104 protein-coding genes, 2 tRNA genes and 1 riboswitch (2 of these 107 only partly in view) are annotated in these 112,347 nt (G+C 73.3%); of the genes, 24 read left to right on the top strand and 82 right to left on the bottom strand.

The genetic code is table 11. From position 1 onward, the window contains the following. From rnc to H8838_RS07375, 9 genes are all read right to left on the bottom strand, one after another. Positions 1-508: the 5' portion of a ribonuclease III gene (gene rnc / locus H8838_RS07415; RefSeq protein ID WP_224766445.1), read on the bottom strand. It extends 203 nt beyond the left edge of the window; 508 of the gene's 711 nt are visible here — the first part of the coding sequence; the start codon lies at positions 506-508; its stop codon lies off the left edge, out of view. Positions 509-536: 28 nt separating this feature from the next. Then, positions 537-722, bottom strand: a complete 186-nt coding sequence (rpmF, locus tag H8838_RS07410) for a 50S ribosomal protein L32 (protein ID WP_181310502.1) — start codon at positions 720-722, stop codon at positions 537-539. A 63-nt stretch (positions 723-785) separates the two neighbouring features. Then, the gene (locus tag H8838_RS07405) at positions 786-1,340 is read right to left on the bottom strand and encodes a YceD family protein (RefSeq protein ID WP_185995167.1); all 555 of its coding nucleotides are present in this window, start codon (positions 1,338-1,340) and stop codon (positions 786-788) included. 73 nt (positions 1,341-1,413) lie between these two features. Next, positions 1,414-1,905: a pantetheine-phosphate adenylyltransferase gene (gene coaD / locus H8838_RS07400; RefSeq protein WP_185994987.1), complete on the bottom strand. Its 492-nt coding sequence runs from the start codon at positions 1,903-1,905 to the stop codon at positions 1,414-1,416. Further along, entirely contained in the window at positions 1,905-2,507 is a 603-nt protein-coding gene (gene rsmD / locus H8838_RS07395) for a 16S rRNA (guanine(966)-N(2))-methyltransferase RsmD (protein WP_185994988.1), read from the bottom strand. The genes coaD and rsmD overlap by 1 nt, the downstream gene beginning before the upstream one ends. Further along, positions 2,504-4,798, bottom strand: coding sequence for an ATP-dependent DNA helicase RecG (locus H8838_RS07390; protein ID WP_185994989.1), 2,295 nt, complete (start codon positions 4,796-4,798; stop codon positions 2,504-2,506). The genes rsmD and H8838_RS07390 overlap by 4 nt, the downstream gene beginning before the upstream one ends. Positions 4,799-4,810: 12 nt before the next feature. Then, positions 4,811-6,472 (bottom strand): DAK2 domain-containing protein, encoded by a 1,662-nt coding sequence (locus H8838_RS07385; protein WP_185994990.1) that lies wholly within the window; start codon positions 6,470-6,472, stop codon positions 4,811-4,813. A 133-nt stretch (positions 6,473-6,605) separates the two neighbouring features. Beyond that, positions 6,606-6,791, bottom strand: a complete 186-nt coding sequence (gene rpmB / locus H8838_RS07380) for a 50S ribosomal protein L28 (protein WP_056602600.1) — start codon at positions 6,789-6,791, stop codon at positions 6,606-6,608. Positions 6,792-6,909: 118 nt separating this feature from the next. Further along, positions 6,910-7,860 (bottom strand): thiamine-phosphate kinase, encoded by a 951-nt coding sequence (locus H8838_RS07375; RefSeq protein ID WP_185994991.1) that lies wholly within the window; start codon positions 7,858-7,860, stop codon positions 6,910-6,912. Between the two features lie 123 nt (positions 7,861-7,983). On the opposite strand from H8838_RS07375, the gene H8838_RS07370 reads away from it, so the two are divergent. After that, entirely contained in the window at positions 7,984-8,220 is a 237-nt protein-coding gene (locus tag H8838_RS07370; protein ID WP_181310496.1) for an Lrp/AsnC ligand binding domain-containing protein, read from the top strand. An 11-nt stretch (positions 8,221-8,231) separates the two neighbouring features. Then, a complete protein-coding gene (locus tag H8838_RS07365) occupies positions 8,232-8,780 on the top strand; it encodes a DUF3515 domain-containing protein (RefSeq protein ID WP_185994992.1) in 549 nt (182 codons plus the stop codon). Positions 8,781-8,825: 45 nt separating this feature from the next. Here the strand turns inward: H8838_RS07365 and H8838_RS07360 are convergent, their stop codons facing one another. Continuing rightward, the gene (locus H8838_RS07360; protein ID WP_185994993.1) at positions 8,826-9,950 is read right to left on the bottom strand and encodes a D-alanine--D-alanine ligase family protein; all 1,125 of its coding nucleotides are present in this window, start codon (positions 9,948-9,950) and stop codon (positions 8,826-8,828) included. A gap of 33 nt (positions 9,951-9,983) precedes the next feature. Here H8838_RS07360 and H8838_RS07355 point away from each other — a divergent pair, with 33 nt between their 5' ends. Next, complete coding sequence (locus H8838_RS07355) at positions 9,984-11,096, top strand: trans-sulfuration enzyme family protein (RefSeq protein WP_181310493.1); 1,113 nt, start codon at positions 9,984-9,986, stop codon at positions 11,094-11,096. A 37-nt stretch (positions 11,097-11,133) separates the two neighbouring features. Here H8838_RS07355 and H8838_RS07350 read toward each other — a convergent pair whose 3' ends face one another. From H8838_RS07350 to leuC, 6 genes are all read right to left on the bottom strand, one after another. Beyond that, a complete protein-coding gene (locus H8838_RS07350) occupies positions 11,134-12,360 on the bottom strand; it encodes a Kelch repeat-containing protein (RefSeq protein ID WP_181310492.1) in 1,227 nt (408 codons plus the stop codon). 118 nt (positions 12,361-12,478) lie between these two features. Then, entirely contained in the window at positions 12,479-13,480 is a 1,002-nt protein-coding gene (locus H8838_RS07345; RefSeq protein WP_181310491.1) for an NAD(P)H-dependent glycerol-3-phosphate dehydrogenase, read from the bottom strand. Beyond that, a complete protein-coding gene (locus tag H8838_RS07340; protein WP_181310490.1) occupies positions 13,477-14,256 on the bottom strand; it encodes a lysophospholipid acyltransferase family protein in 780 nt (259 codons plus the stop codon). Before H8838_RS07340 ends, H8838_RS07345 begins: the two co-directional genes overlap by 4 nt. Positions 14,257-14,402: 146 nt before the next feature. Continuing rightward, complete coding sequence (locus H8838_RS20270) at positions 14,403-15,077, bottom strand: HU family DNA-binding protein (protein WP_185994994.1); 675 nt, start codon at positions 15,075-15,077, stop codon at positions 14,403-14,405. Positions 15,078-15,206: 129 nt separating this feature from the next. Then, positions 15,207-15,806 carry a 3-isopropylmalate dehydratase small subunit gene (leuD, locus tag H8838_RS07330; protein ID WP_185994995.1) on the bottom strand — a complete coding sequence of 200 codons (600 nt, stop codon included), beginning with the start codon at positions 15,804-15,806 and terminating at the stop codon, positions 15,207-15,209. Between the two features lies 1 nt (position 15,807). Next, positions 15,808-17,238, bottom strand: coding sequence for a 3-isopropylmalate dehydratase large subunit (gene leuC / locus H8838_RS07325; protein ID WP_181310487.1), 1,431 nt, complete (start codon positions 17,236-17,238; stop codon positions 15,808-15,810). A 105-nt stretch (positions 17,239-17,343) separates the two neighbouring features. Here leuC and H8838_RS07320 point away from each other — a divergent pair, with 105 nt between their 5' ends. Continuing rightward, positions 17,344-18,066: an IclR family transcriptional regulator gene (locus tag H8838_RS07320; RefSeq protein WP_181310486.1), complete on the top strand. Its 723-nt coding sequence runs from the start codon at positions 17,344-17,346 to the stop codon at positions 18,064-18,066. A 36-nt stretch (positions 18,067-18,102) separates the two neighbouring features. Here H8838_RS07320 and H8838_RS07315 read toward each other — a convergent pair whose 3' ends face one another. The 9 genes from H8838_RS07315 to H8838_RS07275 form a co-directional block, all read right to left on the bottom strand. Next, positions 18,103-18,597: a methylated-DNA--[protein]-cysteine S-methyltransferase gene (locus H8838_RS07315; RefSeq protein WP_181310485.1), complete on the bottom strand. Its 495-nt coding sequence runs from the start codon at positions 18,595-18,597 to the stop codon at positions 18,103-18,105. Between the two features lie 2 nt (positions 18,598-18,599). Next, entirely contained in the window at positions 18,600-20,102 is a 1,503-nt protein-coding gene (locus H8838_RS07310; RefSeq protein ID WP_185994996.1) for a DNA-3-methyladenine glycosylase 2, read from the bottom strand. A 101-nt stretch (positions 20,103-20,203) separates the two neighbouring features. Then, positions 20,204-20,713: a GNAT family N-acetyltransferase gene (locus tag H8838_RS07305; RefSeq protein ID WP_185994997.1), complete on the bottom strand. Its 510-nt coding sequence runs from the start codon at positions 20,711-20,713 to the stop codon at positions 20,204-20,206. A 98-nt stretch (positions 20,714-20,811) separates the two neighbouring features. Beyond that, positions 20,812-20,884: transfer RNA gene (locus H8838_RS07300), tRNA-Glu, on the bottom strand. A 99-nt stretch (positions 20,885-20,983) separates the two neighbouring features. Continuing rightward, positions 20,984-21,055, bottom strand: a tRNA-Gln gene (locus H8838_RS07295). A gap of 35 nt (positions 21,056-21,090) precedes the next feature. After that, on the bottom strand, positions 21,091-22,110 hold the full coding sequence (locus tag H8838_RS07290) for a CPBP family intramembrane glutamic endopeptidase (protein ID WP_181310482.1): 1,020 nt from the start codon (positions 22,108-22,110) through the stop codon (positions 21,091-21,093). Positions 22,111-22,123: 13 nt separating this feature from the next. Next, entirely contained in the window at positions 22,124-23,551 is a 1,428-nt protein-coding gene (gene gltX / locus H8838_RS07285; RefSeq protein ID WP_181310850.1) for a glutamate--tRNA ligase, read from the bottom strand. Positions 23,552-23,604: 53 nt separating this feature from the next. Then, positions 23,605-24,414 (bottom strand): fumarylacetoacetate hydrolase family protein, encoded by an 810-nt coding sequence (locus H8838_RS07280; protein ID WP_181310481.1) that lies wholly within the window; start codon positions 24,412-24,414, stop codon positions 23,605-23,607. Positions 24,415-24,423: 9 nt separating this feature from the next. Next, positions 24,424-25,818, bottom strand: a complete 1,395-nt coding sequence (locus H8838_RS07275; RefSeq protein ID WP_185994998.1) for a pyridoxal phosphate-dependent decarboxylase family protein — start codon at positions 25,816-25,818, stop codon at positions 24,424-24,426. Positions 25,819-25,885: 67 nt separating this feature from the next. Between H8838_RS07275 and H8838_RS07270 the strand changes: the two genes are divergently transcribed. Together H8838_RS07270 and H8838_RS07265 are read left to right on the top strand one after the other, a co-directional pair. Beyond that, positions 25,886-26,785 carry a 3-methyladenine DNA glycosylase gene (locus H8838_RS07270; RefSeq protein WP_185994999.1) on the top strand — a complete coding sequence of 300 codons (900 nt, stop codon included), beginning with the start codon at positions 25,886-25,888 and terminating at the stop codon, positions 26,783-26,785. Positions 26,786-26,792: 7 nt separating this feature from the next. Beyond that, the gene (locus H8838_RS07265; protein WP_185995000.1) at positions 26,793-27,353 is read left to right on the top strand and encodes a 2'-5' RNA ligase family protein; all 561 of its coding nucleotides are present in this window, start codon (positions 26,793-26,795) and stop codon (positions 27,351-27,353) included. On the opposite strand, the gene H8838_RS07260 is transcribed toward H8838_RS07265, so the two are convergent. Further along, complete coding sequence (locus H8838_RS07260; RefSeq protein WP_181310477.1) at positions 27,341-27,991, bottom strand: sulfotransferase family 2 domain-containing protein; 651 nt, start codon at positions 27,989-27,991, stop codon at positions 27,341-27,343. The genes H8838_RS07265 and H8838_RS07260 overlap by 13 nt on opposite strands. 87 nt (positions 27,992-28,078) lie before the next feature. Between H8838_RS07260 and H8838_RS07255 the strand changes: the two genes are divergently transcribed. Next, positions 28,079-28,684 (top strand): pentapeptide repeat-containing protein, encoded by a 606-nt coding sequence (locus H8838_RS07255; protein ID WP_181310476.1) that lies wholly within the window; start codon positions 28,079-28,081, stop codon positions 28,682-28,684. Positions 28,685-28,715: 31 nt separating this feature from the next. Here H8838_RS07255 and H8838_RS07250 read toward each other — a convergent pair whose 3' ends face one another. Beyond that, positions 28,716-29,318 (bottom strand): TetR/AcrR family transcriptional regulator C-terminal domain-containing protein, encoded by a 603-nt coding sequence (locus tag H8838_RS07250; RefSeq protein ID WP_181310475.1) that lies wholly within the window; start codon positions 29,316-29,318, stop codon positions 28,716-28,718. A gap of 152 nt (positions 29,319-29,470) precedes the next feature. On the opposite strand from H8838_RS07250, the gene H8838_RS07245 reads away from it, so the two are divergent. Genes H8838_RS07245 through H8838_RS07230 form a run of 4 tightly spaced genes read left to right on the top strand, consistent with a single transcriptional unit; the run spans position 29,471 to position 32,041 of the window. Next, positions 29,471-30,082 carry a biotin transporter BioY gene (locus tag H8838_RS07245; RefSeq protein ID WP_181310474.1) on the top strand — a complete coding sequence of 204 codons (612 nt, stop codon included), beginning with the start codon at positions 29,471-29,473 and terminating at the stop codon, positions 30,080-30,082. Next, a complete protein-coding gene (locus H8838_RS07240; RefSeq protein WP_185995001.1) occupies positions 30,079-30,768 on the top strand; it encodes an energy-coupling factor ABC transporter ATP-binding protein in 690 nt (229 codons plus the stop codon). Before H8838_RS07245 ends, H8838_RS07240 begins: the two co-directional genes overlap by 4 nt. Continuing rightward, a complete protein-coding gene (locus H8838_RS07235; RefSeq protein WP_185995002.1) occupies positions 30,765-31,376 on the top strand; it encodes an energy-coupling factor transporter transmembrane component T family protein in 612 nt (203 codons plus the stop codon). The genes H8838_RS07240 and H8838_RS07235 overlap by 4 nt, the downstream gene beginning before the upstream one ends. Positions 31,377-31,408: 32 nt before the next feature. Continuing rightward, positions 31,409-32,041: a sulfotransferase family 2 domain-containing protein gene (locus H8838_RS07230; protein WP_181310471.1), complete on the top strand. Its 633-nt coding sequence runs from the start codon at positions 31,409-31,411 to the stop codon at positions 32,039-32,041. A 40-nt stretch (positions 32,042-32,081) separates the two neighbouring features. Here H8838_RS07230 and H8838_RS07225 read toward each other — a convergent pair whose 3' ends face one another. The 8 genes from H8838_RS07225 to H8838_RS20195 all read right to left on the bottom strand — a co-directional run bounded on the left by H8838_RS07225 (position 32,082) and on the right by H8838_RS20195 (position 43,084). Then, positions 32,082-33,818, bottom strand: a complete 1,737-nt coding sequence (locus tag H8838_RS07225; protein WP_185995003.1) for a glycosyltransferase family 61 protein — start codon at positions 33,816-33,818, stop codon at positions 32,082-32,084. Between the two features lie 49 nt (positions 33,819-33,867). Beyond that, a complete protein-coding gene (locus H8838_RS07220) occupies positions 33,868-35,253 on the bottom strand; it encodes an amidase (protein WP_185995004.1) in 1,386 nt (461 codons plus the stop codon). A 10-nt stretch (positions 35,254-35,263) separates the two neighbouring features. After that, on the bottom strand, positions 35,264-37,192 hold the full coding sequence (locus H8838_RS07215; protein WP_185995005.1) for a vWA domain-containing protein: 1,929 nt from the start codon (positions 37,190-37,192) through the stop codon (positions 35,264-35,266). Positions 37,193-37,264: 72 nt separating this feature from the next. Beyond that, positions 37,265-38,851, bottom strand: coding sequence for a citramalate synthase (cimA, locus tag H8838_RS07210; RefSeq protein WP_181310467.1), 1,587 nt, complete (start codon positions 38,849-38,851; stop codon positions 37,265-37,267). 144 nt (positions 38,852-38,995) lie between these two features. Further along, positions 38,996-40,693 carry a serine/threonine-protein kinase gene (locus tag H8838_RS07205; RefSeq protein ID WP_185995006.1) on the bottom strand — a complete coding sequence of 566 codons (1,698 nt, stop codon included), beginning with the start codon at positions 40,691-40,693 and terminating at the stop codon, positions 38,996-38,998. 60 nt (positions 40,694-40,753) lie between these two features. Next, on the bottom strand, positions 40,754-41,827 hold the full coding sequence (locus H8838_RS07200) for a branched-chain amino acid aminotransferase (RefSeq protein ID WP_185995007.1): 1,074 nt from the start codon (positions 41,825-41,827) through the stop codon (positions 40,754-40,756). Positions 41,828-41,887: 60 nt separating this feature from the next. Further along, positions 41,888-42,946 (bottom strand): 3-isopropylmalate dehydrogenase, encoded by a 1,059-nt coding sequence (locus tag H8838_RS07195; protein WP_185995008.1) that lies wholly within the window; start codon positions 42,944-42,946, stop codon positions 41,888-41,890. 9 nt (positions 42,947-42,955) lie between these two features. After that, the gene (locus H8838_RS20195; protein ID WP_258236377.1) at positions 42,956-43,084 is read right to left on the bottom strand and encodes a hypothetical protein; all 129 of its coding nucleotides are present in this window, start codon (positions 43,082-43,084) and stop codon (positions 42,956-42,958) included. 377 nt (positions 43,085-43,461) lie between these two features. On the opposite strand from H8838_RS20195, the gene H8838_RS07190 reads away from it, so the two are divergent. Next, positions 43,462-44,028, top strand: coding sequence for an O-methyltransferase (locus H8838_RS07190; protein WP_181310463.1), 567 nt, complete (start codon positions 43,462-43,464; stop codon positions 44,026-44,028). 33 nt (positions 44,029-44,061) lie between these two features. On the opposite strand, the gene H8838_RS07185 is transcribed toward H8838_RS07190, so the two are convergent. The 3 genes from H8838_RS07185 to serA all read right to left on the bottom strand — a co-directional run bounded on the left by H8838_RS07185 (position 44,062) and on the right by serA (position 48,112). Then, positions 44,062-45,753: a hypothetical protein gene (locus tag H8838_RS07185; protein ID WP_185995009.1), complete on the bottom strand. Its 1,692-nt coding sequence runs from the start codon at positions 45,751-45,753 to the stop codon at positions 44,062-44,064. Between the two features lie 70 nt (positions 45,754-45,823). After that, positions 45,824-46,513 (bottom strand): membrane protein YczE, encoded by a 690-nt coding sequence (gene yczE, locus H8838_RS07180; RefSeq protein WP_185995010.1) that lies wholly within the window; start codon positions 46,511-46,513, stop codon positions 45,824-45,826. Continuing rightward, positions 46,514-48,112: a phosphoglycerate dehydrogenase gene (gene serA, locus H8838_RS07175; RefSeq protein ID WP_185995011.1), complete on the bottom strand. Its 1,599-nt coding sequence runs from the start codon at positions 48,110-48,112 to the stop codon at positions 46,514-46,516. A 185-nt stretch (positions 48,113-48,297) separates the two neighbouring features. Between serA and H8838_RS07170 the strand changes: the two genes are divergently transcribed. Together H8838_RS07170 and H8838_RS07165 are read left to right on the top strand one after the other, a co-directional pair. After that, entirely contained in the window at positions 48,298-49,239 is a 942-nt protein-coding gene (locus tag H8838_RS07170; RefSeq protein WP_181310459.1) for an ABC transporter ATP-binding protein, read from the top strand. Then, complete coding sequence (locus tag H8838_RS07165) at positions 49,236-50,081, top strand: ABC transporter permease subunit (RefSeq protein WP_185995012.1); 846 nt, start codon at positions 49,236-49,238, stop codon at positions 50,079-50,081. The genes H8838_RS07170 and H8838_RS07165 overlap by 4 nt, the downstream gene beginning before the upstream one ends. Positions 50,082-50,151: 70 nt before the next feature. Here the strand turns inward: H8838_RS07165 and ilvC are convergent, their stop codons facing one another. From ilvC to H8838_RS07145, 4 genes are all read right to left on the bottom strand, one after another. Then, complete coding sequence (ilvC, locus tag H8838_RS07160; protein ID WP_309136300.1) at positions 50,152-51,177, bottom strand: ketol-acid reductoisomerase; 1,026 nt, start codon at positions 51,175-51,177, stop codon at positions 50,152-50,154. 92 nt (positions 51,178-51,269) lie between these two features. Continuing rightward, the gene (ilvN, locus tag H8838_RS07155) at positions 51,270-51,812 is read right to left on the bottom strand and encodes an acetolactate synthase small subunit (protein WP_181310457.1); all 543 of its coding nucleotides are present in this window, start codon (positions 51,810-51,812) and stop codon (positions 51,270-51,272) included. After that, positions 51,809-53,563, bottom strand: coding sequence for an acetolactate synthase large subunit (locus H8838_RS07150; RefSeq protein WP_185995013.1), 1,755 nt, complete (start codon positions 53,561-53,563; stop codon positions 51,809-51,811). The genes ilvN and H8838_RS07150 overlap by 4 nt, the downstream gene beginning before the upstream one ends. 275 nt (positions 53,564-53,838) lie before the next feature. Next, positions 53,839-54,255, bottom strand: coding sequence for a VOC family protein (locus tag H8838_RS07145; RefSeq protein ID WP_185995014.1), 417 nt, complete (start codon positions 54,253-54,255; stop codon positions 53,839-53,841). Positions 54,256-54,281: 26 nt separating this feature from the next. Here H8838_RS07145 and H8838_RS07140 point away from each other — a divergent pair, with 26 nt between their 5' ends. Further along, the gene (locus H8838_RS07140) at positions 54,282-54,809 is read left to right on the top strand and encodes a DUF6973 domain-containing protein (protein ID WP_181310454.1); all 528 of its coding nucleotides are present in this window, start codon (positions 54,282-54,284) and stop codon (positions 54,807-54,809) included. On the opposite strand, the gene H8838_RS07135 is transcribed toward H8838_RS07140, so the two are convergent. From H8838_RS07135 to H8838_RS07110, 6 genes are all read right to left on the bottom strand, one after another. After that, positions 54,709-55,761: a S66 family peptidase gene (locus H8838_RS07135; RefSeq protein ID WP_185995015.1), complete on the bottom strand. Its 1,053-nt coding sequence runs from the start codon at positions 55,759-55,761 to the stop codon at positions 54,709-54,711. The genes H8838_RS07140 and H8838_RS07135 overlap by 101 nt on opposite strands. A 41-nt stretch (positions 55,762-55,802) precedes the next feature. Then, entirely contained in the window at positions 55,803-57,056 is a 1,254-nt protein-coding gene (locus H8838_RS07130; RefSeq protein ID WP_224766444.1) for a kynureninase, read from the bottom strand. Positions 57,057-57,096: 40 nt separating this feature from the next. Next, on the bottom strand, positions 57,097-58,011 hold the full coding sequence (locus tag H8838_RS07125) for an amidohydrolase family protein (protein ID WP_185995016.1): 915 nt from the start codon (positions 58,009-58,011) through the stop codon (positions 57,097-57,099). A 51-nt stretch (positions 58,012-58,062) separates the two neighbouring features. After that, entirely contained in the window at positions 58,063-59,079 is a 1,017-nt protein-coding gene (locus tag H8838_RS07120; RefSeq protein ID WP_185995017.1) for a hypothetical protein, read from the bottom strand. 81 nt (positions 59,080-59,160) lie between these two features. After that, complete coding sequence (gene ilvD, locus H8838_RS07115) at positions 59,161-60,846, bottom strand: dihydroxy-acid dehydratase (RefSeq protein ID WP_181310450.1); 1,686 nt, start codon at positions 60,844-60,846, stop codon at positions 59,161-59,163. Positions 60,847-60,927: 81 nt separating this feature from the next. Continuing rightward, entirely contained in the window at positions 60,928-61,725 is a 798-nt protein-coding gene (locus H8838_RS07110; protein WP_185995018.1) for an alpha/beta hydrolase, read from the bottom strand. 74 nt (positions 61,726-61,799) lie between these two features. Between H8838_RS07110 and H8838_RS07105 the strand changes: the two genes are divergently transcribed. Beyond that, complete coding sequence (locus H8838_RS07105) at positions 61,800-62,021, top strand: PLD nuclease N-terminal domain-containing protein (RefSeq protein WP_185995019.1); 222 nt, start codon at positions 61,800-61,802, stop codon at positions 62,019-62,021. 16 nt (positions 62,022-62,037) lie between these two features. On the opposite strand, the gene H8838_RS07100 is transcribed toward H8838_RS07105, so the two are convergent. From H8838_RS07100 to H8838_RS07090, 3 genes are read right to left on the bottom strand one after another with little or no spacing between them, the layout of a single operon-like run. Beyond that, positions 62,038-63,129 carry a WD40/YVTN/BNR-like repeat-containing protein gene (locus H8838_RS07100; RefSeq protein WP_185995020.1) on the bottom strand — a complete coding sequence of 364 codons (1,092 nt, stop codon included), beginning with the start codon at positions 63,127-63,129 and terminating at the stop codon, positions 62,038-62,040. 28 nt (positions 63,130-63,157) lie between these two features. After that, a complete protein-coding gene (locus H8838_RS07095) occupies positions 63,158-64,015 on the bottom strand; it encodes an ABC transporter permease (protein ID WP_181310446.1) in 858 nt (285 codons plus the stop codon). After that, the gene (locus H8838_RS07090; RefSeq protein WP_181310445.1) at positions 64,012-65,034 is read right to left on the bottom strand and encodes an ATP-binding cassette domain-containing protein; all 1,023 of its coding nucleotides are present in this window, start codon (positions 65,032-65,034) and stop codon (positions 64,012-64,014) included. The genes H8838_RS07095 and H8838_RS07090 overlap by 4 nt, the downstream gene beginning before the upstream one ends. 66 nt (positions 65,035-65,100) lie before the next feature. Between H8838_RS07090 and H8838_RS07085 the strand changes: the two genes are divergently transcribed. From H8838_RS07085 to H8838_RS07075, 3 genes are all read left to right on the top strand, one after another. Next, positions 65,101-65,742, top strand: a complete 642-nt coding sequence (locus tag H8838_RS07085; protein WP_185995021.1) for a PadR family transcriptional regulator — start codon at positions 65,101-65,103, stop codon at positions 65,740-65,742. Further along, a complete protein-coding gene (locus H8838_RS07080) occupies positions 65,739-66,599 on the top strand; it encodes an EamA family transporter (RefSeq protein WP_185995022.1) in 861 nt (286 codons plus the stop codon). Before H8838_RS07085 ends, H8838_RS07080 begins: the two co-directional genes overlap by 4 nt. 202 nt (positions 66,600-66,801) lie before the next feature. Then, the gene (locus tag H8838_RS07075; protein WP_224766443.1) at positions 66,802-67,989 is read left to right on the top strand and encodes a PQQ-dependent sugar dehydrogenase; all 1,188 of its coding nucleotides are present in this window, start codon (positions 66,802-66,804) and stop codon (positions 67,987-67,989) included. Here the strand turns inward: H8838_RS07075 and H8838_RS07070 are convergent. From H8838_RS07070 to gatC, 8 genes are all read right to left on the bottom strand, one after another. Continuing rightward, a complete protein-coding gene (locus H8838_RS07070) occupies positions 67,973-68,845 on the bottom strand; it encodes an ECF transporter S component (protein WP_224766442.1) in 873 nt (290 codons plus the stop codon). The genes H8838_RS07075 and H8838_RS07070 overlap by 17 nt on opposite strands. Further along, on the bottom strand, positions 68,842-70,467 hold the full coding sequence (locus H8838_RS07065) for an ABC transporter ATP-binding protein (protein ID WP_185995023.1): 1,626 nt from the start codon (positions 70,465-70,467) through the stop codon (positions 68,842-68,844). Before H8838_RS07065 ends, H8838_RS07070 begins: the two co-directional genes overlap by 4 nt. Beyond that, positions 70,464-71,675, bottom strand: a complete 1,212-nt coding sequence (locus H8838_RS07060) for an energy-coupling factor transporter transmembrane component T (protein ID WP_185995024.1) — start codon at positions 71,673-71,675, stop codon at positions 70,464-70,466. The genes H8838_RS07065 and H8838_RS07060 overlap by 4 nt, the downstream gene beginning before the upstream one ends. A 4-nt stretch (positions 71,676-71,679) precedes the next feature. After that, complete coding sequence (locus H8838_RS07055; protein WP_185995025.1) at positions 71,680-72,393, bottom strand: hypothetical protein; 714 nt, start codon at positions 72,391-72,393, stop codon at positions 71,680-71,682. Further along, on the bottom strand, positions 72,390-73,574 hold the full coding sequence (locus H8838_RS07050) for a hypothetical protein (protein ID WP_185995026.1): 1,185 nt from the start codon (positions 73,572-73,574) through the stop codon (positions 72,390-72,392). Before H8838_RS07050 ends, H8838_RS07055 begins: the two co-directional genes overlap by 4 nt. 72 nt (positions 73,575-73,646) lie before the next feature. Next, a riboswitch (cobalamin riboswitch) is annotated at positions 73,647-73,774 on the bottom strand. 79 nt (positions 73,775-73,853) lie between these two features. Then, positions 73,854-75,371 carry an Asp-tRNA(Asn)/Glu-tRNA(Gln) amidotransferase subunit GatB gene (gene gatB, locus H8838_RS07045; protein WP_185995027.1) on the bottom strand — a complete coding sequence of 506 codons (1,518 nt, stop codon included), beginning with the start codon at positions 75,369-75,371 and terminating at the stop codon, positions 73,854-73,856. Continuing rightward, a complete protein-coding gene (gene gatA, locus H8838_RS07040; protein WP_185995171.1) occupies positions 75,368-76,900 on the bottom strand; it encodes an Asp-tRNA(Asn)/Glu-tRNA(Gln) amidotransferase subunit GatA in 1,533 nt (510 codons plus the stop codon). The genes gatB and gatA overlap by 4 nt, the downstream gene beginning before the upstream one ends. Positions 76,901-76,911: 11 nt before the next feature. After that, complete coding sequence (gene gatC, locus H8838_RS07035; RefSeq protein WP_181310437.1) at positions 76,912-77,211, bottom strand: Asp-tRNA(Asn)/Glu-tRNA(Gln) amidotransferase subunit GatC; 300 nt, start codon at positions 77,209-77,211, stop codon at positions 76,912-76,914. Positions 77,212-77,337: 126 nt separating this feature from the next. On the opposite strand from gatC, the gene H8838_RS07030 reads away from it, so the two are divergent. After that, positions 77,338-78,336, top strand: coding sequence for an SGNH/GDSL hydrolase family protein (locus H8838_RS07030; protein ID WP_185995028.1), 999 nt, complete (start codon positions 77,338-77,340; stop codon positions 78,334-78,336). Here the strand turns inward: H8838_RS07030 and ligA are convergent. From ligA to H8838_RS06970, 12 genes are all read right to left on the bottom strand, one after another. Beyond that, complete coding sequence (gene ligA / locus H8838_RS07025) at positions 78,333-80,471, bottom strand: NAD-dependent DNA ligase LigA (RefSeq protein WP_185995029.1); 2,139 nt, start codon at positions 80,469-80,471, stop codon at positions 78,333-78,335. The genes H8838_RS07030 and ligA overlap by 4 nt on opposite strands. Before the next feature lie 309 nt (positions 80,472-80,780). Then, a complete protein-coding gene (locus H8838_RS07020; protein ID WP_181310434.1) occupies positions 80,781-81,791 on the bottom strand; it encodes a uroporphyrinogen decarboxylase/cobalamine-independent methonine synthase family protein in 1,011 nt (336 codons plus the stop codon). Beyond that, the gene (mnmA, locus tag H8838_RS07015; RefSeq protein ID WP_224766441.1) at positions 81,788-82,885 is read right to left on the bottom strand and encodes a tRNA 2-thiouridine(34) synthase MnmA; all 1,098 of its coding nucleotides are present in this window, start codon (positions 82,883-82,885) and stop codon (positions 81,788-81,790) included. Before mnmA ends, H8838_RS07020 begins: the two co-directional genes overlap by 4 nt. Next, positions 82,882-84,072 carry a cysteine desulfurase family protein gene (locus H8838_RS07010; RefSeq protein WP_185995030.1) on the bottom strand — a complete coding sequence of 397 codons (1,191 nt, stop codon included), beginning with the start codon at positions 84,070-84,072 and terminating at the stop codon, positions 82,882-82,884. Before H8838_RS07010 ends, mnmA begins: the two co-directional genes overlap by 4 nt. 92 nt (positions 84,073-84,164) lie before the next feature. Next, on the bottom strand, positions 84,165-85,154 hold the full coding sequence (locus H8838_RS07005) for an endonuclease/exonuclease/phosphatase family protein (protein ID WP_185995031.1): 990 nt from the start codon (positions 85,152-85,154) through the stop codon (positions 84,165-84,167). Positions 85,155-85,254: 100 nt separating this feature from the next. Beyond that, a complete protein-coding gene (proB, locus tag H8838_RS07000) occupies positions 85,255-86,391 on the bottom strand; it encodes a glutamate 5-kinase (RefSeq protein ID WP_185995032.1) in 1,137 nt (378 codons plus the stop codon). Further along, positions 86,388-87,923 (bottom strand): GTPase ObgE, encoded by a 1,536-nt coding sequence (gene obgE, locus H8838_RS06995; RefSeq protein ID WP_181310430.1) that lies wholly within the window; start codon positions 87,921-87,923, stop codon positions 86,388-86,390. The genes proB and obgE overlap by 4 nt, the downstream gene beginning before the upstream one ends. A 92-nt stretch (positions 87,924-88,015) precedes the next feature. After that, entirely contained in the window at positions 88,016-88,270 is a 255-nt protein-coding gene (rpmA, locus tag H8838_RS06990) for a 50S ribosomal protein L27 (RefSeq protein WP_181310429.1), read from the bottom strand. A gap of 43 nt (positions 88,271-88,313) precedes the next feature. After that, the gene (gene rplU / locus H8838_RS06985) at positions 88,314-88,616 is read right to left on the bottom strand and encodes a 50S ribosomal protein L21 (RefSeq protein ID WP_181310428.1); all 303 of its coding nucleotides are present in this window, start codon (positions 88,614-88,616) and stop codon (positions 88,314-88,316) included. A gap of 208 nt (positions 88,617-88,824) precedes the next feature. Continuing rightward, a complete protein-coding gene (locus tag H8838_RS06980) occupies positions 88,825-92,091 on the bottom strand; it encodes an Rne/Rng family ribonuclease (protein ID WP_185995033.1) in 3,267 nt (1,088 codons plus the stop codon). Positions 92,092-92,446: 355 nt separating this feature from the next. Then, on the bottom strand, positions 92,447-93,160 hold the full coding sequence (locus tag H8838_RS06975) for a TIGR03936 family radical SAM-associated protein (protein ID WP_185995034.1): 714 nt from the start codon (positions 93,158-93,160) through the stop codon (positions 92,447-92,449). Between the two features lie 18 nt (positions 93,161-93,178). Next, positions 93,179-94,360: a winged helix DNA-binding domain-containing protein gene (locus tag H8838_RS06970; protein ID WP_185995035.1), complete on the bottom strand. Its 1,182-nt coding sequence runs from the start codon at positions 94,358-94,360 to the stop codon at positions 93,179-93,181. Between the two features lie 43 nt (positions 94,361-94,403). On the opposite strand from H8838_RS06970, the gene H8838_RS06965 reads away from it, so the two are divergent. Beyond that, positions 94,404-95,495 (top strand): endonuclease/exonuclease/phosphatase family protein, encoded by a 1,092-nt coding sequence (locus tag H8838_RS06965; RefSeq protein WP_185995036.1) that lies wholly within the window; start codon positions 94,404-94,406, stop codon positions 95,493-95,495. Between the two features lie 24 nt (positions 95,496-95,519). On the opposite strand, the gene H8838_RS06960 is transcribed toward H8838_RS06965, so the two are convergent. After that, positions 95,520-97,487 (bottom strand): TIGR03960 family B12-binding radical SAM protein, encoded by a 1,968-nt coding sequence (locus H8838_RS06960; protein WP_181310843.1) that lies wholly within the window; start codon positions 97,485-97,487, stop codon positions 95,520-95,522. A gap of 118 nt (positions 97,488-97,605) precedes the next feature. Between H8838_RS06960 and H8838_RS06955 the strand changes: the two genes are divergently transcribed. Beyond that, on the top strand, positions 97,606-98,727 hold the full coding sequence (locus H8838_RS06955) for a calcium:proton antiporter (protein ID WP_181310423.1): 1,122 nt from the start codon (positions 97,606-97,608) through the stop codon (positions 98,725-98,727). Here the strand turns inward: H8838_RS06955 and rodA are convergent. The 7 genes from rodA to H8838_RS06920 form a co-directional block, all read right to left on the bottom strand. Further along, the gene (gene rodA / locus H8838_RS06950; RefSeq protein WP_224766440.1) at positions 98,702-99,913 is read right to left on the bottom strand and encodes a rod shape-determining protein RodA; all 1,212 of its coding nucleotides are present in this window, start codon (positions 99,911-99,913) and stop codon (positions 98,702-98,704) included. The genes H8838_RS06955 and rodA overlap by 26 nt on opposite strands. Further along, on the bottom strand, positions 99,910-102,030 hold the full coding sequence (mrdA, locus tag H8838_RS06945; RefSeq protein ID WP_181310422.1) for a penicillin-binding protein 2: 2,121 nt from the start codon (positions 102,028-102,030) through the stop codon (positions 99,910-99,912). Before mrdA ends, rodA begins: the two co-directional genes overlap by 4 nt. After that, positions 102,030-102,551: a rod shape-determining protein MreD gene (gene mreD / locus H8838_RS06940; RefSeq protein WP_181310421.1), complete on the bottom strand. Its 522-nt coding sequence runs from the start codon at positions 102,549-102,551 to the stop codon at positions 102,030-102,032. The genes mrdA and mreD overlap by 1 nt, the downstream gene beginning before the upstream one ends. Then, on the bottom strand, positions 102,548-103,456 hold the full coding sequence (gene mreC / locus H8838_RS06935) for a rod shape-determining protein MreC (RefSeq protein WP_181310420.1): 909 nt from the start codon (positions 103,454-103,456) through the stop codon (positions 102,548-102,550). Before mreC ends, mreD begins: the two co-directional genes overlap by 4 nt. Beyond that, positions 103,456-104,484 (bottom strand): rod shape-determining protein, encoded by a 1,029-nt coding sequence (locus H8838_RS06930; protein WP_185995037.1) that lies wholly within the window; start codon positions 104,482-104,484, stop codon positions 103,456-103,458. Before H8838_RS06930 ends, mreC begins: the two co-directional genes overlap by 1 nt. A 148-nt stretch (positions 104,485-104,632) precedes the next feature. Next, positions 104,633-105,046 carry a nucleoside-diphosphate kinase gene (ndk, locus tag H8838_RS06925; protein WP_181310418.1) on the bottom strand — a complete coding sequence of 138 codons (414 nt, stop codon included), beginning with the start codon at positions 105,044-105,046 and terminating at the stop codon, positions 104,633-104,635. Then, positions 105,043-105,732, bottom strand: coding sequence for a pyridoxamine 5'-phosphate oxidase family protein (locus H8838_RS06920; RefSeq protein ID WP_185995038.1), 690 nt, complete (start codon positions 105,730-105,732; stop codon positions 105,043-105,045). Before H8838_RS06920 ends, ndk begins: the two co-directional genes overlap by 4 nt. A gap of 109 nt (positions 105,733-105,841) precedes the next feature. Between H8838_RS06920 and H8838_RS06915 the strand changes: the two genes are divergently transcribed. Further along, positions 105,842-107,182: an aminotransferase-like domain-containing protein gene (locus H8838_RS06915; protein ID WP_185995039.1), complete on the top strand. Its 1,341-nt coding sequence runs from the start codon at positions 105,842-105,844 to the stop codon at positions 107,180-107,182. A 25-nt stretch (positions 107,183-107,207) separates the two neighbouring features. On the opposite strand, the gene H8838_RS06910 is transcribed toward H8838_RS06915, so the two are convergent. From H8838_RS06910 to H8838_RS06900, 3 genes are read right to left on the bottom strand one after another with little or no spacing between them, the layout of a single operon-like run. Then, positions 107,208-107,618 (bottom strand): DUF4233 domain-containing protein, encoded by a 411-nt coding sequence (locus H8838_RS06910; protein ID WP_224766439.1) that lies wholly within the window; start codon positions 107,616-107,618, stop codon positions 107,208-107,210. Next, complete coding sequence (folC, locus tag H8838_RS06905) at positions 107,615-109,177, bottom strand: bifunctional tetrahydrofolate synthase/dihydrofolate synthase (RefSeq protein WP_185995040.1); 1,563 nt, start codon at positions 109,175-109,177, stop codon at positions 107,615-107,617. The genes H8838_RS06910 and folC overlap by 4 nt, the downstream gene beginning before the upstream one ends. 36 nt (positions 109,178-109,213) lie before the next feature. Next, positions 109,214-110,107 carry a GNAT family N-acetyltransferase gene (locus H8838_RS06900; RefSeq protein ID WP_185995041.1) on the bottom strand — a complete coding sequence of 298 codons (894 nt, stop codon included), beginning with the start codon at positions 110,105-110,107 and terminating at the stop codon, positions 109,214-109,216. Positions 110,108-110,184: 77 nt separating this feature from the next. On the opposite strand from H8838_RS06900, the gene valS reads away from it, so the two are divergent. Beyond that, positions 110,185-112,347: the 5' portion of a valine--tRNA ligase gene (gene valS / locus H8838_RS06895; protein WP_181310413.1), read on the top strand. The gene runs 465 nt beyond the window's last position; the window shows 2,163 of its 2,628 coding nt (coding positions 1-2,163); the start codon lies at positions 110,185-110,187; its stop codon lies off the right edge, out of view.

Here is a 112,347-nt window from a genome sequence, read left to right as displayed (position 1 = left end):
CGGGCACGCCCAGCTGGTGCTCGGCGGCCAGCTCCTGCAGGGAGGTCTTCCAGTCCAGCCCGGCGCCCATCGCCGACGCCGCCTCCATCAGCGGGTCGAAGAGCCGGTGGATCACCTCCGCCGCCGCCTCCAGCCCACCCGAGAGGTGGATGGCCCCGATCAGCGCCTCGACGGTGTCGGAGAGGATCGAGGCCTTCTCCCGCCCGCCGGTGGACTCCTCGCCGCGGCCGAGCTTGATGTGCTCACCGAGACCGATCCCCCGGGCCACGTCGGCCAGGGCGCGCGCGTTGACCACCGCGGCCCTCAGCTTGGCCAGCCGTCCCTCGGAGAGGTCGGGGTGGACGCGGTAGAGGGTCTCGGTGATCACCACGCCCAGCACCGAGTCCCCGAGGAACTCGAGCCGCTCGTTGGTGGGCAGGCCACCGTGCTCGTAGGCGTAGGAGCGGTGGGTCAGCGCACGCTCCAGCAGCTCGGCGTCCAGGGAAGGATCGCCGAGCGCTGCGCGCAACTGCTCCGTGCTCAGAGCCGTACCTGGGTCAGAGGACCTGGCGGCGGTCGGCGCGAGCGCCGTACTGGCCGCACTCGCCGCACGCACGGTGCGGGAGGTGCTTGGCACCGCACGCCGGGTTGGCGCAGGTCACCAGCGCCGGCGCGACAGCCTTCCACTGCGAGCGACGGTGGCGCGTGTTGCTGCGCGACATCTTCCGCTTCGGGACAGCCACTGTGATCTCCTCATGCCTGGGCCTGACGGCCTCTTGCTCTTGTCCGGTCGGGGTCCCGACCGGTCAGTCCTCATCCTGCTTCAGGGCCGCGAGGCCCGCCCAACGCGGGTCGACCGGCTCGTCGTGCCCATGGTCCGGATCGTCCGCGAGGCGTGCGCCACACTCGACGCACAGTCCCGGACAGTCGTCCTGGCACAACGGCTGGAACGGTAGTGCGAGCACCACCGCGTCCCGCAGCAGGGGCTCGAGGTCGAGCAGGTCGTCCTCGAGCTTGCTGACCTCGTCGTCCAGATCCTCGTCGGACTGGTCGTGCCGGACGTCGTCGTACACGAACAGCTCCTGGAAGTCGATCGAGACCTCGTCCCGGATCGGCTCCAGGCACCGCACGCATTCGCCTTCCAGCACGGCGTGCGCCGTACCGGTGACCAACACGCCCTCCATGACCGCCTCGAGGCGCAGGTCGAGCTCGACCGGCGACCCCTCGGGGACACGAAGGACTTCGATGCCAAGCTCTGCCGGAGCCTCCACGGACCGGACCACTTCTTGCTGGGACCCCGGGCGGCGGCCGAGCTCGCGTGTATCGAGCACGAGCGGCGCTCTCGGGTCCAAGCTGTTCAGTGGTCCACTTTCCTTGTAGGCACGGCAGAACTTGTAGATCCTAACCGCCGACCTGCACGACCGGCAAAACGCCTCAGGCCCCGCGGCTCCGCTCAGCGAGCCGGGTGGTGAGCCGCTCGAGCACGAAGCCCGGGACCAGGGCCGAGACGTCGCCGCCGAGACCCGCCACCTCCTTGATCAGGCTGGAGGCCAGGAACGAGTGCTCGGGGGCGGTCGGCACGAAGACGGTCTCGACCGGGGCCAGGCTCGAGTTCATCTGGGCCATCTGCACCTCGTAGTCGAAGTCGCTGGCGACCCGCAGCCCCTTGACGATCGCGACGACGCCCTGGGCGGTGCAGAAGTCGGTGAGCAGACCGGTGAAGCCGGCCACCCGCACGTTGCCGAAGCCGGCGCACGCCTCGGTCAGCATCTCCATCCGCTCCTCGGCGGTGAAGAGACGGTTCTTCGAGGCGTTCACCCCGACCGCGACGACCACCTCATCGAAGAGCACCGAGGCCCGGCCGACGATGTCGAGGTGGCCGAGGTGGACGGGGTCGAAGGACCCCGGGCAGACGGCGCGGCGCACTAGTTCTCCTCCTGCTGGTCCTCGCCGGCCCCGGGGCCGGGTCCGACCGCGTGACCGTACCAAAGCACCGTCTCGCCGTAGCGCCGCTCGCGCGTGCCCTCCAGCCCCTCGGGCCAGCGGACCGGGACACCGCGCGAGGAGCGCTCCACGACCACCAGTGCGTCCGGGCGCAACCAGCCGCCGGCCACCAGCCGGGCCAGGTCCTCCTCGACCCGCTCGGCGGGCAGCGGGTACGGCGGGTCGCTGAAGACCACGTCGTACGGCGCCGTCGGCGTGCCGAGCAGGTGGGTGCCCACCGCGGCGGCCACGACCTGGACGTCTCCCGCCCCGAGGGTGCGGGCGTTGCCGGAGACCAGCGCTGCGGTACGCCGGTCCTGCTCGACCAGCGTCACCGCGGCCGCGCCCCGGGACCAGGCCTCCAGCCCGACCGCGCCGGAGCCGGTGTACAGGTCCAGGAAGCGCAGTCCCGCCAGCGACCCGCACCAGGACTCGACGGCGGAGAAGAGCGCCTCCCGGACGCGGTCGCTGGTGGGCCGGGTGGCGTCGCCCTTGGGCGTGGCCAGGCGTCGCCCCTTCGCCCGCCCGGCGATGATCCTGGTCATGCCTTCTCCATGAAGTCCGAGCTGCTGGACTCCTCGACCGCGGCCACGGCTGCGGCCACCCCCGGCAGGCCGGTGAGACCGGGGTCCTCGGCCAGCAGCTCCTCGGCGGCCTCGCGGGCCGCCACGATCGTCTTCTCGTCCCGCAGCACCCGGAGATTCTCCAGGCTCGAGCGGTAGCCGCTCTGGTTGGCCCCCAGCACGTCGCCCTCCCGGCGCTGCTCGAGGTCGACCCGGCTCAGCTCGAAGCCGTCGGTGGTGCTCGCGACCGCGTCCAGCCGCGCCCGCGCCTCCGAGCCGGCCTCGCTCGAGGAGACCAGCAGGCACAGGCCCGGCAGCCCCCCGCGGCCGACGCGGCCCCGCAGCTGGTGGAGCTGGGAGACCCCGAACCGCTCCGCGTCCAGAAGCACCATCGTGGTCGCGTTGGCCACGTCGACCCCGACCTCGATCACGGTGGTGGAGACGAGCACGTCGAGCGTGCCGGCGGCGAAGGCGCGCATCGTCGCCTCCTTCTCCTCCGCCGGCATCCGGCCGTGCAGGACCCCGACCCGGACGTGGGACAGCGGACCGGCGCGCAGCTGCTCGGCCACGTCCTCGACCGCCGCGAGCTGCTTGCGGGGCGTGGTGTCCCGTCCGTCCTCGTCGACCTCGCGCTGGTCGCTCTCGCCCTGCTCGAGCACGTCGCCGCTGATCCGGGGGCAGACCACGTAGGCCTGGTGGCCCTTGGCCACCTCCTCGGCGACCCGCTGCCAGACCCGGTCCATCCAGTGCGGCTGGTCGGCCAGCGGCACCACGTTGGTCTGGATCGGGGCGCGGCCGGCCGGCAGCTCGCGGAGCACCGAGGTCTCCAGGTCGCCGAAGACGGTCATCGCCACGGTGCGCGGGATCGGGGTGGCCGTCATCACCAGGACGTGCGGCGGGCTCTGGGCCTTGTCGGTGAGCGCCGCACGCTGCTCGACGCCGAAGCGGTGCTGCTCGTCGACGACGACCAGGCCGAGGTCGGCGAAGGTGACCCGGTCCTCCAGCAGCGCGTGGGTCCCGATGACGATGCCTGCCTCGCCGCTGGCGATCCGCAGCATCGCCTCGGCGCGCTGCGCCTTGCCCATCGACCCGGTGAGCAGGGTCACGGTCGTGGCGTCCTCCGCACCGCCGAGCATCCCGCCGCCGGCGAGGTCGCCGAGCATCGCGGTGATGCTCCGGTGGTGCTGCTGGGCGAGCACCTCGGTCGGGGCGAGCAGGGCGGCCTGTCCCCCGGAGTCCACCACCCGGAGCATCGCGCGCAGCGCGACCAGGGTCTTGCCGGAGCCGACCTCACCCTGCAGCAGCCGGTTCATCGGGTGCGGGCGGGCCAGCTCGCGCTCCAGGACCTCCCCCACCTCGCGCTGCCCCGCGGTCAGCTCGAAGGGCAGCCGGGCGTCGAAGGCAGCCAGCAGCCGGCCCCGGCCGCCGTCGCGCGACTGGGCGCCCTGGGCCCGCAGCGCCGCCCGTCGACGGGCGAGCACCAGCTGCAGGACCAGCGCCTCCTGGAACCGGAACCGCTTGCGGGCCGCGCCGAGCTGGGCGTGGTCGTCGGGACCGTGGATCCACCTCAGCGCGGTCATCACGTCGAGCAGCCCGTAGCGCTCGCGCAACCGCTCGGGGAAGAGCTCCTCGACCCCGGTGACCAGCTCGAGGGCCACCTGGACGATCCGCTGCAGGTCGAAGGAGTAGAGGCCGGAGGTCACCGGGTAGATCGGCACCAGGCCCTTCAGGCTGGCCGCCAGCGCTGCGTCGATCCCGCTGTCCTGCCCGTCCTCGTCGTCCAGGCCGTCGAGTCCAGGCGGCGCCCCCTCCCGGGCGGCGTCCCCCTGGGTGAACATCACCGAGTGCGGCGAGGCCAGCTGCCAGCTGCGGTTGAACAGCTGGACCTTGCCGGTGAACATCCCCCGGCTCCCCGGGGCCATCCGGCGCTGCTCGCTCTCGGCCATCCCCTTGTGCGGGACGAAGAAGGTCAGCACGAACTCCGGCCCGGCCGTCTCCACCCGCACCTCGAGCCGGTGGCTGAGCCGGTTGGTCCGGCGGTTGGTGAACGACTTGACCTGGCTGGAGCGCACCCGCCCCACGATGCTGAGCATCTCGCCCTCGCGGGGCCGCTCGACCTCGGTCAGCTCGGCGGTGGCGACGTAGCGCCGGGGGAAGTACCAGAGCAGGTCGCCGACCGTGCGCAAGCCGAGGCCGTCGACGACCAGCTGACGCTTCTTGACCGAGCGGCCGAAGATGCTGGCCAGCGGCGAGTCGGGGGTGATCGCGACCATCAGACCATCAGCTCACTCCACGCACATCAGCAGCGGGTAGCGCTCCTGACCGCCCTCGTAGACGACCACGTCCACGTGCGGGTGCCCGGCCTCGACCGACTGCGCGCAGCGCGCGGCCAGCTCGTCGGCACCCGGGTCAGCACCCGCGACGATGGTCACCAGCTCGCCGCCGGCTCCGAGCAGGCGGTCCAGGATCCCGGTCGCCACCTCGTAGAGGTCCTGGCCCACCACGGCGAAGTCGCCCTCGACCACGCCGAGCACGTCACCCGGCTCGCACGGGCCAGCCATGGTGATCGCCTGCCGGGCAGCGATCGTGACCGCGCCGTGCCGGGCGTGCCGCGCGGTGGCGGTCATCTCCAGGACGTCCTGCTCGAAGGTGCGGCCGGGCTCGTGCACGGCGAGCGCGGCCAGTCCCTGCACCTGCGCGTGGGTCGGGATGACCGCGACCCGGACCTGTCCGGACTCCTCCGCGGTCCGGGCGGCGATCTCCGCCACTCGCACCGAGTCGGGGTCGTTGGGCAGCACCACGACCTCGCCGGCCCCGGTCTCCTCGATCGCCTGCAGCACCTGGCCGGTCGAGGGCCGGCGCCCGGGTCCGGCCGGCACCACGACCGCTCCGGCCTCGCGGAACAGCGCCGTCAGCCCCTCTCCCGCGGCCACCGCGACGATGCGGCGCGGGGTGTCGCTGAACGGCGCGTCGAGCCGGCCGGCCGCCTGGGCGATCTGCTCGGCGAAGTGGGTGACGCGCAGTCGGTAGGGACGCCCGGCGGCCATGCCCGCCTCGATCGCGGCGCCGACGTCGTCGGTGTGCACGTGCACGTTCCACAGACCTTCGCCGCCCACCACGACGAGGGAGTCCCCGAGACCCGACAGCGTGGCGCGCAGCTTCGAGACCGAGACGTCCTCGGCCTCGAGCAGGTACATCACCTCGTACGCCGGCCCCTCGGCGGTCAGGTCTCCGCCCGGGACCCGGACCGGGATCCGGGGTGCGCCCGTCCGCGGCTCCGCCACCGGGAGCCGGCCGGTGAGCACCCGCTCGGCCGCGTCGAGCACCACGCACACCCCCCGGCCGCCGGCGTCCACGACGCCGGCCCGGGCCAGCACGTCGAGCTGCTCGGGGGTGCGCGTCAGCGCCTCCCGGGCGGCCGCGGCCGCGGCCGAGAAGACGTGGCTGGCGCGCAGGGTGCCCTCGCTGACGCCGGCATCGGACGCCACCAGCGCCTGCGCAGCGTCGCTGGCCGCCCGGGCGACGGTCAGCATGGTGCCCTCGACGGGCTCCCCCACCGCGGCGTAGCTGGCATCCGTGGCCACCTGCAGGGCCTGCGCCATCACCCGGGCATAGGGCTCACCCGGGTCCGCGTGCTCGATCTGCGCGGCGACCGCGCCGAGCATCTGGCTCAGGATCACCCCGGAGTTGCCCCGGGCCCCCATCAGGGCACCGCGCCGGAAGGCGGCGAGGCACTCGCCGAGGTCGCCGCCGGACTCCGCCCGCTCCCGCAGGGCGTCCCGGGCCGCGGAGAACGTGAGGAACATGTTGGTCCCGGTGTCCCCGTCCGGCACGGGATAGACGTTGAGGGCGTCGATCTCCTCCCGGGCCGCGCTGAGCGCGTCGGTGCCGATGTCGACGAACCGCAGGATGGTGTCCAGGGCGATCCCGTGGGGCACCTGCTCCATGCGTCCGTTCCTCCCTCGTGGCCGGCCGCGCAGCGTCGGCGTCCGGGGTGAGCCCCACAGGTTAGTGGGCTGGGGGCACGAAAGCAGAAGGCCCCGCGAGCGTCTCGCTCACGGGGCCTTGACGCTGGTCAGGTCAGCGGGAGACCTTGCCCGCCTTCAGGCAACCCGTGCACACGTTGAGACGCTTGGGGGTGCCGTTCACCGTGGCGCGGACGCGCTGGATGTTGGGGTTGAAGCGGCGCTTCGTGATCTTGCGCGACCACGGACGGTTGTTGCCGAAGCCCGGCTTCTTGGCGCAGATGTCGCAGACGGCAGCCACCGTGCACTCCGATCAGTTCGAATTTGGTTTCGTCAGTCGCCCGCACAAGACCGGTGATCCGATCGGCAGGCAACCGGATCAGACTATCCGACCACTGGGCGAGGGGCGAAATCGAGCCTCAGAAGTGCACCCAGCCGGCGTCGCCGACGTGGGCCGCACCGTCGACGGTGACGCCCTCACCCTCGAGCACCTCACCTACCAGCAACCAGCCGCCGGGCACGGCGTCCGCGCTCGGGAAGGTCGCCAGCAGCGGGTGGTCGTCGCCACCGGCCAGGATGAACTCCATCGGGTCGGCGCCGAGCGCAGAGCCCACCGCACGCAGCGGCTCGGCGATCTCGAAGGCGCTGCGGCGCAGGTCCAGCCGGACGCCCGAGGCCTCGGCCAGGTGTCCCGCGTCCGCGACCAGGCCGTCCGAGACGTCGATCATCGCGGTGGCCCCGGACTCCGCGGCCTCGGCTCCGGCGGCGTACGGCGGCTCGGGACGTCGGTAGGCCTCCACGAGCACCCGCGGGGAGCGGAAGCCGCGGGCCAGCACGGCCAGCCCGGCGGCGGCCCAGCCCTGACGTCCCTTCAGCGCGAGAACCTCCCCGGGGCGGGCGCCCGAGCGCAGCACCGGCGCGGAGGTGCAGGAGCCGATGACGGTGACCGCGATGACCACCTCGTCGGCCCGGGTGAGGTCGCCGCCCACGACGCTCGCCCCGACGGCGGCGCACTCGTCGGCGAAGCCCCGGGCGAAGTCGAGCGCCCACGCCGCCGGCAGGTCGGCGGGGGCGGCCAGGCCGACGGTCAGGGAGTGGGCACGCCCGCCCATGGCGTTGATGTCGGAGAGGTTCTGGGCGGCTGCCCGCCGACCCACGTCCTCGGCACCGGACCAGTCGCGCCGGAAGTGCCGGCCCTCGACCATCAGGTCGGTGGAGACCACCACGTGTCCGTGCCGGATGCGCAGGACGGCGGCGTCGTCGCCGGGCCCCACGAGCACCTGCTCGCCCTGCTCGAAGAGGGCGACGAGCTCGTGCACGAGCCCGAACTCGCCCACGTCTGCCAGGGTCGCGTCGGGAGGAAGAGCCATGCCCACATCCCACCAGACCGGACCGACGCGGGCCCGCAGGCCCAGCCTTCCGGCGCGGCTGCGAGACACTGTAGGTTGACGCAGGGCAGCCGCCCGCCATGACCGCCGACCCGAGGAGCCCTGATGGTCGTCCAGGCCTACATCCTGATCCAGACCGACATCGGCAAGGCCGCCGAGGTGGCCGCCGCGATCGCCCAGGTCAACGGGGTCACCCTCGCCGAGGACGTCACGGGTCCGTTCGACGTCATCGTCCGCGCCGAGGCGCGCAACGTCGACGAGCTCGGCAAGCTGGTCGTCTCGAAGGTGCAGAGCCTCGAGGGGATCCACCGCACGCTCACCTGCCCGGTGGTCCACATCTGAGCAGGTCGCACGTGAGTTCTCGCACCACCCGACGCCCCGGGTCCCTCGCCGGACCACGGGGCGTCGTCGCGTTCCGAGGGGTCGTCGCGCGGGTTGCGGCGGTCGGCACCACCGCGCTGCTGCTCGCCGTCGCCGGCTGCGGCAACGCCGTGGAGGTGGAGACCGGCGACCTGAGCGCCGAGGACCGGGAGCGCTGCGCCGCCCTCGTGGCGGACCTGCCGGACGAGCTCTTCGGCCAGGAGCGCCGCGACGTGGAGCCGGAGGACGCCCCGGCGGCGGCCTGGGGCGACCCTGCCGCGGTGCTGGTCTGCGGCGTCGACCAGCCGGCGGAGTACGACCAGTTCTCCTCCTGCACCGAGATCGGCGGCACGGGCTGGTTCATGCCCGACACCCAGCTGCGCGAGCGGGGCGGCGCGGTGGAGATCACCGCGATGAGCCACTCCCCGCGCGTCCAGCTCGTGGTCCCGCCGGAGCTGCGGGGCGAAGGTGCCGACTCGGCGCTGGCGCAGCTCGGTCCCCTGGTCGACGAGCACCTCGTCGAGACGCTCTCCTGCCACTGAGCCTCCCTGCCGGAGACTTACCACCCGGCCTCCCCAGCCGGAGAGTCAGCGCAGGCCGGTGTCGCGGCGCAACGCGAGCTGGACCAGGCGGTCGACGAGCTGGGCGTAGTCCAGCCCTGCCGCCTGCCACATCCGGGGGTACATCGACATCGGCGTGAAGCCGGGCATGGTGTTGAGCTCGTTGACCACCAGGCGGCCGTCGGGCATGACGAAGAAGTCGACTCGCGCGAGTCCCTCACCGCCCACGGCGTCGAAGGCCCGCACGGAGAGCTCCTGCATCTGCCGCGTGACCTCGTCGGGCAGGATCGCCGGCACGTCGAGCTCGGTGTGCTCCTGGGGCAGGTACTTGGCCGCGAAGTCGTAGAACTCGTGGTCCCCGCCGACCCTGACCTCGGCCGGTGGTGAGGTCTGCACGGTGCCGTCCAACGCCTCCAGCACGCCGCACTCGACCTCCCGGGCGCCCTCGGCCGAGACCTCGATCAGCACCTTCGGGTCGTGCTGCTGGGCCTCGGCGACCGCGGCGTCCAGCTCGTCGGGGCCGTGCACCTTGCTGATCCCGATGCTCGAGCCGCCCCGGGCCGGCTTGCAGAAGACCGGGAACCCGAGCGCCGCCACCTCGGCGCGGCAGGAGTCCGGGTCCTGCTCCCACTGGCGACGGGTGATCACCACCCCAGGCATCACCGGCAGGCCGGCGGCCTCGAGGACCACCTTCATGTAGGCCTTGTCCATGCCGACGGCCGAGGCGAGCACGCCGGCGCCCACGTAGCGGACGCCGGCCATCTCCAGCATCCCCTGCAGCGTGCCGTCCTCGCCCCACGGTCCGTGCAGGACCGGGAAGACGACGTCCACCTCGCCCAGCACCCGCGGTGGCGCCGACGGCTCGGTCACGACCAGGGCGGCGTGCTCCTCCTCCCGCAGCAGCTGGATCGCCGGGCGCTCGGCGTCCACCGAGGGCAGCGTCTGCGCGGAGGTGAGCCGCAGCCGCTCGGTGTCGGAGGACTCGAGGACCCAGCGCCCGTCCCGGGCGATCCCGATCGGCACCACCTCGTAGGCGTCGGGGTCGAGCGCGTCCAGGACAGCACCCGCGGTGACGCAGGAGACGGCGTGCTCGGAGGAGCGCCCGCCGAAGACGACGGCGACGCGGGGCTTGCGGGGCGTGGGCGAGTTCATCGCCCTGCACCCTATCGGCCTAGAGTCGCGGGCATGTCCAGCGATGCCTCCCCCGACCCGCGCCCGACCCCCAGCAGGAGCTCCGAGCCGCTGCGCGCCAGCACGCTCGCCGTCACGGCGGGCCGCCCCGCCAAGGTCCCGGACGCGCCGCTGAACGAGCCGATCACCATGGCGTCGACCTACGTCGCAGGTGGCGACGTGGAGTACGGGCGCTACGGCAACCCGACGTGGAGCGCGCTGGAGGAGGCCCTGGGCGCGCTGGAGGGCGGGCGCTGCCTGACCTTCGCCTCCGGCCTGGCCGCGGTGGCCACCGTGCTCGACCTCGTCGGCCAGGGGGCGAAGGTGGTGGCTCCGCGGCACTCCTACACCGGCACGATGGGCCAGCTGGCCGACCTCGAGGCCCGCGGCCGGCTGCGCACCCAGCTGGTGGACGTCACCGACACCGCGGCGGTCGTCGAGGCCTGCGCGGACGCCGCGCTGGTCTGGCTGGAGTCCCCCACCAACCCCGCACTCGAGCTCGCCGACATCGCCACGATCACCGCGGCCGCCCACGAGGCCGGCGCGTACGTGGTGGTCGACAACACCTTCGCCACCCCGCTGCTGCAGAAGCCGCTGGAGGACGAGGTCGACCTGGTGGTGCACTCGGCCACCAAGTTCCTGGCCGGGCACAGCGACGTGCTGATGGGCGCGGTCTGCACCCGCGACGACGACCTGTACGCCGTGCTGAAGGGCCGCCGGGACCTGATCGGTGCGGTCCCCGGCCCGTTCGAGGCCTGGCTGACGCTGCGCGGCCTGCGCACCCTGCACCTGCGGGTGGAGCGGTCCCAGGCCAACGCCCAGGAGCTGGTGACCCGGCTCCGGGAGCACCCGGCCCTCTCCGAGGTCCGCTACCCCGGCTTCGGCGGCATCATCAGCATCGTCCTGGCCGAGGGCGCCATGGCCGCCGACCTCCTGGTCCGCAAGACCGGACTGTGGGTGCACGCCACCTCACTCGGCGGCGTGGAGTCCACCTTCGAGCGTCGGCGGCGCTGGAAGGTGGAGCCGGCCACGATCCCGGACGGGCTGGTGCGGCTCTCGGTGGGCGTGGAGGACGTCGAGGACCTGTGGGCGGACCTGCGCCGGGCCCTGGACGACCTGGTGCTCTGAGCGGGCGCGCCCGGCAGTCGGTCCGGGAGTCCGTCCGTCACTCGGGGCGGTAGGCCCAGGCGCCGCTCGACCAGACGTTCCGCGCCGTCCAGTCGTCCGGGTCGTCCAGGCCGTCCCAGTCTGCCCCGCCCGAGACGACCAGCACGTCGTGGACCCACACGCCCCGGCCGGGCTCGGGCGGGGCGCCGACCGGCCGGACCAGCCGCGTCCAGTCGCTGCTCCGGCCGCCGTCGCCGTCGTCGTAGACCCAGCCCTGGACGGCGTGGTGCCGCCCGCCGAGGGCCTCCACGCCCCAGCCGCCCGTGTACGCCGCAGGCGTGCCCGCCAACGGTGACCAGTCGCCGGTGACGGGGTCCAGGGCGCCGCCGTAGGGGATGGTGCGGCCGAAGTTGTTCACCTTTCCTCCGTCGGCACCTCCGGGGGTCGGGTCGACCAGGCGCCGACCGGTCCAGGCCCAGGACCAGCCGCCGAGCTGGTCCCCGCCGGATGGCAGCGGCTGCCAGGTCCGCGCACCGTCCGGCAGGACTGCGCCCCGGACGAGTGCAGGATCCTCGGGGCCACCGTCGGCGCCGAGCGGCTTCGCGACCAGGACCAGCCCGCTGGGCGTGGAGACGAGGACGCGGTCGAAGGAGGGCTGCAGCGGGTCGGCCGGCAGCTGCGACCACGTGCCGGCGGCGGGGTCGTACGCCTGGTCGGGACGGACGCCGTTCTCGTCGCCGCCCGAGGCGAGCAAGAGGCGCGGTCGCGTGGCGTGGCGGTCGGCGACCAGGGTCGCGCCGCGCGGCCGGCGCGGCGGCTCGAGCTCGGTCCAGGAGTCCTGCGTCGAGTCCCAGGCGAGCAGGTGGTCGGAGGTCAGGACGTAGAGGGTCGCGTCGAGGACAGCGGTCGAGGAGTAGGCCGCGACCGGACGGGGCGCGTCCGCGACGGGCTGCCAGGTGCCGCTGTCGAGATGGTAGGCGGCGCCGTCGGAGGCGTACGCGCCCTGGGCGAAGGCGCAGTCGTGGGTGGGCGGGCACGGGCGCCCCGTGTAGCCGCCGACGAACACCGCCAGGTCACCGGTCCGGGTGGGGACGTGCGCGGCCGCGGGCGCCTCCCGTGGTGACAGCGGGCTGTCGGGGAGCCTCGTCCACCGTCCGGCAGCGGGTGCAGGACCCGATGGCTCCGCCTCCCCGAGCCGGAGCTCTCGGGCCGCGTCGGCACTCGGGTCTGCGGGGGCGGTCCGGCACCCCGCCAGCACCAGCACGCTCAGCCCGGCTCCGAGCACCGCCCGGAGGAGGACGCGGAGGCGGGGACGCGGGGCGAATGGGAGACGGGCGACGCGGGAGAACCAGGACATGACGCTGGGACGGCGGAGCGCCGCCCTCGGTTCCCCGCGCCGGAGCTCAGTCGGTCTCGGCCTTGGTGTCCCGGGCGATGAAGGCGTTCATCATCGCGTAGGCGTCGCTGCGGCCCGCGACCACGTCGTCCACGTGCGCGGCGATGGGCGCGTCGACCCCGTGGGCCTCGGCGAGCGCCCGCAACGAGGCGCAGGACTTGGCGCCTTCGGCCACCTGCGAGGTCGAGGCGTAGATCTCCTCGGTGGTCATCCCCTGGCCGAGCCGCTCCCCGAAGGTGCGGTTGCGCGAGAGCGGCGAGGAGCAGGTGGCGACCAGGTCGCCGAGACCGGCCAGACCCATCAGGGTCAGCGGGTTGGCGCCGAGCGCGGTCGCCAGGCGCGCGGTCTCCGCGAGCCCCCGGGTGATCACCGACGCGGTGGTGTTGTCGCCGAAGCCGAGACCGACGGCCATCCCCACGGCGAGCGCGACGACGTTCTTGTAGGCCCCGCCCAGCTCGCAGCCGAGGACGTCGGTGGAGGTGTAGGGCCGGAACGCCGGCGAGTGGCACATCGCCTGCAGCCGCCGCGCCACCTCCTCGTCGGCGCACGCGACCACGGAGGCTGCGGGCTCACGCCGGGAGATCTCCTTGGCGAGGTTGGGGCCGCTGACCACCGCGATCCGCTCCGGACCGGCGCCGGTCACCTCGGCGATGACCTCGCTCATCCGCTTCAGCGTCCCGAGCTCGACGCCCTTCATCAGGCTCACCATCACCGCGTCCGAGGGGATCAGCGGGGCCCAGGTGGTCAGGTTCTCCCGGAACGACTGGGAGGGCGTGGCGAAGACCACGACCTCGGCCTCGGCGAGCGCCTTGGCGGGGTCGCTGGTGGCGGTGACGCCCTGCGGGAGCTGCACCCCCGGGAGGTAGTCGGGGTTCTCGTGGTCCCGGTTGATCGCCGTCACCAGCTCCTCGCGCCGGGCCCACAGGACGACGTCGTTGCCGGCGTCGGCGAGCACCACCGCGAACGCCGTCCCCCAGGAGCCGGCACTGAACACTGCGACCTTGGTCATGTCTTCCTCTTCTTCTTGCGCGGCTCGTGCGGATGAGGATTGCCTATCAGCCGCACGCCGGCCTTGGCGGGATCGAACCGGTCCGTGGGCGCCTTCTCCCCCCGCACCTCCTCGAGCACCCGGACGAGCGCCGTCATGATGCGGTCCGTGGCCTCCTGCACCACGCCCGGCTGCTCGGCGCGGGCCCGCAGGTCCTCGAGGGCGACGGGGTCGCCCACCTTGACGGTGAGGTGCTTGCGCGGCCAGGGCCGGGGCCTGGTGGAGTACGGCGGCAGCAGCTCCTGCGCCCCCCAGTGCGCGATCGGGATCACGGGCGCCCCGGTGGCCAGGGCGATCCTGGCGGCGCCGGTCTTGCCGCGCATCGGCCACAGGTCGGGGTCGCGGGTCAGCGTCCCCTCCGGGTAGACCACGACGCAGTCACCTGCGCGCACGGCCGCCACCGCGGCGTCGTACGCACTGACCGCGTGGGTGGTGAGCCGCTCGACGGGGATCTGCCGGGTCGAGCGCAGCACCCCGGCGACGAACCGGTTGGACCTGAAGAGCGCGGCCTTGGCCAGGTAGCGCGGCAGCCGGTGCTGGTCATAGACGAAGTGCGCGATCACCAGGGGGTCGAGGTGGGACAGATGGTTGACCACCAGGATGCAGCCGCCCTCGCGGGGGATCTTCTCCCCGTCGATCCAGGTGTGGGTGGAGCTGAGCAGGAACGTGGGCCGCAGGATGATGTTGCCGACGACGAAGCCCCAGCCCTGTCCGCGCCTCCAGCTGCTACCCCGCACGCCGTCCGACCTCTTTCCCGTCACGCCCCTCCACCGTCTTCTGTGTGACAGAGGTTACTGCGTGGCCCTCCCGGCGCCGCCCTCGGCCGGTGCGCGGCGAGCCGCCCGACCGGACGGACGGCCGCGCACCGGACACCGGCGCGGGGTCAGGCCTTCTTGGCGGCCTTGGTCGCGGACTTCTTCGTGGTCGACTTCTTCGCGGTGCTCGTCGCGGACTTCTTCGCCGGCGTCGTCTTCTTGCTGGTGCTGGCCTTCTTGGCCGTGCTGCTCGTCGACGCGGACGCGGTCGAGGCCTTCTTCGCCGTGGCCTTCTTCGTCGCGCCCGTCTTCTTCGCCGTACTGGTGGCCTTCTTGGCCGGGGTCGTCGTGGCCTTCTTCGCCGGGGTCGTCTTCTTGGTCGTGGTGGACGACTTCTTGGCCGCCGTCGTGGTGGCGGCCGCGCTCTTGGTGGCGGCTGCGCTCTTGGTGGCGGAGGTGCTCGCCGCCTTCTTCGCCGTGCCCGCGGGGGCAGCAGTCCTGGCCACCGTGAGCTTGGGCAGCTTCTTGACGCCGGAGACGACGTTCTTGAGGTCCTGGCCGGCCTTGAACGCGGGCACGGAGGTCTTCTTCGACTTCATCCGCTCCCCGGTCTGCGGGTTACGGACCCAGCGAGCGTTGCGGACCCTCTTCTCGAAAGAGCCGAACCCGGTGATCGCGACCTTCTCGCCCCGGGCCACCTCGCGGGTGATCGTGTCCAGGACGGACTCGAGCGCGTGCGCCGCGACCTTCCGGTTTCCCTCGAACCGCGCTGCCAGCGCGTCGATGAGCTGTGACTTGTTCACTAGCTGTCCTTCCAATGAACTGTGCGCCCGAGCCCGTGCTCGACCATGTGCACGTCACGCTAGGTTTTTGTGGCGTCCGCCACAATCACCGCTGCCCGTGTTGGAAGGAACTTTGCCGACCGAGCCTGCTCAGAGGGTCGCGGGCTTCCAGCTGGGACGGGTCTCCTCGAAGGCCGCGATCTCGTCCGCGTGGCCCAGGGTGATCCCGATGTCGTCGAGCCCCTCGAGCAGCCGCCACCGGGTGTAGTCGTCGATGTCGAAGCTGTCGACGATCGCGTCCGGCCCCTCGCCGGCGCTGACGGTGCGGGCCTCGAGGTCGACCGTGACCTGGGCACCGGGCTGGGACTCCAGCAGCTCCCAGAGCCGCTGCACGACGTTCTCGTCGACCTGGGCGGCCACCAGACCGGCCTTGCCGGAGTTGCCCCGGAAGATGTCGGCGAACCGCGGCGAGATGACCGCCTTGAACCCGTAGTTCTGCAGCGCCCAGACGGCGTGCTCGCGCGAGGAGCCGGTGCCGAAGTCCGGGCCGGCGACGAGCACCGAGCCCTGGGCGTACGCCGGCTGGTTGAGCACGAACGACTCGTCGCGGCGCCAGGCCGCGAAGAGGCCGTCCTCGAAGCCCGAGCGGGTCACACGCTTGAGGTAGACCGCCGGGATGATCTGGTCGGTGTCGACGTTGGTCCGGCGCAGCGGGACGCCGACACCGGTGTGGGTGGTGAACTTCTCCACGTCAGGACTCCTTGCTCGTGCCGGCGAGCACCGGCTCCAGGTCGGCCGGTGAGGACAGGGTGCCGCGCACCGCGGTGGCGGCGGCGACGGGCACCGAGACCAGGTGGGTACGTCCCCCCTTGCCCTGGCGACCCTCGAAGTTGCGGTTGGAGGTCGACGCGCTGCGCTCGCCGGGGGCGAGCTGGTCGGGGTTCATGCCCAGGCACATCGAGCAGCCCGCGCCGCGCCACTCCGCGCCCGCGGCGACGAAGACCCGGTCGAGGCCCTCGGCCTCGGCCTGCAGTCGCACCCGGGCCGAGCCGGGGACGACGAGCAGGCGGGTGTCCTCGGCAACCCGGCGTCCGTCCAGGATCGAGGCGGCGAGCCGCAGGTCCTCGATCCGGCCGTTGGTGCAGGAGCCGACGAAGACGGTGTCGACCTTCACCTCGCGCATCGGGGTGCCGGCCTCCAGGCCCATGTACTCCAGCGCCTTGCGGGTGGTGAGCCGGTCGCCCTCGTCGTCGTACTCCTCGGGGCTCGGGACCTGCCCGCCCAGGGGCACGCCCTGGCCGGGGTTGGTGCCCCAGGTGACGAACGGGGTCATCGTGCTGGCGTCCAGCACGATCTCCTCGTCGAAGACCGCGTCCTCGTCGGTGACCAGCGTCCGCCAGCTCTCCACGGCCGCGTCCCAGTCGGCGCCCTGGGGCGCCTCGGGCTTGCCCTGCAGGTAGTCGAACGTGGTCTGGTCGGGGGCGATCATGCCGGCCTTGGCGCCCCACTCGATCGACATGTTGCACACGGTCATCCGAGCCTCCATGGAGAGCTCCTCGATGGCCTGGCCGCGGTACTCCACGATGTAGCCCTGGCCGCCGCCGGTGCCGGTGTGCGCGATCAGGGTCAGCACCAGGTCCTTCGCGGTGACGCCCTCCGGCAGGCTGCCGTTGACGGTCACCGCCATGGTCTTGGGCCGCGCCTGGGTCAGCGTCTGGGTGGCCAGCACGTGCTCGACCTCGGAGGTGCCGATGCCGAAGGCGATCGCACCGAAGGCGCCGTGCGTGGAGGTGTGGCTGTCGCCGCAGACGATGGTCATGCCCGGCTGGGTCAGGCCCAGCTGCGGGCCGACCACGTGGACGATCCCCTGCTCGATGTCGCCGAGGGGGTGCAGCCGCACGCCGAACTCGGCGGCGTTCTTGCGCAGCGTCTCGACCTGGGTGCGGCTGACGGGGTCGGCGATCGGCTTGTCCCAGTCCAGGGTGGGGACGTTGTGGTCCTCGGTGGCCAGCGTCAGGTCCGGACGGCGCACCGTGCGGTTCGCCAGGCGCAGCCCGTCGAAGGCCTGCGGACTGGTCACCTCGTGGATGAGGTGGAGGTCGATGTAGAGCAGGTCAGGCTCACCCTCGGCACTCCGGACGACGTGCGCGTCCCACACCTTCTCGGCCAGGGTCTTGCCCATGGACCTGCTCCTCTCTGTCGGGGCATGCCAAGGCGGCATACCCGATCTGGGTCATGTGACGAGGCTACTCTTGCATCCCAACTTCTGAGACGGCAATATTGCCATATGGACAACTCAAGCGGAGTCGGGGTGCTCGACAAGGCCGCCCTTGTGCTCGCCGCCCTGGAGGCCGGACCTGCCACGCTCGCCGGCCTGGTCGCCGGCACGGGACTGGCCCGACCCACGGCGCACCGTCTCGCCGTCGCCCTGGAGCACCACCGGCTGGTGGCCCGGGACATGCAAGGGCGCTTCGTGCTGGGGCCGCGGCTCGCCGAGCTCTCCGCCGCCGCCGGTGAGGACCGTCTCCTCGCCGCCGCAGGGCCGGTGCTGGCCCGGCTGCGCGACATCACCGGCGAGTCCGCCCAGCTCTGGCGCCGCCAGGGCGAGCACCGCGTCTGCGTGGCCGCAGCCGAGCGGCCCAGCGGGCTGCGCGACACCATCCCCGTCGGCTCGCAGCTGACCATGCGGGCCGGCTCCGCGGCCCAGGTGCTGCTGGCCTGGGAGGACCCGGAGCGGATGCACCGGGGCCTGCAGAACGCCGCGTACTCGGCCACCGCGCTCTCCGGCATCCGCCGGCGCGGCTGGGCCCAGAGCGTCGGCGAGCGCGAGCAGGGCGTGGCGTCGGTCTCGGCGCCGGTCCGCTCCCCCGGCGGCAAGATCATCGCGGCCGTCTCCGTCTCCGGTCCGCTGGAGCGACTCTCCCGTCAGCCCGGCCGGATGCACGCCCCGGCCGTGCTCGCCGCGGCCGAGCGGCTCTCGGAGTCGCTGCGCCGCGCTGCCGCGGACTGAGCCGCCTGCTCTTCCGGGGCGCACGATCGGTGCGCCCTAGAAGAGCGGGGCCTGGAGGCACTCCTGCTCCAGGTCGAGCAGCAGACGCTTGCGCTCCAGCCCGCCGGCGTAGCCGGTGAGCGTCCCGGTCGACCCGATCACCCGGTGACACGGGATGACGATCGGGATCGGGTTGCGCCCGTTGGCCGTGCCCACGGCTCGCGAGGCCACGTGGGTGTGCCCCAGCCGGAGGGCGACCTCGCCGTAGGAGGCGGTCTCGCCGTAGCCGATCTCGGTCAGGGCGGCCCAGACCCGGAGCTGGAACTCGCTGCCGGCCGGCGCCAGCGGCAGGTCGAAGTCGCGCAGCTCCCCGGCGAAGTACGCCGCCAGCTGTCGCACCGCCTCGGCCAGCAGCGGATGGTCGTCGGCTCGCTCGCCCCTGGGCTCGCCCAGGCCGAGCGGGCGGAACGGCGAGAACTCGATCGCCACCAGGGCGTCGTCCTGCTCGCTCAGGCGCAGCTCCCCCACCGGGGAGTCGGTCACGGTCCACATGGTCATACCTCCTCGGGCACGGCAAGGCTGTGCCACAGCAGCATCTGGGCGTACGAGCGCCACGGGCGCCAGGCCTCGGCGAGCGTCTCGGCCCGGCCCGGGTCCTGGCCGAGACGGCGCAGCGCAGCCCTCGTCCCGGTGTCGGTGGGCAGGAACCGGTCGGGGTGGCCCAGCGCCCGCATGGCGACGTAGTCGGCCGTCCACGGGCCGATCCCGGGCAGGGCGAGCAGGGACTCCCGCACGTCGTCGCGGTCCGCGCCCCGGTCCAGCCGCACCCGCCCCTCGGCCAGGGCCTGGCACAGGCCGGCCAGCGCCCTGCCCCGGGCCCGGGGCACCGCCACAGTCTCCGGGTCGAGCGTGGCCAGCGCCTGGGCCGAGGGGAACAGGTGGGTCAGGCCGGGGACGGGACCGGCGTCTGGGGCGGCGATCTGCTCGCCGTGCGCGGCCACCAGCCGCCCCGCCAGCGTGCGAGCGGCCCCCACGGTGACCTGCTGGCCCAGCACGGCCCGGACCGCGAGCTCGTCACCGTCCACGTGGCCCGGCACCCGGAGCCCCGGGACCGCCGTCAGCAGCGGGCCGAGCACGGGGTCGTCCAGCAGTGCGTCCGCGACGCCCAGCGGGTCGCAGTCCGCGTCGAGCAGCCGGCGTACGCGCTCCACGGCGGCGCCGGTGTCACGCAGGTCGGTGAGGGCGAAGGTGGCGGGCACGAACGCGGTGCCGGGGCGGTCCAGGTCCTCGAGCCGCAGCGAGACGACACCGGGGCCGCGCGGCAGCCGCAGGGTCCGCGAGTACGTCGAGCCGTCGACCGCCTCCACACCGGGCACCGCCCGGCGCGCGAGGAAGGCGAGCAGCGCCCGCCCGGCGAACGGGGTGCGTACCGCGAGCCGCAGCGCCACGGTCCCGTCCGCGGCGGCCGGCGCGTGCCGTCGACCGCGGAGCTGGGTCGGCGTGGTGGCGTACACCTCGCGGACGGTGTCGTTGAACTGCCGGACGCTGGAGAACCCGGCCGCGAAGGCCACGTCGGCGAACCCCAGCGGCGAGCTCTCGATCAGGACCCGCGCCGTCTGGGCCCGGTGCGCCCGGGCGAGTGCGAGCGGTCCCGCACCCAGCTCCTCGACCAGCAGCCGGGTGAGGTGCCGGGGGCTGTACCCCAGGTCGGCCGCGAGCCCCGACACGCCCTGACGGTCGACCACCCCGTCGGCGATCAGCCGCATGGCGCGTCCGGCGACGTCCGCCGCGACGTCCCAGTCCGGGGAGCCGGGGGTCGCGTCCGGCACGCACCGCTTGCAGGCCCGGTAGCCCGCCGCCTGGGCGGCCGCGGCCGTCGGGTGGAAGGTGACGTTGGCCGGCGCGGGGGTGCGCGCGGGGCAGGAGGGCCGGCAGTAGATCCCGGTGGTCCGCACCGCGGTGTAGAAGACCCCGTCGAAGCGCCGGTCCCGGCTCCGGACCGCGCGGTAGCAGGACTCGTGGTCGAGTCCCGCGGCTCGCTGGGTGCTGGTGCTCATGGGTCCATCCTGCTCGCATCCAAGCACAGCGGCTGGCGGGAATCGGACGGGGCGCTCAGGGCGGCTGCCGCTCCCCCGCCAGCCGCGCAGCAGGCGACCCGTCAACTCCCGTCGGGTCCGTCGGGTGCGTCCAGCCGGCAGGCCATCAGCACGTCGTCCACCTCGCGGCCGTCGAGGACGAACTCCCCGCGGAGCGTGCCCTCCACGACGAACCCGTGGGACCGGTAGAGCCGCATCGCGTCCTCGTTGGTCGAGAGCACACGCAGGGAGAGCTTCGTGGCGCCGCGACGGCGAGCCTCGGCCAGGGTGGCCTCGAGGAGCAGGCGCCCGATCCCCTGCCCCTGGTGCTCCGGGTCCACCGCGAGCCCGTTGAGGAGCACCACGTGCGCGTGCGAGGGCGCCTGGGTGTGCTGCTGGAGGAGCGCGTAGCCGCAGGGCACGTCGTCCTCGGTCACGGCGACCAGCGCGTCGGCCGGAGCAAGCCGGTCGCCGAAGAACGGCGTCGACGGGTCCTCCCGGGGCATCGGGGCGACCTGCGGGCTCCAGGTGCGCTGGTCGATCTCCCGCAGCCGGTCCGAGTCCTCGGGCCGGCCTTGTCGGGTGGTGATCACGGGCGGAGTGTTTCACATCACGTGACGCGCGCGGGCGGCCCGGGAAACGCCGAAGGGCCCCGATCCGCTTCTCGCGGATCAGGGCCCTTCGGTTGCTGTACCCCCGACCGGATTCGAACCGGCGCTACCGCCTTGAGAGGGCGGCGTGCTAGGCCGCTACACAACGGGGGCTTGCGGGTGTCACCCGGCGATTTCTACTGCCTGGCGACGGAGCGAAACTCTAGACGAACTGGTGTTTCGCACCAAATCCCGGCCTGGGCCGGGATTTCGCTGGGATACAAGGACTCGAACCTTGACTAACTGAACCAGAATCAGTCGTGCTGCCAATTACACCATATCCCACTGTTCCGGCCCCACGAGGAAGCCGTTCGGCTCCCTTAGGGAACCGAGTGGGAACGATACACGTGGCCTTCGGGCCCCGCCAAAACGGCCCTCTCCACCGTCCTCGCCACGCCCATCTGCCGGGCCACGAACCAGGCCAGTCCGAGGTAGACCAGGGACCGGGTCAACGTCGCCGGAAGGCTCCACCAGGTGCCTCCGGTGGGGTTGAGCGCATCGCCCAGGTCGGAGAACGCCAGCGCCAGGCCGAAGGCGATGAAGTTGTTGAGCACGTGCATCGCCAGGGCCGCCTCCAGCCCGCCGGTGACGATGACGAGCACCCCGGCAACCACGCCGAAGGCGAACCGGTCGACGAAGACCGGCAGGTCCTGCGCACCGTGCGCGAGCCCGAACAGCAGCGCGGGGACCAGCACCGCCAGCACGCGGGCCAGCACCACCCCGCCGACCATCCCGCCGATCGCCTGGGTCAGGTAGCCGCGGAACAGGTACTCCTCCCCCGCCGCCTGCCAGGGCGTGAGCAGCAGCACGACGAGGAGGAAGTCGCGGGTCGTCGTGGTGAACGCGTTGACCTCCACCGGGACGGCCTGCACGGCCTCCTGGGGGACCAGCGAGGAGACGACGAGGGTCGCGAACAGGGCCAGGAACGAGAGCCCGAAGCAGACCGCGAAGTAACCCCAGCGCATGCGGGGGCCCACCGAGGTGACCCAGCGCAGCGGGAGCCGGTGCAGGCCGCGGGAGACCGCCCAGACCAGCGCGATGGCACTGGCCAGGACGACGTTGAGATAGGCCAGCGTCAGCGGGCTGGGATCCCGGGTGTCACCCATCGCCTCGAGCGAGGCCAGCACCGGCTCGCCGGCCGCCACGAAGCCCACGACGAAGAGCAGCTGCCAGACCAGCGGGGCGACCAGGAACGAGCCCAGGACGGCCACCAGGACGCCCAGGAGGGGCCGCCAGAGGCCGCGTGGGCCCGCCCGGTGCAGTCGGTGGTACTCGAGCGCCCGTTCTTCCTCCCTGACGGCCTGATCCCTGCCGGGCTCTCCCCTGCCGTCCTCCCTCATGACCGCCTCCTGGTCAGCCGAGCGCGTCGCGCAGCCGCGAGAGGCTCCGCTCCCGACCGAGCAGCTCCATCGACTCGAACAGCGGCGGCGAGACCTTGCGACCGCTGATCGCGATCCGCACCGGACCGAACGCGACGCGCGGCTTGAGCCCGCGCTCCTCGATCAGCGCCGTCCGCAGCGCCTGCTCGATCTCGGCGGTGGCCCAGCTCTCCAGCCCGGACAGGGCGTCGTACGCGGCGGAGACGACCTCCTTGCCGGCCTCGTCGATCGTCTCGGTCCGGGTGAAGTCGGACTCGTCGACGAAGAGGAACCCGAGCATCGGGGCGGCCTCGGTGAGCTTGTTCATCCGCTCCGCGACCAGCGGCATCGCTAGCTCGAGCATCTTCGCGTCCGCGTCGCTGACCGGGTCGCTGAGCACCCCCTCGTCCTTGAGGAAGGGGATCACCCGGTGGGTCAGCTCGTCGAGCGAGAGCATCCGCATGTGGTCGGCGTTGATCGCCTCGGCCTTCTTCAGGTCGAAGCGCGCGGGGTTGGGGTTGACGTCGCCGATCTCGAACTTGCCCACCATCTCCTCGAGCGTGAACACATCGCGGTCGGGCGCGATCGCCCAGCCCAGCAGGGCCAGGTAGTTGAGCAGCCCCTCGGGCAGGAAGCCCTGCTTGCGGTAGAGGTCCATGTGCGCCTCGGGGTCGCGCTTGGAGAGCTTCTTGTTCCCCTCCCCCATCACGTAGGGCAGGTGCCCGAACGCCGGGGTGCTGGTGGCCACGCCGATGTCGATCAGGGCGTCGAAGAGGGCGATCTGGCGCGGGGTGCTGGAGAGCAGGTCCTCGCCCCGGAGCACGTGGGTGATCCCCATCAGGGCGTCGTCGACCGGGGCGACCAGCGTGTAGAGCGGGTCCCCGTTGGCGCGGCAGAGCGCGAAGTCCGGAACGAACTCGGTCTGGAAGGTGATCTCGCCGCGCACCAGGTCGTCGAAGGCGATCTCGCCCTCGGGCATCCGGAACCGGACCACGGGCTTGCGCCCCTCCGCGCGGAACGCCGCGACCTGCTCGTCGGTCAGGTCGCGGCAGAAGCCGTCGTACCCCATGACCTTGGAGCCGGCGGCCTTGCGCCGGGCGGTGGGCTCGTCGCCGGTGCAGTAGCAGTCGTAGGTGTAGCTGCTCTCCCGGAGCCGGGTCAGCACGTCGGCGTAGATCTCGCTGCGCTCGGACTGCCGGTACGGGCCGTAGGGGCCGCCCACCAGGGGGCCCTCGTCCCAGTCGAGCCCGAGCCACTGCATCAGGTCGATGAGCGAGTCGTAGGACTCGGTGGTGTTGCGCTCCTTGTCGGTGTCCTCGATCCGGAAGACGAAGGTGCCACCGTGGTGGCGGGCGAAGGCCCAGTTGAAGAGCGCCGTGCGGGCCAGTCCGACGTGCGGGCTCCCGGTCGGGCTGGGGGCCATCCGGACGCGGACGCCGGACGTTCCTGGGGGAGTCGTCGAGTCGCTGGTGCTGGTCACCGTGTCGCCACCTTGTTCGTGAGGGTTCCGATGCCGGCGATGGAGACCTCGATCTCGTCGCCGACCTGCATAGGGCCGACACCCGCGGGGGTGCCGGTGAGGATGACGTCGCCGGGCAGCAGCGTCATCACGCTGGAGACGTACGCGACCAGGGTCGGCACGTCGAAGATCAGGTCCTTGGTCGAGCCGTCCTGGACCAGGTCGCCGTTGAGGTGGGTCTGCAGGCTGACGCCGTCGGCGAAGGTCTGCGGGTCCAGGTCCGTCTCGATCCACGGGCCGAGCGGGCAGAAGGAGTCGAACCCCTTGGCCCGGGTGAACTGGCCGTCGGCGCGCTGGAGGTCGCGGGCGGTCACGTCGTTGCCGATCGTGTAGCCGTGGATCACGTCGGTGGCGCGCTCGACCGGCACGTCGCGGCAGATCCGGCCGATCACCACGGCCAGCTCGCCCTCGTAGTGCAGCTCGGAGGTCTGCGGCGGGTAGAAGACCGGGTCGCCCGGACCGACCACGCTGGTGTTGGGCTTGATGAACATCATCGGCTCGGTGGGCACGTCGTTGCCCAGCTCGGCGGCGTGGTCGGCGTAGTTGCGCCCGATCCCGACGACCTTGCTGCGCGGCAGCACCGGCGCGAGCAGCCGCACGTCAGCGAGCTTGTGCTCCTCGGCCAGGAGCTTGATCCCGACGTAGAGCGGGTCGCCGGCCAGGGCCACGATCGTGGTCTCCGGGTCCGGTTGTCCGTACTCGTCGATCTCGCCCGTCACGACGCCGTAGAGCGGCTCTTCCCCGGTGGTGAATCTCGCGATGCGCACTCCACGAGCCTATCCGGCTGTGGCGCGGCGCACCGCCCCGAGGCTGCGCCGTACGTCGTCGGCGTCGGTGGACCAGTTGCTCACCGAGATCCGCAGCACCGCGCGCCCCCGCCAGCGGGAGCCCGACATCCAGGCGGTGCCGTCGGCGAGGATCGCCGCCACCGCGTCCCGGGTGCCCTCGTCGTCGCCGAAGCCGACGCAGACCTGGGTGAAGACCACGTCGTTGAGCACCTCGGCGCCCGGCACCTGCGCCATCCCCGCGGCCAGCTCCCGGGCCCGGGCGACCAGGCCGTCGACCAGGTCGGCGACCCCCGTGCGGCCCAGCGACCGGAGCACCGCCCAGACGGGGAACGCCCGGCCCCGTCGGCTGAGCTCGGGCACCTTGTCGAACGGCTCGCCGGCCTCGTCCAGGATCAGGTAGTCCCCGGTCATCCCCATCGCCGCCCGGAGGGCCGAGCGGTCCCGCACCAGTGCCAGCCCGCAGTCGTAGGGGACGTTCAGGGTCTTGTGCGCGTCGGTGGCCCACGAGTCCGCCTCCTCGACGCCCTGGACCAGGTGGCGCAACGCGGGCGAGGCCGCGGCGAACAGCCCGAACGCGCCGTCCACGTGCACCCAGGCGCCGTGCGCGTGGGCCGACGCGATCGCCTCGCGGAACGGGTCGAAGGCCCCGGAGTGCACGTTGCCGGCCTGGAGCACCACGACCGTCGGTCCGTCGCTCCGCTCCGCCAGCGCGCGGTCGAGGTCCGCGACCACCAGCCTGCCCTGGTCGTCGGCGGCGACCAGCTCGGGCTCGCCGAGGCCCAGGTAGCGCAGCGCCAGGTCGACGGTGTCGTGCCGCTCGGCGCCGACCAGCACCCGCACGCCCGGCCCGCCGACCAGGCCCCGACTGGCCACGTCCCACCCGGCCCGGCGCAGCACCTCGTCGCGGGCGGCCGCCAGGCAGGTGAAGTTCGCCATCGTGCCGCCGGTGACGAACCCGACGGCAGTGCCCTCCGGCAGCCCCAGCAGGTCGACCAGCCAGCGTTCGGCCAGGTCCTCCACGGCCGTGTGCGCCGGGGTGAGCCGGCGCAGCCCGCAGTTCTGGTCCCAGGCGCTGGTGAGCCAGTCCGCGGCCAGGGCGGCGGGGTGGGTGCCGCCGATCACGAAGCCGAAGAACCTGCCCGACGGCATCGCGGTCAGGCCGGGCTCGCAGGCCCCGGCCAGGAGGTCGACCACCTCGGCCGGGTCCGTGCCACCGTCCGGGAGGTCGGGCCCCAGCCGCGCGGTCACCTCCTCGGCACCGGCCCGCGGGGGCACGGGGCGGTCCGGTAGCGAGCGCAGCCAGGCGAGCGCGTGCGCGTGCGCCCGGTCCAGGGCTGCCCCGGACGTCGTGCCGCGCTCCCGGCCGTCGCCGTCGCCGCTCATGCCTCCCAGTGTGTGCCGGGCGCAGCCTGCCGGGAAGCCCCTGGCTGCTCCGGCCTACGCTCGTCCCGTGCAGTGGCTGGAGCGTGCGGAGTGGGAGTCGAGGGCGACGGCCCACCGCGAACGCCTCCGCCCGTTCGTCGAGCCGCACCTCGAACGCCGCCGGCACGCGGTCAAGCACCCGGTGCACGACTTCCTCTTCACCTACTACGGCTTCCGGCCCGCCCAGCTGCTCCGTTGGCACCCGGGCGCCGGGGTCGCGCTCGCCGACGCCCCGGAGTACGACGGCCTCAAGGGCTACGCCCCGGCGCCCGGCGACGGCGGGGCAGCCGTGACCGTGTCCGCGTCGTACGTCGCCTCCCAGCGCACGCTGCTGGAGACGCTGCGCCGGCTGCTCGCCGCGACCGCGGCCCGGCCCGCCTCGTTCGGCTGCTTCGGGCTGCACGAGTGGGCGATGGTCTACCGGCTCGACGAGGACGAGACGCGGCACGCCGACTGGCCGCTGCGCCTGGGGCCGGCCGGCACCGACGCGGTGGTCGAGTCGCACCGGGTGGCCTGCTCGCACTTCGACGCCTACCGGTTCTTCACCCCCGCGGCCCGCCCCCTCAACGCCCTGCGCCCGGGGCCGGACGACCGGCCCGACTTCGAGCAGCCGGGCTGCCTGCACGCGACGATGGACCTCTACAAGCACGCGGCCAGGCTCATCCCGATGGTCTCCTCCGACCTGGTCGCCGACTGCTTCGAGCTGGCCCGTGACGTCCGGGTGCTCGACATGCGCGCCGCGCCCTACGACCTGACGGGGCTCGAGGTCGACGGGGAGCCGTTCGTCCCGGTGCCGATCGAGACGGCCGCGGGCAAGCAGGAGTACGCCGCCGCGCAGCGCGGGTTCGCCGAGCGTGCGGCCCCGCTCCGGGCGCGGCTGCTGGCCGAGTGCGAGCGGCTGCTGGCCACGCTCGACGACCCGCAGTGACCGGGCGATGACCGGGTACGGCGGCCACAGCGTGCTCCAGGTGCCGGTGCCGGCGCTGGAGCCGTGGGTGCGCGAGCGCACCGCGTTCTACGACCGCGACTACGTCTCGGACGACCCGGCGTTCGGGCACGCCCACGTGACCGCGCTGGCGCCGTTCCTGACCGCGCCCGACGAGCAGGCGCTGGCGCGGGTGGCCGAGATCGCCGGTCGCGTGCCGCCGTTCGACTACGTCCTGGAGCGCACCGGCACCTTCCCCAACGGGATCGTGCACCTGCTGCCGGACCCGGACGGCGGGTTCCGGCGGCTCACCCGGCTGCTGGTCGAGGCGTTCCCCCAGTGCCCGCCGTACGCCGGCCAGTTCCCCGACCCGGTGCCGCACGTGACCCTGGACGCGCTCTCCGAGCACGTCACCGAAGCGTCGACCAGGGCGGCGGTGGCGCCGTTCCTCCCCGCGCGTTCCCGGGCGACCCGGCTGGACCTGGCCTGGTACGAGCCGGGGCGCTGCCGGGTGCTGCACAGCTGGCCGCTGGGCCGGGCCGCCCAGGACCAGGCTGCTCAGAACTCGTAGCCGAGCTCCTCGATCGAGTCGGAGAAGAGCTTGGCGACCTTGTCCCGGGAGACGTCGTCGTAGAGCTCGCGGTAGTCGCGCCGGGGTCGCGCCGACCCCTTGGCCCGGGGCAGCTCGGGTGACCCGGGCAGCCCGAGGTGCTCCCAGACCTCCGCCAGCTCCTCGCCGAGCCGCTCGTAGCGCAGGATGCGGTCGACCGCGACCTTCCCGTCGATCCGGTAGATGCGCTGGTTCTCCGCGAGCTGCTCGACGCTCTCCTCGTCCACGAACTCCGAGAACGGCGGGGCGACCCTGGCGCCGGGGCGCTCGCGGAACTTCCAGTAGTAGAGCGAGACCACGGTGTCCCACGGGTTCCGCTCGATGGCGAACCGGTAGTAGTCGTCCCAGGTCGCGCGGCCCAGGACCTTGCGCACCTTCTGGGCCGGCATGTGGTTGAACGCCCGGCGCACCAGGGGCGGCGACTCGTGGTTCTGCGGACCGCGGCCACCGGCGGCGGCCCGCAGCTCCTCGTCCTCCGGGCTGATCCGGCTGATGATGTCGTCGGGTCCGCAGATCTTCGACAGCGCGATCTCCACGCTCGTCCCGGCGGTCTTGCGCGTCTTGAGGAAGACGAAGCGGTGCTGGTGCGAGACGATCACGGGCGCCACTCTAGCCAGGTCCGGCTCGCCCCTCCGGTGCCCCGCCCCGGCCGCTCCGCGCCGCTGAGCCGCCTCTACCGTGACGTCATGGCGCGCGAGGAGCAGGACCGGACGTTCACCGACGAGGACTGGTACGGCGAGGAGCTGGACGGCGACCGCTTCGTCCGGTGCACATTCAGCCGGGTCGACCTCACCGAGGCCCGGCTCTCGGGCGTCTACTTCGAGGAGTGCGTCTTCGACGGCGTCCGGTTCAACGCCGCCTCCCTGGTCTCGACCGCCCTGGTGGTCTGCACGGTGCGCCGCTCCAACTTCTTCGACGTCACCTTCGACGGCTGCAAGGTCACCGGCACCACGTTCTCCGAGTGCACCCTGCGCCCGATCAAGGTCCGGGGCGGGCAGTGGCGCGGGGTGGGGCTGCGCGGAGCGGACCTGCGGGCGGTCGACCTCTCCGGGCTGGACCTGCGCGAGTCCGACCTGGCGGGCGCCGACCTGACCGGGGCACGGCTCCGGGGCACGGCGCTGGACGGCGCCGACCTGCGGCAGGCCAAGCTTGCCCGCGCCGACCTGATCGGCGCCTCCCTGGGCCGGGTCGACCTGGCGGCCGCCGAGCTGCGCGAGACCAGGCTGGACCTGGTGGGCGCCGTGCTCCTCGCCGAGCAGCACGGCGCGCTGGTCTCCCCCGACCCCGCCTGACCTCCCCCGCCGCCGCCTGACCCCGCCGAGGTCAGCGGGTGGTCGGCTGGCCCACCCGCACCCGGATGCCGTCGATCAGCAGCGCGAGCCCCGCGTCGAAGTCGGAGGAGTGCGGTGGCTCGGCGTCGATGGCGCCGGCGCTGCTGGCCTGCAGCCGGGTCTGCTCCTCGCCGGTGTGCCCGAAGACCAGGTGCAGGAGCGTGCGGGCCGCCGTGGCGCGCAGCCCGGCCGGGAGCCCGCTGCCGACCAGGGCGTCGTCGACCGCCTCGTACGCCGCGTGGGCGCCGAGCCCGAAGGCGTGCACGGTGGCCACCAGCTCGGCTCCGTCGCGCCAGGCGAGCATCGCGTCGCGGAGCCGGCGGCAGACCGTGCGCAGCCGCGCGTCCCACTCCCCCTGCTCACGGGGCATCTCGGGCTCGCCCGGCTCACCGGGGTGGCCATCCCCCAGCCCACGCGCCAGGATCTCGTCGGCGACCGCGGCCAGCAGGGTCTGCTTGTTGGCGAAGTGGTGGTAGAGCGCACTCGGCTGGACGCCCAGCTCGCTGCCGAGCCGGCGCATGGTCAGGTCGGCCAGTCCGTAGTCGTCGAGGACCTCGAGCGCCCGCTGCACGACGTCGCCGCGGTGGTAGCGCACCGGTGCTCCTTTCGACGGGGACGAGGCTGTCTTCGCCAGGCCAAGCATGGGCGGGACGAGTTCTCCGACTCGGTTGACGTCGTCCGGGCCCGACCCTAACCTGAACGCCGTTCACCTGACCAGCGTTCAGTTCTCGCGACGAGAGACCAGCCATGAGCAACCGCCCCCGCCGCACCGGCACCGACCTCGCCCTGGTCGCCTCGTTCGCCGCGCTGATCGCCGTCTGCGCGATCCTGCCGGCGATCAAGATCGGCCTCCCGGTCGGGATCACCCTGCAGACGTTCGCCGTCCTGCTCTCCGGCGCCGTCCTGGGCGCCCGGCGGGGCTTCCTCGCCGTGGTCCTCTACCTGGCCGTGGGCGCCGCCGGGCTCCCGGTCTTCTCCGAGGGCCGGGCCGGGCTGGGCGTCTTCCAGGGCCCCAGCGTGGGTTACCTGCTGGCCTTCCCGCTGGCCGCCGCCTGCTGCGGGTTCCTGGTCGAGCGGCTCCCCCGCGGCGCCGCCAGCCGCTCGGTGCCGCTGGTCTTCGTCTCCGGCCTGGTCAGCTCGCTGCTCTTCGTCCACACGCTGGGGGTGGCCGGGATGGCGCTGCGGGTGCCGATGGACTGGGTCGACGCGGTGGTCGCCGACGCCGCCTTCTACCCCGGCGACGTGGTGAAGAACCTGGCGATGGCCTTCGTCGCCACGGCGGTGCACCGGGCCTTCCCGGACCTCCTGCCGACCCGCCGCGCACGGCGGGTCGAGGTGCGCGAGACCATTCCCGGGTGAGCCGCATCGAGCTGGACCGGGTCGTCGTCACCGCCGACACCGCCGAGGGTCCGCTGACCATCCTGCACGAGACCTCGCTCGTGGTCACCGAGCAGCGGCTCGCGCTGATCGGCCCCAACGGCTCGGGCAAGTCGACGCTCGCCCGCGTCCTCAACGGCCTGGTGCTGCCGTCCTCCGGCACGGCCCTGGTCGACGGCCTGGACGTCGACCGCGACGGCCGCGAGGTCCGCCGCCGGGTCGGCTTCGTCTTCACCGACCCGGCCGCCCAGCTGGTGATGCCGACCGTGGCCGAGGACGTCGCCCTCTCCCTGCGGCGTACCCACCGGCACCGCACGGCGCGCCGGGCCGCCGCCCTGGAGGTGCTGGCCAGGTTCGGCCTCGAGGAGCTCGCCGACCGCAGCGTGCACGCCCTCTCGGGCGGCCAGCGCCAGCTCCTGGCCATCGCCGGGGTGCTCGCGGCCGCGCCCGACGTCCTCGTCGCCGACGAGCCCACCACCCTGCTCGACCTGAGCAACGGCCGGCGGGTGGCCGACCTGCTGTTCTCCCTCCCCCAGCAACTGGTGCTGCTCACCCACGACCTGGACCTGGCGGCGCGCTGCGACCGCGCCCTGGTGATGGAGTCCGGTCGCGTCGTCTTCGACGGCCCCGCCGCGGACGCGGTCGCCGCCTACCGGGCGACCGCGTGAGCACCCCCCTGCTCGGCGGCTACCGGCCGGGCGACACCTGGCTGCACCGCACCCCGGCGGCGGTGAAGCTGGTGGCCCTGGCCGTGCTGAGCATCGTCGTCGTCACGGTCCGCGGGCCGGGAAGCGGACTGGTCGCGCTGGGGCTGGCACTGGTCCTGGTGCTCTGGTCGGGCATGGGCTGGCGGCTCGCGCTGAAGGTGCTGCGCACCCTGCTGCTGGTCTCCGTCCTGGTCGCCGGCTACCTGATCTGGCAGCGCAGCTGGGCGCTCGCGGTCGAGCAGGTGAGCGACCTGGTGGCCCTGGTGCTGCTCGCCGCGGTGCTCACCGCCACGACGGCGGTCGACGACATCCTCGAGGTGGTCACCACCGCGCTGGGGCCGACGCGTCGCCTCGGCGTGCACCCCGAGCGGGTCGCGCTCGCGTTCAGCATGGTGCTGCGAGCGATCCCGAGCATCCTCGAGGTCGCCCGGGAGACCCGGGACGCCGCCCGCGCCCGGGGGCTGGAGCGCAGCCCGCGCGCCCTGCTGACCCCAATGGTCATCCGCACGGTCGCCCAGGCACGGCGTACCGGCGAGGCGCTGCACGCCCGCGGCCTGGCCGACGACTGAGCGGCGACTGAACGGCGGATATCCTCTCGCGGGTGATCGTCTCCCGCGCGCAACGGCTGCTCTTCGTGCACGTGCAGAAGACCGGAGGGCTCTCCACCGACACGCTGCTGGAGTCCCTCCTCCCCGACGCGGAGCGGGTGCAGGGACTGCCCGGCACCCGGCACGCCAAGCTGCGCGCCGCCCTGCGCGCGCACCCGGAGTACGCCGACTACTTCGTCTTCGGGTTCGTCCGCAACCCCTGGGCCCGGCTGCTCTCCTGGCACGCGATGGTGCTGCGGCGCACCAGCTCGGCCCAGGACGGCAACGAGTACATCGCGGCCCGGCTGGAGGCCAACAGCTTCTGGCGCAAGGTGGGCGAGGAGTACGCCGACTTCGAGGAGTTCGTGCTCCGCGGCACCCGGGAGATCCCGCGCCTGGGCACCCCGCAGATCGACTGGCTGCGCGCCCCCGGGCGCGAGGCCGACTTCATCGGCCGGACCGAGAGCTTCGACGCCGACCTGGCCACGGCCCTGGAGAAGGCCGGCGTCGAGGTGCCGCCCGGGGCCATCCAGCGGCGCAACGCCGGGCCGCCGGCCGACTACCGCAGCGCCTACACCCCCGCGATGCGGGACCGGGTGGCCGAGGCCTTCGCCGAGGACATCGAGGCGTTCGGCTACCGGTTCTGAGCCGCGCCTCTCACAGCCGAGCGCGTCACAGCCCGGTGCGTCACAGCCCGGCGAGCAGGCCGCGCAGGGCGGCCTCGTTGCGGTCGAAGTCGAACTCCCAGCCGGACTGGAACGCGGAGTAGGAGAACTCCCCCGGCGGGTGCGACTGGTCGGCGGCGCTCCAGAAGTAGTGCAGGTCGCAGCCCAGCACCCCGGAGATCAGGTCCTCGTTGCGGGCGTCGTACGACTCCTGGTTGAGCACGATGACCGTGGGCCGCGAGGTGGCGAAGATCAGGTTGAACATCCCGGTCCCGCCGAACCCGGCGACCACCGTGGCCGCGTCGAAGACCGCGGCCTGCTGCGCGACGTCCAGCTGCTCGGGCCGCAGGACCGTGAAGCCGTAGGAGGCGAAGAGCGCCTCGACCCGCGCGTGGTTGCGGCAGGCGCGGTTGCCCCCGTGCCGGGTGACGAAGATCCGCTCCGAGCGCGGTGGCGGCTCGAACTCGGTCGCCAGCAGCCCGTCACGGACCCGCTGCCAGACCCCGAGCAGGTCGGGGTGGATCGCGTACGGCGGCTTGTTGTGGAGCATCGGGGTGGCGGCGTACAGGCTCTGCACGCGCACCGGGTCGCGGATCCAGGTGACGTCCGAGGCACCGATGCCGAAGGCCTCGAGCAGGCGCAGGTCGGCCCGGGGGCGCTTGCGTCGCGCGTCGCGCGGGTGCTCGCGCATCAGCAGCCGCACGCCGGGCTCCCGGGCCACGACCTCCGGCCATGCCCACAGCTTGGCCAGGGCCTCGGTGAGCAGGTGGCCGTAGTGCCCGGCGTTCTTGTACTCGAAGTAGTAGTAGTCGCCCGCGAGCGACTCGGGCGGCCGCTCCTCGAGCCGGCGCCGGGCGTGCCGGGGGCCGACGGGTGAGAGCTTGCGGTTCTCCAGCGGCCGGTGGTCGAACCACTTGAACGACTCCGGCAGCACGGTGCTGCCCGCGGTCACCACCATCCCGTCCCAGAGCTCGACCGGGCCGGCGTAGTGCCGCAGCTGCACGACGGGAGCGCGCAGGAGGCCGTCGGTGGAGGTCGCGGGCGGGTCCCCACGACCCGCCGGGTCGTCGACGGCACCGGTCACCCGCCGTCCAGGGTCGAAGGTCCCCCCGGCCCGGACGGCCAGGGGGGTCACCCGGACGCCGCTCCGGGCCGGGAGCAGCACCTGCACGTCCTCCTCGGTGAGCAGCAGGAGGTGCTCGGCGACCTTCCTCACCACCAGCACCCCTGCGTGCTCGCGGACCGGCCCGATGGACCGTGCGTGCTCGGCCGCGATCGCGTCCACGACCCTGCGCCCCCCGCTCGGCTGCAGCCACCGCCGGCGCTGCCGCCGGCGTCGCGAGGGCACCAGGGAGAGCACCTCGACGTACGCCCCGCCCTGGCGCAGGTGAGGCCACGCGCTCGCTCCCTCCGCTCCCTGTGCGGCCTCCGCCGCCCCGTCCTCCGCTGGGGCCCGGGGCGGGCGCGCCCTCGACACCGTGGTGAGGTCCACGACGAGGTCCACGTCTCCCAGGTGCGCGAGCCGCTCCTCGGCGCCGGGGCCGGTGACCACGACCTGGAGGCGGCCGGGCAGCGTGGTGCGGACCGTCCGCGCCAGCCACCGCCGGGCGCGCCACGACGGGCGCTCGGGCGTGAGCACCACGGAGGTGCCCGGGCAGCGGCGGATCCGGCGGGTCAGCTCGCGGTAGACCCCGAGGCGGTCACGCAGCAACGAGAACTGGCGGGAGACCCGGTTGGCGAGCCGGCGCAGGAGGTCCATCCTCCAGCGGTACGTCCGTCCTCCGGGGCCGGGTAGGGACCTTGGGCCCTCACCACCCGGGCGGCCTCCGGGCCTCCCAGGGCGCCGCGGACTCGACCTGGGCGCAGACCGCCAGCAGCAGCTCCTCCTCCGCGGGCCTGGCGGCGAGCATCACCCCCACGGGCAGGCCCTCCGGCGTCCAGTGCAGCGGCAGCGAGGCCGCCGGCATCCCGGTGACGTTCCAGGCGGAGGTCCAGGGCGTGAACCGCTTCTGCGCCTCGAAGTCGGCGTGCGGATCGGCGTCGTCGCGCAGCGCCCCGACCCGCAGCGGTGGCGCGGCCACGGTCGGGGTCAGCACCAGGTCGTACGGCGCCAGCGCGCTCAGGGCCTCGGCCGCGTACCGGCGCAGCGCGCCGACCGCCAGCGCGAACCCGGGGCCGGAGACGGCGTGGCCGCGGTCGCTCAGCCAGCGGGTCAGCGGACGCAGCCACTCCTCGCGTCCCGCGGGCGCCGGGGAGAGGGCGGTCAGCACCGACCAGCAGGTCTCGAAGACCGGCACCGCCTCCCGCGGCAGCGGCACCGGCACGTCCTCCACGTGGTGTCCCAACGACTCCAGGAGCGCCGAGGCGTCCTCCCAGGCGCGCAGGCACTCGGGGTCCACGGGAGTCTCGGCCAGCACCGGGTCGGCGAACCTGGCCACCCGCAGCCTCCCCGGCTCGCGGTCGCACGCCTCGAGGAAGGTGCCGGACGGCTCGGGCGCCCAGGTCGGGTCCCCCACCTCCCGACCGGCCAGCACGTCGAGCAGCGCGGCCGCGTCGCGCACGGTCCGGGCGATCGGCCCCGTGACCCCGAGCCCGATCGGGTCGCCGTACATGGGCGCTCCGCTCACCCGGCCGCGGGACGGCTTGAGACCCACCAGTCCGCAGCAGGAGGCGGGGATCCGGATCGAGCCGCCGCCGTCCGACCCCTGGGCCAGCGGCACCAGACCGGCCGCGACCGCCGCGGCCGCGCCGCCCGACGAGCCGCCAGCCATCCGGGTGCGGTCCCAGGGCGTGACCGCCGGGGGCAGACCCTCGGGCTCGGTGTAGCAGGGCGAGCCGAACTCCGGGGTGCTGGTCTTGCCCAGCGACACCATCCCGGCGGCCTCGATCGAGAGCACCACGTGGTCGGAGGTCTCGGGCACGTGGTCGTCGTACGCCGCGGACCCGAACGTGGTGCGCACCCCGGCGGTGGGGTTCAGGTCCTTGATCGCGGTGGGCACGCCGTGCAGCGGCGAGCGACCGCCGGACGGGAGCGACCTGGCCCGTTCCCGGGCCTGGTCGGGAGTGCGGGTGACGAAGGCGCCGACGTCGTCGGCCCGGGCGAGGTAGTGCTCGACCAGCTCGAGGGGTGAGACCTCGCCGCCGCGCACGGCGGCCCCCTGCTCCAGCGCGGTCAGGTCGTGGAGCTCAGCCATGGCCGAGACCCTACGCCCGCGAGCGCCGGCCGAGCGCGAACGCGGCCGCCGCGGCGACCAGCACCGCCGCGCCGCCCAGCGCCCACCACAGCACCGGTCCCCCGGCGTCGGAGGAGCCAGGTCCCCCGGCCTCGTCCCCGCCTGTCCCGTCGCCCGCGCCGTCCGGCTCCTCGGCGAGCGGACCCCGCTCCTGTCCGGCGAGCTCCGGCACCCCCTCCTCCGTCCCGACCACCTCGACCCGGAGGGCCACGGGCGCGACGAACTCGTTGGCCTCCTCGCCCGGCAGCCGTCCCATGCCGAGGGCGAAGTACTGGTAGCCGTCCGCGACCAGCGTCTTGAGCCCGGCGTCCGGGGACTCCGCGTTGCGCACCCGGACCGGCGGCACCACGCCGGTCAGCAGGCTCGCCCGGTCACCGTGGTAGAAGTCGTGGCTCCGGGCGCCGTCCTGCTCCGCGGCCGGCACGGCCAGCTGCTGGCCCAGCGCGGAGTAGGAGCGCAGCGCCGCCGCCGCTCCCGTGAAGGTGATCACCTGCGCCGCCTGCGGGTCGGGGTCGAGACGCGCGGACATCCGCACGGCCTGGCCGTAGCCGGCGCGCACCTTGTAGACCAGCACCTCCGAGGGACGCAGGGTGTCCGCGTAGGTGGTGCCGGGCACCAGCTCGGGCGCGTCGTCGAAGGAGACCCCGCCGATCACCGGCTCGCGGGGGCCGGAGGCAGGTACGGGCACCGGCTGCAGCCCCTCGTCGGTGCGCTCCACCGCGGCCGGCAGGGCGTCGAGGTTCTCCACCGCCGGCCGACTCCCCGCCTGGAGGCGGAAGTCCTCGCCGCCGGCTCCGCTCACCACGGTGGCGACGAGCTGCTCCGCCGCTGCGCAGGGGTCGTCGGCATCGTCCGAGCTGACGACCTGGTCGTAGGCGATCCCGGTGGAGGTGATCGGCGTCATCCCGAGCAGCTGGTTGGTGACGGCGTAGTTCTGGGCACAGGTCGTGCCCTCCGGGGTGCTCAGCGCGACGCGCAGCACGGTGTTCCACGACGTCGTCAGGTCCCGCGGCCGGCGCACCAGCGCCGAGACCGAGACCCCGCCTCCCGCCGGCTTGTCCAGGAGGTAGTGACGCGCGCCCTGGTCCGGCAGCGTGGTGTCCAGGTAGGTGCCGGGCTCGAGCGGCAGCGCGGTCCCGACGGTGGTGCCGCCCTCGACCTGCTCGCCGACCAGCCGGAAACCACGCAGGTCCCGGACGCTGACCTTGAGCAGGCGCTGCGCGAGCTCCTCGGCCGAGCCGGCGTCGTAGTAGTCGCCGTTGCCGGAGCGGGCGATGCACTGCAGCGCGCTGCGTGCCTTGCCCGAGACGTCGAGCCCGACGACGTTGATGCTCAGGTCGATGCCCTGCTCGGCGAGCTCCGCGGCCACCCGGCACGGGTCGGGCTGGCAGGTGGGCTCCCCGTCGGAGAGCAGCACGATCGTGCGCGGCTCGCCCTCGACAGCGGGGCCGAGGTCCTCGGCCGCCTCACGCAGGGCGTGCCCGATCGGGGTCTCCCCGTAGGGCTGGTAGTCGGCGACCGCCGAGGTCAGCGCCGCGCGGTCCACCGGGCCCACGGGCACCACGTTCTGCGAGTCGGTGCAGGCACCCGGCTCGCCGCGGTCGAAGACCTTCGCCCCGAAGACGCGTACGCCGACCTGTGCGTCGTCGGGGAGCTGCTCGACCACTTGCCGCAACGCGGCCTTGGCCGCCTCGATCTTCGTGGTCGACCCGGAGCGCTCCTGCATCGAGCCCGAGGAGTCGAGCACCAGGACCATCCGTCCCGCCCCCTCCGCGACGGCCTCGGGCGACGCCGGGGCCGTCGCCGCGGCACCCGGCAGGGTCAGCAGCGCGGTGCCCAGCAGCGCGAGGCCGAACAGCGGGGCGAGCAGGAGGAGGATCCGAGGGAAGGGCGTTCGCATGAGCGCACCCTTCCCCCGCAACGCCGACTCCAATCTTGGGGCCGGGCTCCGGCTGCTCCGGCTCGGACCGGCTCAGTCGGCGTGCTGGCGGCGCAGCCCGAACGAGAGGCCGTCGACCAGCGCCTCCCACGAGGCCTCGACCACGTTGTGCCCGACCCCGACGGTGACCCAGCTCGACTGACCGTCGGAGGTCTCGATCAGCACCCGGGTGACCGCGTCGGTGCCGTGGCCGGCGTCCAGGATCCTGACCTTGTAGTCGACCAGCTCGAACTTCGCGACCTCGGGGTAGGCCTGGGAGATGGCCGAGCGCAGCGCCTCGTCCAGGGCGTTCACGGGTCCGTTGCCCTCGCCGGTGACCACGTAGCGCACGCCGCCGGAGACGAGCTTGACCGTCGCCTCCGAGACGGCCTCGGAGCCGGTCGGACCGGTCTCGGTGATCACCCGCCACGACTCGACGTCGAAGTAGCGCGGGCGCTGCCCCTCGACCTCCTCGGCGAGCAGGAGCTCGAAGGAGGCGTCGGCGGCCTCGAAGGTGTAACCGCGCTGCTCCAGCGCCTTGACCCGCTCGGTGACCCGGGTGGCCAGCTCCCGGTCCTCGGAGAGGTCGAAGCCGAGCTCGCGGCCCTTGAGCTCGATCGAGGCGCGTCCGGCCATGTCCGAGACCAGCAGCCGCATGTCGTTGCCGACCCCCGCCGGGTCCATGTGCTGGTAGAGGTCGGGGTCGACCTTGATGGCGCTGGCGTGCAGGCCGGCCTTGTGGGTGAACGCCGAGGTGCCGACGTAGGGCTGGCGGCTGGCCGGGGGGAAGTTGGTGACCTCCGCGACCGCGTGCGCGATCCTGGTCGCCTCCCGCAGGGCGCCGGGAGGGAGCACCGCGCGGGCGTGCTTGAGCTCGAGGTTGGCGACCACGGTGACCAGGTCGGCGTTCCCGGTGCGCTCGCCGTAGCCGTTGATGGTGCCCTGCACGTGCGTGGCTCCGGCGTCGACCGCCGCGAGCGTGTTGGCGACCGCGCAGCCGGTGTCGTTGTGGCAGTGGATGCCCACCCGGACCCCGGTCGCGTCCAGGACGTCGTGGACGACCTCGGAGACCCACGGCGGCAGCATCCCGCCGTTGGTGTCGCACAGGACCGCGACGTCCGCCCCGGCGTCGCCCGCCGCACGCAGCACCTCCAGCGCGTAGTCCCGGTTCGCCCGGTAGCCGTCGAAGAAGTGCTCGGCGTCCAGGAAGACCTTCCGTCCCTCCGCGACCAGGTGGGCCACGGTGTCGCGGACCATCGCCAGGTTCTCCGCCAACGTGGTGCGCAGGGCCAGCTCGACGTGCCGGTCGTGCGACTTCGCCACCAGGGTGACCACGGGTGCCCCGGAGTCACGCAGCGCGGCGACCTGCGGGTCGTCCGCGGCGACCGCGCCCGGGCGGCGGGTGGAGCCGAAGGCGGCCAGGACGGCGTGCCGCAGGTCGAGCTCGGTGGCGGCCCGGCGGAAGAACTCCGTGTCCTTGGGGTTGGCACCGGGCCAGCCGCCCTCGATGAAGCCCACGCCGAGGTCGTCGAGCTGGCGCGAGATCGTCAGCTTGTCGGCCACCGAGAGGTTGAGTCCCTCCTGCTGGGCGCCGTCGCGCAGCGTGGTGTCGTAGACGTGGAACGGGCCCTGCAGATCCATCTGGCTTTCCCTCGGTTCGGGTCGGGGCAACAAAAAAACCTCCCGGGGTACGGAAGGTTGCGCGCCGGGAGTCGTCCTCGGCGCGCTAGCGAATGATCACCCGCTGCTGCACGGGCTCATCGTGCCACGCGCGACTCGAGGTCGTCAGAGCAGTCCGGAGAACGAAATGGCCCGCCACGGCGCGTCCGAGCCCGGGTCCCAGTGCGTGCCGTCCTGGGCCAGCGCGATGAAGCCCGAGGCCACCGCGGCGACCACCGCCGCCGTCACCAGCCAGGCTGTCGGTCGGGCCGCCGCGGTGTGCAGCGCGGCCCCGACCGGACGACGTACGAGGTGGCCTCCGGGACCCGCCCACACCCCGACCACGACACCGACGCCCATCACGCCCAGGGAGGTGGTCTCGGGCAGCCCGACGGCGAAGCAGAGGAGTCCCACGGCGAGCCCCACGCCCAGCGCCCAGCCGGCGAGCACCACGGTGGTGGGCAGTGCCCGCAGCAGGTGGAGAGGACTGGCCAGGGCGAGCGCCACCCCGTCGTACCAGCGGGCGCCGCGAACGGCGCGACGCGCCCGCACCGCGTCGCTGGCGCGGGAGCCGGCGACCAGGAGCCAGACCAGCAGCACCAGCAGCATCCCCGAGACCCACGGGGCCCAGGCCAGCGCACCGGCTCCGACGGCCGCGAGTCCCGCGAGCAGAGTCAGGCTTCGCAGCCGAGCCAGCGCCGTGGTCCGCGTCGACGGCTCCGGGGGAGCCTCGGCGTCGGGGTCCCAGACGGTGTCCGGGTGACCCTCCACGTGAGTGTCGTGGTCCGACTCCGGGTCGGTGCCGGGGTGGAGGTCGCTCTCCCAGCCCCACCGCGGATCGGCGGTCGCGGCCTCGTCCTCGGCCCAGCGCTCGTCCTCGGCCCAGCGCCAGTCCTCGGTCGTGGCGCGGTCGGGGTCGAGCTGGGCGGCCACGAGCGGCTCGGTGCTCACCGTGGCGGAGGCCGGCGGGCGCCGCAGCCCCACCGGCCGGGTGGGCGGGCTCGGCACGGAGACCTGACCCGGCGCCAGCCACGCCTTGAGCTGGTGCACGGTGGGGCGCGCGGCTGGGTCGGGGTCGAGTGCGGCCAGCACCACGTGCCGGATCGGGCCGTCCAGCCCGCGCAGGTCGTGCTCGCCGCGCCGGACCCGGTCCATCACCGCGACGTCGGGGCCGGCGCCGAACGGCCGCCGGCCGGTCGCGGCGTAGGCCACGGTGGCCCCCCACGAGTGCACGTCGGAGGCGGGCTCGGGGTCCTGGCCGAGCAGGATCTCCGGGGCCAGGTAGCCCGGGGTCCCCAGCAGCCAGCCGACCCGGGTCAGCCGCGTGTCGTCGGCCAGCCGGGCCAGGCCGAAGTCGATCAGGACCGGGTTGCGTCCCTCCATCAGCACGTTCGACGGCTTGACGTCGCGGTGCAGCACCCCGACCCGGTGCACCGCCTCGAGGGCCTCCGCCAGGCAGCGGCCCAGGTGGACCAGGTCGTCGCCGCGGACCGTGCCCTCCTGGCGCACCTGGTCCTGCAGGGAGAGCCCGGGCACGTAGCGGGTGACCACGAACGGCACCTCGCCCCACGGATCGGCGTCCAGCACCTCCGCGACCCGGGGGCTGCGGACCCGCGAGAGGGTGTCGACCTCACGGGCCAGCCGCGCCCTCGCCTCCTGGTCGCCGACGACGTGGGGGCGCAGCACCTTGAGCGCGACCCGGGGGCCACCCGGGCGAGCCGCCAGGTGGACCACTCCCATGCCGCCCTCGCCGAGTCGGGTGAGCAGCTGGTAGCCGCCGACCTGGAGCCCCGCGGGTGGGACGGAGGGACGTGGTGCGGTCACCGGTCGAGCGTACCCGCAGACGCTCCTCCCCGGCGGGAGGGAGCGCCTGCGGGCAGGGGCTCAGCAGATCCGGTGCATCCAGCCGAAGGAGTCCTCGGCGCGGCCGTACTGGACGTCGACCAGCGCCTGACGGATGCGCATGGTCAGGTCGGTGCTGGCCGGGGCCGGGGTGGTGCCCTGGGCCGAGCGCAGCTCGCCGACCGGCGTGATCACCGCGGCGGTGCCGCACGCGAAGATCTCCACGATCTCCCCGCTCGCCACCCCCTCGCGCCACTCCTCGATGCCGAACCGGCGCTCGGTGACCTGGTGCCCCAGCTTGCCGGCCAGCTCGATCACCGAGGCCCGGGTGATCCCCTCGAGGATCGTCCCGGTCTCGGGGGTGACGATGTGCCCGTCCGCGTGGACGAAGTACATGTTCATCCCGCCGAGCTCCTCGACGTACCGCTGCTCCTGGGCGTCGAGGAAGACGACCTGGTCGCAGTCGTGCCGGCTCGCCTCCTGCTGGGCCACCAGGGAGGAGGCGTAGTTGCCGCCGGTCTTGGCCGCCCCCATCCCGCCCCGGGCGGCTCGCGTGTACTCCTCGGTGAGCCAGAGGCTCACGGGCTTGACCCCGCCCTTGAAGTACGACCCGGCCGGGCTGGCGATCACCATGAAGGTGACGTGCTGCGACGGGCGGACGCCGAGGAACTTCTCCGAGGCGAACATGAACGGCCGCAGGTAGAGGCTCTTCTCCCCCGCGCTGTCGGGCACCCAGCGGCGGTCGACCTCGACCAGCGCGTCGGCCGCGCGGACGAAGTCCTCCTCGGGCAGCTCCGGGAGCGCCAGCCGCTGGCTGGAGCGCACCATCCGGCGCGCGTTCTCCTCCGGGCGGAAGCTCCAGACGCTGCCGTCGTCGTGCCGGTAGGCCTTCATCCCCTCGAAGATCTCCTGCGCGTAGTGCAGCACCGCGGTGGCGGGATCGAGCGAGAGCGGGCCGTACGGGGTGATGCGAGCGTCGTACCAGCCCCGCTCGGGGGTCCACTCGACCGTGAACATGTGGTCGGTGAAGTGCTGGCCGAACCCCGGGTTCTCCAGGATCGCGGCGAGCTTCTGGTCGTCGACCAGGTCGGTCGAGAGGGTGGTGCTGATCTCCATGTCGTCAGGCTATCTGTTCGGCCGGCCCTGCGGTCCGGCGGCGAGTGGGAGGCGGGACCCTCACAGGCGGGCGGCGATGGCGTCGCCGACCTGCGAGGTGCTGCGTACCTGGCCCGACTCGCGCGCCGCGATGTCGTCGATCACCGCCTTCTCCACCCGGGACGCCTCCTCGGTGCGACCCAGGTGGTCCAGCAGCAGGGCCCCGGAGAGGATCGCCGCCGTGGGGTCGGCCTTCTGCTGACCCGCGATGTCCGGCGCGGAGCCGTGCACGGGCTCGAACATCGACGGCGCCGTCCGGTCGGGGTTGACGTTGCCGGAGGCAGCGAGCCCGATGCCGCCGGTGATGGCGGCGGCCAGGTCGGTGATGATGTCGCCGAACAGGTTGTCGGTGACGATCACGTCGAACCGCGCCGGGTCGGTGGTCATGAAGATCGTCGCCGCGTCGATGTGCATGTAGTCGCGGGTGACGTCGGGGAACTCCGCCCCGACCTCCTCGAAGAGCCGCCACCACACCGAGCCGGCGTGCACCAGGACGTTGGTCTTGTGCACCAGGGTGATCTTGCGGCGCGGCCGCTTCTGCGCCCGGGCGAACGCGTCGCGCAGCACCCGCTCCACGCCGTACGCCGTGTTGACGCTGACCTCGGTCGCGACCTCGGCCGGGGTGCCGACGCGCAGCGCACCGCCGTTGCCCGTGTAGGGACCCTCGGTGCCCTCGCGCACCACGACGAAGTCGACCTCGCCCGGCGCGGCCAGCGGCGACGGGACGCCCGGGAAGATCCGGGACGGCCGGAGGTTCACGTAGTGGTCCAGCTCGAACCGCAGGCGGAGCAGCAGCCCGCGCTCGAGCAGGCCGGGCGGCAGGTTCGGGTCGTTCGGCTTGCCGCCGACCGCGCCGAGCAGGATCGCGTCGTGCCCGCGGATCTCCGCGAGCACCGAGTCGGGCAGCACCTCGCCGGTCGCGAGGTAACGCTCCGCGCCGAGGTCGTACCGGGTGGGGGTGAAGGCTCCCGGGGCGACTGCGTCGAGCACCTTGAGCGCCTCGGCGGTCACCTCCGGACCGATCCCGTCGCCGGGGATGACGGCGAGCGCGACCGGGGTGGCTGATGGGGTCTGTGTCATGGCGTGAGGTTAGTTGTCGTCGGGGCGGGGACCGCCGTTGTCCCGAAGATCGAGCGCGGTCTGCAGCGCCTGCAGGCTCTGCGGGTGCTCGGGGTCGTGGCGGGCCGGGCCCCACTCGGCGGGGTACATCTCGTACATGGCTGTGCTCCTCGGTGGATCGTGATCGGTGACGGATGCGTCAGGAAGGTGCTGGAAGCAGCACCCCTGCGCCGCGGCGGACGGCCGGTCGCTCGACCACGGGTCACGTGGGAGGTGGACCGTCGGCGTCACCGAAGGCGGATCACGTCGTCCGAGAAGCGGGGCGCCGCGACGCAGTGGGCTGCTGGTCGAGGGCCACGTCAACGCCGAACACCGCGGCGAGGTGGCCCTCTGTCAGGCCTCGCCGCGGCAGTCGATGAGTACGAAGACGCTCCGCATGATGGGACCACGGTAGGCGAGCCCGCGCGGTCCGGCCGCCGGTCCGGAGAAAATGCTCGTATGTCGAGACGCCTTTCCCAGGATGAGAGACTGGCTCCATGAGCGCACCCCCTGACCTTCCCGACATCGTCGCCCGCGCCTTCGACGTGTCGCGCCGGGCGGGCTACGTCTCCTTCTGCCGCAACGAGACCGGGCGTCTCCTCGCCACCCTGGCCGCCACCCGTAGCGGAGTGATGGCGGAGTACGGCACCGGCTGCGGCGTCGGCACCGCCTGGCTCCGGTCCGGGGTGCGGACCGAGGCGCGGATCCTGACCGCCGAGCTGAACCCCGCCCTGGCCAAGGCCGCCGCGGAGATCTTCACCGACGACCCCGCCGTCGAGGTCTTCCAGGCGGACTGGTCGACCCTGGCCAGCAAGGGCCCCTTCTCGTTGCTCTTCCTCGACTCCGGCGACCCCGACAGCGTCCGGGTGGACGCGATCGCCGACCTCGTCGAGCCCGGTGGCCTGGTGGTGCTCGACGACTTCACCCCGTGCGAGTCGTGGCCGCCGATCCACCTCGGCCGGGTCGACACCCTGCGCGAGGAGTGGCTCACCGACGAGCGGTTCACCGCCGTCGAGGTGATGATCGCCCCGGACGCCTCGGCCCTGATCGCCACCCGCCGCTGACCACCCGGTGACCGCCGGGAACGGCGGTCACCGTCAGCCCGTGCCGTAGTAGTAGTTCACGTCCCGCAGGAGCAGCCCGGCGGCCACGGGGTTCGCCCGGCCGCTGGCGTCGTGCTGGATCCCCAGCACGTGCCGTTCCCGCTTCCCGTCGTCGTAGGAGAGCTCGACGATCCCCTTCGCCACCACCCGGTAGGTGCCGCGCTGGTCGGGCGGAAAGGTGCCCCAGGCGGTGTTCAGGCCGGGCCAGCTGCCGACCGAGTACTCGCTGCGCACGAACCGTCCGTCCGAGCCGAACGAGAGCCTCTCCGTCCAGGAGTTGCACATGATCAGGCAGTAGCCCGCCCAGTTCTGGTGCAGGAGGTCGGTCTGGAGCTCGGTGTTCTTGGGCGGGAGCGTGAGCGGGTGGAAGTCGATCTTCTCGCCGCCGACGCCCGGGTGGGCGAAGGTGAAGCCGGTGGAGGTGACCTTGGCCCGCTTCTTGCCGATCCGGACCTTCCCCGTGCGCTTGCTGTAGGTGTAGCGCACGCAGTCCTTCACCTTCGCCGAGCACGACGGCTTCCGACCCTCGGGCCACCCCAGGTAGGCCCACTTCGCGTTCACGAACCAGACCGCGTGGTTGATCCAGCCCGCACTGTCCCCGGTGGTGGTCTGCTCCCACCCCCACCAGTAGCTCCCGGTGAGCTTGCGCGGCTTGGTCGGTCTCGGGGAGACACCGACCTGGACCCGGGCGCTGGCGGGCTCGGTGCCGGCCGAGGTGATGCTCAGCGTGACCGGACGGGGACGGGGGTCCTTGGCCCGGGCGTTCTTCCCCTTCCCCTTCTTCTGCCCCTTCTTCTTGCCCTTCGTCTGCTTGGACGGCTTGAGCCGCACCTTCAGCTCGACCTGCTCGCTCGACCTGCCGCGCACCCCCGCCAGGTCGACGACGCCGGGACGCACCTGGACCCCCGTGCCGGCCGCCTGGAGGCGGACCGGGCCGGAGTCGCCCCGACCGTCGTTGCGCACCGTCGCCCGCAGCGTCGCCCAGCGCCCTGCCTTGGCAGCGACCAGGAGAGCGCCGGGCTCGACCTCGAGCACCGGCCGGTAGGTCTCGGCCACGTTCTCGGCGAAGGCCCGGCTGAGCACGGACCCGTCCGGCACGACGGGCAGGACCGTGGCGTAGGCGCACTCGAAGGCCGTCTCGCGAAGCCTGGGGTGAGGAGCGCTGGAGAGGGAGATCGAGGCGCCCTGGGAGCTCCGGCTCAGCGCGACCGCCGTCCCGTCGACGAACTGTCCCTGGACCTCCCCGGACACGGTCGTGGTCAGCGCCATGAACGAGGCCAGGCAGGAGCTGCCGTCCCAGGTGCCGAGCACCACGCCCAGCACGGCGTCGGTGTCGGCCGGGGCCTGGGCGAACGCCGCGGTGGCGCTGAACACCTGGCCCTCGAGGTCGACCGCGACCTCCGCCGACGTGAGCTGGTGCTGCGGGTTGGGCGAGATCGACTCGACGTCGCGCAGCACCGCGTGCCGTCGCACCACGCCGTCGGTCCAGCCGTCGGCCTCGGCCAGGCGACGCGCGCCGTCCGCGGCCCGCCCACCTGGTTCCCAGCGGTCCGCGTCGAGGCTCTCCGGCCCGACGGAGGGACGTGACTGACCGGCCGGCGGGCCGCCGGCAGTCGCGGGACCTGGCTGGAGCAGGGACAGGACCAGTGGTGCCATCGCCAGCACCGCGGCACGTCGCAGGATCATGCTTCCCCCCGGAAGTCGTGAGCGTGCGCCGCACCATAGGGGCGAACCCTGGGTGGTGTCACCCCCCTGCTCAGCCGTCTCTGCGACTCCCCCGGGCCGGATCGAGCCGGACGGTGGTCCACGGCAGCGCGAGCTGGGCGAGCGGGCCGATGGTCAGCGCGTAGAGGACCGTGCCCGCGCCCAGAGCACCGCCCAGGGCGAGCCCCGCCAGCACGACGGTCACCTCGAGCGTCGTCCGCACCAGGCGCAGCGAGAGGCCGGTACGACGAGCCAGGCCCGTCATCAGCCCGTCCCGCGGTCCGCGTCCCAGCTGCGCGCCGATGTAGAGGGCGGTGGCCGAGGCGTTCAGCAGCACTCCGAGCACCATCAGCGTGCCCCTCGCCCACACGGCGTCCGGCTCGGTGGTCACCGCCAGCGTCGCGTCCGTCGCGATGCCGACCACCACGGCGTTGGCCAGGGTGCCCAGGCCCGGTCGCTCCCGGAGCGGGATCCAGAGCAGGAGCACCGCGAAGCTCACCAGGACCACCATCTGGCCCAGGGACAGCGGCAGGTGCTCGATCAGCCCCGAGTGCAGGACGTCCCAGGGCGCCAGCCCGAGGGCTCCGCGCACCATCAGGGCCAGCGAGACGCCGTAGAGCACCAGGCCGCCCAGCAGCTGGGTCACCCGGAGCCGTAGGCGCCCGGCTCGCAGCTGCTCCCACGGCCCCAGGTCGGCGAGCGGGGCCGTGTCGCGCGGCGGCCTTCCGGAGGTCCAGCGCATCTACTGGCCCGGCAGCAGGTCGACCGCGCGCACCGCGGTCGCGTCGATCGCCCGCTCGATCTCCTCCAGGGTGTGCACCCCGATCGCCGAGTCGACCGAGAGCGCCACCAGCGCGCTGCCACCCCGGTCCTGGCGGGCCACCTGCATGCCCGCGATGTTCACCCCGGCCGCGCCGAGGATCCCGCCCACCGTGCCGACCATCCCTGGCCGGTCCTGGTAGACGAAGAAGGCGAGGTGCCGGGTCGGCTCCAGGTCGAGCGCGAAGCCGTTGACCGCCACCAGCCGCTCCCGCTGGCCGGGCCCGACCAGGGTGCCGGAGACCTCGACCTGCGCTCCGTCGGCCAGCGTGCCGCGCACGGTGATCAGGTTGCGGTGGTCGGGGCTCTCGGGCTCGGTCAGCAGCCGCACGGAGGTGCCGCGCTCGGCGGCCAGCAGCGGGGCGTTCACGTAGGAGACCTGCTCCTCGACGATCTCGGAGAAGGCGCCCTTGAGCGCCGCCAGCTCCAGCACCCGGACGTCGTGCTCGGTGAGCTCGCCGCGCACCTCGACGTCGACCTGCTGCGCGACCTCCCCGGCGAGTGCGGTGAAGATCCGCCCCAGCTTCTCGGTGAGCGCGATGCCGGGTCGTACCTCCTCGGCGATCAGCCCGCCCTGCACGTTGACCGCGTCGGGCACGAGCTCGCCGGCCAGGGCGAGCCGCACCGAGCGGGCCACGGCGATCCCGGCGTTCTCCTGCGCCTCGTCCGTGGAGGCGCCCAGGTGCGGGGTCGCGACCACGTTGTCCAGCTCGAGCAGCGGGGAGTCGGTGCCGGGCTCGGTGGCGAAGACGTCGAGCCCGGCGGCCGCCACCCGGCCGGTCTTGAGGGCGTCGTGCAGCGCGACCTCGTCGACGATGCCACCCCGGGAGGCGTTGACGAGCACCAGCGAGGGCTTGACCCGGGCCAGTTCGTCGACCCCGATCAGGTCCACGGTCTCCGGGGTCCTCGGCAGGTGCACCGAGATGAAGTCGGACTCCTCCAGCAGCGTCTCCAGGTCCACCAGACGCACTCCCACCTGGGCGGCGCGGCCCGCCTGCACGTAGGGGTCGTAGGCGACGACCTTCATCCCGAAGGCCTCCAGCCGCTGGGCGACCAGCACCCCGACCCGCCCCAGGCCCACGATGCCCGCCGTCTTGCCGAAGAGCTCGGTGCCGGTGAACAGCGACCGCTGCCACTCCCCCGCCCTCAACGCGGCGTGCGCCCGGCTGATGTTCCGGGCGGCGGCCAGCATCAGGCCGACGGTCAGCTCCGCGGCGCTGACCAGGTTGGAGGTCGGGGCGTTGACCACCATCACCCCGTGCTGGGTCGCGGCCCGGACGTCGATCCCGCCCAGCCCCGTCCCCGCGCGCGCCACCACCTTGAGCCGGGGGGCGGACTCCAGGAGCCCGCGGTCGACCTGGGTGGCCGACCGGACCAGGAGCGCGTCGGCGGACCGCACCTCGCGCAGCAGCTCGGCCCGGTCGGCACCCCGGCAGAAACGGACGTCGAACTCCGGTCCCAGCGCGTCCAGGGTGGCTGGACTGAGCTCCTCGGCGATCAGGACGACAGGGCGGTAGGTCACAGCACGGGCCTTCGGCAGTGGCGGGTCATGAGCGCGCGGACTCTGAGGTCGACGCGGGCGTGCACGACGCTGTGCCGGCGTCAGGGTAGCCCACCCCCCGCAGGGCCTGGTCGGGGTCGGTCCGGGGACCGGCTCAGGGGTTCCCCCGATGCGCCCGGGGCCGTGCCGCGGTGAGGGTGGATCACATGATCACCATCGACTCCCTCACCAAGAGGTACGGCGCCCACCTGGCCGTCGACGACGTCTCCTTCACCGCCGCCCCCGGCCGGGTGACCGGCTTCCTCGGACCCAACGGCGCCGGCAAGTCCACCACCATGCGGATGATGACCGGGCTGACCCCGCCCACGTCGGGCAGTGCCCTGGTCAACGACCTGCACTTCGCGGCGCTGCCCAACCCGGGGCGCGAGGTCGGGGTGCTCCTCGACGCGTCGGCCCAGCACGCGGGCCGCACCGGACGCGAGACCCTGGCCGTGGCCCAGCGCACCATGGGGCTGCCGAAGCGGCGGATCGCCGAGACCCTGGCCCTGGTCGGCCTCACCGAGGACGAGGCCGGGCGACGGGTCCGCCACTACTCCCTGGGCATGCGGCAGCGGCTGGGGATCGGCCTGGCCCTGATCGGCGAGCCGCAGGTGCTGATCCTCGACGAGCCTGCCAACGGCCTCGACCCGGCCGGCATCCGGTGGATGCGCGACCTGCTCCGGGGGTTCGCCGACGACGGTGGCACGGTGCTCCTCTCCTCCCACCTGCTGCACGAGATCGAGGTCGTCGCCGACGACCTGGTGGTCATCGGCAACGGCCGGATCGTGGCCCAGGGCACCAAGGCCGAACTGCTGGACGCCGCCGGGACCGTGGTGCGGGCGCGGGACGAGGCCGCGCTGCTCGCTGCCCTCGCCGGCGCCGGGCAGCCGGCCGCCGGCCACCCGGACGGCAGCGTGCACACGGAGGCGAGCGCGGAGACGGTCGGCGAGATCGCGCTGGCCGCGGGGGTCCCGCTCACCGAGCTGCGGACCGCCGACGGCCACGGGCTGGAGGAGATGTTCCTCCGCCTCACCGCAGAGACCCAGCGGGACCCGCTCGCCGACCACCCCGGCGACTCCCAGAGCCACTCGACAGGAGCAGCAGCATGAGCACCGTGACCACCCGCGAGCCGTCCGCCCCGCGCACCAGTGCCGCACCGACCCGGGCCGCACACGCCGCCGGAGGCACCCGGGAGAGCCGCACCCGGATCCCGTTCGGCCGGCTGCTCTGGGTCGAGCTGACCAAGATGTTCGACACCCGCTCCGGCTTCTGGCTGCTGGCGGGCATCGGCGCCTCGGCGGTCGTCGCCACCGGCCTGGTGATGACCCTGGGTCCGGAGGACGTGCAGGTCTACAGCTCGTACGCCGCCGCGATCGGCGTGCCGATGTCGATCCTGCTCCCGCTGATGGCGGTCCTGGCCGTCACCACCGAGTGGTCCCAGCGCAGCGTGCTGACGACCTTCACCCTGGAGCCCCGACGCAGCCGGGTGCTCGCCGCCAAGGCGCTGTGCGCCATCGCCGTGGGCGCGCTCTCGATGCTGGCCGCCCTGGGGATCGCCGCTTTGGGACACCTGCTGGGCAGCACCCTCGGGGACACCCCGGCGGTCTGGGACATCTCCGCACAGAACGTCGCCACCCTGGTGCTGGCCAACGTGATCGGCCTGGTCATGGGATTCACCCTGGGGGTGGTGCTGCGCAGCTCGCCGACGGCGATCGTGGCGTTCTTCGTCTGGTCGCTCGTGCTGCCCAACGCGCTGTACGTGCTCGGCACGGTGCAGGAGGGGTTCGCCGACGTGCAGCCGTGGATCGACTTCTACTACGCCACCAACCCGCTGTACGAGGACGTCCCCACCGGTGAGCAGTGGGCGCAGCTCGCCACCTCGGGGACGCTGTGGCTGGTACTGCCGCTGGCCTTCGGGCTCTGGCGGGTGCACCGGGCCGAGGTGAAGTGACCTCGGGGGCCTCAGGAACGACGGACGGGCGGAGCCGCAGTGGCTCCGCCCGTCGGTCGTGCGAGAAGGATCAGCGCGCGGCCGAGCCCTCCGTGTAGTCGCTGTCCTCCTGCTTCCACGCGAAGTGGGAGCGCAGCGCCTTGCCGGTGGCCTCGATCGCGTGCGAGGCGCCCGCGTCGCGGAGCGTCATGAACTCGCTGCCGCCGTTGTCCTGGTCCTCGATGAAGCGCTTGGCGAAGGTGCCGTCCTGGATGTCGGCCAGGATCGCCTTCATCGACGCCTTCACCTCGGGGGTGACCACGCGCGGGCCGGAGACGTAGTCGCCGTACTCGGCGGTGTCGGAGACCGACCAGCGCTGCTTGGCGATGCCGCCCTCCCACATCAGGTCGACGATGAGCTTGAGCTCGTGCAGCACCTCGAAGTAGGCGATCTCCGGCTGGTAGCCGGCCTCCGTCAGGGTCTCGAAGCCGGCCTGGACCAGGTGGGAGACGCCACCGCAGAGCACGGCCTGCTCGCCGAACAGGTCGGTCTCGGTCTCCTCGGTGAAGGTGGTCTTGATGACGCCGGCGCGGGTCCCGCCGATCGCCTTGGCGTAGGACTTCGCCAGGTCCCAGGCCGAGCCGGAGGCGTCCTGCTCGACGGCGATGATGTCCGGGATGCCGCGGCCGGCGACGTACTCGCGGCGCACGGTGTGGCCCGGGGCCTTCGGGGCGACCAGGACGACGTCGACGCCCTCGGGCGGGGTGATGTAGCCGAAGCGGATGTTGAAGCCGTGGCCGAAGACCAGCGTGTCGCCCGCGGCCAGGTGCGGCTCGATCGACTCCTTGTAGACGTGGCGCTGGACCTGGTCGGGGGTGAGGATGACGACCACGTCAGCCTCTTCGACGGCCTCGGCCGGGGTGAGCACGCGCAGGCCCTCGTCCTCGGCCTTCGCCCGGCTCTTGGAGCCCTCGGGCAGTCCGACCCGCACGTCCACACCGGAGTCGCGCAGGTTGAGCGCGTGTGCGTGACCCTGGCTGCCGTAGCCGATCACCGCGACGTTCTTGCCCTGGATCAGGGACAGGTCGGCGTCGTCGTCGTAGAACATCTCAGCCACTGGGGGCTCCTTCTGGGGTGGGATTCGCTGGGACTAGGAACTAGGAACTGGGACCGGCACGAGTGCCGGGTGGGACCTGCCGGTGCTCGCGCTCAGCGCACGACCGCGGTCGGCACCGGCACCGCGACCGGCCGGGACGAACGCTCGGTGATCGACCGGGAGCCGCGACCGAGCGCGACCATGCCCGACTGGACCAGCTCGCGGATGCCGAACGGCTCGATCACCCGGAGGAAGTCGGCGAGCTTCTCGGAGTTGCCGGTGACCTCGATGCTGACGGCGTCCGGGGCCACGTCGACCACCTTGGCCCGGAAGAGCTGGACGGCGTCCAGCACCTGGCCGCGGGTCTCCGCGTCGGCGCGGACCTTGACCAGCAGGAGCTCGCGGCGCACCGAGACCTGCGGCTCCAGCTCGACGATCTTGAGCACCTCGACCAGCTTGTTGAGCTGCTTGGTCACCTGCTCCAGGGGCAGGCTCTCCAGGCTGACCACGATCGTCATCCGGGAGATCTCCGGGATCTCGGTGGGCCCGACGGCCAGGCTGTCGATGTTGAACCCGCGGCGGCTGAACAGGCTCGCGACCCGGGCCAGGACGCCCGGCTTGTTCTCCACCAGGACGGACAGGGTGTGCTTGCTCACAGGTCATCCTCGTCGAACTGGGGCGCCATGTCGCGCGCGTACTTGATGTCGTCGTTGCTGGTGCCCGCGGCCACCATCGGCCAGACCATCGCGTCGCGGTGCACCCGGAAGTCCACCACCACCGGACGGTCGTCGATCGCCATCGCCTTCTCGATCGTGGCGTCCACGTCGGCCTCGGAGTCGCAGGCCAGGCCGACGCAGCCGTAGGCCTCGGCGAGCTTGACGAAGTCCGGGATCCGCTTGGAGTGCAGGTCGGTGTTGGAGTAGCGCTCGTTGTAGAAGAGCGTCTGCCACTGGCGCACCATGCCGAGCGACTCGTTGTTGATCACTGCCACCTTGATCGGGATGTCGTTGATCGCGCAGGTGGCCAGCTCCTGGTTGGTCATCTGGAAGCAGCCGTCGCCGTCGATCGCCCACACCGTGGAGTCGGGCTTGCCCACCTTGGCGCCCATCGCGGCCGGGACGGCGAAGCCCATCGTGCCCAGGCCGCCGGAGTTGATCCAGGTGTTGGGGTTCTCGTAGCCGACGAAGTGGGCGGCCCACATCTGGTGCTGCCCCACCCCGGAGGCGTAGATGGCCTCGGGTCCGGCGATGGCGCCCAGGCGCTCGATCACGTACTGCGGGGCGAGCGTGCCGTCGGCGGGCCGCTCGTAGCCCAGCGGGTAGCGCTTCTTCACGCCGGCGACGAAGTCCACCCACTGCTCGTAGTCACCCGTGCGGCCCTGCTCGGCCTCGGCCTGCAGGAGCGCGAGCAGGTCGACCAGCACCTCCTTGGCGTCGCCCACGATCGGCACGTCGGCGTGCCGGTTCTTGCCGATCTCCGCGGGGTCGATGTCGGCGTGCACGACCAGCGCGTTCGGGGCGAACGAGTCGAGGTTGCCCGTCACCCGGTCGTCGAAGCGGGCACCCAGGGAGATGATCAGGTCGGAGCGCTGGAGCCCCGCGACCGCCGCGACCGTGCCGTGCATGCCCGGCATGCCCAGGTGCTGGGGGTGGCTGTCGGGGAAGGCGCCGCGCGCCATCAGGGTGGTGACCACCGGGATGCCGGTGTACTCGGCGAGCCGCCGCAGCTCACGGTGCGCGCTGGAGCGGATCACGCCTCCGCCGACGTAGAGCACCGGACGCCGGGCGCCCAGGATCAGCCGGACCGCCTCCCGGATCTGCTTGCTGTGCGGCCGGGTGACGGGCCGGTAGCCGGGAAGACTGATCTCGCTCGGCCAGACGAAGTCGGTCATCGCCTGGAGGGCCGACTTGGCCACGTCCACGAGCACCGGACCGGGTCGGCCGGTCGAGGCGATGTGGAACGCCTCGGCCACCGTGCGCGCGATGTCCGCCGGGTCGGTGACCAGGAAGCCGTGCTTGGTGATCGGCATGGTGATGCCCCGGATGTCGGCCTCCTGGAAGGCGTCGGTCCCGATCATCGAGGCACCCACCTGGCCGGTCACCGCGACCATCGGCACCGAGTCCATGTAGGCGTCCGCCAGCGGGGTCACCAGGTTGGTGGCACCAGGCCCGGAGGTGGCCATGCACACGCCCACCCGCCCGGTCGCCGCGGCGTACCCCTGAGCCGCGTGCCCCGCGCCCTGCTCGTGCCGCACGAGGACGTGACGGATCCGGCTGGAGTCCATCAGCGGGTCGTACGCCGGGAGGATCGCGCCTCCCGGGATCCCGAAGATGTCGGTGACACCGGCGTTCTCCAGCGACCTCACGAGGCTCTGCGCCCCGGTCATCCTGCCGTCCTGCTCACTCATCGATGTCCATTCCTCACTGCCCTTGGCACTGCCTGCGCCTGCATCCGGCCAACAAAAAACCCCTCGGCCGGTGTCGGCGACGAGGGGTGACGCGTGTGCTGAGAGATCCAGACTCAGCTCACGCGTCGCGTGCGTACGAGAAGGTTCTCAAGGCGCATAGGACAACCGTCGTCGCCGGCGGGGGTCAACGTCAAGTAAGTGTGTCACGCGTCCCAATATCTGGTACGGCGGTCCCACCATGTGTCGCGCAGCCCACATCGTCCGTCGCTCCGAGGTCAGGGCAGCACCGACTCGCCGATCTCCCCCGGGTTGTAGGCCACCTCCCAGAGGAACCCGTCCGGGTCGGCGAAGTATCCCGAGTAGCCGCCCCACTCCCGCGTCACCGCCTCCCGCACGCGCGCGGCGCCGGCGTGCCGTGCCTGGTCGAGCACCCGGTCGACGCCCGCGCGGGTCGCGCAGTTGTGGGCCAGGGTCAGCGGCGGGACGACCCCGGTGGCCACCCGGGCGCCGGTCTCGGCCTCGAAGGCCTCCGCCGCCCAGAGCGAGAGCACCACCTTGTCCGCGACCCGGAACATCACCACTTCGCCCGGCACGTCCATCGTCGGCTCCCACCCGAGCCCGTCGGCGTAGAACCGCCGGCTGGCGGAGACGTCGGCGACCGCGAGGGTGACGAAGCTCAGACGCTGGTCCATGCCCACCACTCTGCCAGAATCCCAGGATGCCGAAGCTCGCCCTGCGTCGCTCGCTCCGTCTGGTCGGGACCGGACTCCCCCGGCTGTGGGCGGCGGCCAGGAGCACCGGCGCCTCGACGTCGCAGAGCACGGACGCGCTGCTGGCCTCGGCGCTCGCCTTCTCCCGGGCCGCAGCGGAGTCGCCGCGGCAGTGGCGTCGCCAGAACGCGGTGCGGCACTTCATCTGGCAGGCCTACCTGGCCGCCCGTCACGGCGAGACGCTCGCCCGGGCCCTGGGCGACGCCCAGGAGCAGGGCTCCGGGGACCAGGTGGACACCCGGGTCGACCAGGAGAACAACGCCCTCGGTCGCGCCTGGGGGCTGGCCCATGCCGAGGAGCTGCGCAGCGGCACCCGCGCCGAGGTGCTCGAGCGCCTCGTCGCGGTGGCGGACCGCAAGTGGCACGACGAGGAGCTCAGCGCGGCTCCGCTGCCGGACGGCTCCGACCCTCGCCGAGCTCCTGGACGAGGGAGCGCTCGCCGCCGGCGACGGTCAGGTGCGCGACCGCCCCGTTGACCAGCGGCAGGTAGGGCGGCACGTGGCCGCACTCGACGTCCAGCACGATCGGCACGTCGAGGCCGCCGAGGGCGTCCATGACCGCGTCGCGCTGGGTGAAGTCGCCCGAGGCGGGCGCGGAGGTGCGGCCGACCATGATCGCGTTGGCGTGCTCGAACCAGCCGGCCAGGCGCAGGCCGTGCAGGTTGCGGCAGATCTCCAGCGCCGGGTCGTCGGAGGCCTCGACGTAGACGATGAGCCCCTCGTCCGCGTGCTCCCGCCCGAACGCGGCGACGTCGCCGTACGGCGTGCCGGCCAGGTTGCTCACGGTCTCGATGCAGCCGCCGACCAGGCGCCCGGTCACGTCGAGCCCTCCCCCGCCGGCCACCTCCCAGGTGCCGGTGCCCTCGAGCGAGTACGCCGTGGTCCCGGGGTCGGAGGTCCAGTCGTCGAACCCGGCGGTGCGGTAGACCCCGGAGGCGTGCTGCGCCAGGTCCTCGGTGGCGCCGGCCAGGGCGGTCCAGTGCGCCAGGCCAGGCGGCGGGTCGTAGGGGGTGTCCATCAGGTTGGACCCGTGCAGGGTCGCCCAGCCCAGCCGGGTGGTGAGCGGCAGGAGCAGCGTGGAGATGTCGCTGAAGCCGACCACCCAGGTCGGCTCCGCCTCGGCGAGCGCGTCCCAGTCGAGCCGGTCGACCAGGTCGATCGCGGTCTCCCCGCCCCAGGGCGGGACGACGGCGCGGATCGCCGGGTCCAGCAGCATCCGGTTCAGCTCGGCGGCGCGCCGGTCGGCCGAGGCGCTCACGTGGCCGGCGTCGCCGTCCAGGCACTCGCCCAGCTCCACCTCGTAGCCCCGGTCGCGGAGCCAGGCTGCGGCGACGTCCAGCCGGGGTCGTAGGGAGGTCGGCACACCGCTCGAGGAGGCGGTGACGCCGATCCGGTCGCCGGGGCGCAGCGGTGCGGGGAAACGGATCATCGGCCCAGCCAACCAGCCGGGCGGAGCACCCGCAAACCGGTTCAGCCGAGCAGGTCCCGCACCAGGGAGAGCCCCCGGTGCACCTCCTCGTAGCTGGTCGAGAGCGGCGAGAGACCCACCCGCAGGCCGTGCGGCTCGCGGTAGTCGGGCAGCACGTCGCGCTGCCACAGCGCCGCGACCACCTCACGCATCCGTGGGTGGGTCAGCGTCACGTGGCCCCCTCGCAGCGCGGGGTCGCGGGGCGAGCCGAGGCCGACCCCGAGGCTTGCGAGCCAGGCGTCGCTCAGCGCGACGGCGTACTCGGTGAGCGCCACGGACTTGGCGCGGACGGCGCTCAGTCCTGCCTCCTCCACCAGGTCGAGCATGTCCTGGAGCGCGAGCATCCCCACCACCGACGGGGTGCCCGAGACGAAGCCGCGGATCCCGGGCGCGGCCCGGTAGCCGGGTCCCATCGCGAACGGCTCGGCGTGCCCCATCCAGCCCTGGATCGGCTGGGCCAGCTCGCCGTGGTGCCGGGCGGCGACGTACCCGAACGCCGGGGCGCCCGGCCCTCCGTTGAGGTACTTGTAGGTGCAGCCCGCCGCCAGGTCCACCTCCCACGCGTCCAGCTCGACCGGGACCGCACCCGCCGAGTGGCACAGGTCCAGCAGGACCAGCGCGCCGGCCTCGTGGGCGATCCGGGTGAGCCGAGGGGCGTCGGCCAGGTAGCCCGACCGGTAGGCGACGTGGCTGAGCAGCACCACCGCGGTCCGCTCCCCCACCGCCGCCGCCAGCAGGTCGGGCGTCAGCCCGAGCTCGCGGTCGACCTCCACCCAGCGCACGCGGCAGCCGCGCTCCGCGGCGACTCCCTCGGCCACGTAGCGGTCGGTCGGGAAGTTGTCGGAGTCGACCACGATCTCGGTGCGGCGCGGGTCGGCGCGCAGCTGGGCGTCCACCGCGGCCCGGAGCAGCTTGTAGAGCCAGACGGTCGTCGAGTCCCCCACCGCCAGCTGGCCGGCGGCGGCGCCCAGCGCGACGTCGCCGAGCCGGTCCCCCAGCCGGGCGGGCAGGTCCAGCCACCCCTCGTCCCAGCCGCGGATCAGCCGGCCGCCCCACTCCTCGCGGACGAAGCCGGCGAGCCGGTCGGCGGTCACCGCCAGCGGCCGGCCCAGCGAGTTCCCGTCCAGGTAGACCAGCGGGGTCTCCGCGCCCACGAACCGGTCGCGCAGCGCGGCGAGCGGGTCCCGTGCGTCGAGGCGTGCCGGATCCAGCTCGGCGCGCCCCTCGTGCGTGACGACAGGGTCCAGGGCACTCACGGCAGCTCCAGGTTCTTCAGGGTGTTCAGGGTCGACCGGGTCATCCGGTCTCCAGGTCGGAGGCCGCCCGGGCGACGGCGCCGCGCATCCGCAGCAGCAGGTCCTCCTCCGCGGGTCCGGGCACGAACGTGAGCACGTCGCGGCCCAGGGGTGCCGGCCACGGATCGGTGAGGGCGGCGAGCAGGGCGGCGTCGTCGAGCCCGGCTCGCCGCAGCAGCGCGAGCTCGCGCAGGTTCAGCCCCACGGGCAGCGGACCGTTGCCCAGGTCGGTGCCGTAGAGGACCCGACCGCCCGCCGCGTGGAAGGCGGCGAGGTTCGCCAGCGCGATGTCCAGCCCGTTGTCGCCGGTGTCCCCGGTGTCCCCGGTCTCGGCGTGGTCGTGGATGGCCAGCGTGCTGATCCAGGCCATGCCCGCCGCGACGCACTCGCGCACCACCTCGGTCTCGAGGTGGTGGGTCCACGGGGTGTGGGCCAGCACGTCCACTCCCGCGGCCAGGGCCAGCTCGACCATCCCCGCGCCCTCGGCGTGCGCCACGACCGGCAGCTCGCCGGCTGCCGCGACGATCGCCTCCAGCGTGGCCAGGTCGAGCACGGGCCCGGCGTCTCGGTGCAGGGTGACCTTGACCGCGTGGACCCCCAGCGCCCGCTGCGCTGCCACGGCGGCCTCGGCCTCCCGGGGGTGGGCGACCGCCCGGACGCTGTCGTGCGGGGCCCACGGCCGGTCGGAGGGATAGCCGCCCGGCGCGGTGAGGAACTGCCCCGCGACGTGCACGGTCACCGGCGCCGCGGCGGCTCGGGCGACGACGTCCGGGCTCCAGCCCAGGTCGACGACCGCGGCCAGGGCGCCGCCGGCGAGCAGGTCCGTGTCGACCAGCCCGAGGTGCACGTGGTGGTCGCGGAACGCGGGGTACACCTCCCCGCTCAGCGAGGTGCCACGGAGTCGGGCGGTGCTCATCTGTTCACCGTACCCGGGGCCGCTCCCGGCCGGGGACGCTCCCGGGGGCGGCTACTGGAAGCTGACGAACCGCACCGCGGGCCGGATCCGGCGCACGGCACCGGCCCGCATCCGCGGGACGTCCTCGTCGTAGAAGAGCTTGAACCCCATCGTGAACTGCCGGGGGCGCGCCAGCGCGCCGTACGTCGCCAGCTTCTGGCTGGGCGTGCCGAACCCGTCCACGTGCTGTACCTCGGCGAGGCGGGGCCGGTCCTTCACCTTGTTGGCCCGGCTCACCATGGAGCTGCGGAACTGGTGGATCATGAAGACCTTCTCCGGCAGCCCCTCGGCCGCGGTCAGCGCGTCGAGCCACGCGGAGACCTCGTTGACCTCCTTGGCGCGCACCGACCCGATCACCTGGCCCGGCACCTGGTCCGGACCCATCCGCCACTCGGGGTCCAGCGCGAGGCCGACCCAGGGGTGCTTCAACGCCCACTCCCACCGCTTGGCGACGGTGAGGAAGTCCGAGCGTCCGGGCTGGATGTCGAGGACGAGCAGGGCCTTGTTGCGCTGCGCCGCGTCGATGTACTCCTGCACCCGGCTGTGCAGCACGTCGTGGTTGTAGTCGCCGTCCGGGCCGGGGACCGCGTCCGCCACGGTCACGATCAGCTCGTAGACCGGCTGGACCCGCTCGCCCTTGCGCTTGAACGGCTTGCCCGCGCGCACCAGCCGGCGGTGCATCGCGTCCGGCGTCCCCTCCCCCAGGACCCCGAGCGCCGCGGTGCCGGCAGTGCCGTAGTAGGCGACCAGGAACCGCTTGCGGCCGAAGACCTTGCGGCCACCACCCGGGAGCGCGGGCGCCTGCCTGGCGGTGCCGACCGCGTTCCCCAGGACGGTCGTGGGCAGCGCCGGCAGGGAGCTCGAGACGAGGCCGGCGGTCGCGGACCCGCGCGCGGCGGAGCCCGTCGGCGCCCGGCCGGGCTCGTCGGCAGCCGTGGGCGCGGTCAGCCCGGCGCCCAGCAGGGCGAGCACCCCGAGCGAGGCGATCAGCGCGAGCCTGGAGGGTCTGGTCCGTCGTCCCCGTGTCATGGGCCGGACCCTAGCGGCCCACGGACGACCCCGCACGTCCACCCGGCAGCCGGGTGGACGTGCGGGTCAGGTCGGGTCGGATCAGGAGGTGACGGCGCCGTGGGCGGCCGACTGGACCACCTTGGCGTACTTGCCCAGCACGCCGCGGGTGTACTTCGGCGGGTTGGGCTCCCAGCCGACCTTGCGCGCCTCGAGGTCGTCGATCGTCACCTCGAGGGTGGCCCCGGCCACGTCGAGCGTGATCGGGTCGCCGTCGCGGATGAAGGCGATGGGTCCGCCGTCGGCGGCCTCCGGGGCGATGTGGCCCACGCAGAGCCCCGTCGTCCCGCCGGAGAAACGTCCGTCGGTGATCAGCAGCACGTCCTTGCCCAGGCCTGCGCCCTTGATCGCCCCGGTGATGGCGAGCATCTCGCGCATCCCCGGTCCGCCCTTGGGGCCCTCGTAGCGGATGACGACCACGTCGCCGGGCAGGATCCGTCCCTCGGCCAGCGCGTCGAGGGCGGCACGCTCCCCGTCGAAGACCCGGGCGGTGCCGGTGAAGGTCGTGTCGTCGAAGCCGGCGCTCTTGACCACGGCGCCCTCGGGGGCAAGCGAGCCCTTGAGGATGGTGATGCCGCCGGTGGCGTGGATCGGCTTCTCGAACGCCCGCAGGACCTCGCCGTCCAGCGGCCTCGGCGCCAGCGCCTCGAGGTTCTCCGCCATCGTCCGGCCGGTCACGGTGAGGGTGTCGCCGTGCATGTAGCCGGCGTCGAGCAGCGCCTTCATCACCACCGGGATGCCGCCGATCTTGTCGACGTCCGTCATCACGAACCGGCCGAACGGCTTGAGGTCGCCGATGTGCGGCACCTTCGAGCCGATCCGGTTGAAGTCGTCGAGGGTGAGGTCGACCTCGGCCTCGCGGGCGATGGCGAGCAGGTGCAGCACCGCGTTGGTGGAGCCGCCGAGGGCCATCACCACGGCGATCGCGTTCTCGAAGGCGGGCTTGGTCAGGATCTGACGAGCGGTGATGCCCTGGCGCAGCATCTCCACCACGGCCTCGCCGGAGCGGTGCGCGAACCCGTCGCGACGACGGTCGACCGCCGGCGGGGCGGCGCTGCCCGGCAGGCTCATGCCGAGAGCCTCGGCGACGCTGGCCATGGTGTTGGCGGTGTACATGCCGCCGCAGGCGCCCTCACCCGGGCAGATCGCCCGCTCGATCCGGTCGACCTCCTCGCGGCTGATCTTGCCGGCCAGGCAGGCGCCGACGGCCTCGAAGGCGTCGATGATGGTGACGTCGTTGCCGTCGACCGATCCCGGCATCGTGGAGCCGGCGTAGAGGAAGACGCTGGCCAGGTCGAGTCGGGCTGCGGCCATCAGCATCCCGGGCAGCGACTTGTCGCAGCCCGCCAGCAGCACCGAGCCGTCGAGGCGCTCGGCCATCATCACCGTCTCCACGGAGTCGGCGATCACCTCGCGGCTGACCAGGGAGAAGTGCATCCCCTCGTGGCCCATGGAGATGCCGTCGGAGACCGAGATGGTGCCGAACTCGAGCGGGTAGCCGCCGGCGGCGTGCACGCCGTTCTTCACGGCCTTCGCGAGCCGGTCCAGCGAGAGGTTGCAGGGGGTGATCTCGTTCCAGCTGCTCGCCACGCCGATCTGCGGCTTGGCGAAGTCGTCGTCGCCCATCCCTACCGCACGGAGCATGCCGCGGGCCGCGGCCTTCTCGAGGCCGTCGGTGACGTCGCGGGAGCGGGGCTTGATGTCGGGCTGCTGGTCGGACGAGGTCATGGCGCAAGGCTACGACTCCCCCGGACCCGTCCGGTGGGCAGTCTCAGCCTCCCGCCTGGTCAGAGGCACCTCCGAGGCACCTCAGAGGCAGTGGTGGAGGAAGGTCAGCACGTCGTCCAGCACCTCGTCGCGGTTGGTCTCGTTGAGGATCTCGTGCCGCGCGCCCGGATAGGTCTTGTGGGCCGCCCGGGCCCCGCCGAGCGAGGTGAACCCCTCGCGCGAGGGGCCGATCGGCACCAGCTGGTCGTCCTCCCCGTGCAGCCACAGGATCGGCACGGCGACCGGTCCGCCGTCGTTCACCGTCGCCATCGCCTGCTGCAGCGCCTCCAGCGTCGGCCGCTTGAACGGGCCGTGCCAGACCAGCTCGTCGGCCTCGTACGCCTCCCCCACTCCGGCGTCCCGGCTGAGCGTGCTCGGATCGATCGGCGCGTCCGGGATCTCCTCGAGCGCGAGCAGCTGCTCCACCGCCTCCCAGCGCCCGAGCACCGGCGCGGAGAGGACGACGGCCGCCAGCCCGTGCTGGTACCGCTGGGCGTAGCGGGCCGCGATCAGCCCACCCATCGAGTGGCCGACCAGGACCACGGGCAGGCCGGGCTGCTCGGCACGGGCACGCTGCTCGAGCAGCCGCAGGTCGTCGCAGACCCGCTCGAGATCGGTCACCAGCACCCGCTCCCCCTCGCTACGTCCGTGACCGACGTGGTCGGGGGCGTACACGACCGCGCCGTCGGCGACCAGCCGCTCCGCGACGTGCCGGTAGCGCCCGGTGTGCTCGCCGTAGCCGTGCACCAGCAGCACGACGTACGAGGGGTCGGCCCCGGCCCAGCGGCGGCAGAAGACGGTGCCGGCGTGGCCGGGCAGCTCGAGCTCGCTCTCCATCATCCGCACACCGTGGCGGAGCACCGACCCGGGGTCAAGGACCGAGCGGGCTGGTCCCGGACGAGTACGTTGTCGCCATGGCGAAGAAGTCCTGGTCCGACCTGAGTCCCACCCAGCGCAAGGTCGTCGTCGTCGCCGGCGTCGTCGAGACCGTGCTGAGCGCGTGGGCACTGCGCGACCTCAAGCGCCGACCCGCCGCCGCGGTCCGCGGGCCGAAGGCGCTCTGGCTGCCGGCGCTGGCGGTCCAGCCGGTCGGGCCGATCGCCTACCTCACCGTGGGCCGGCGCAAGGACGCCTGACCGCTCGGTCACCCGGTCAGGGCAGCGTGGCCGCCCGGACCACCATCACGTCCGGCAGGTCGGCGTGCACCTGCGACCAGGTGGCACCCTCGTCCGTCGAGCCCCAGACCGCACCGTTGCGGCCGCCGAAGTAGATCCCGACCGGGTCGTGGTCGTCGGTGCACATCGCGTCGCGCATCACCGCGGTGTAGAAGGAGTCCGGCAGCGACCCGTCCCCGAGCAGCGCCCAGCTCTGCCCGCCGTCGGTGGTCCGGGCGACCCGGGCGCGCCCGTCGACCGGCCACCGCTCCCACGCCTGGGAGATCGGGAAGGAGTACGCCGTCGACGGCTTCCGCGGGTGGGTGACCATCGCGAAGCCGAACTCGGTGGGCAGTCCGGGAGCGATGTCCTGCCAGGTGCCGCCGCCGTCGTCGGAGCGGTAGACCCCGCCGTGGTTCTGCAGGAAGAGCCGCTCGGGGTCGACCGGGTCGCGGGCCACCTTGTGCACGCACTGCCCGAACTCGGGGAAGAAGCGCTCACCGGGCATGAACTCCGCCTTCACCCCGCTGTTCGAGGCCTGCCAGGTCGCGCCGCCGTCCTCGGTCCGGTAGACGCCGCCGGTGGAGATCGCGGCCAGCACCCGGGCGGGGTCCTGGGGGTGCGGCAGGATCGTGTGGAACGCCTGGCCGCCGAACCCCTCGTCCCACTCCTCGCGGTGCGGGTGGTCCCACAGGCCCCGGACGAGCTCGAAGTGCTCGCCGCGGTCCTCGGAGCGGAAGACGGCGCCGGGCTCCGTCCCCGCCCAGACCACGCCGTCCTCGACGCCCGGCACCAGCTGCCAGACCCGGGCCACCGTCGCACCGGCCCCCTCGGGGAACCGGACGGCTCCGTTGGGGGTCTCGTGCCAGGTCTCGCCGAGGTCGTCGCTCCACCGCACCTGCGGGCCGAGCCAGCTCGAGGAGCAGCCGGCGAGCAGCCGAGGGCGCTCCCCGCGCTGGTCCAGCAGGACCGAGTAGACGTCCTCCATCGGGAAGTGCGGCCCGGTCCAGGACCAGGTCTGCCGGGCGTCGGTCGAGTGCCCGAGCCACAGGCCCTTGCGGGTGCCCACCATCAGCAGGGTCGTGGTCATGCGCGGTCTCCTCGTCGTTCGTGGCTGGTCAGTCCTGGGTCCGGTGGCGGAACGCCCGCAGCGAGAGCGGGGCCAGGACGGCGGTGAGCAGCAGCGTCCAGATCACCGTCGAGATCACCGGGTACTGCAGCGGCAGCGCGGCGTCGGCGGGTGCCGGGCCGGTGTTGCCCCACAGCTCGCGCACGGCTTGCACCAGGGAGGAGATCGGGTTCCACTCCGCGATCGTGCGCAGGAAGGTGCCCATCTGGTCGGTCGGCGCGAAGGCGTTCGACAGGAACGTCAGCGGGAAGATCGTGGTGAACATGACGCCGTTGACCGCCTCCACCGAGCGCAGGGACGAGCCGACCAGGATGCCCAGCCAGATCATCGCGAAGCCCCACAGCAGCAGCAGCGCGTAGGCCAGCACCGCGTCCAGGAAGGACCCGCGGATCCGCCAGCCGACGATCAGCCCGGTCAGCGACATCACCGCGACGCCGATGCCCGAGTGGATCAGGCTGGAGAAGCTGCGTCCCACCAGCACCGCCGAGGGATGGATCGGCAGCGACCGCATCCGGTCGACGATGCCCTTGTCGATGTCCGCCGTGAGCCCGACGGCGACGATGAACGAGGCGAACGCAATCGTCTGCCCCATGATCCCCGCCAGCAGCCACTCCCGGTAGCCCGCCGCGGCGCCCTGGACCGCGATCGCCCCGCCGAACACGTAGGCGAAGAGCAGCACGAACATCACCGGCTGCACGGTGACGTCCATCAGCATCTCGGGCATCCGCTTGATGTGGATGAGGTTGCGCCGGGTGATCGCCAGCGACTGCTGGAGCAGCGAGGTACGGCGGATCTGGGGCCGCTCCAGCTTCTGCTGGTCGACGGCCCGCACGGTCTCGGCGCTCATGCGGAGACTCCTTCCAGCCGGGAGTCGGCGTCGCCGTCGTCGGGCGACTCCTCCTCGGCGCGTCGACCGGTCAGGTGCAGGAAGACGTCGTCGAGGCTGGGGCGCTGCAGTCCGAGGTCGTCGAGGTCGATGCCGCTGGTGGCGAAGACCGCGGCCACCTCGGTGATGTCGCCCAGCCCCTGGGCGGGCGCGGTCAGTCGTCGTCCCGGCTCGTCCAGGTGCACCTGGTCGACCACCCGGCTCATCAGCTCGTGGGCGCGGCCCAGGTCCTCGGCGCGGGAGACCGTGACCACCAGCGCGGCCTGCCCCGAGGCGTCCTTGAGCTGCAGCGGGGTCCCCTCGGCGATGATCCGGCCGTGGTCGATCACCACGATGTTGTCGGCGAGCTGGTCGGCCTCCTCCAGGTACTGCGTGGTGAGCAGCAGCGTGGTGCCGTCGCGGACCAGCTCGCGCAGCACCTCCCACAGCTCGACGCGGCTGCGCGGGTCCAGGCCCGTCGTCGGCTCGTCGAGGAAGAGCACCGGCGGGGTCGCCACCAGGCTGACCGCCAGGTCGAGGCGGCGCCGCATGCCGCCCGAGTAGGTCTTGACCACCCGCTTGCCGGCGTCGGTCAGCGAGAACCGCTCCAGCAGGTCGGCGGAGACCCGTCTGACGGTGGCCCGGTCCAGCCCGTAGAGCTGGCCGACCAGGCGCAGGTTCTCCTGCCCGGTGAGCAGCTCGTCGACGGTGGCGGTCTGGCCGGTCAGCCCCATCGAGCGGCGTACGCCGGCCGGGTCCTGCACCACGTCGTGGCCGGCCACGCGGGCCGTCCCCCGGGTGGGCGTGGTCAGCGTCGTCATCATCCGCACCGTGGTGGTCTTTCCCGCGCCGTTGGGCCCGAGCAGGCCCAGGACGCTGCCGGCCGGCACCGAGAAGCTCACGCCGTCGACGGCGACCGTGTCGTCGAAGTGCTTGACGAGGTCGAGCGCCTCGACCGCCGGACCGCTGGACGTGGGTCGGCTGTTCAGGTGTCTCTCCATGCGCCTCTCCCTTGTTCCTATTAGGAATAGTACGCTTGCGGCATGCCAGCGCAAGACCCTTTTCCGATGACGTCGTACGCCCTGCTGGGCCTGCTGACGTTCGGCGACGAGCTCACCGGCTACGAGCTCAAGCAGCGCGCCGACAGCACGCTCCGCTTCTACTGGCAGTCGCCGGCGATGAGCCAGGTCTACTCCGAGCTGGCCCGCCTGACCTCGCACGGGCTGCTGCGCAAGCAGCGCGAGCAGCGCGGCACGACGTACGCCCTGACCCCCCAGGGGCGCGAGACCCTGGAGCGCTGGATGCGGGAGGCGCCCGTGGGCTTCCCGGTCTTCAAGCACCCGCAGGCGCTGCACCTGATGATCGGGCACCTCACCGACACCACGACCCTGGTCGCCATGCTGGAGGACTACCTTGAGCAGGTGACCGCCGCCCACGCCGACCTCACCGAGGTCCGCCGCTCGCTGGCGGTCGCCGACGGCGTGGGCGAGGTCTTCCACTACCCCTCCCTGGTCGCCGACTGGGGCCTGGCCCACTTCGACTCCGAGCTGGAGATCGCCCGCAAGACGATGGCCCGGCTCAGCGCCGAGGACCCCGCCGCGGCCGGGGCGACGGGATCGGATGCGCCCGCGGTGACGAGCCGGCCCGGGGAGAGCAGCGAGCCCGCGGTGACCAGCGAGCCCGCGGTGACCAGCGAGCCCGGGGCGTGACCCGCGCCGTCTGGCTGGTGCTGGCCGGCATCGCCTCGGTCCAGCTCGGCGCGGCCGTCGCCAAGGACCTCTTCGACCGGGTGGACCCGACCGCACTGGTCTGGCTCCGCCTGGTCGCCAGCGCCGTGCTGCTGCTCGCCCTCGCCCGCCCCCGGCTGCGCGGTCGCAGCCGTGGGGACTGGCAGGTGGTCGCCGGCTTCGCGCTGACCCTGGCGGTGATGAACTGGGCGTTCTACCAGTCCTTCGCCCGCCTGCCGCTGGGCGTCGCGGTGACGATCGAGCTGATCGGCCCGCTGGCCGTCGCGCTGGCCGGGTCGCGCCGGGTCCGCGACCTGCTGTGGGTGCTGCTGGCCGGGATCGGGGTCACCGCCCTGGGCTGGGAGCGGACCGCGCTCGACCCGGTGGGGGTCGCGTACGCCGTCCTCGCCGGGACCGGGTGGGCCTGCTACATCCTGCTCAGCGCCCAGACGGGCCGGCGGTGGCCGGGCCTCGACGGCCTCTCGGTCGCCAGCGCCGGGGGCGCGCTGATGCTGGCGCCGTTCGCCCTCGCCGCGGACCTGCACGGCCTGCTGGACCCGCAGGTGCTGGCGCTCGGCGCGCTGATCGGCCTGCTCAGCTCGGTCATCCCGTACAGCTTCGAGCTGATCGCCCTGCGCAGCCTGCGCCCCTCGGTCTTCGGCATCCTGATGAGCGTCGAGCCGGCTGCCGCGGCGCTGGCCGCGCTCCTGGTGCTCGGTGAGAGCCTGAGCGTGCTCCAGTGGACGGCGATCGGCTGCGTGGTCGCCGCGAGCGCCGGGGCCACCCTGTTCACACAGACGTCACACGACCGAGACACCACGGTCCTCCCGGCTGCCTAGGCTCGACGCAGGGCTCCTGCAAAGGGACGCCTCGATCGCCTCGGCCCAGCGCCGTGCCGAGGCGGTCGAGGCGATTGCACCCTCGACTGCACCTCTGGTGCTCTCTGCGCCACCTCTGCTGCAGTCGGGCGGGACTCGAAGGCACCGGCAGCGACTGGGCGGCGTTTGTAGGCTGGCGACCCCGACCGGTCTGGAGGATCCCGTGCCCGAGTCCCTGCGTCGTGCCGCCCTCGTCACGAGCCTGACGATCTGCCTCGTGCTGGCCGGCTGCGGAACCGACGAGCCGGACGCCTCGACCCCCGAGTCCCCCGCGTCGTCCTCACCCAGCCCTTCGGCGGGCCAGTCCCCCTCGGCCTCTCCGTCCGCGCCCGAGCAGACGGCCTCGGGACCCGCCCGGCCGCAGGTCGCCGGCACGGTGGCCTCAGGGCTGGAGGTCCCGTGGGGCCTGGCCTTCCTGCCCGACGGGTCGGCGGTGGTGACCGAGCGCGACAGCGCCCGGGTGCTCCGGCTGACCGGGGAGGGCGAGGAGTGGAAGGTCACCGAGGTCGGTCGGATCGAGGCCGCCGCCCCGGAGGTCGAGGGCGGCCTCCTCGGGGTCGCCGCCTCCCCGGACTTCGACTCCGACCGGACGCTCTTCTTCTACGTCACCGCCGCCGACGACAACCGGATCGTCCGGGCCGAGCTCGACGGGGACCGGCTGGGCGAGCCCGAGCCGGTGCTCACCGGGATCCCCCGCGGCATGATCCACGACGGCGGGCGCCTGCTCTTCGGTCCCGACGGCTACCTCTACGCCTCCACCGGCGAGATCGGTGAGCGCGAGCTGGCCCAGGACCGGGAGTCACTGGCCGGCAAGATCCTGCGGATCACCCCCGACGGGCGGCCGGCACCGGGCAACCCGGACCCCGACTCCTCCGTCTGGTCCTGGGGGCACCGCAACGTCCAGGGCCTCGCGACCGACGACCGGGACCGGCTGTGGGCCAGCGAGTTCGGCGACAGCACCTGGGACGAGCTCAACCTGGTCCGCAAGGGACGCAACTACGGGTGGCCGCGGATCGAGGGACGCTCCGCGGACAACCCCGGCGTCTCCGCGGACGGTCTCACCGACCCGCTCGCCGTCTGGAGCACCGACGAGGCCTCGCCCTCGGGCCTGGCGTACGCCGAGGGCTCCCTGTGGCTGGGCGCGCTGCGCGGCACCCGGCTCTGGCAGGTGCCGGTGACCGACGACGGCCTCGGTCGCCCGCGCGGGCACTTCGTCGGCGACTACGGCCGGCTGCGCTCGATCGCCGCGGCTCCGGACGGCTCGCTGTGGATGACCACCTCGAACCGCGACGGCCGCGGCACGCCGAGCGACGAGGACGACCGGATCCTGCGGGTCACGCTGGAGCGCTGACCCGGACCACGACCGCCCGCCGGGCGACCCGGCGCAGGGTGGCGAGGACCGACGGGCCGAGCAGCGCGATGGCCAGCGCGTTGGTCAGCGCCCGGCCGGTGTCCCAGCCGCCGGTGGAGGTCACCAGCGTGTAGAGGCCGAACCGCTGCAGGTTCTCCAGCACCGGCGCCCCGGCGACGAAGGACAGGTCGGTGGCCTCGTACCCGGGCACCGCCACCCCGAGCAGGAACGGCCAGCCCCACATGTTCATCGCGGCGCCGAAGAGGTACGCCGCCAGGATCCCGTAGACCGCCAGCATGACGATCTCCGCCCGGCCGGTCACCCGGCGCGGCAGCAGCCCCGCGCCCATCCCCACCCAGCCGGAGACCAGCATCTGGAACGGCAGCCACGGACCCACGCCGGCGGTGAAGAGCGCGGAGACGAAGAGCGAGGTCGCCCCGAGGATGAAGCCGAAGGCCGGCCCGAAGACCCGACCCGCGAGGATCAGCAGGAAGAAGACCAGCTCGAGCCCGGCGACCCCGGCACCCAGGCCGCGGATCACCCCGTTGATCGCCGCCAGCAGCCCCAGCACCGCCAGCACGCGGGCGTCCATCCCGCCCTCGGTCATCTCGGCCAGGACCATCACCAGCAGCAGCGGGAGCAGGGCCAGGAAGAGGAACGGCGGGTCGACCCGCGCGCCGTCCGGCACGTCGAGCAGGAACGGCCAGGCCAGCATCATCAGGCCGACGACGGAGACCAGCACCAGCACCGCCGCGCTGCGTACGCCGATCCGGACCGCCGGCGTGCCCGGCGCCGGCAGGTCCGCACCGCCCTGCCCGGGCTGACCGGGTCCGGCCGGCCGGCCGAGGCGGCTCACCGGCCCGCTCCGGCCGCGGCGAGGGCGTCGGCCACCTGGTCGACGCGGAGCCACGGGGCCCCCAGCACCTTGTGCACCTGCGGCGCGAACGAGGGCGACTCCACCACCACCCGCAGGGTGGGACCTTCCGAGACCACCTCCCCGTCGGCCAGCACGACCACGGCGTCGGCGACACTCGCGACGAACTCGACGTCGTGGGTGGCGACCAGCACCGCACGTCCTTCGGCGGCGAGCTGGCGCAGCAGGACGGCCAGCGCGCGCTTGCCCGGGTAGTCCAGCCCACGCGTCGGCTCGTCGAGCAGCAGCACCGGAGGGCGCGCGGCCAGCACCACCGCGAGCGCCAGCGCCAGCCGCTGACCCTCGGAGAGGTCGCGCGGGTGGGTCTGGTCCTCGATCCCCGGGGCGAGCCGGTCCAGGATCTCCCGGCACCGGCCCGGGGCGCCCGCGTCGGCGTCCGCGTCCGCGCACTCCTGGCCCACGGACTCCAGGTAGAGCAGGTCCGCCGCGGTCTGCGGCACCATCCCGGTCCGCCGACGCCGCTCGGCGCCGCTGAGCTCGTGCGGGTCCCGGCCGGCCACCCGCACCTGCCCCGAGGCCCGTCCGGTCCGCCCCTGGAGCGCCCACAGCAGCGTGGACTTCCCGGCGCCGTTGCGGCCCATCAGCGCGGTGACCTGACCGGGGTCCAGGCGCAGGTCCAGGCCGCGCAGCACCGGCGTGCGCCCGTGCGCCACCACCAGGCCGGAGGCGGTCATCAGGGGGTCCGGCGGTCGCGCGTCGGGCGGGGGGTCAGCCGTCCCGGACGCGCTCGCCAGGCCGTCGGCCAGCCGCGGGCGCACCTCCCGGGCCCGGCGGCGGGCGTCCCGGACGGTCAGCGGCAGCGGGGTCCACCCGAGGGCACGACCCAGCTCGACCAGGGGCGGGGCGATCGGCGAGTCGACCATCACCACCTCCGGCGCGTCCACCCGGACCCGTCTGTCCTCGCCCAGCAGCACCATCCGGTCCGCGAACGGCACCACCCGCTCCAACCGGTGCTCGGCGACGACCACCGACAGGCCGAGGTCCTGCACCAACCGGGTGACGATCGCCAGCACGTCCTCGGCGGCGGTCGGGTCGAGCGCCGAGGTCGGCTCGTCGAGCACCAGCAGCCGCGGGTGCATGGTGAGCACCGACCCGATCGCCACCCGCTGCTGCTCGCCCCCGGAGAGGGTGCGCAGGTCGCGGTGGCGCAGGTCGGCGATGCCCAGCAGGTCGAGCGTCTCCTCGACCCGTCGGCGCATCGTCGCCGCCGGGAGGCCCAGCTGCTCCATGCCGTAGGCGAGCTCCTCCTCGACGGTGTCGGTGACGAACCAGGCAGCGGGGTTCTGACCGACGTACCCGACGTCGGCGGCCCGCTCCCGCGCCGGCCGGTGCAGGATGCTGACCCCGTCCAGCAGCACGTCGCCGGTCAGCGTCCCGCCCGTGTGCTCGGGCACCAACCCGGCGAGCACGCCGAGCAGGGTCGACTTGCCGGCGCCGGTGGAGCCGGCGAGCAGCACCAGCTCGCCCTCCTCGATGGTCAGGTCGACCCCGTCGAGCACCCGGCGGTCGGGGTAGCAGAACCTGATGTCGCGCAGCTCGATCACCGGACCACCTCCGGGAGCCGGGCCCGCGTGGCCACCGTGGGGGCCGGCGGGGCGACCAGGACGGGGAGCAGCGCGGCCAGCGGGACGAGCAGCGCGGCCAGGTCGAGCATCGGGGCCGCAGCGACCCCGGGATGCGCGATCGCGAGGGAGGTCTGAGCCACCCACCACAGCCCGGCACCGACGGCCAGTCCGCTGACGGCGACCAGGATCTCCTCGGCCTGCCAGGTGTCCGGGCGGTAGCGGCTGCGGCCGACGCGACGGCCCGCCGTGCTCAGCGCGAGGATCGCGCAGCCGGCTCCCAGGACGAGCATCGGCCAGCCCAGCCAGCGCGGCGCGGTGGTGTCCAGGAACCCGTAGACGCCGACGCAGCTGCCCATCAGCGCGAGCAGCATCAGGCCGCCGGTCAGCCGGCGCTCCCCCGGCGTCGACGGCCCGGTGCGACCGTAGCCGCGGGCGTCCATCCCGGCAGCCAGGGCCATGGAGCGCTCGAAGGCGTCCTCGAGCACGGGGACCAGGACCCGGCGCAGGCCGTGGATCCGGCGCCGCCGCCCTCGCGGCGAGGTGGTGCCGCTCCCCCGCAGCTCCTGGGCGTGCTTGACCCGGCGGGCGCTGTCCGCGAGCTGGGGCAGCACGGTGACCGCCACCACCAGGGCGGTGCCGATCTCGTAGAGGGCGGGCGGCAGGGACTTCAGCAGCCGCTTGGGGTTGGCCAGCGCGTTGGCCGCCCCGAAGGCCAGCAGGATGCAGGCCAGCTGCATGCCGTCGTAGAGACCGGCCAGGACTGCCTCGCGGGTCACGGGCCCGAGCAGCCGGATGCCGGTGGTCCACTCCGGTAGCTGGACCTGCGGGAGGTCCAGGAGGACGGTCCCGCCGACCCCGCCGCCCAACAGCACCCGGAAGAGCACGCGGACCGCCACGGTGATCCCGGCCAGCCAGAGGTAGAGCCGGTAGGCGCGGGCCCAGGTCCCGTCGCCCCGGCACGCCTGGACCACCACCCAGCTCACCGCCGCGAGCAGCGCGAGCAACCAGGGGTTGGTGGTGGCCGAGGCGGCCGCCGCCAACCCGAGCGCCCAGACCCACCAGGCCACGGGATGCAGCTCCCTGGGGGCGCGCACCCGGCCGGTCGGCGCGTCCGTCGGGGCGCCCTCCGGGACACCCAGGAGGTCGCCCCTCTGGTCGCGCGCCTGGTCGCTCGCCCGGACACTCATCAGGTCACGCCCGCCCGCGCCGGCGGGTCACCAGCACCCCGGCCCCCAGGAGCGCCGCGAGCGCGCTCGCGGGCACCCAGAGCGGCAGCGACCCGTCCTCCGGCTCCTCGGCAGCACCCGGCTGCGGCGCCGAGACATCCGCGCCGCCGGGCAGGACCTCGTCCGGGGCGAGGGAGGGCGGGGACGACTCCCCGGCCCCCTGGTGCCAGGCCAGGCCGAGCAGGCCGCCCTCCGGGGTGCGCAGGGTGCCGGCACCCTGGCTGGCGTAGACCCAGTCGCCGCCCTCGCCGTCGGCCCACCACAGTCCCCAGTAGGCGTCCGCGGGGGCCGCGTTGACGCACGGGTCGGTGGTCGGCACCCCGGCGACCCGGCACAGGAAGCCGGGCTCCCGGCTCGCGTCCTCCAGGTCGAACCCGGCGTCCTCGATGCTCGTGTAGGCCCGTTCGTCGGCCACGTCCGGGTCGCAGGCCGTACGGAGTGCCTCCGCGGGGTCGGCGGCCAGCTCCCCGAAGTCGACCACCACGGTCACCCCGGACGGCGGGCAGCCCTCCGCGGCGTCCCCGGTCGCGGTCCCGGTCGCCACCGCGGTCGAGGTCGGCGTCGCGGCCGCGGCGACCGTGGTCCCGGCCGCCACTCCCGCCCAGACGCCGAGCAGGACGGCCGCCACCGCGGTGCGCGGCACCCGGCTCACGTGTCCCGCCGCACGGCCCCAGGTCACCCGTTGCCGTCCTCGTCGGCGGCGGCGAGCGCCGGGAACGCCTGCACGCCCGCGCCGACCCACGGGGAGCGGTCCAGCGGGTCGCTCAGCCCGTGCCGGCGAGCCTGCGCCAGGCTGGACTCGTCGTAGGCGATCGCGCCGGTCTCCTCGGCCAGCTCGCCGTCCTCGGTCTGCTCCTGGCCGACCTGGACGCCGCGCAGCCACGCCGCGGCCCGGGCGGCTGCCTCGTCCTCGCCGAGCAGGTGCAACGCCCAGCCGGCGAGGCCGGTGGTGTTGGCGTTGGTGCCGTTCTGCGGGTCGGCGAACGAGCCGTCGGCGGCCTGTTGGGCCAGCAGCCACGCGGCGACGTCGTCGAGCGCCTCCTGGACGTCGGGATCGGGGCTGCCGGACTCCTCGGCGGCCTCCGCGACGGACGCCAGCTGCACGGCGACCAGCGCCGTGGTGTCCGGGGCCTCGTCCGCCGCGGCGGCGTCGCCCGCGCCGCAGGACTGGTCGCGTGCGTCGGGCTCGGAGAACGCGAGACGGAAGAACCCCTCGTCGCACTGCTGGAGCAGGAGGAAGTCGGTGACCTGGTCAGCACGGGGGCTGTCGAGCTCGGTCAGCGCCGCCGCGGCGTACCCCTGCCCGATCGAGTTGGCGTAGTCGCCGTACTCCGAGCGGTCCCGGAGCCGTCCGGCCGCCGCGCCGCGACGCACGACCGCCTGCTCGACGCGCGCCTGGAGGTCGACCCCGCCGAAGGCTCGGGGGTCGCGGTCCTGGTCGACCACGAGCCGCAGCGCCTTGGCGGTCGGACCTGCGTAGCGCTCGCCCCCGGAGCCGACGTAGTCGGCGAGGCTCGCCTCCACCGCGTCGGTGATCGCCTCCGCCTCCGCCGGCTCCAGGTCGAGCGCGGAGAGGCCCAGGGCCAGGTCGATGCTCGAGCCGACGTCGGTCATGGTGGAGGTCTTGCCCTCGTACGACGTGGTGTTCTCCAGCAGGCCGTCGGCGTTGCGGTTGGCCAGCAGCCAGTCGGCGGCCAGCTCGACCGGTCGCGGACCGGCGGCGGGAGCGGCGTCGGTCTCCTCGGAGGCGGAGTCCGAGCCGCACGCGGCGACCCCTCCCGCCAGCAGGACGACGGTGGCGGCGGTGGCGAGACGGCGGCGCTGGACCGGGCCGGGACGAGATGACGTGCGGTGTGACATGTGGTGTTCCTCCCCGCTGCGGGCGGGGACGGTCCACGGAGGGAGCGAACCCGCCGTGTTCCTCGACAGCGAATGTTCGGACGCAGCACAGCGGGTGTTCCGGCTCGCACGGTCGGGACCGTGCCTACGGTTGCGGGTCAGCGCCGGACTTGGACCGGCTTCCCCCACCTGTGAGCGTGGGTGTGCCGCGACGGTCGTCGCGACGGGGTCACTCTACGCCGATGCCCCCGGACCCCGACAAGGGGTCCGAGGGCATCGTGAGGGTTCCGGAGGAACGGGTCAGGCGAGCTTCTCCAGGATCAGCTCGCGGACCCGGCCGGCGTCGGCCTGGCCGCGCATCTCCTTCATCACCGCACCGATCAGCGCGCCGGCCGCGGCGACCTTGCCGTCGCGGATCTTCTGCGCCACGTCGGGGTTGGCCGCGATCGCGTTGTCCACCGCGGTGCCCAGCGCCCCCTCGTCGGAGACGATCGCCAGCCCGCGGGCCGCGACGATCTCCTCCGGGGTGCCCTCGCCGGCCAGCAGGCCGTCGAAGACCTGACGGGCCAGCTTGTCGTTGAGCGTGCCGGCGTCGACCAGTGCCTGGACGGCCGCCACCTGCTCGGGGGTGACACCCAGGGCGTCGATCTCGGTGCCGGTGTCGTTGGCCCGCCGGGCCATCTCGCCCAGCCACCACTTGCGGGCCGCCTGCGGCGCGGCACCGGCCGCGATGGTCTGCTCGATCAACTCCAGCGCCCCGGCCCCGACCGTGTCGCGCATCTCCAGGTCGGAGAAGCCCCACTCGGCCTGCAGCCGGCTGCGCCGCTCGGTCGGGTTCTCCGGCAGGGTGCCGCGCAGCTCCTCGACCCACTCCCGCGACGGAGCCACCGGCACCAGGTCGGGCTCGGGGAAGTAGCGGTAGTCCTCCGCGTCGGACTTCTCCCGGCCGCTGGTGGTGATCCCGGTGTCCTCGTGCCAGTGCCGGGTCTCCTGCAGGATGGTCGAGCCCGAGGTCAGGACGGCGGCGTGCCGGCGCATCTCGTAGCGCACCGCGCGCTCCACCGAGCGCAGCGAGTTGACGTTCTTGGTCTCCGTGCGGGTGCCGAGGGCGTCGGAGCCCTTCGGGGCCAGCGACAGGTTGACGTCGGCGCGGATCGAGCCCTGGTCCATCCGGGCGTCGGAGACCCCGAGCGCGACGATCAGCTGACGCAGCTGGGCGACGTACGCCTTGGCGATCTCCGGGGCGCGGTCCCCCGCCCCACGGATCGGCTTGGTGACGATCTCGATGAGCGGGATGCCGGCCCGGTTGTAGTCGACCAGCGAGTAGTCGGCACCGTGGATCCGGCCGGTGGAGCCACCGACGTGCAGCGTCTTGCCGGTGTCCTCCTCCATGTGGGCGCGCTCGATCTCGACCCGGAAGGTCTCCGGCTCGCCGTCAGCACCCTCGATCTGCACGTCCATCCAGCCCTCGAAGGCGATCGGCTCGTCGTACTGCGAGGTCTGGAAGTTCTTCGGCATGTCCGGGTAGAAGTAGTTCTTCCGGGCGAACCGGCACCACTCGGCGATCTGGCAGTTGAGCGCCAGCCCGATCCGGATCGCGCCCTCCACCGCCTTGCGGTTGACCACCGGCATCGCGCCGGGCAGGCCCAGGCAGGTCGGGCAGACCTGGGTGTTCGGCTCGGCGCCGAACTCCGTCGGGCACCCGCAGAACATCTTGGTCAGGGTGCTCAGCTCGACGTGGACCTCCAGGCCCAGCGCCGGGTCGAACTTCTCCAGCGTCTCCTCGTAGGAGAGCAGGTCGGCGGTCCCGGTGCTCACAGCGAGGCTCCCTTCAGCTCGGGGGCGCGGTCGAGGATCGCACCACCCCACGTCTCCTCCAGCAGTGCCTCGACGGCGGCGCCGACCCGGTAGAGCCGGTCGTCGGCCAGGGCGGGCGCCAGCACCTGGAAGCCGACCGGCAGGTCGTCCTCCTCGGCGAGGCCGCACGGCACCGAGATGCCCGGGACCCCGGCCAGGTTGGCCGGGATGGTGGCGAGGTCGTTGAGGTACATCGCCAGCGGGTCGTCGAGCTTCTCCCCCAGCTTGAACGCCGTGGTGGGGGCGGTCGGGCTGACCAGCACGTCGACCTGCTCGAACGCCGCCTCGAAGTCGCGCGAGATCAGCGTGCGGACCTTCTGCGCCTGGCCGTAGTAGGCGTCGTAGTAGCCGCTGGACAGCGCGTAGGTGCCCAGGATGATCCGGCGCTTGACCTCGTCGCCGAAGCCGGCGTCGCGGGTGGCCCGCATGACCTCCTCGGCGCTCGGCGCGTCGATGCCCTCGGGCAGGACCCGCAGGCCGTAGCGCATGGCGTCGAACTTCGCCAGGTTGCTCGACGCCTCGGCGGGCAGGATCAGGTAGTAGGCGGCCAGCGCGTGCACGAAGCTCGGGCACGAGACCTCGACCACCTCGGCGCCGGCGGCGACCATCTGCTGCACCGTCTCGTCGAACCGGGCCATCACGCCCGGCTGCCAGCCCTCGCCGCGCAGCTCGGTGATCACGCCGACCTTGAGGCCGGTCAGGTCCTTGGTCGCCCCCTCACGGGCGGCGGCCACGAACGACGGCAGCTCATGGGGCACCGAGGTGCTGTCGAGCGGGTCGTGCCCGCCGATCACCTCGTGCAGCAGGGCGGAGTCGAGCACCGTCCGGGTGACCGGGCCGACCTGGTCCAGGGAGTTGGCCAGGGCCACCAAGCCGTAGCGGGAGACCCCGCCGTAGGTCGGCTTGACCCCGACCGTGCCGGTGACCGCGCCGGGCTGGCGGATCGAGCCGCCGGTGTCGGTGCCGAGCGCCAGCGGCGCCTCGAAGGCCGCGACGGCCGCGGCCGAACCGCCGCCGGAGCCGCCGGGGATCCGGTCCAGGTCCCACGGGTTGCGGGTCGGGCCGTAGGCGGAGTGCTCGGTGGAGGAGCCCATCGCGAACTCGTCCATGTTGGTCTTGCCCAGGATCGGCAGCCCCGCCTCGCGGAGCCTGCGGACCACGGTGGCGTCGTACGGCGGGATCCAGCCCTCGAGGATCTTCGACCCGCAGGTGGTCGGCAGCCCCTCGGTGGTCAGCACGTCCTTGACGGCGATCGGGACGCCGTCCAGGTCGCTCAGCGGCGCGCCGGCCCGTCGGCGCTCGTCGGAGGCCTCGGCCTGCGCGAGCGCGCCCTCGGCGTCCACGTGCAGGAAGGCGTGCACGCCCGCGTCCCGGTCTCCGTCGACCTCGGCGATCCGGTCCAGGTGCGCGCGGGTCAGCTCCACGCTGGTCACCTCGCCGGCGGCCAGCGCGTCGGCCATCCGGGCGGCGGTCTGTCGGGTCCAGTCCATCGTCTGCTCGCTCACTGCTCGTCTCCCAGGATCCGCGGCACGGAGAACCGCTGCTGCTCGGACTCCGGCGCCCCGGCGAGCGCCTGCTCGGCGCTGAGGCCCGGCACGACGACGTCGTCGCGGAACACGTTGGTCAGGGGCAGCGGGTGCGAGGTCGGCGGCACGTCGGCGCTCGCCACCTCGTTGATCGAGGCGACCGACTCCAGGATCACGCTCAGCTGCGGAGCCAGGTGGTCGAGCTCGGCGTCCGAGAGGTCGATCCGGGCCAGGACGGCCAGGTGCGCGACCTCGTCGCGGGAGATTTCAGGCATCAGCATCCTTTGCCAGACGAGCGGGACATCAGCTCCCCATCCTATGGGGACGCCCGGTTTCGGCCTCCGCCGGTCACCGCGCCCGGAGTAGCCTTCCCTCAACGCTCGCCGGAAGGGGACGCCCGCATGCACCTGAGGACTCGCCGGGCTCGTGCGGCGGGTGTCGCGGGGGCCGTCCTGGTCGCCTCCGGCCTGGTCGTGGGCGCCTGGGGCGCGAGCACCGGCAGGGACTCCGGCGACTCCGGCGGCCGGGTCCCTCCCAGCACCCAGGAGACGCCCGTCGCCGACCCGTCCGAGGACGTCCCGGCGGCGCCCGAGGAGCCTGCCGCTCCCGACTGGCTGGCCGGGCCCGCGGGCCCGGTGCGCTACGTCGCGCTCGGCGACTCCTACACCGCGGCGCCCGGCGTACCCGAGCCTGCAGGCGGCGTCTGCGCCCGGTCGACCAGCAACTACCCCTCCGTGCTCGCGCGATCCCTGCCCGGCACCGAGGTGGTCGACGTGAGCTGCACCGGCGCCGACACCCGCAACCTGCGCGGGCCCCAGCGGGTCTTCGCGATCTCGGTGCCGCCCCAGCTCGACGCGCTCGACGCCCGCACCGACCTGGTGACCCTCGGGATGGGCGGCAACGACTTCGGCGTCTTCGCCACGCTCGTCACCACCTGCCCGACGCTCGCGCCCACCGACCCTCGGGGCGCCCCGTGCCGCGCGGCGATGCGCACGCCCGGAGGCGGCGACCGGCTGCTGTCCAAGATCGAGCGCACCGGGACCCGGGTGCTCCGGGGGATCCGCGCCATCGAACGACGCAGCCCGCAGGCGCGGGTCGTGGTGGTCGGCTACCCGCAGCTGGCGCCCCGCACCGGCACCTGCGCCGACCTCCCGCTGGCCCGCGGCGACTACGGCTACACCCGCCTGGTCACCCGGCGGCTCAACACCGAGCTCCGGGAGGCGGCCCGACGGAGCGGAGCGGCGTACGTCGACGTGGCCCGCGCCAGCCGCGGGCACGACGTCTGCGCGCAGGACCCGTGGGTGAACGGCAAGCGGCTCACGAACCAGGCGATCCCCTACCACCCGTTCGCCCCGGAGCAGGCCGCGGTCGCCCGCCTGGTGCTGCGCGCCCTGGACTAGTCCGCTGGCGGCGGGCCCTCGGCGAGCAGCCGGTCGAAGCCGGCCTCGTCGAGGATGGTCAGGCCCAGCTGCTCGGCCTTGTCGGCCTTGCTGCCGGCGTTCTCACCCACCACCACGTAGTCGGTCTTCTTCGACACCGAGCCCGAGGCCTTGCCGCCGCGGGCGATGATCGCCTCCTTGACCGAGTCGCGGGTGTAGCCCTCCAGGGAGCCGGTGACCACGACGGTGAGGCCCTCCAGGGTGCGGGGCACCGACTCGTCGCGCTCGTCGGCCATCGTCACCCCGGCCGCCGCCCAGCTCTCCACGATGGCTCGGTGCCAGTCGGCCTGGGGTCCGTCGAACCACTCGCGCACCGACGCAGCGATGGTGGGGCCGACCCCCTCGGTGTCGGCCAGCTGCTGCTCGTCGGCCTCGCGGATCGCCTCCATCGAGCCGAACCGGGTCGCCAGCGCCCGCGCGGCCGTCGGGCCGACGTGCCGCACCGACAGCGCCACCAGCACCCGCCACAGCGGGACCTGCTTGGCCTTGTCGAGGTTGTCCAGGAGCCGACGGCCGTTGGCGCTGAGGACGCGGGGACCGCTGCCCGCCTCGAGCTCGGCCTTCTTGGCGGCCCGGGTGAAGAGCTCGGTGCGCACCAGCCCGCTCTCGTCCAGGCCGAAGACGTCCCCCTCGTTGGCGATCACCCCGGAGGCCAGCAGGGCGTCGGCCGCTTCGTAGCCGAGCCCCTCGATGTCGAACGCGCCCCGGCCGGCCACGTGGAAGACCCGCTCGCGCACCTGGGAGGGGCAGGCCTCGGAGTTGGGGCAGCGCAGGTCCTTGTCGCCCTCCTTCTGCTGGGCCAGCTTGGTGCCGCAGGAGGGGCAGTGGGTGGGCATGACCCACTCCGCCAGGCCCTCGGGCCGCAGCGGGAGGACCGGTCCCAGGATCTCCGGGATCACGTCGCCGGCCTTGCGCAGGATGACGGTGTCGCCGGGGCGCACGTCCTTGCGTGCGACCTCGTGGGCGTTGTGCAGCGTGGCCCGCTCCACCGTGGAGCCCGCCACCCGGGTCGGCTCCATCACCCCGAACGGGGTGACCCGGCCGGTCCGGCCGACGTTGACCTCGATGGCGAGCAGCTTGGCGTTGACCTCCTCCGGCGGGTACTTGTACGCGATCGCCCAGCGCGGCGCGCGGCTGGTCGAGCCGAGCCGGCGCTGGAGGGCGACCGAGTCGACCTTGACCACGACCCCGTCGATCTCGTAGCCGACGATGGTGTGCCGCTCCTCCCCCACCTTCGTCACGTACGCCTCGACGTCGCTCAACGTCGGCACCACCCGCACCTGGTCGGAGGTGGGCAGGCTCCAGGCGCGCATCGCGTCGTAGGACCCGGACTGGGTGGCCGGCTCGAAGCCCTGGCGCGCCCCCAGCCCGTGGCAGACCATGCCCAGGGCCCGGGTGGCGGTCACCCGGGGGTCCTTCTGCCGCAGCGACCCGGCGGCGGCGTTGCGGGGGTTGGCGAACGGGGGCTTCCCGGCGTCGGCCATCGCGGAGTTGAGCCGCTCGAACGCGTCGGTCGGCAGGAACACCTCGCCGCGGACCTCCACCAGGTCGGGCACCGGGAACTCGTCGGTGCCGGTGAGCCGGTGCGGCACCGAGTCGATGGTGCGCACGTTGGGCGTGACGTCCTCGCCGGTGCGGCCGTCGCCGCGGGTCAGCGCCCGCACCAGCCGGCCGCGCTCGTAGAGCAGGTTGATCGCCAGGCCGTCGACCTTGAGCTCGCAGAGCAGCTCGGCGTCGGTGATCCCGTCCCGGGCCAGCCGGGCGTACCAGCCCTGGAGCTCCTCGAAGGAGAAGGCGTTGTCCAGCGACTCCATCGGCTGGAGGTGGTCGACGGCGGTGAACTCGGTGGAGACCGCGCCCCCGACCTTCTGGGTCGGCGAGTCCGGCGTCCGCAGCTCGGGGTGGGCCTCCTCGAGCGCCTCCAGCTCGCGCATCCGCCGGTCGAACTCCGCGTCGTCCAGCGTCGGGGAGTCGAGGACGTAGTAGCGCCAGCGCGCCTCCTCGACCTGCTCGGACAGCTCCTGGTGGCGTTCGCGCGCCTCGGGCGGCGCGGGAGCGACCTCGGGCGACGCGGGAGGGACCTCGGACGTGCTCATGGCACCATCTTGCCCTGCGTCGCCGACAGCGTCTGGCCCGGACTCAGCCCCGGAGGATCAGCGGACGGACGACAGCCGGGCGTGCCGCATCCCGGGGTTCCTGGCTCTCGGGCTGGTGGCCGCCACCGGCACGCTCACCTGGACACCCGAGCGCGCCGGGTCCGCCGCCTGAGCGTCGTACGGGGCGCCGAGCCTGCCCGCGGGCACGCTGTCTCTCGGTGTGGCAGTTCGACCAGGGCAACAACTACGCCCTCACGCCTGCCACGGTGACGGTGCAGGTCGGCTGAGGGCCTGCGCGCCCCGGCGCGGTCAGCCGTGGGTCAGGGCCTGCGCGGTCGCGCGGGTGAGCGTCAGCGCGCGTCGGGCCCAGTCCGCAGAGCTCCCGGCGAGCCCGCAGGCCGGGCTGACCACCAGCCGGTCGCCGACCTCCTCGGGGTCGAAGCCCAGCATGTCCAGCCACCGGAGCACGCGCTCGGCGAGACGGGCGTCGTCGCCGGGGTCGGCCGGCTCGGTGGTGGGCAGCACCCCGAGCGCCACCGTCTCCCCTGCCTCCAGGGCCTGGCCGAGCTCGTCGTGGTCCTCCGCGGAGAGCTGGGCCAGGTCGACCGCCAGTCCGCGCGCCCCCGCCCCGCGCAGCAGCCCGAGCGGGGTCCCGGCGGCACAGCTGTGCACCCAGGGCTCGGCGCCCGAGTCGGCGATCGCCGAGAGCACCCACTCGAGCGCGGCCGACGCCTCGGGCGGGTGCACGACCCGGTGCCGGCCGAAGCCGCTGGCCGTCGGCACGCGGGCCGCCAGGACCGCGGCCAGCGCCGGCTCGTCGACCTGGACGACCAGCCGGTCCACCCCGGGCAGCCGTCGGCGCAGGTCGGCCACGTGGTCCCGGACGCCTTCGGCCAGCGCCTGGGCCAGGTCGCGGCGGGCGCCGTGGTCGGAGAGCACCTTGTCGCCGCGCGGCTTCTCCACCGTGGCGGCCAGCGTCCACGGCCCGGTGACCTGGGTCTTGAAGGGGCCCACGTACCCCTGGGTCTGCTCCTCGACCTGGTCGAGGTCCTGGGCGAGCAGCGAGCGGGCCCGCCGGTGGTCCACGCCGGCCGCGTCGGTGAGCCGCCACCCGGCGGGCTGCAGGTCCGCCCCGAGGCCGGCCACGACCGCCAGGGTCCGTCCGGTCATCTCGGCGCCGGCCCCGCGGCCCGGGAGCTCGGGGACGTGCGGCAGCTCGGGCAGCTCGCCGAGCACGGTGCGCACGGCCTCGGCGTAGGTGCGCGCGGGGTCCGCGGAGACGAGTGCGGGCATCGAGCCGACTCCGGTCGCGCGGGTCATCGGGCTGCCCTCTCGGTCGCGTCGATGGTGGCCGAGCCGACCACCCGGGTGCCCTGGTAGATCACGGCCGCCTGACCCGGCGCGATCCCCTGGGCGGGGTCGAGCAGCTCGATGCTCACCTGGTCGTCGTGGACCTCGACCACGGCCCGGTGCTCGCCGCCGTGGGCGCGCAGCTGCACGGTGCCCTCGAGCCTCGACGGCACGGTGCCGCACCACCGTGGCCGGCTGCCGCGGAGGCGGTGGACGGTGAGCCGGTCCCGCGGGCCCACGGTGACCGTGCCGGAGACCGGCTCGATGTCGAGGACGAACCGCGGCCGGCCGTCCGGTGCGGGCCGACCGATCCGCAGGCCCTTGCGCTGGCCGATGGTGAAGGCGACGGTCCCCTCGTGCTCGCCGAGGACCTCCCCGGTCTCCTCGTCCACGATCGGGCCGCCGGTGTTGGGCGCCCGGTCACCGAGCTTCTCCTTGAGCCACCCGGCGTTGTCACCGTCGGCGACGAAGCAGATGTCATGGCTGTCGGGCTTGTCCGCGACCAGCAGCCCTCGCTCGGCGGCCTCGCGGCGCACGTCAGGCTTGGTGGTGTCGCCCAGGGGGAACAGCGCGTGCTCGAGCTGCTCCTGGGTGAGCACGCCGAGCACGTAGGACTGGTCCTTGCCCGGGTCGAGTGCCCGGTGCATCTCGATCAGGCCGTCCTCCCCGGTGCGCAGCTGGGCGTAGTGCCCGGTCGCCACCGCGTCGAAGCCCAGGGCCAGGGCCCGGTCGAGGACGGCGGCGAACTTGATCTTCTCGTTGCAGCGCAGGCACGGGTTGGGCGTACGGCCGGCGGCGTACTCGTCCATGAAGTCCTCCACGACGTCGGCGTGGAAGCGGTCGGACAGGTCCCAGACGTAGAACGGGATCCCGAGGACGTCGGCGGCCCGCCGGGCGTCGTTGCTGTCCTCGATGGTGCAGCAGCCCCGGGCCCCCGTGCGGTACGACGCAGGGTTGCGCGAGAGCGCCAGGTGCACGCCGGTCACGTCGTGGCCGGCGTCGACGGCACGGGCAGCGGCGACGGCGGAGTCGACCCCGCCGGACATCGCCGCGAGGACCCTCACCGGGTGCCTCGGTGCGCCAGCCGGGCCCGCTCGACCGCGGGTCCGATCGCCGAGACCAGCGCGTCGACGTCGGCCGGGGTGCTGGAGTGGCCCAGCGAGAAGCGCAGCGAGTGCCGGGCCTGCGCGGGGTCGCACCCCATCGCCAGCAGCACGTGCGAGGGCTGCGGCACGCCGGCCGAGCAGGCGGATCCGGTGGAGCACTCGATCCCCTGGGCGTCCAGCAGCATCAGCAGGGAGTCGCCCTCGCAGTCGGGGAAGCCCAGGTGCGCGTTGCCGGGCAGCCGTCGTACGGGATCCCCGTGCAGGTGGGCGTCCGGCACCACCTCGAGGACCCGGCGGACCAGGTCGTCGCGCAGCGCGGAGAGCCGCGCGGCGTGCGCCTCCTGGTTGGCGACCGCGGCCTCGACCGCGGCGGCCAGGGCCGCGATCCCGGGCGGGTTCAGGGTGCCGCTGCGGATGTCCCGCTCCTGCCCGCCGCCGTGCAGCAGCGCGGTCACCGGCACCTCCCGGCGTACCACCAGGGCACCGACTCCGTAGGGTCCGCCGAGCTTGTGCCCGGTGAAGGTCAGGGCGTCCACACCGCTGTCGCCGACGTGGACCGGGACCGACCCTACCGCTTGGACGGCGTCGGTGTGCACGGGGATCCCGTGCTCCCCCGCGATCGCCACCACGTCGTCGATCGGCTGGAGCGTGCCGACCTCGTTGTTGGCCCACATCACCGAGACCAGGGCGACCGACTCGGGGTCCTGCTCCAGGCACCGGCGGAAGACCTCGACGTCGAGCCGCCCGGTGGCGTCCACCTCGAGCAGCTCGACCTTGGCGCCCTCGGCGACCGCCAGCCAGTGCAGCGGGTCGAGGACGGCGTGGTGCTCGACCGCGGTGGCCAGGACGCGGACCCGGCGGGGGTCCTGCGCCCGTCGGGCCCAGTAGATGCCCTTGAGCGCCAGGTTGTCCGACTCGGTCCCGCCCGAGGTGAAGACCACCTCGCCCGGACGGCAGCCGAGCGACTGGGCGAGCTGCTCGCGGCTCTCCTCCACCACCCGACGGGCACGTCGCCCCGAGGCGTGCAGCGAGCTGGCGTTGCCGACCTGCTCCAGGTGGGTGCGCATCGCCTCCACGGCCACCGGGAGCATCGGCGTGGTGGCGGCGTGGTCGAGGTAGACCGAGGGAGGGGTCGCGGTGTCCATGTCGCTCTCAGCCTACGGCGCTCCGGGTGGGCGCCCGGCACGGGCGGTGTGGACGGACCCCGGGAGCGCCCCCGCGCACCGTCACGCCGCGCTCAGGGCGCGACGACCTCCGCGACCAGGGCCGCGTGGTCGGTGCCGGGCACCTCGAGGGTCCGGGTGCGGGTCGCCGTCCACCCGTCGCCCACCAGGACGTGGTCGATCGTCACCACCGGCGGCAGCGACAGGGGCCCCCGCCCCACCTCGCCCGCCGAGGGCCAGGTCGGCTGCCACCCCGAGCCCGCCTGTTCCGCGGCGTCGCGCAGCCCGGCGTCCAGCAGCGCGCGGAGCTCGCGGTGGTCCGGCGTGGCGTTGAGGTCGCCCATCAGCAGGTCCGGCGGCCGGCCGCCGACGGTCTCGCGCAGCATTCGGTGGTCCTCGCGCCACTGCGCCGCGTTCCCCATCGGGGACTCCGGATGGGTGACCAGGACGCGGAACCTCGTCCCCTCCACCCGGGCAGCCACCACGAACGAGGTCCACCGGGTGGGCACCGCCCGCTCACCGCTGAGGGGGAAGCGCGAGTAGAGCATCGTGCCCTCCACCCCGTACAGCGCCTGCCCGGCGTGGAACGGCAGCTGCTCGTTGAGCCCCGCCTCCTCCATCAGCAGCAGGCTGGTCGGGGTCACCTCCTGGACGGCGAGCAGGTCGACGTCCTGCGCCTCGGCGAGTCGCACCAGCGCCTCGGCGTCCGCAGTGCCGTTGAGCAGGTTGGCGGTCATCACCCGCAGCCGTGGACCGGCGTCGGCCGGGGGCTCGCCGGCGCCCACGAACAGCGGGGCCAGCCAGGTCCCGTGCAGCACCAGCCCGGCGACCGCGAGCGCCGCCCAGGGCGCCAGCCTCGGCGCCAGGTGCCTCCGGGCCCGGGAGGTCAGGAGCATCGAGACCAGGAGCAGCAGGGCCAGCAGGTACGCCGGGACCGCCCAGGGCGCGAGCGCGACGAGGCGGACCGCGAGCCCCACCTCCGGCTGGACCAGGCGCACTGTGCTCAGCCCCGCGCCCGCCAGCAGGCACGCCGCAGCGCCGAGCGGGAGCAGGAGGCGACGCACACTCGGCAACCTACTGGCCACAGGAGCCTCGGGAGGCCGATCTCCCCGAGCCGGTCTCTCAGAGCCGATCTCCCCGAGACGGTCTCTCAGAGCTGGTCTCTCAGAGCTGGTCGAGGATTACCAGGTCGTCGCGGTGGACCACCTCGCGCTCGAAGCCGGCGCCGAGCTCGCGCTTGAGCTGCTGGGAGGACTTGCCGAGCAGGGCCGGCACCTCCTCGGAGTCGAAGTTGACCAGCCCCCGGGCGACCGGGCGTCCGTCCGGATCGATCAGGTCGACCGGGTCGCCGGCGGAGAACCGGCCCGTGACCCCGGTGACCCCGGCTGCGAGTAGGGAGGCGCGCCGCTCGACCACGGCGCGCACCGCGCCAGCGTCAAGCGCCAGGCGCCCCTTGGGCTCGGAGGCGTGGGCCAGCCAGAGCAGGCGGGTGGGCCGGCGACGGCCGCGGGCGTGGAAGAGCGTCCCCACGGGCTCTCCCCCGAGAGCCTGGACCGCGTTGTCGGCCGAGGTCAGCACCACCGGGATGCCCGCCCCGGTCGCGATCCGCGCCGCCTCCACCTTCGTCACCATGCCCCCGGTGCCGACGCCGGCCGAGCCGGCACTGCCGATCCGGACGCCCTCGAGGTCCTTCGCCGAGCGCACGTCGCTGAGCATCCGGGTGCCCGCCAGGCTGGGCGGACCGTCGTAGAGGCCGTCGACGTCGGAGAGGAGCACCAGCAGGTCGGCGTGGACCAGGTGCGCGACCAGCGCCGCCAGGCGGTCGTTGTCCCCGAACCGGATCTCGGAGGTGGCGACCGTGTCGTTCTCGTTGACGACCGGCAGCGCCTCCAGCTCCAGCAGCTTGGCCAGCGTCTGGTAGGCGTTGCGGTAGTGCACCCGGCGGGTGACGTCCTCGGCGGTCAGCAGCACCTGGCCGGTGACGATCCCGTGCCGGGCGAACTCCTGCTGGTAGTGATGGGCCAGCAGGCCCTGACCCACCGAGGCCGCGGCCTGCTGGGCCGCCAGGGCCCGTGGCCGCCGGGCCAGGCCCAGCGGCGCGAGCCCCGCGGCGATCGCGCCGGAGGAGACGAGCACGACCTCCGCGCCCCGGGCGCGGACGGCCGCCAGGACGTCGACCAGCTCAGCGACCCGGTCGGGATCGATGCCGCCGGCCGCACTGGTCAGCGACGAGGACCCGACCTTGACCACGATCCGCCGGGCCTCCAGCACGACCTCCCGCCGGGCGCTGGGCTCGCTCATGCCTCGGGGTCGTCCTCAGCCCAGTCGGGGTCCTGCGGCGACCCGATCTCGTACGAGCTCGGTCCGAATGACGGCCCCGTGTCGAGGCGCCGCGCCACGTCGGCGCGGGTCTCGTTCTCGGCCCGCTCCCCCATCGCCTCGTCGATGTCGCGACGCCGCTGGCGTGCCGGCCGCGACTCCTCGAACCGCTGGTCCTCGCCACGACGTCCGAGCATCTCGGCACCGGCCTGGATCTCGGGCTTGAAGTCGAAGACCACCGAGTTGTCGGGGTGACCGATCAGCACGGTGTCGCCCTCCTCGGCGCCGAGCTTGATGAGCTTGTCCTCCACACCCAGCCGGTTGAGCCGGTCGGCGAGGAAGCCCACCGCCTCGTCGTTGCTGAAGTCGGTCTGACGGATCCACCGCTCGGGCTTGGCGCCCCGCACGCGCCAACCCTCGCCGTCCCGCGTGACCTCGAAGTCGCCCCCGCCGCCGACGGCAGGGGGACGGATCACGATCCGGGTCGCCTCCACCTCGGGCTTCTCGGCCCGGGTCCGGGCGACGATCTCCGCCATCGCGAAGGTCAGCTCGCGCACCCCCTCGCCGGAGGCGGCCGAGATCGGGAAGACGAGCAGGCCGCGCTCCCGGAGGTCGTCGATCACCATGTCGGCGATCTCCGCGCCGTCGGGCACGTCGATCTTGTTCAGCGCGACCAGCCGCGGCCGATCCTCCAGGCCGCCGTACCGGGCAAGCTCGGACTCCATCACCTCGAGGTCGTCGACCGGGTTGCGGCCGGGCTCGATGGAGGCGGTGTCGACCACGTGCACGAGCGCGGCACACCGCTCGATGTGCCGCAGGAAGTCGTGGCCGAGCCCTCGGCCCTCGGCCGCCCCCTCGATCAGCCCGGGGACGTCGGCGACGGTGAAGACGGTGTCACCGGCTCGCACCACACCCAGGTTCGGCACCAGGGTGGTGAACGGGTAGTCCGCGATCTTGGGCCGGGCGCGGGAGATCGCGGCGATCAGCGAGGACTTGCCGGCGCTGGGGTAGCCCACCAGGCCGATGTCGGCGACCACCTTGAGCTCCAGGTGGATCTCCAGCTCGTCGCCGGGCTCACCGAGCAGCGCGAAGCCCGGGGCCTTGCGCTTGGAGGAGGCGAGCGAGGCGTTGCCGAGACCGCCGCGGCCGCCGGAGGCGACCACCATCTCGCTGCCCGCGCCGATCAGGTCACCGAGCACGTTGCCCTGGGCGTCGGTCACGACCGTCCCGTCCGGGACGGGCAGGACCAGGTCGCTGCCGTGACCGCCGTTCTTGTGGTCACCGGCCCCGTGGCCACCGTTCTCGGCCTTCCGCTTGGGGCTGTGGTGGTACTCGATCAGCGTGGTCACCTGCGGGTCGACCCGCAGGATCACCGAGCCGCCCGGACCGCCGTTGCCCCCGTCGGGGCCGCCGAGCGGCTTGAACTTCTCGCGGTGCACGGACGCCACGCCGTTTCCGCCGCGACCTGCGCTGACGTGCAGGGTGACGCGGTCGACGAACGTGGGGACTGCCATGGATCTCCTCAGTGGGGGTGGAACAACACGAAGGGCGCCCCCAAGTCTAGGGACGCCCTTCGAAGGAAGTATGTGCTGCGCGAAGCGTCAGGTCACTCGCCGGGAACGACGTTGACGACCTTGCGGCCACGCTTGGTGCCGAACTCGACAGCGCCCGCCACCAGGGCGAACAGGGTGTCGTCGCCACCGCGGCCGACGCCGCTGCCGGGGTGGAAGTGCGTGCCGCGCTGGCGGACGATGATCTCGCCGGCGCCGACGGCCTGGCCGCCGTAGCGCTTGACGCCGAGGCGCTGTGCGTTGGAGTCGCGACCGTTCTTGGTCGAGGCCGCACCCTTCTTGTGTGCCATGAGTTCAGTCCTTCGTGATGGATCGCGAGTGGCGCGGAGCCGCTCAGACGGAGATGTCGGTGACCTTGACCTGGGTGTACTTCTGGCGGTGACCCTGGCGCTTCTTGTAGCCGGTCTTGTTCTTGTACTTCTGGATGATGATCTTCGGGCCCTTGGTGCCACCGAGAACCTCGACGGTCACAGAGGCCTTGTCCAGCCCGGTGGCGGTGACGGACTCGCCGTCCACCACCATCACGACGGGAAGCGCCACGGACTCGCCCACGGCGGTCTGGACCTGGTCGATCTCGATGACATCGCCGACAGCAACCTTCTGCTGCTTGCTGCCACTCCGCACGATCGCGTACACCGCGACTCACTCTCCTCGTCGGACTCGAACAGTCCATCAACAACTGCAAACTCAGGGCGCCCGCCGCGCATGATCCAGCTTGCCGCGTTCTTGGTGACACGACGTCGAGCGCGCTGGCGGGAAGGTGTGGGACACACCGAGGGGCAATACTACGGACGACGGGACCCGCACGCAAAACGCGGCTGGTCCCGCGTCCCGTTCGTCGGGGTCAGCGCTTGCGTGCCCCCTTCTTCTTCACCGGCACGTGCTCCACCTGGGAGTCGTTGGCCCCGTCCTCGCCCTCCGGCGAGGCACCGGGGGTGCCAGAGGCCTCGGTGGCGTCCGCGGCGACCACGGACGGGGCCGAGGACGTCTCCGGGGGGCCGGCGGGCCGTGAGGCGGCCCGGCGGCGGGTACGGGTGACCACGCGGGGAGCCTGCTCGTCGGCCGGCGGAGCGGCGACGGGTGCCACGACGGCGTCCGGCTCGCTGCGGGCGGGCTCGGGCGTCGGTTCGGGCCTCGGCTGCCCGACCTCGGGCTGCTCCGCCCGGGGCCGCTCGACCCTGCGTCGCGAGACCTTGCGCTGCTGGACCTTCGGTCGCTCGACCTCGGACTGCGCGACCTCGGACTGCGCGACCTCGGGCTGCGCGACCTCGGACTGCGCGACCTCGGACTGCGCGGGGGCGGCCTCCGTCGTGGACTCCTGCACCTCGGGCTGCGCCGGGGTCGACCCGGGCTCGTCCGTGACCGCGACCCCGGCGTTCTCCGGCTTGGCCATCGCGGCCACGTCCTTGGGCGAGGGGGCCACGGCGGGCCTCTCGGTCGCGCGCTCCGACGTACCGCCGGCCGCGCCGCCTCCGTTCCCGGACTCCTTGCCCCGGCCCTTCCCGCGGCGACCGCCGCGACGGGACTCGTCGTCGCCGGAGGAGGCCCTCGCCTCGACCGGTGCGTTCTTGACCACGACCCCACGACCCGCGCAGTGCTCGCAGTCGGTGGAGAACGACTCCAGGAGCCCGGTCCCGATCCGCTTGCGGGTCATCTGCACCAGGCCCAGCGAGGTCACCTCGGCGACCTGGTGCCGAGTGCGGTCGCGGCCCAGGCACTCGACCAGGCGGCGGACCACCAGGTCGCGGTTGGACTCCAGGACCATGTCGATGAAGTCGACGACGATGATGCCGCCGATGTCGCGCAGCCGCAGCTGGCGGACGATCTCCTCGGCCGCCTCCAGGTTGTTCTTGGTGACGGTCTCCTCGAGGTTCCCGCCCGAGCCGGTGAACTTGCCGGTGTTGACGTCGACGACCGTCATCGCCTCGGTGCGGTCGATGATCAGGGAGCCGCCCGAGGGCAGGAAGACCTTGCGATCCAGGCCCTTGGCGATCTGCTCGTCGATCCGGTACGCCGCGAAGACGTCGCCCTGCTGGGCGGAGGCGTTGTCGGCCGGCTGGTAGCGCTCGAGCCGGTCCTCGAGGTCGGGCGCCACGTGGGTGACGTAGCCCTGGACGGTGTCCCAGGCGTCGTCCCCCTCGATGACCAGCTTCTTGAAGTCCTCGGTGAAGAGGTCGCGCACGACCTTCAGCGTCAGGTCGGGCTCGCCGTAGAGCAGCTGCGGGGCGTTGCCGCGGGCCTTGGCCTCGATGTCCTCCCAGCGCGCCTTGAGCCGCTCGACGTCGCGGGTCAGCTCGTCCTCGCTGGCGCCCTCCGCGGCGGTGCGCACGATCACCCCGGCGCTGTCCGGCACGATGTCCTTGAGCAGCGTCTTGAGCCGGTTGCGCTCGGTGTCCGGGAGCTTGCGGGAGATCCCGCTGGTGGTGCCGTCGGGCACGTAGACCAGGAAGCGGCCGGCCAGGCTGATCTGGCTGGTCAGCCGGGCGCCCTTGTGGCCGACCGGGTCCTTGGTCACCTGGACCAGGACGCTCTGGCCGGAGGAGAGCACCGACTCGATCTTGCGCGGCTGGCCCTCCTTGTGGCCCAGCGCGGACCAGTTGACCTCGCCGGCGTAGAGGACCGCGTTGCGCCCCTTGCCGATGTCGATGAACGCCGCCTCCATCGAGGGCAGCACGTTCTGCACCCGGCCGAGGTAGACGTTGCCGATCAGGGAGGTCTGCGACTCGCGGGCGACGTAGTGCTCCACGAGCACCTTGTCCTCCAGCACCGCGATCTGGGTGAGGTCCTTCTTCTGCCGGATCACCATCACCCGGTCGACGGCCTCACGGCGGGCGAGGAACTCCGCCTCGCTGACGATCGGGGCCCGACGGCGGCCGGCCTCGCGGCCCTCACGCCGGCGCTGCTTCTTCGCCTCCAGCCGGGTCGAGCCGGCGAGCGCGGTGATCTGGTCCTCGCCGGTACGGCTCTTGCGGACGCGGGTGACGGTGTTCTCCGGGTCGTCGGAGCCCTCGGCCCCTCCCCCGCCGTCACCGCTGCGGCGACGACGCCGGCGACGACGCGAGCCCGAGGAAGACCCCTCCTCCTCGCCCGCGGCGGAGTCGCCCGCCTCGGCGCCACCCTCGCTGCCGGACTCGGCGGCGTCGGCGGGCGTGGCCTCCTCGGCCTCGGCGCCCGGGGACTCCGCACCGCTCGGGGCGTTGTCGTCCTGGGAGTCGCCTGCCTTGCGCCGGCGACGGCCTCCGCGACGGCGACGGCGCCGCGAGGGCGACCCGTCACCGTTCTGGTCCTCGTTCTGGTCCTCGTTCTGGTCCTCGGAGTCCTCGTCGTCGGAACCGGAGTCCTCGGTGGCGTCGCTGGTCTCGATCGGCTCGGCCGCCTCGACCTGGGTCTCGATCTCGGCCTCGGCCTCGACGAGCTCGTCCTCGTCGGCCGGCGCGGCGGCCTCGACGGGCTCGGGCGTCTCGGCCGCGGCGGGGGCGGCCTGCGTGGTCTTGGCGGCCCGCGACCGGCTGCGAGCCGAGCGCGTGGTCCGGGTGACCTTCGGCGCGGTGTCCGCAGCCGCCTCGGCGGCCTCCGCGGCGGACTCGGTCGACTCGGCGGCGGGAGCCTCCGACGCGGCCACGGGCTCGGGAGCCGCCACCGCCTTCTTGCGGGTGCGGCGGGCCGGGGCCTTCGGGGCCTCCGGAGCCTGGAAGAGAGGAAGGGTGCCCGAGACCTGAGCCGGGGCCTCGGCATGCTCGGCGGCAGCCTCGGCCGGGGCGGTCTTCTTGGCGGTGCTCTTGCGCGGGGCGCGCTTGGCGGGCGCCTTCTTCGCGGGGGCCTGCTCGGCCGCACCGGCGGCGGCCTGGTCCTCAGGCGCCGCCTCGGGCGTGGCGGCCGCGTCGACCTGGTCGTCGCCCGCGGGAGCGGCGACGGCCTTCTTGGCCGTGCTCTTGCGCGGGGTGGTGGCCTTCTTGGCCGGCGCCTTCTTGGCGGCGCTCTTGCGGGCCGCGGTCTTCCTCGCCGGCTTCGCCGCCGGGTCGGCGGCTGCGCCCTCCGGCGCGTTCCCGGTCTCGCTGACGGGCTGGTCCGCCGCGTCCTGGTTGTTCTCGGTCAGGTTCTCGTCGAGCATGTGCGCTCCTCGACCGGTGCGTCGCACCGGTGTGTAGGACGCCGGGACCCGGGCAGTCAGGATCCGCGGCGCAAAGCCTTCGGTGGCAACGACACCCTCCGCGGGCGCGTCGAGGGATGGGCGCCGGGCACCTGCCGCGGTCGCCGGACCCTGTGCCACCTGGGTGTCCCTGAGTGTCACTGGGTGGGCCTCTGTCACCGACTCACCCGGGCCGCGTCGCGGTCTGGCGTCGACACCATCCTCCGTGCCGGTTCGACGGGTGTCGGACCGGCGAGAACGTCGTCGGATCTTCCCTGGCGACCTGCGCCGTCAGGAACGACCGAGCCGAGTATCGCACACGCCTCTGGGGATCCGGTTATGTCGCGACGTGCAGCGGGTCGCCGATCGTCTGGGTCAGCTCGTCGAACGGACCCTGCTCCAGCCGGGTCAGCACCGGAGCGCCGGCGTGCTTGAGCTCCCCGACCTTGCCCATCGCGGTCAGCACGTCGTCGGGCCGCACCGCGGGCACGGTGTGCCGCAGCACGAGGTCCAGGACGGTGCCGCCCGGGCCCGGCTCGGCGCGCATCGACACGACGGCCCCGCGGGCGTCGAACTCGCGCAGGCCCTTCTTGGTCATCCGCTCCACCAGGATCGTCTCCTGGGCCAGGAACCGCTCGACCAGGGGTGCGAGGTCCGCGTCCCCCGGCAGGCCGATGCGCCAACGGCTGCCGGTCAGCTGGTCGCTGAGCGAGCCGCCGGGCGACTCGACGACCTCGAGCACGTCGAGGCCCTCGGGCAGTGCCTCGTCGAGCTCCCGGTGCACGTCCGCGGGGTCGACCACCTGGGCCAGCCCGATCTCCAGGTACTCCGCCTCCGAGGCCGCCCCGGTGGGCGAGGCGCCGGCGTAGGAGATGCGCGGGTGCGGGTTGAACCCCGACGAGTAGGCCATCGGGATCCGCGCCCGGAACACCGCCCGCTCGAAGGCGCGGCTGAAGTCGCGGTGGCTGGTGAACCGCAGCCGCCCGCGCTTGGCGTAACGGATCCGCAGTCGTTGGACCGGGGGGGCTTGCTGCTCGGGCTGCTCACGCACGTTCACACCGTAACCGCGTCAGGGCAGGGACGCCGATTTGAGCTGCCGTGAGCTGTAGGCGTTGCCCACCCGCGTCCCGTCCAGCCAGCCCGTCAACCCCGCCGCCAGCTCGTCGAGTCGCGCCGTGCCCGCACGCCCGACGTCCTCGTGCAGCACCACCCGGACCGTGCCCTCCTCGTCCTGCACCCAGCAGCCGACGATCCGGCCGTCCCACCAGGCGCTGGTGCCGGCGTTGCCGACGCTGTCGAAGATCCGTGGCCGGTGCTCCGCGGCGAGATGGAAGTCTCGTCCCTTCCAGCCCATCGTGGTGGGATCCAGGGTCGGCAGCAGCGCGGCCCAGGGCTCGACCTCGCCCACCGGCTCCGCGTCGTCCGGCCGCAGCCATCCCACCGCGCCGCCGTCCAGCTCGACCTGGACCGCGCCGAGCGTGCTCAGGGCACGGCGTACGGCGGTCCGGGTGGAGCCGAGCCACCACACCAGGTCGTCCTCGGTCCCGGGACCGAAGGTCCACAGCCAGCGGCGCACCAGCTCCAGGTACCCAGCCTCCTCCGGCCACGGCTCCTCCCGCGGACCCAGCCAGCTGTCGGCGGCGACCCAGGTCGGACGCGGCTGCCACCAACCGCCCTCGTTGGGACCCCGGACGATCTCCCCCTGCGCGCCGAGCACCGTGGTGACGGGTGTGGCCACATAGATGCTGGTCCGCCACCGGCCGGCGCCGCGGGTGATCTTCTCGGAGAGCTCCGGCACCGCGGCGCGGAGCCGGGGCACCGACCTCGGCACACCGTCGGCCAGCTGCGCCAGGGTGAGCTCGCGCACTCCCTCCAGCCAGCGCTCGCCGTCCTCGGCCAGACCCTCGGCCTGGACGTCCTTGACCAGCCTCCGCCGCTCCGCCTGCGCCACCCGGGCGGCTGCGCTGCCGAGCACCGCCGCGTGCAGGTCGCGGGGCACGGCCCACAACGTGCGTCGCATCGCCAGCTGCTTGACCAGGGAGCGGTCCTGGTTCAGCGCCCGGTCCACGTCCGCCACGCGTACGCCCTCGACCCTGGCCCAGAGCGCCAGGTGGACGCTGGCCGCCTCGGTGGCGTGCAGCGCCGTCATCGCGGCCGCTGCCGTCACCGGGTCGGCGAACCGGGCCCCGGGAGCCAGTCCGTGCCGTAGAGCCAGTCGGCTCCTTCGTTCTCGGTCCCCCACGCGGCGCATCCACCTATGATGTCCCACACGTCCCACATGTCTCGGAGCCCGGATGAATCGCTGGTCGAGCACCCTGCCCTGGGTGCTGGTGGCCGTCCTGGCCGTCGGCTCGCTCGTGGCGCTCGCGGTGGTCTCCCTGGACCCTGCCCCTCGGGACGCCCAGACCGCGCTGGACGCGCTCGACCGGCGCTCCCCCTCGCCCGCACCCTCCCCGCCGCTGTCGGCCGGACCTGTCGTCCCTGCGCCGTCCACCGGCGCGAGCACGCCGCCCGGCACGAGGACGCCCGGCGCTCCGGGCAGCACGAAGCCTCCGCGTCCCGGAGTCCCGACCGAGACCCGCCGCGGGGCACCCGCGCCCGCCCCCGCCCAGGTCCCGCGTCCAGCGGTGGACCTGGGCGGCCGGCTCTGCCTCCCCCGCCCCCGGGTCACCCCGTTGCGGGTGGCGACCTTCAACATCCATGGGGGCATCGGCCCCCGGGGTCGTGACCTGGCGGGCATCGTCGAGGAGATCCGGGCCCTGGAGGCCGACGTCGTGATGCTCCAGGAGGTCGACCGGTTCCGGCCCCGCACGGGCGCGATCGACATGCCCGCGGTGCTGGCCCAGGAGCTGGGGATGAGCCACGCCTTCGCCCCCAACGTGCGCTTCCCCGGGCGCGCCGAGTACGGCGTGGCGACGCTCTCGCGGCTGCCGATCGTCGAGACCGAGCACGTGCTGCTGCCGCACGCCCCGGGCACCGAGCAGCGCGGGGTGCTGCGTACCCGGGTGCAGGCGGGGCCCGAGCTGGTCGACGTCTACAACACGCACTTCGACCACACCTCGGACCCGCTGCGCCGGCAGCAGGCCGACCACGTGCGCGGCCTGGTGCAGCGCGGCGGCGCGCCCGTGGTCCTCGGCGGCGACTTCAACGCCTCGCCGGTGACCGTGCCCTACGCGACCCTGACCTCCGCGCTCTCCGACGCCTGGACGCGGGTGGGGGTGGGCCGAGGGCCGACCGCCGGACGGTCCCCGGGCGCCCGGATCGACTACGTGTTCGTGCACGAGGCGGCGATCCCGCGCGCCGCCCGGGTGGTGCCGAGCGCGGTCTCCGACCATGACGCGGTCGCCGTCGACCTGCTGGTGGCCGGCCTCACCGAGTGCGAGTGAGCGCTCGGCGGGCCGGCCGGGTGCTCAGACGACGCTGAGCGGGAGCAGCTTCTGCCCGGTCGGGCCGATCTGGATGTCGAGCCCCAGCTCAGGGCACACGCCGCAGTCGTAGCACGGGGTCCACCGGCAGTCCTCGACCTCGATGTCGGCACCCTCGGCGGCCGCCAGGGCGTCCTCCCAGTCGGCCCAGAGCCAGTCCTTGTCCAGGCCCGAGTCGAGGTGGTCCCACGGGAGCACCTCGTCCAGGTCGCGCTCGCGGGTGGTGTACCAGGCGACGTCGACCCCGGTGCCCGAGAGGGCCCGCTCGGCGGCGGCCATCCACCGGTCGTAGGAGAAGTGCTCGCTCCAGCCGTCGAACCGGCCGCCGTCGCGCCAGACCTGCTCGATGATCCGGCCCACCCGGCGGTCGCCGCGCGAGAGCAGTCCCTCGACGATGCCGGGCTTGCCGTCGTGGTAGCGGAAGCCGATGGCGCGGCCGTACTTCTTGTCCTCGCGGACCACGTCGCGCAGCTGCTTGAGCCGCTCGTCGGTGGTCTCGTGGTCGAGCTGGGCGGCCCACTGGAACGGGGTGTGCGGCTTGGGCACGAACCCGCCGATCGAGACCGTGCAGCGGATGTCGTTGCGGCCGGAGACCTCACGACCCTTGGCGATCACCTTCTTGGCCAGCTCGGCGACCTGGAGCACGTCCTCGTCGGTCTCGGTGGGGAGCCCGACCATGAAGTAGAGCTTCACCTGGCGCCAGCCGTGCGAGTACGCCGCGGCGACCGTGCGGATCAGGTCCTCCTCGGTGACCATCTTGTTGATCACCTTGCGCATCCGCTCGCTGCCGCCCTCGGGGGCGAAGGTCAGCCCGGAGCGCCGGCCGTTGCGGGAGAACTCGTTGGCCAGGGTGATGTTGAAGGCGTCGACCCGGGTCGAGGGCAGCGAGAGCGAGACGTTGGAGCCCTCGTACCGGTCGGCCAGGCCCTTGGCCACGTCGCCGATCTCGGTGTGGTCGGCGCTGGAGAGCGAGAGCAGGCCGACCTCCTCGAACCCGGTCTTGCGGATGCCGTTCTCGACCATGTCGCCGATGGTGGTGATGGAGCGCTCGCGCACCGGGCGGGTGATCATCCCGGCCTGGCAGAACCGGCAGCCGCGGGTGCACCCGCGGAAGATCTCCACCGAGTAGCGCTCGTGGACGGTCTCGGCCAGCGGCACCAGGGGCTTGGCCGGGTAGGGCCAGGCGTCGAGGTCCATCAGGGTGTGCTTGCGCACCCGGAACGGGATGCCGGGGCGGTTCGGCACCACGGCCTCGATCGAGCCGTCGGCGCCGTAGGCCACGTCGTAGAACCGCGGGACGTAGACGCCGCCGCTGACCGCGAGGCGGCGCAGCAGCTCGTCGCGACCGCCGGGGCGGCCCTCGGTCTTCCACTCCCGGACGACCTCGGAGATCGCCAGGACGACCTCCTCGCCGTCGCCGAGGACCGCGGCGTCGATGAAGTCCGCGATCGGCTCGGGGTTGAAGGCGGCGTGGCCGCCCGCGAGCACCACCGGGTCCTCGTCGCCGCGGTCGGCGGCGTGCAGCGGGATGCCCGCCAGGTCGAGGGCGTTGAGCATGTTGGTGTAGCCCAGCTCGGTGGAGAAGCTCAGGCCCAGCACGTCGAAGGCGCGGACGGGCCGGTGCCCGTCGACGGTGAACTGCGGGATGCGGTCCTCGCGCATCACCTTCTCCATGTCCGGCCACACCGCGTAGGTGCGCTCGGCCAGGATCCAGTCGCGCTCGTTGAGCACCTCGTAGAGGATCTGGACGCCCTGGTTGGGCAGGCCGACCTCGTAGGCGTCGGGGTACATCAGCGCCCAGCGGACGGTCTCCCCGCCCTCGGCGGTCGCGGCGGCGCAGTTCCAGTCCTTGACGGTGGAGTTGAGCTCACCGCCGACGTACTGGATGGGCTTGGAGACCGACGGGAGCCGGGGCTCCAGCAGGTGGAAGACGGACGCGGCGTCGCTCGACATCTCCGCGGGGGTGTCGGTGACGGGGGGCATGGGCGTACCTCTCGGACGTGAAGCAGGGGATCCGCTCCAGCGTACGCGGATTCCTGCAGGCCCCCGCACCGCCGTTAGGTTTGCGCCCATGAGCGCCACCTCTCTGCACGGCCGGTACAACTGGACGCTCGTCACTCCGCCGGTGGCCCTGGCGCTGCTCGCCGCGACCTGGGCCAACCACGAGCACTGGGCGGTGCTGGTGGCCATCGCGGTCGCCCTGGTCGGCGCCGTGCTGGCGGCGGTCCACCACGCCGAGGTGGTCGCGCACAAGGTCGGGGAGCCCTACGGGTCGCTGATCCTGGCGGTCGCGGTCACGGTGATCGAGGTCGGCCTGATCGTCATGCTGATGACCAGCGGCGGCGCCGGCGCCAGCACCTACGCCCGGGACACCGTCTTCGCGGCCCTGATGATCACGCTCAACGGCATCGTCGGCCTCTCGCTCCTGGTCGGCGCCCTGCGGCACCACCTGGTGAGCTTCAACGCCTCCGGCACCGGCGCCGCGCTGGCGACCGTGATCACCCTCGCCGGCGTCTCCCTGGTGCTGCCCGGCTTCACCACCTCGGGCGAGGGCCTGGAGTTCTCCGCCTCCCAGCTCGCCTTCGCCGCGATCGCCTCGCTCGTCCTGTACGGCGCGTTCGTCTTCACCCAGACCGTGCGGCACCGGGACTTCTTCGTCCCGGTCTCCAGCGACGAGTTCGGGCTGTTCACCGGGCTGCTGGACGCCGACGACGACCAGCACGCCGACCTGCCCACCAACCGGGCGACGATGACCAGCCTGGGCCTGCTGCTGGCCTCGCTGGTCTCGGTGGTCGGGCTCGCCAAGCTGCTCTCCCCCACCATCGAGGAGGGCGTCAGCAGCCTGGGCCTGCCCTACACCGTGGTCGGCGTGGTGATCGCCCTGCTGGTGCTGTCGCCCGAGTCGATCGCCGCGGTCCGCAACGCCTCCCGGGACCGGGTGCAGATCAGCCTCAACCTGGGCTACGGCTCGGCGATGGCCTCGATCGGCCTGACCATCCCGACCATCGCGATCGCGATGATCTGGCTCGACGGCCCGCTCGAGCTGGGCCTGATGCCGATGCAGCTGGTGCTGCTGGCGATCACCGTGGTCGTCTCGGTGCTCACCGTCGTCCAGGGCCGGGCCAAGACCCTGCAGGGCGTGGTCCACCTGGTGCTGCTGGCGGCCTTCATCTTCTTGTCGATGAACCCCTGAGCGCCGAGGCGCCCCTGATCCCGCGGGCCCCGACCGGCACCAGCAGCCGGGTCGGCAGGCTGGTGGAGTTGCGCAGGTGCACGTTCTGCAGCAGGCCGAGCGCCAGCATGCCGGCGAACATCGAGGACCCGCCGTAGGAGACGAACGGCAGCGGCACGCCGGTCACCGGCATGATCCCCAGGCACATCCCGATGTTCTGGAACGCCTGGAAGCCGAACCAGCACGCGATGCCGGCCGCCGCGACCCGGCCGAACATGTCGTCGGTCGCCGCGGCGATCGAGAGCGCCCGCCAGATCACCACCCCCAGCAGCGCGATGACCAGCCCGGCGCCGAGCAGGCCCAGCTCCTCCCCGACCGCGGTGAAGATGAAGTCGGTGTGCTGCTCGGGCACGAAGCCGGACTGGGTCTGCGAGCCGTCGAAGAGGCCCTGGCCGTAGAGCCCCCCGTTGCCGACGGCGATCCGCGCCTGCTCGGTGTTGTAGCCGGCCCCCCGCGGGTCCAGGTCGGGATCGGTGAAGGCCATGAACCGGGCCAGCTGGTAGTCCTTGAGCAGTCCCCCGCTCACCGCCAGCGCGGCGGCCGCCACCCCGGCGACCAGCAGGCCGGCCAGCCAGCGGCGGGGTGCCCCGGCCACTGCGAGCGCGCCGAAGACGGTGGCGCTGAGCACCAGCATGGTGCCGAGGTCGGGCTGCCCCATGATCAGCGCCGCCGGCAGGGCCGCGATCAGCAGCATCCCCACCACCTCGACCGTGCCGACCGAGCGGCGCCAGCTGCCCTCGGTCCGCTCGGCCACCAGCAGGGCCATCCCGACCACCACGGCCAGCTTGGCGAACTCCGAGGGCTGGATCGACATCCCGCCCAGCTGGAGCCACGAGCGGGAGCCGTTGATCGTCGAGCCCATGGTCAGCACCAGCACCAGGCCGGCGACGGAGAAGACGTAGACCAGCGGCGCGAGGATGCGTACCCACCGGTGGTCGGTGGCCAGCACCAGCACCATCAGCACGACGCCGATGGCGACGTTGACCAGCTGCTTGCGCAGGTACGCCGTCGGGTCGCCGGCGGTGAGCAGGTCGCGGCCCGAGGTGGTCGACCAGACCGCCAGGGTGCCGATCACGAGCAGACCCGCCACCGCCAGCATGAGCAGCCAGTCCAAGCCCGGCGCGCGCAGCCCGCCGCGGGTGTTCACGACTTGTCCCGCGCGGGCGGGAGGATGGTGCCGTCGGCCTGGAACGTGGGCAGCCGGCCCGGGGCCACCACCCCGGGGATCGCGGCCTTGCGCGGGAGCACCTGGTCGCCCTCGACGCCGTACAGCGTCTCCCAGATGGTCCGGATCGAGTCGCCGGTGCTGCCCGACCCGGTGCCGCCCTGGCTGATCATCATCACCACGACGTAGTCCTCGGTGTAGGAGGCCACCCAGCCGGTGGTCTGCTTGCCGTAGACCTCGGCGGAGCCGGTCTTGGCGCGGACCTGCACCTGGTCGAGCGGGAAGCCGCCGAACTTCCACGCCATCGTGCCGGACCTGGAGACGCCCTTGAGCGCCTCGTCGATGTAGGCCAGCGTCTGCTTCGACGCCTTCGTGCGCCCCTGCTTCTTGGGCGGGATCCGGCGCAGCACGGTGCCGTCGGGGCTGACGATCGCCTTGCCGATCCGAGGCTCCCAGAGGATGCCGCCGTTGCCCAGCGAGGCGTAGGCCCGGGCCAGCTGGAGCGGGGTGACGATGGTGTCGCCCTGACCGATGGAGAAGTTGACGGCGTCGCCGGCGCGGTAGGCGTAGCCCTCCACGCAGAACTCCCGGGCGAACCGGTAGACGAAGTCGGAGGTGTCGGCGTCCTGCGGCTTGCCCGCGATCCCGCAGTAGTAGTCCTTCTGCGACTCGTAGTAGGAGCGCTTCCACTCCCGGTCCGCGATCCGGCCCGGCGCCTCGCCCGGCAGGTCGATCCCCGTCTCGGCGCCGAAGCCGAACTCCTGGGCGCCCTCGACCAGCGGGTCCCGGGCGTCGACGTCGGCCACGTCCGAGCCGAGCCGCTGCCAGTAGTCGTAGCCGATCCGGTAGAAGAAGGTGTTGCAGGAGACCTCGAGCGCCTTGGCGAAGCCGATCGTGCCGTAGGCGCCGGACTCGAAGTTCTTGAAGACCCGGTTGCCCACCTGGAAGCCCGAGGAGCACGGCAGCGTCGAGTCCGTGCGGTAGCCGTTCGCCAGCGCGGCGGCCGTCATGAACGGCTTCCACGTCGACCCGGGGGCGAACTGCCCCTGGGTGGCGCGGGAGAGCAGCGGCGTACCGGCCTCCTCGGAGTAGAGCCGGGCCAGCTCCTGCTCGGAGATGCCGCCGACCCAGACCCCGGGGTCGTACGTCGGCTGGCTGGCCATCGCCACGATCCGCCCGGTCCGGGTCTCCATCACCACCGCGGCGCCGGCGTCGGCCTCGTAGGGACGTCCGGTGACCTTGTCGACCTGGGTGCGCTGGTAGGCCATCGACCGGGCGAGCTCGCGCTCGACCACGCCCTGGACCTTGGCGTCGATCGAGGTGACCAGGGTGTCGCCGGGGGTCGCGGCCACCTCGCCGTCGTCGCCCAGCACCCGGCCCATCGAGTCGACCGCGACCCGGCGCTGGCCGGGCATGCCCCGCAGCCAGGCGTCGTACTGCTTCTCCACACCTGCGCGGCCGACCACCGAGGCGCCGTTGAGGGAGCGGTCGTCGGCCTCGCTGGCCCGGTCGAACTCCTCCTCGGTGATCGGGCTCAGGTAGCCGAGCACGTGGGCGAGGTTCACCCCGTGCGGGCGCGGGTAGGCGCGGACGTGCTGCTGCTCGGCCAGCACGCCGGGGTAGTCCTCGGGCTGCTCGAGCACCCGCAGCGCCACCGCCTGGTCGACGTCGGTGGCGACCGGCACCGGCTGGAAGGGCGAGCCGTTCCAGCAGGTGCCGGCGACCGCGCCCGGATCGCCGCAGTCCAGGAGCCGGCGCTCCACGTGGGTGGTCTTGCGCCCGATCACCGCGGCGACCCGCTCGACCAGCTGGTCGCGCTCGTCCTCCTGGAGCTTGGCCAGGACGCTGCGGTCCACCGCGATCACCCAGGAGAGCCGGTTGGCCACCAGGGGGCGGCCCATCGCGTCGACGACCAGGCCACGCTGGGGCTGCACGACGATGTCGCGCACGGACTGGTCGGCGGCCTGGGCCTGGTAGCCCTCACCGCCGACGACCTGGAGGTAGTAGAGCCGGGCGAAGAGGGTGACGAAGAGGGAGAGGACCAGGGCCTGGACGACGATCAGCCGCAGCCTGCTCCGCTCGGACCCGCTGACGGCCATCAGGCGCGCGCCCTCTCCCGGCCGGCCGGAGTGAGCCGGTCGAAGACCTTCATCGCCCACGGCAGCACGAACGGGGTCAGCAGCAGGTCCCACAGGACGGCGACCGCGATCACCCCGAGGATCTCGGGCACCGAGCCGAGGGGCTCGCCGAGCACCAGCCCGCTGAGCGCGAAGACGGAGGTGCCGATGAAGGAGGAGGCGGCCACGCACCCGAGCACGGCGAGGGTGGACGGACGGGTCTCCTGCCGGACCCGGGAGGCGATCCAGGCGACCAGCACCAGGGAGAGCGCCCAGCGGCCCGCGACGTGGTCGGCAGGCGGCGCGAGGTCGAGCAGCACGCCGCCGGCGAAGCCGAGCAGCAGCGCGAACTGGGCGCCCCCGGAGAGCGCCGCGGCCACCACGACCAGCAGCACGAGGTTCGGCACCACGCCCTGCCAGGCCAGGTGCGGGAAGAGCGAGACCTGGAGAGCCAGGGCCAGGAGCACGACGAGGAGGCCGACGGCGGCCCGGGCCAGGCTCATCCGATCTCTCCGTCCGCCTCGACCAGCGCCCGGTCGGTGGCGGTCCCGTCGGGCACGACCACGCCGACGACGTCGAGGGAGGAGAAGGCGACGAACGGCTCGATCACCGCGCGCTGGGACTGCTCGCGGACGCTGGCGAAGACGTCGGTGACCCGGCCGACCGGGATGCCGGGGACGTACGGCCCAGCGCCGTCGCTCCCCCAGGTGACCACCACGTCGCCCTGGGCGGGCACCACCTTCTGGTCCAGCAGCTCGAGGTCCAGCGTGCCGTCCTCGCCGCCGCGCAGGAAGCCCAGCTCCATGGTGCGCCCGATCCGGCCGCCGACCACGGAGCGGGCGTCGACCGCGAGCAGCACGGTGGCGCTGCTGCGGGTCACCCGCAGCACCCGCCCGACCAGCCCGTCGGCGTTGACCACGGTCATGTCGGGGCGCAGGCCGGCGTCGGAGCCGGCGTCCAGGGTCACGGTGCGGGTGAAGGACTGGGCGGGGCCGTAGCCGACCACCCGGGCCGGGACCAGGCTGCGTCCCAGGTCGGCGGCGGCCCGGGTCAGCCCCTCGAACTCGGCCAGCCGGTTGCGGTCGTAGTCGACCGTGGCGACCTGCTCGCGCAGGGCGGCGTTCTCCGCCTCCAGCTCGCGGACGTCCTCGCGCAGGTCGTCCTTCTGCTTGAACCAGGTCGGGACGGCGGTGAAGGGCCGCACCAGCGCGGAGGTCGCGGTCTCCACCGGGCCGAACCCCTCGCCGACCACCGTGCGCAGCGCGTCGACCGGCGAGTCGGGACCGGTGGCCTGGTCCAGGGTCATCAGGGTCGCCGCGGCCAGCACCAGCGCGACCAGGGTGGCGCGCGGCGGCCTCGGCCCTTCGTCGAGCCCGCGCCAGCGGCGCTCCCGGTCGAAGGGCGCCATCACTTCCTCCGGGGGTCCGAGACCAGGACCTGCTGGAGCGCCTCGAACTCCTCCACGCAGCGTCCGGCGCCGAAGGCCACCGACTCCAGCGGGTGCTCGGCGACGTGCACCGGCATGCCGGTCTCGTGCCGCAGCCGCTCGTCGAGGCCGCGCAGCAGGGCGCCGCCGCCGGTCAGCACGATCCCCCGGTCCATGATGTCCCCGGCCAGCTCGGGCGGGGTCTGGTCCAGGGTCGCGCGGACGGCGTCCACGATGTCGGTGACCTGCTCCTCCAGGGCGTGACGCACCTCGGCGCTGGAGACGACCACGGTGCGGGGCAGGCCGGAGACCATGTCCCGGCCGCGGATCTCCGCCTCCGGCTCGTCGGGCAGCGGGAAGGCGGAGCCGAGGGTCATCTTGACCTCCTCGGCGGTGCGCTCGCCGAGCATCAGCGAGTACTCCTTCTTCATCCACGACATGATCGCCTGGTCGAGGTCGTCGCCGGCGGTCCGCACGCTCAGGCTGGTGACGATGCCGCCCAGGGAGATGACCGCGACCTCGGTGGTCCCGCCGCCGACGTCGACGACCATGTTGCCGGTCGCCTCGTGCACGGGCAGGCCCGCGCCGATCGCGGCCGCCATCGGCTCCTCGACGATGTAGACCCGCCGGGCGCCGGCCTGGAAGCCCGCCTCCTTGACCGCGCGCTGCTCCACCGCGGTGATCCCGCTGGGCACGCAGATCACCATCCGCGGCTTGGCGAAGTAGCGGCGCCGGTGCACCTGCTGGATGAAGTAGCGCAGCATCTGCTCGGTGGCGTCGAAGTCGGCGATCACGCCGTCCTTGAGCGGGCGGATCGCGGTGATCGTCTCCGGGGTGCGGCCGATCATCCGCTTGGCCTCGTGGCCGACCGCGAGCACCTCGCCGGTCACGGAGTTCATCGCCACGACGCTGGGCTCGTCGAGGACGACGCCCTTGCCGCGTACGTAGACCAGCGTGTTGGCAGTGCCGAGGTCGACCGCCATGTCGCGGCCGATGACGTTGTTCGCCATGCGCAGGTGCCTTCGCTGGTCGTCCGTGGGGAAGGGGGGCCACGTGTGACGGATGTGGCTAGGCCCTCAGCGTAGGTAGCGGGCGCACCCGATCACGGGAGGACACGCGCGGACGTCGGCAGCGCGTCGCGCGCCGGCGCGGAACGGGTCAGTCGGCGAGCTCGGGGAACCAGAGCGCGATCTCGCGCGCGGCCGACTCCAGGCCGTCGGAGCCGTGCACCAGGTTCTCCCGGTTCGACAGCGAGAGGTCGCCGCGGATCGTGCCGGGCGCCGCCTTGCGACCGTCCGTGGCGCCGTTGAGCGCCCGGACCACCTCGACGGCGGAGTCGCCCTCGAGCACCAGCGCGACCAGCGGACCGCTGGTCACGAACTCGCGCAGCGGCGGGTAGAAGTCGCGCTCGACGTGCTCGGCGTAGTGCCGGTCGGACTGGGCCGCGTCGATCGTCCGCAGCTCCATCGCCACCACCGAGAGGCCCTTCGCCTCGTAGCGGGAGAGGATCTCGCCGACCAGGCCGCGCTGGACGGCATCGGGCTTCAACAGGACGAGAGTGCGCTGGGTCATACGACCAGCCTAACCACCTCTGCCGGGACCGGACCCACAGCGTCGGCGTCCGGCACCGGCGCTCCCAGCACCCGGCGTACGGGCACGTGACCACCCCATCCCCCGGCAGTCACGTCGGCCGGGTCGTCGCCCGGGCCGCCGGAGCGCTCCTTCATCGACGCCTCGAGCAGCGGCACGGCCAGCACGAGCGTGGCGGCCAGCTCCTTGCGGGTGCTGGGCCGCAGGGTCGCCGCGCGGCCGGGCACCACGTGGTCCACGATCAGGTCGAGGGCGCGCTGTCGCTCCGCGGCGTCCTCGACCACCCGAGCGGTACCGATCACCACCGCGGACCGGTAGTTCATCGAGTGGTGGAAGCCGGAGCGGCCCAGCACCAGGCCGTCGAGCTCGGTGACGCTCACGCAGACCTGCGCGTCGCGCGCAGCACCCAGCCAGACGGCGGCCACCGAGCCGTGCAGGTAGAGCGAGCCACCCTCGTCGGGGCCGTCGGGATCGATGGCGAAGGCGGTCGGCAGGACCACCGGGTGGTCTGCCAGCGAGACCGCCACGTGGGCGACGTAGGCGTCCTGGAGCAGGGCCAGCAGCCTGCTGCGGTCCTGGACCACCCGGTGCCGGCCCCGGGTGGCGCGGGTCCGGGACGTCGGCTCGAGCGGGAGGTCGTGGTCGTGCGGGGCCGTGGTCGAGGTCATGGGGATAGCGTGGCCCCCAGGTGGCCGGTAGTCACGAGCCGCTTGGGACCATTTCTGACAGGCCACTTTTGGGCAGGGTGGCGCGAGCGGCGAGACCTGGAGGCACCACATGGGCACATCCCTCGCGCTGTCGGTCGATCGCGACGACCCGCGTCCACTCGGGGTCCAGCTGGCCGACCAGGTCCGTCGGCTGATCGTCTCCGGGCACCTGGGCACCGGCTCGCGGGTGCCGAGCACCCGGCGCCTGGCCGCCGACCTCGGCGTCTCCCGCGCCGTCGCGGAGCAGGCCTGGGACCAGCTGCGGGCGGAGGGCTGGCTGGAGGCCCGCCAGGGCTCGGGCAGCTGGGTCGCCGCGGGTCGGACCGGTCCCGCCGCCACGCGCCCCGCTCCCCGGCCCGCGCGACCGTCGCCCGACCTGGTGATGATGGACGCCGGGACTCCGTGGATCGACCGGCGCCACGACGCCGCGTGGCGCCGGGCCTGGCGCGAGGTCGCGGCCGCCACCCCGCCCCGTGGGTACGGCGACCCCCGCGGCCTGCCCGCACTGCGCGAGCAGCTGGCCGAGCGGCTGGGGCGGGTCCGCGGCCTGGCGGTCGAGCCGGACGACGTGGTCCTCACCTCCGGCACCACCGCCGGGCTGCGCGACCTGTTGACCGTCCTCCCGGCGGGGCCGGTCGCCCTCGAGGACCCGGGGTACCGCGCCGCGGTGCGGACCGTCGTGGCGTCCGGCCGGACGGCGCTGGACCTGCCGGCGACGAGTCCGGTGACCGACCTCGACGGGGTCGCGGCGGCGTACGTCACCCCGGCGCACCAGCACCCCCTGGGCAGGGTGATGCCGGCTGCGGACCGGTGGACCCTCCTGGACTCCGCACGGCGCGCCCGAGCCCTGGTGGTCGAGGACGACTACGACTCGGAGTTCCGCTACGACGTCGCCCCGGTCCCCGCCCTGGCCTCCCTCGACCCCGCGCGGGTCGCCTACCTGGGCACGGCGTCGAAGTCCGTGCTGCCCTCACTGCGCCTCGGCTGGCTGGTCGCCCCGCCGGGACTGCGCGAGGAGCTCCTGGCCCACCGGAGGACCACCCACGACGCACCACCCTGGCCGGTGCAGCGCGCGTTCCTGGCCCTGCTCCGCGACGGGTACGTGGACGCCGTGGTGCGCAGTGCGCGCCGCGCGTATGCCGAGCGGGCGCCCCGGGTGGTCGCCGCGCTGTCGCCGTACGCCGAGCTCGCCGGGCCGGTCGCCGGGATGTACTCCACCTGGCTGCTCCCCCACGACCGCGCCGTGCGGGCGCGGCGCGCAGCCCGGGAGGCGGGGTTCGTCGTCAACCTGCTGGCCGACTACTGCCGCAGCAGCCCGCTCACCGGCCTGGTGGTCGGGTTCGGCGGACCCTCCGACACCGAGCTGGACCGGGCGCTGGAGGTGCTGGTCTCCGCGCTGGCGCAGCGGTGACCACGTCGGGGATCAGGTCGGGTCCTCAGCCCTGCGGGTGGTCCGCCCGGTACGCCGCCCACGCCTGGGCCCGCTCCCGCTCGATCTTGCGACCCAGCCAGTCGGCGGTGGCCCACAACGCGGCGAAGACGCCGCCGAGGAAGAACATCATCGGGATCACGAAGCCGAGCCCCACGGCCGCCACCTGGAGCACCCAGCCGGCCTTGTAGGCCCACTCGGCGCGCAGCATCCCGGCCAGCAGCAGGGAGACGACGGCCAGGCCGAGCCCGACCACCAGGGCGGTGCGGACGGGCACGTCGGCGATGGTCACCATCACCGGGGTGGTCAGGCCGAGCGCGATCGCCTCCAGTCCGAGCACGGCGGCGCACATGCCGCGGCGCGGGGACCGCTCGGTGTTGGGCTCCGCGACACGCGGGGTCGGGGTCTCGTCGCTCACCGCTCGTCCTCGTGCTCGTCGTCCTGCTCGTCGTCCTCGTCGTACAAGCTGTCGTGCTGGTCGTCGGACCCGCCCAGCAGGCCTGCCAGCAGGTCGTCGAGGTCGTCGGCCTCGTCCGGCCCCTCCACGCCGGCGGCCGTGTCGAGCCCGGCCGTCACCTGCCGGTAGCCCGGCGGCCGGTCGCGCTTCGGCGCCCCGCGCCGCGCCGCCGGCTTCAGCATCGTGCGCGCCTCGCCCACGGTGACCACCGAGCCGGTGACCAGCACGGCGCCGGAGCCGACCGAGTCGCCGAGCTCCTGGCCGACCTCGGCCAGGGTCGCGGCCCGGTCGATCGCGTCGGCCAGCCGGGGCACCACGGTGACGCGGTCCTCCCCGAAGACCTCGACCGCCACCGCGCCCAGCTGCTCGGCGGGCATCGCCCGCGGGCTTGAGGCCTGGGTGACCACCAGGTGGGCCAGGTGCGGCTCGAAGGCGGCGAGCACCCCCTCGTAGTCCTTGTCGCCCATCACGCCGATCACCCCGACCAGCGGGGAGAACGCGAAGGAGTCCTCCAGCGCCGCCGCGGCCGCCTCGGCGCCGTGCGGGTTGTGGGCCGCGTCGAGCACGATCGTCGGCGAGCGCCGGACCACCTCGAGCCGCCCGGGCGAGGTCACCTCGGCGAACGCCGCGCGGACCAGGTCCTCCTCCAGCGGCGAGTCGCCGAGCAGCGCCTCCACCGCGGCCAGCGCGACCGCGGCGTTCTGCGCCTGGTGGGCGCCGTGCAGGGGCAGGAAGACGTCGTCGTACCGGGCGTGGAGCCCCTGGAGGGAGAGCATCTGGCCGCCCACCCCGGGCACCCGGGAGACGACGCCGAACTCGACGCCCTCGCGGGCCACGGTGGCGCCGACCTCCGCGGCCCGCTCCAGCAGCACGGCCGCGACCTCGGGGCTCTGCTGCGCGAGCACGGCGGTGCTGCCGGGCTTGATGATGCCGGCCTTCTCCACCGCGATCGCGGGGGCGTTGTCGCCGAGGTACTGGGCGTGGTCGACCGCGATCGGCAGGACCACCGCGACCTGGGCGTCCACCACGTTGGTGGCGTCCCACGAGCCGCCCATGCCGACCTCGACGACCGCCACGTCGACCGGGGCGTCGGCGAAGGCGGCGAAGGCCATGCCCACCACCGTCTCGAAGAAGGAGAGCGGGTGGTCCTGGTCGGCGTCGACCAGGTGCGTGTACGGCGCGACCTCGTTGAAGACGCGGACGAACGCCTCGTCGCTCAGCGGCTCGCCGTCGATGCTGATCCGCTCGGTCATCCGCTCCACGTGCGGGGAGGTGAACCGCCCGGTGCGCAGGTCCAGGGTGCGCAGCAGGGTGTCGATCATCCGGGAGGTGGAGGTCTTCCCGTTCGTGCCGGTCAGGTGGACCACCTGGTAGGCCCGCTGGGGGTCGCCGAGGAGCTCGGTGAAGGCCTCGATCCGGTCCAGCGACGGCTCCAGCCTGGTCTCCGGCCAGCGGGAGAGCAAGGCGTCCTCGGCCTCGGCGAACGTCTCGGCGGGGCGGGGCTGCGCAGACTCGGTCATGGTGGCTCCGAGTCTATGGCCTGCCCCGCAGGGCGCTCAGCCCGCCAGTCCCCCGAGGTTGACCATGTCGACGAGCGGCTCGTACCCCAGGCGCTCGTAGACGGCGTTCGAGGTCGGGTTGGCCTGGTCGGTGAAGAGGCAGGCCCGCCACCTCTCGGCGAGGATCCGTCGAGAGACCTCGGCCACCGCGCTGCTGGCGTACCCGTGCCCCCGGCGCTCCCGCGGCGTGTAGACCGGCCCCACCCGGACCACACCGAAGGCCGGCGGGTTGGTCCCGGTCAGGTGGACCACCTCGCCGCCGTCCTCCCAGAGCCAGATGCGGCCACCCTCGATCCGGCGCCGCACGGAGCCCAGGTCCTCGCCGAGGTCGTGGTGGCTCCCCGCGGGCCGCCCGGCCTGCTCGTCGGCCGCCCCGGCGAACGCCTCGATCCAGGCCAGGCACAGCTCCGCCTCCTCGAGCCGCGCCGCGCGCAGGTGCCCGGGCGCCGGACGGCGGGGCGGGACCAGGGCCGGGAGCTCGAAGAGCCGGGTGTGCTGCTCCACCACGACCCGCCCGCCGGCCAGCCGCGCGGACTCCTCGGCGAAGGCTCGCACCGCGGGCAGGGCCCCGTTGGCCCCTGCCACCTGCTCCCCGCGCGCGTGCAGGACCCGGGCGAGCCCCCGGGCCGACTCCTCGGGCATCGGCAGCACGAACAGCGGGCGGGGCGCGAACGGGGCGGTCCGCATCGCCGCGCCGGTGACGGCGCCCGACTCCGCGCGCACGACGACGTACCAGTCGCGGGGGTCCTGCACGACCCCGTCGGCCACCTCGGCGGCCGCGCGAGCGGCGAAGGTGGCCACCACCGTGCTCGTCACCGGCTCCGCCGCGAGGTGCTCGCCTGCCGTGGCGAGGAACGCCGCCGGGTCGTGGTGGAACTCCAGCCTGGTCATGCGCAGAGAGTAGGTGGCCCGCCCACCGGCGGGAACTCGGTTCGTCGCCGCCGAGCCGCCCTCATAGACTTCTTGGCATGACTGAGAACCAGACCCCCGACCCGTCCCCGACGACGCCCGCGCCGCGCGACGTCGTCGTACCGGACAAGCCGGCGCTGGAGGGTCTGGAGACCAAGTGGTCGCAGCGGTGGAAGGAGGAGCAGACCTACCAGTTCGACCGCACGCAGCCGCGGGAGAACGTCTACTCCATCGACACCCCGCCGCCCACCGTCAGCGGCTCCCTGCACGTGGGCCACGTCTTCTCCTACACCCACACCGACCTGATCGCCCGCTACCAGCGGATGACCGGCAAGAGCGTCTTCTACCCGATGGGCTGGGACGACAACGGCCTGCCGACCGAGCGCCGGGTGCAGAACTACTACGGCGTGCGGTGCGACCCCTCCCTGCCCTACGACCCCGACTTCACCCCGCCGGAGAAGCCGGACCCCAAGCGTCAGGTGCCGGTCAGCCGACCGAACTTCGTCGAGCTCTGCGACACGCTGGTCCAGGAGGACGAGAAGGTCTTCGAGTCGCTGTGGCGCACCCTGGGCCTCTCGGTCGACTGGAACCACCAGTACACGACCGTGAGCAAGCCGGCCCAGGTGGTCAGCCAGCGCGCCTTCCTGCGCAACTACGCCCGGGGCGAGGCCTACCTCCAGGAGGCTCCGACCCTGTGGGACGTCACCTTCCAGACCGCGGTCGCCCAGGCCGAGCTGGAGTCGCGTGACTACGCCGGCGCCTACCACCGGGTCGCCTTCCACCGCCCGGACGGCCAGACCGTGGAGATCGAGACCACCCGGCCCGAGCTGATCCCGTCGGTGGTCGCCCTGGTCGCCCACCCCGACGACGAGCGCTACCAGCCGCTCTTCGGCACCACCGTCGCCTCGCCCGTCTTCGGCGTGGAGATCCCGGTCCTGGCCCACCCCGCAGCGGAGATGGACAAGGGCGCCGGCATCGCCATGAGCTGCACCTTCGGCGACCTCACCGACGTCACCTGGTGGCGCGAGCTGCAGCTCCCGGTGCGCACCGTGATCGGCCGCGACGGCCGGTTCACCCGGGAGACCCCGGAGTGGCTGACCGCCGACCGCGCGGCCACGGCGTACGCCGAGCTGGCGGGCAAGACCGTCTTCTCCGCCCGGGAGGCGATGGTCGCCCTGCTCCGCGAGAGCGGCGACCTCATCGGCGAGCCCAAGCCGACCCAGCGGATGGCGAACTTCTACGAGCGCGGCGACAAGCCGCTCGAGATCGTCTCCACCCGCCAGTGGTACATCACCAACGGCGGCCGCGACGAGGAACTGCGCACCGAGATGCTGGAGCGCGGCCAGGAGATCACCTGGCTGCCCGAGCACATGAAGCACCGCTACGACAACTGGGTCCGGGGCCTGAACGGCGACTGGCTGATCAGCCGCCAGCGGTTCTTCGGCATCCCGTTCCCGGTCTGGTACCCGCTGGACGCCGAGGGCGAGCCCGACTACGACCACCCGCTGCTGCCCAGCGAGGCGGAGCTGCCGATCGACCCCTCCACCGACGTCCCCGGCGGCTACGAGGAGGCGCAGCGCGGCAAGCCCGGCGGCTTCGTCGGCGACCCGGACGTGATGGACACCTGGGCGACCTCGTCCCTGACGCCGCACATCGCCGGCGGCTGGGGCACCGACGACGACCTGTTCTCCCGCGTCTTCCCGATGGACCTGTGCACCCAGGGCCACGACATCATCCGCACCTGGCTCTTCTCCCGGGTGGTCCGGTCGCACTTCGAGAACCACGTCACCCCGTGGTCGCACGCCATGCTCTCGGGCTGGATCCTCGACCCGGACCGCAAGAAGATGTCGAAGTCGAAGGGCAACGTGGTGGTGCCCACCGAGATCCTCGACAAGTTCGGCGCGGACGCCGTGCGCTGGCGCGCCGCGCTGGCCCGGCCCGGCCTGGACTCGCCCTTCGACGAGACCCAGATGAAGGTCGGTCGCCGGCTGGCGATGAAGGTGCTCAACGTCGCCAAGTTCGTGCTCGCCGGCGTCGGCGCCAGCGACCCGAACCCGGTCACGGTCTCCCAGCCGATCGACTGCGCGCTGATGGGGCGGCTGGCGCAGGTGGTGCGCACCGCGACCGAGGCGTTCGAGAAGTACGACTACACCACCGCGCTCGAGGTCACCGAGCGGTTCTTCTGGGAGTTCTGCGACGACTACGTGGAGCTGGTCAAGGAG

Source organism: Nocardioides campestrisoli, from assembly GCF_013624435.2.
Taxonomy (GTDB): domain Bacteria; phylum Actinomycetota; class Actinomycetes; order Propionibacteriales; family Nocardioidaceae; genus Nocardioides; species Nocardioides campestrisoli.
The sequence above is the reverse complement of the archived record's forward strand: the minus strand, read 5'-3'. Positions and strand labels throughout refer to the sequence as shown.

What these genes read in the sequence shown, in the direction of transcription:
- rsmD (WP_185994988.1), bottom strand. Translation starts at nt 2,507, where the DNA reads ATGACCAGGATCATCGCCGGGCGGGCGAAGGGGCGACGCCTGGCCACG.
- H8838_RS07390 (WP_185994989.1), bottom strand. Translation starts at nt 4,798, where the DNA reads ATGGTCGCGATCACCCCCGACTCGCCGCTGGCCAGCATCTTCGGCCGC.
- H8838_RS07385 (WP_185994990.1), bottom strand. Translation starts at nt 6,472, where the DNA reads ATGGAGCAGGTGCCCCACGGGATCGCCCTGGACACCATCCTGCGGTTC.
- H8838_RS07375 (WP_185994991.1), bottom strand. Translation starts at nt 7,860, where the DNA reads ATGGCTCTTCCTCCCGACGCGACCCTGGCAGACGTGGGCGAGTTCGGG.
- H8838_RS07370 (WP_181310496.1), top strand. Translation starts at nt 7,984, where the DNA reads ATGGTCGTCCAGGCCTACATCCTGATCCAGACCGACATCGGCAAGGCC.
- H8838_RS07360 (WP_185994993.1), bottom strand. Translation starts at nt 9,950, where the DNA reads ATGAACTCGCCCACGCCCCGCAAGCCCCGCGTCGCCGTCGTCTTCGGC.
- H8838_RS07355 (WP_181310493.1), top strand. Translation starts at nt 9,984, where the DNA reads ATGTCCAGCGATGCCTCCCCCGACCCGCGCCCGACCCCCAGCAGGAGC.
- H8838_RS07345 (WP_181310491.1), bottom strand. Translation starts at nt 13,480, where the DNA reads ATGACCAAGGTCGCAGTGTTCAGTGCCGGCTCCTGGGGGACGGCGTTC.
- leuC (WP_181310487.1), bottom strand. Translation starts at nt 17,238, where the DNA reads ATGGGCAAGACCCTGGCCGAGAAGGTGTGGGACGCGCACGTCGTCCGG.
- H8838_RS07320 (WP_181310486.1), top strand. Translation starts at nt 17,344, where the DNA reads ATGGACAACTCAAGCGGAGTCGGGGTGCTCGACAAGGCCGCCCTTGTG.
- H8838_RS07315 (WP_181310485.1), bottom strand. Translation starts at nt 18,597, where the DNA reads ATGTGGACCGTGACCGACTCCCCGGTGGGGGAGCTGCGCCTGAGCGAG.
- H8838_RS07310 (WP_185994996.1), bottom strand. Translation starts at nt 20,102, where the DNA reads ATGAGCACCAGCACCCAGCGAGCCGCGGGACTCGACCACGAGTCCTGC.
- H8838_RS07290 (WP_181310482.1), bottom strand. Translation starts at nt 22,110, where the DNA reads ATGAGGGAGGACGGCAGGGGAGAGCCCGGCAGGGATCAGGCCGTCAGG.
- gltX (WP_181310850.1), bottom strand. Translation starts at nt 23,551, where the DNA reads ATGGCCCCCAGCCCGACCGGGAGCCCGCACGTCGGACTGGCCCGCACG.
- H8838_RS07275 (WP_185994998.1), bottom strand. Translation starts at nt 25,818, where the DNA reads ATGAGCGGCGACGGCGACGGCCGGGAGCGCGGCACGACGTCCGGGGCA.
- H8838_RS07265 (WP_185995000.1), top strand. Translation starts at nt 26,793, where the DNA reads ATGACCGGGTACGGCGGCCACAGCGTGCTCCAGGTGCCGGTGCCGGCG.
- H8838_RS07255 (WP_181310476.1), top strand. Translation starts at nt 28,079, where the DNA reads ATGGCGCGCGAGGAGCAGGACCGGACGTTCACCGACGAGGACTGGTAC.
- H8838_RS07245 (WP_181310474.1), top strand. Translation starts at nt 29,471, where the DNA reads ATGAGCAACCGCCCCCGCCGCACCGGCACCGACCTCGCCCTGGTCGCC.
- H8838_RS07225 (WP_185995003.1), bottom strand. Translation starts at nt 33,818, where the DNA reads ATGGACCTCCTGCGCCGGCTCGCCAACCGGGTCTCCCGCCAGTTCTCG.
- H8838_RS07220 (WP_185995004.1), bottom strand. Translation starts at nt 35,253, where the DNA reads ATGGCTGAGCTCCACGACCTGACCGCGCTGGAGCAGGGGGCCGCCGTG.
- H8838_RS07215 (WP_185995005.1), bottom strand. Translation starts at nt 37,192, where the DNA reads ATGCGAACGCCCTTCCCTCGGATCCTCCTCCTGCTCGCCCCGCTGTTC.
- cimA (WP_181310467.1), bottom strand. Translation starts at nt 38,851, where the DNA reads ATGGATCTGCAGGGCCCGTTCCACGTCTACGACACCACGCTGCGCGAC.
- H8838_RS07200 (WP_185995007.1), bottom strand. Translation starts at nt 41,827, where the DNA reads ATGGAGATCAGCACCACCCTCTCGACCGACCTGGTCGACGACCAGAAG.
- H8838_RS07195 (WP_185995008.1), bottom strand. Translation starts at nt 42,946, where the DNA reads ATGACACAGACCCCATCAGCCACCCCGGTCGCGCTCGCCGTCATCCCC.
- H8838_RS20195 (WP_258236377.1), bottom strand. Translation starts at nt 43,084, where the DNA reads ATGTACGAGATGTACCCCGCCGAGTGGGGCCCGGCCCGCCACGACCCC.
- H8838_RS07190 (WP_181310463.1), top strand. Translation starts at nt 43,462, where the DNA reads ATGAGCGCACCCCCTGACCTTCCCGACATCGTCGCCCGCGCCTTCGAC.
- H8838_RS07185 (WP_185995009.1), bottom strand. Translation starts at nt 45,753, where the DNA reads ATGATCCTGCGACGTGCCGCGGTGCTGGCGATGGCACCACTGGTCCTG.
- yczE (WP_185995010.1), bottom strand. Translation starts at nt 46,513, where the DNA reads ATGCGCTGGACCTCCGGAAGGCCGCCGCGCGACACGGCCCCGCTCGCC.
- H8838_RS07170 (WP_181310459.1), top strand. Translation starts at nt 48,298, where the DNA reads ATGATCACCATCGACTCCCTCACCAAGAGGTACGGCGCCCACCTGGCC.
- H8838_RS07165 (WP_185995012.1), top strand. Translation starts at nt 49,236, where the DNA reads ATGAGCACCGTGACCACCCGCGAGCCGTCCGCCCCGCGCACCAGTGCC.
- H8838_RS07150 (WP_185995013.1), bottom strand. Translation starts at nt 53,563, where the DNA reads ATGAGTGAGCAGGACGGCAGGATGACCGGGGCGCAGAGCCTCGTGAGG.
- H8838_RS07145 (WP_185995014.1), bottom strand. Translation starts at nt 54,255, where the DNA reads ATGGACCAGCGTCTGAGCTTCGTCACCCTCGCGGTCGCCGACGTCTCC.
- H8838_RS07140 (WP_181310454.1), top strand. Translation starts at nt 54,282, where the DNA reads ATGCCGAAGCTCGCCCTGCGTCGCTCGCTCCGTCTGGTCGGGACCGGA.
- H8838_RS07135 (WP_185995015.1), bottom strand. Translation starts at nt 55,761, where the DNA reads ATGATCCGTTTCCCCGCACCGCTGCGCCCCGGCGACCGGATCGGCGTC.
- H8838_RS07125 (WP_185995016.1), bottom strand. Translation starts at nt 58,011, where the DNA reads ATGAGCACCGCCCGACTCCGTGGCACCTCGCTGAGCGGGGAGGTGTAC.
- H8838_RS07120 (WP_185995017.1), bottom strand. Translation starts at nt 59,079, where the DNA reads ATGACACGGGGACGACGGACCAGACCCTCCAGGCTCGCGCTGATCGCC.
- ilvD (WP_181310450.1), bottom strand. Translation starts at nt 60,846, where the DNA reads ATGACCTCGTCCGACCAGCAGCCCGACATCAAGCCCCGCTCCCGCGAC.
- H8838_RS07110 (WP_185995018.1), bottom strand. Translation starts at nt 61,725, where the DNA reads ATGATGGAGAGCGAGCTCGAGCTGCCCGGCCACGCCGGCACCGTCTTC.
- H8838_RS07105 (WP_185995019.1), top strand. Translation starts at nt 61,800, where the DNA reads ATGGCGAAGAAGTCCTGGTCCGACCTGAGTCCCACCCAGCGCAAGGTC.
- H8838_RS07100 (WP_185995020.1), bottom strand. Translation starts at nt 63,129, where the DNA reads ATGACCACGACCCTGCTGATGGTGGGCACCCGCAAGGGCCTGTGGCTC.
- H8838_RS07095 (WP_181310446.1), bottom strand. Translation starts at nt 64,015, where the DNA reads ATGAGCGCCGAGACCGTGCGGGCCGTCGACCAGCAGAAGCTGGAGCGG.
- H8838_RS07090 (WP_181310445.1), bottom strand. Translation starts at nt 65,034, where the DNA reads ATGGAGAGACACCTGAACAGCCGACCCACGTCCAGCGGTCCGGCGGTC.
- H8838_RS07085 (WP_185995021.1), top strand. Translation starts at nt 65,101, where the DNA reads ATGACGTCGTACGCCCTGCTGGGCCTGCTGACGTTCGGCGACGAGCTC.
- H8838_RS07060 (WP_185995024.1), bottom strand. Translation starts at nt 71,675, where the DNA reads ATGAGTGTCCGGGCGAGCGACCAGGCGCGCGACCAGAGGGGCGACCTC.
- H8838_RS07050 (WP_185995026.1), bottom strand. Translation starts at nt 73,574, where the DNA reads ATGTCACACCGCACGTCATCTCGTCCCGGCCCGGTCCAGCGCCGCCGT.
- gatA (WP_185995171.1), bottom strand. Translation starts at nt 76,900, where the DNA reads ATGGACTGGACCCGACAGACCGCCGCCCGGATGGCCGACGCGCTGGCC.
- gatC (WP_181310437.1), bottom strand. Translation starts at nt 77,211, where the DNA reads ATGCCTGAAATCTCCCGCGACGAGGTCGCGCACCTGGCCGTCCTGGCC.
- H8838_RS07030 (WP_185995028.1), top strand. Translation starts at nt 77,338, where the DNA reads ATGCACCTGAGGACTCGCCGGGCTCGTGCGGCGGGTGTCGCGGGGGCC.
- ligA (WP_185995029.1), bottom strand. Translation starts at nt 80,471, where the DNA reads ATGAGCACGTCCGAGGTCCCTCCCGCGTCGCCCGAGGTCGCTCCCGCG.
- H8838_RS07020 (WP_181310434.1), bottom strand. Translation starts at nt 81,791, where the DNA reads ATGACCCGCGCGACCGGAGTCGGCTCGATGCCCGCACTCGTCTCCGCG.
- H8838_RS07010 (WP_185995030.1), bottom strand. Translation starts at nt 84,072, where the DNA reads ATGGACACCGCGACCCCTCCCTCGGTCTACCTCGACCACGCCGCCACC.
- proB (WP_185995032.1), bottom strand. Translation starts at nt 86,391, where the DNA reads ATGAGCGAGCCCAGCGCCCGGCGGGAGGTCGTGCTGGAGGCCCGGCGG.
- obgE (WP_181310430.1), bottom strand. Translation starts at nt 87,923, where the DNA reads ATGGCAGTCCCCACGTTCGTCGACCGCGTCACCCTGCACGTCAGCGCA.
- rpmA (WP_181310429.1), bottom strand. Translation starts at nt 88,270, where the DNA reads ATGGCACACAAGAAGGGTGCGGCCTCGACCAAGAACGGTCGCGACTCC.
- H8838_RS06980 (WP_185995033.1), bottom strand. Translation starts at nt 92,091, where the DNA reads ATGCTCGACGAGAACCTGACCGAGAACAACCAGGACGCGGCGGACCAG.
- H8838_RS06970 (WP_185995035.1), bottom strand. Translation starts at nt 94,360, where the DNA reads ATGCGCCGCGTGGGGGACCGAGAACGAAGGAGCCGACTGGCTCTACGG.
- H8838_RS06965 (WP_185995036.1), top strand. Translation starts at nt 94,404, where the DNA reads ATGAATCGCTGGTCGAGCACCCTGCCCTGGGTGCTGGTGGCCGTCCTG.
- H8838_RS06960 (WP_181310843.1), bottom strand. Translation starts at nt 97,487, where the DNA reads ATGTCGAGCGACGCCGCGTCCGTCTTCCACCTGCTGGAGCCCCGGCTC.
- H8838_RS06955 (WP_181310423.1), top strand. Translation starts at nt 97,606, where the DNA reads ATGAGCGCCACCTCTCTGCACGGCCGGTACAACTGGACGCTCGTCACT.
- mrdA (WP_181310422.1), bottom strand. Translation starts at nt 102,030, where the DNA reads ATGGCCGTCAGCGGGTCCGAGCGGAGCAGGCTGCGGCTGATCGTCGTC.
- mreD (WP_181310421.1), bottom strand. Translation starts at nt 102,551, where the DNA reads ATGAGCCTGGCCCGGGCCGCCGTCGGCCTCCTCGTCGTGCTCCTGGCC.
- mreC (WP_181310420.1), bottom strand. Translation starts at nt 103,456, where the DNA reads ATGGCGCCCTTCGACCGGGAGCGCCGCTGGCGCGGGCTCGACGAAGGG.
- H8838_RS06930 (WP_185995037.1), bottom strand. Translation starts at nt 104,484, where the DNA reads ATGGCGAACAACGTCATCGGCCGCGACATGGCGGTCGACCTCGGCACT.
- ndk (WP_181310418.1), bottom strand. Translation starts at nt 105,046, where the DNA reads ATGACCCAGCGCACTCTCGTCCTGTTGAAGCCCGATGCCGTCCAGCGC.
- H8838_RS06920 (WP_185995038.1), bottom strand. Translation starts at nt 105,732, where the DNA reads ATGACCTCGACCACGGCCCCGCACGACCACGACCTCCCGCTCGAGCCG.
- H8838_RS06915 (WP_185995039.1), top strand. Translation starts at nt 105,842, where the DNA reads ATGGGCACATCCCTCGCGCTGTCGGTCGATCGCGACGACCCGCGTCCA.
- folC (WP_185995040.1), bottom strand. Translation starts at nt 109,177, where the DNA reads ATGACCGAGTCTGCGCAGCCCCGCCCCGCCGAGACGTTCGCCGAGGCC.
- H8838_RS06900 (WP_185995041.1), bottom strand. Translation starts at nt 110,107, where the DNA reads ATGACCAGGCTGGAGTTCCACCACGACCCGGCGGCGTTCCTCGCCACG.